The 115,343-nt window shown below is 40.6% G+C and carries 84 protein-coding genes, 7 tRNA genes, 1 other RNA gene and 2 pseudogenes (2 of these 94 only partly in view); 61 read left to right on the top strand and 33 right to left on the bottom strand.

What is annotated here, in order from left to right; genetic code table 11:
- Positions 1–888 carry the 5' portion of a peptidoglycan DD-metalloendopeptidase family protein gene (locus C2M33_RS14655; protein ID WP_105174787.1) on the bottom strand. Its footprint begins 429 nt before the window's first position, so only the first 888 of its 1,317 coding nucleotides appear in the window; its start codon is at positions 886–888; the stop codon falls past the left edge of the window.
- A gap of 398 nt (positions 889–1,286) precedes the next feature.
- Between C2M33_RS14655 and tyrS the strand changes: the two are divergent.
- A pseudogene (tyrS, locus tag C2M33_RS14650) lies at positions 1,287–2,485 on the top strand (tyrosine--tRNA ligase).
- Positions 2,486–2,543: 58 nt separating this feature from the next.
- On the opposite strand, the gene C2M33_RS14645 reads toward tyrS, so the two are convergent.
- The 4 genes from C2M33_RS14645 to folE2 form a co-directional block, all read right to left on the bottom strand.
- Entirely contained in the window at positions 2,544–3,494 is a 951-nt protein-coding gene (locus C2M33_RS14645; protein ID WP_105174786.1) for a cobalamin biosynthesis protein CobD/CbiB, read from the bottom strand.
- A 1-nt stretch (position 3,495) separates the two neighbouring features.
- Positions 3,496–4,203 carry a 5'-methylthioadenosine/S-adenosylhomocysteine nucleosidase gene (gene mtnN / locus C2M33_RS14640; RefSeq protein ID WP_063703481.1) on the bottom strand — a complete coding sequence of 236 codons (708 nt, stop codon included), beginning with the start codon at positions 4,201–4,203 and terminating at the stop codon, positions 3,496–3,498.
- A 103-nt stretch (positions 4,204–4,306) separates the two neighbouring features.
- The gene (locus C2M33_RS14635) at positions 4,307–4,900 is read right to left on the bottom strand and encodes a DUF2726 domain-containing protein (protein ID WP_063703483.1); all 594 of its coding nucleotides are present in this window, start codon (positions 4,898–4,900) and stop codon (positions 4,307–4,309) included.
- 79 nt (positions 4,901–4,979) lie between these two features.
- Positions 4,980–5,900, bottom strand: a complete 921-nt coding sequence (gene folE2, locus C2M33_RS14630; protein WP_105174785.1) for a GTP cyclohydrolase FolE2 — start codon at positions 5,898–5,900, stop codon at positions 4,980–4,982.
- Between the two features lie 174 nt (positions 5,901–6,074).
- Here folE2 and arcB point away from each other — a divergent pair, with 174 nt between their 5' ends.
- Positions 6,075–8,402: an aerobic respiration two-component sensor histidine kinase ArcB gene (gene arcB / locus C2M33_RS14625; RefSeq protein WP_105174784.1), complete on the top strand. Its 2,328-nt coding sequence runs from the start codon at positions 6,075–6,077 to the stop codon at positions 8,400–8,402.
- 6 nt (positions 8,403–8,408) lie between these two features.
- Here the strand turns inward: arcB and arcA are convergent, their stop codons facing one another.
- The 5 genes from arcA to trmB form a co-directional block, all read right to left on the bottom strand.
- On the bottom strand, positions 8,409–9,125 hold the full coding sequence (arcA, locus tag C2M33_RS14620; RefSeq protein WP_054551295.1) for a two-component system response regulator ArcA: 717 nt from the start codon (positions 9,123–9,125) through the stop codon (positions 8,409–8,411).
- Positions 9,126–9,230: 105 nt separating this feature from the next.
- Complete coding sequence (locus tag C2M33_RS14615) at positions 9,231–9,752, bottom strand: YfiR family protein (RefSeq protein ID WP_063703489.1); 522 nt, start codon at positions 9,750–9,752, stop codon at positions 9,231–9,233.
- On the bottom strand, positions 9,752–11,374 hold the full coding sequence (locus C2M33_RS14610; RefSeq protein ID WP_063703491.1) for an ATP-binding protein: 1,623 nt from the start codon (positions 11,372–11,374) through the stop codon (positions 9,752–9,754). Before C2M33_RS14610 ends, C2M33_RS14615 begins: the two co-directional genes overlap by 1 nt.
- Before the next feature lie 118 nt (positions 11,375–11,492).
- The gene (locus tag C2M33_RS14605; protein ID WP_105174783.1) at positions 11,493–12,521 is read right to left on the bottom strand and encodes a methyltransferase; all 1,029 of its coding nucleotides are present in this window, start codon (positions 12,519–12,521) and stop codon (positions 11,493–11,495) included.
- Between the two features lie 17 nt (positions 12,522–12,538).
- Positions 12,539–13,264, bottom strand: a complete 726-nt coding sequence (gene trmB / locus C2M33_RS14600) for a tRNA (guanosine(46)-N7)-methyltransferase TrmB (protein WP_063703496.1) — start codon at positions 13,262–13,264, stop codon at positions 12,539–12,541.
- A gap of 213 nt (positions 13,265–13,477) precedes the next feature.
- On the opposite strand from trmB, the gene mutY reads away from it, so the two are divergent.
- Positions 13,478–14,554, top strand: coding sequence for an A/G-specific adenine glycosylase (mutY, locus tag C2M33_RS14595; RefSeq protein ID WP_442793149.1), 1,077 nt, complete (start codon positions 13,478–13,480; stop codon positions 14,552–14,554).
- A 15-nt stretch (positions 14,555–14,569) separates the two neighbouring features.
- Positions 14,570–14,842: an oxidative damage protection protein gene (locus tag C2M33_RS14590; RefSeq protein ID WP_063703501.1), complete on the top strand. Its 273-nt coding sequence runs from the start codon at positions 14,570–14,572 to the stop codon at positions 14,840–14,842.
- Positions 14,843–14,882: 40 nt separating this feature from the next.
- On the opposite strand, the gene C2M33_RS14585 is transcribed toward C2M33_RS14590, so the two are convergent.
- Entirely contained in the window at positions 14,883–17,654 is a 2,772-nt protein-coding gene (locus C2M33_RS14585) for a hybrid sensor histidine kinase/response regulator (RefSeq protein ID WP_105174781.1), read from the bottom strand.
- Positions 17,655–18,048: 394 nt separating this feature from the next.
- Between C2M33_RS14585 and C2M33_RS14580 the strand changes: the two genes are divergently transcribed.
- The 10 genes from C2M33_RS14580 (at position 18,049) to C2M33_RS14535 (ending at position 25,430) form a co-directional block, all read left to right on the top strand.
- A tRNA-Phe gene (locus C2M33_RS14580) sits at positions 18,049–18,124 on the top strand.
- Positions 18,125–18,194: 70 nt separating this feature from the next.
- A tRNA-Thr gene (locus C2M33_RS14575) sits at positions 18,195–18,270 on the top strand.
- A gap of 35 nt (positions 18,271–18,305) precedes the next feature.
- Positions 18,306–18,381: transfer RNA gene (locus C2M33_RS14570), tRNA-Phe, on the top strand.
- A 51-nt stretch (positions 18,382–18,432) separates the two neighbouring features.
- Positions 18,433–18,508: transfer RNA gene (locus C2M33_RS14565), tRNA-Thr, on the top strand.
- A 34-nt stretch (positions 18,509–18,542) separates the two neighbouring features.
- Positions 18,543–18,618: transfer RNA gene (locus tag C2M33_RS14560), tRNA-Phe, on the top strand.
- Between the two features lie 57 nt (positions 18,619–18,675).
- A tRNA-Thr gene (locus C2M33_RS14555) sits at positions 18,676–18,751 on the top strand.
- A 113-nt stretch (positions 18,752–18,864) separates the two neighbouring features.
- Positions 18,865–18,940, top strand: a tRNA-Phe gene (locus C2M33_RS14550).
- Between the two features lie 702 nt (positions 18,941–19,642).
- Positions 19,643–21,049 (top strand): efflux transporter outer membrane subunit, encoded by a 1,407-nt coding sequence (locus C2M33_RS14545; RefSeq protein ID WP_105174780.1) that lies wholly within the window; start codon positions 19,643–19,645, stop codon positions 21,047–21,049.
- Positions 21,050–21,051: 2 nt separating this feature from the next.
- Complete coding sequence (locus C2M33_RS14540; RefSeq protein ID WP_063703509.1) at positions 21,052–22,350, top strand: efflux RND transporter periplasmic adaptor subunit; 1,299 nt, start codon at positions 21,052–21,054, stop codon at positions 22,348–22,350.
- Positions 22,350–25,430: an efflux RND transporter permease subunit gene (locus C2M33_RS14535; protein WP_105174779.1), complete on the top strand. Its 3,081-nt coding sequence runs from the start codon at positions 22,350–22,352 to the stop codon at positions 25,428–25,430. Before C2M33_RS14540 ends, C2M33_RS14535 begins: the two co-directional genes overlap by 1 nt.
- Positions 25,431–26,011: 581 nt before the next feature.
- Here C2M33_RS14535 and ssrS read toward each other — a convergent pair.
- Positions 26,012–26,195, bottom strand: a non-coding RNA gene (gene ssrS, locus C2M33_RS14530) — 6S RNA.
- 194 nt (positions 26,196–26,389) lie between these two features.
- Between ssrS and C2M33_RS14525 the strand changes: the two genes are divergently transcribed.
- The 5 genes from C2M33_RS14525 (at position 26,390) to nagP (ending at position 32,165) form a co-directional block, all read left to right on the top strand.
- A complete protein-coding gene (locus C2M33_RS14525) occupies positions 26,390–26,953 on the top strand; it encodes a UPF0149 family protein (protein WP_063700525.1) in 564 nt (187 codons plus the stop codon).
- A 20-nt stretch (positions 26,954–26,973) separates the two neighbouring features.
- Positions 26,974–28,299, top strand: a complete 1,326-nt coding sequence (gene pepP / locus C2M33_RS14520; RefSeq protein WP_105174778.1) for a Xaa-Pro aminopeptidase — start codon at positions 26,974–26,976, stop codon at positions 28,297–28,299.
- A gap of 8 nt (positions 28,300–28,307) precedes the next feature.
- The gene (ubiH, locus tag C2M33_RS14515) at positions 28,308–29,489 is read left to right on the top strand and encodes a 2-octaprenyl-6-methoxyphenyl hydroxylase (RefSeq protein WP_105174777.1); all 1,182 of its coding nucleotides are present in this window, start codon (positions 28,308–28,310) and stop codon (positions 29,487–29,489) included.
- Positions 29,486–30,652, top strand: a complete 1,167-nt coding sequence (locus C2M33_RS14510; protein WP_105174776.1) for an FAD-dependent monooxygenase — start codon at positions 29,486–29,488, stop codon at positions 30,650–30,652. Before ubiH ends, C2M33_RS14510 begins: the two co-directional genes overlap by 4 nt.
- A gap of 208 nt (positions 30,653–30,860) precedes the next feature.
- Positions 30,861–32,165, top strand: a complete 1,305-nt coding sequence (gene nagP, locus C2M33_RS14505; RefSeq protein WP_105174775.1) for an N-acetylglucosamine MFS transporter NagP — start codon at positions 30,861–30,863, stop codon at positions 32,163–32,165.
- Positions 32,166–32,821: 656 nt separating this feature from the next.
- Here the strand turns inward: nagP and C2M33_RS14500 are convergent.
- Positions 32,822–34,971 (bottom strand): annotated as a pseudogene (locus C2M33_RS14500) (TonB-dependent receptor family protein).
- 773 nt (positions 34,972–35,744) lie between these two features.
- Entirely contained in the window at positions 35,745–36,590 is an 846-nt protein-coding gene (locus C2M33_RS14495; protein ID WP_054560757.1) for a LysR family transcriptional regulator, read from the bottom strand.
- A gap of 124 nt (positions 36,591–36,714) precedes the next feature.
- Here C2M33_RS14495 and C2M33_RS14490 point away from each other — a divergent pair, with 124 nt between their 5' ends.
- The 4 genes from C2M33_RS14490 to gcvP all read left to right on the top strand — a co-directional run bounded on the left by C2M33_RS14490 (position 36,715) and on the right by gcvP (position 42,106).
- Positions 36,715–37,314: a hypothetical protein gene (locus C2M33_RS14490; protein ID WP_054560756.1), complete on the top strand. Its 600-nt coding sequence runs from the start codon at positions 36,715–36,717 to the stop codon at positions 37,312–37,314.
- 180 nt (positions 37,315–37,494) lie between these two features.
- Positions 37,495–38,577 carry a glycine cleavage system aminomethyltransferase GcvT gene (gene gcvT, locus C2M33_RS14485; RefSeq protein WP_063700514.1) on the top strand — a complete coding sequence of 361 codons (1,083 nt, stop codon included), beginning with the start codon at positions 37,495–37,497 and terminating at the stop codon, positions 38,575–38,577.
- 51 nt (positions 38,578–38,628) lie between these two features.
- A complete protein-coding gene (gene gcvH, locus C2M33_RS14480) occupies positions 38,629–39,018 on the top strand; it encodes a glycine cleavage system protein GcvH (RefSeq protein WP_062570365.1) in 390 nt (129 codons plus the stop codon).
- 199 nt (positions 39,019–39,217) lie between these two features.
- Complete coding sequence (gene gcvP / locus C2M33_RS14475; protein ID WP_105174774.1) at positions 39,218–42,106, top strand: aminomethyl-transferring glycine dehydrogenase; 2,889 nt, start codon at positions 39,218–39,220, stop codon at positions 42,104–42,106.
- Positions 42,107–42,376: 270 nt separating this feature from the next.
- Here the strand turns inward: gcvP and C2M33_RS14470 are convergent, their stop codons facing one another.
- From C2M33_RS14470 to C2M33_RS14445, 6 genes are all read right to left on the bottom strand, one after another.
- Complete coding sequence (locus C2M33_RS14470) at positions 42,377–42,919, bottom strand: YniB family protein (RefSeq protein WP_105174773.1); 543 nt, start codon at positions 42,917–42,919, stop codon at positions 42,377–42,379.
- Between the two features lie 146 nt (positions 42,920–43,065).
- Positions 43,066–43,311: a hypothetical protein gene (locus C2M33_RS14465; protein ID WP_233999222.1), complete on the bottom strand. Its 246-nt coding sequence runs from the start codon at positions 43,309–43,311 to the stop codon at positions 43,066–43,068.
- Between the two features lie 28 nt (positions 43,312–43,339).
- A complete protein-coding gene (locus tag C2M33_RS14460) occupies positions 43,340–44,443 on the bottom strand; it encodes an SAVED domain-containing protein (RefSeq protein ID WP_105174772.1) in 1,104 nt (367 codons plus the stop codon).
- Positions 44,440–44,832: a hypothetical protein gene (locus C2M33_RS14455; RefSeq protein ID WP_233999221.1), complete on the bottom strand. Its 393-nt coding sequence runs from the start codon at positions 44,830–44,832 to the stop codon at positions 44,440–44,442. Before C2M33_RS14455 ends, C2M33_RS14460 begins: the two co-directional genes overlap by 4 nt.
- 88 nt (positions 44,833–44,920) lie before the next feature.
- Entirely contained in the window at positions 44,921–46,168 is a 1,248-nt protein-coding gene (locus C2M33_RS14450) for a nucleotidyltransferase domain-containing protein (RefSeq protein ID WP_105174770.1), read from the bottom strand.
- A 12-nt stretch (positions 46,169–46,180) separates the two neighbouring features.
- Entirely contained in the window at positions 46,181–46,546 is a 366-nt protein-coding gene (locus C2M33_RS14445) for a metal-dependent hydrolase (protein WP_105174769.1), read from the bottom strand.
- Positions 46,547–46,773: 227 nt separating this feature from the next.
- Between C2M33_RS14445 and C2M33_RS14440 the strand changes: the two genes are divergently transcribed.
- The 10 genes from C2M33_RS14440 (at position 46,774) to C2M33_RS14395 (ending at position 57,421) form a co-directional block, all read left to right on the top strand.
- Positions 46,774–47,316: a hypothetical protein gene (locus tag C2M33_RS14440; protein ID WP_105174768.1), complete on the top strand. Its 543-nt coding sequence runs from the start codon at positions 46,774–46,776 to the stop codon at positions 47,314–47,316.
- A complete protein-coding gene (locus C2M33_RS14435; protein WP_105174767.1) occupies positions 47,313–47,744 on the top strand; it encodes a hypothetical protein in 432 nt (143 codons plus the stop codon). Before C2M33_RS14440 ends, C2M33_RS14435 begins: the two co-directional genes overlap by 4 nt.
- Positions 47,725–48,534 carry an ImmA/IrrE family metallo-endopeptidase gene (locus C2M33_RS14430; RefSeq protein ID WP_105174766.1) on the top strand — a complete coding sequence of 270 codons (810 nt, stop codon included), beginning with the start codon at positions 47,725–47,727 and terminating at the stop codon, positions 48,532–48,534. Before C2M33_RS14435 ends, C2M33_RS14430 begins: the two co-directional genes overlap by 20 nt.
- Positions 48,535–48,987: 453 nt before the next feature.
- Complete coding sequence (locus tag C2M33_RS14425) at positions 48,988–49,845, top strand: TnsA endonuclease N-terminal domain-containing protein (protein ID WP_105174765.1); 858 nt, start codon at positions 48,988–48,990, stop codon at positions 49,843–49,845.
- The gene (locus C2M33_RS14420; RefSeq protein ID WP_105174764.1) at positions 49,845–52,124 is read left to right on the top strand and encodes a hypothetical protein; all 2,280 of its coding nucleotides are present in this window, start codon (positions 49,845–49,847) and stop codon (positions 52,122–52,124) included. The genes C2M33_RS14425 and C2M33_RS14420 overlap by 1 nt, the downstream gene beginning before the upstream one ends.
- Complete coding sequence (locus C2M33_RS14415) at positions 52,125–53,507, top strand: ATP-binding protein (RefSeq protein ID WP_105174763.1); 1,383 nt, start codon at positions 52,125–52,127, stop codon at positions 53,505–53,507.
- Between the two features lie 2 nt (positions 53,508–53,509).
- Positions 53,510–54,430, top strand: coding sequence for a TniQ family protein (locus C2M33_RS14410; protein ID WP_105174762.1), 921 nt, complete (start codon positions 53,510–53,512; stop codon positions 54,428–54,430).
- Positions 54,424–55,860, top strand: a complete 1,437-nt coding sequence (locus C2M33_RS14405; RefSeq protein WP_105174761.1) for a TnsD family Tn7-like transposition protein — start codon at positions 54,424–54,426, stop codon at positions 55,858–55,860. The genes C2M33_RS14410 and C2M33_RS14405 overlap by 7 nt, the downstream gene beginning before the upstream one ends.
- A 797-nt stretch (positions 55,861–56,657) precedes the next feature.
- The gene (locus C2M33_RS14400; RefSeq protein WP_105174760.1) at positions 56,658–56,948 is read left to right on the top strand and encodes a hypothetical protein; all 291 of its coding nucleotides are present in this window, start codon (positions 56,658–56,660) and stop codon (positions 56,946–56,948) included.
- 23 nt (positions 56,949–56,971) lie between these two features.
- Complete coding sequence (locus C2M33_RS14395) at positions 56,972–57,421, top strand: hypothetical protein (protein ID WP_199776372.1); 450 nt, start codon at positions 56,972–56,974, stop codon at positions 57,419–57,421.
- 137 nt (positions 57,422–57,558) lie between these two features.
- Here the strand turns inward: C2M33_RS14395 and C2M33_RS14390 are convergent, their stop codons facing one another.
- The gene (locus C2M33_RS14390; protein WP_105174759.1) at positions 57,559–57,780 is read right to left on the bottom strand and encodes a hypothetical protein; all 222 of its coding nucleotides are present in this window, start codon (positions 57,778–57,780) and stop codon (positions 57,559–57,561) included.
- A gap of 271 nt (positions 57,781–58,051) precedes the next feature.
- On the opposite strand from C2M33_RS14390, the gene C2M33_RS14385 reads away from it, so the two are divergent.
- From C2M33_RS14385 to C2M33_RS14320, 13 genes are all read left to right on the top strand, one after another.
- Positions 58,052–61,783: an ATP-binding protein gene (locus C2M33_RS14385; protein WP_105174758.1), complete on the top strand. Its 3,732-nt coding sequence runs from the start codon at positions 58,052–58,054 to the stop codon at positions 61,781–61,783.
- Positions 61,776–62,405, top strand: a complete 630-nt coding sequence (locus C2M33_RS14380; protein WP_105174757.1) for a hypothetical protein — start codon at positions 61,776–61,778, stop codon at positions 62,403–62,405. Before C2M33_RS14385 ends, C2M33_RS14380 begins: the two co-directional genes overlap by 8 nt.
- Positions 62,405–63,652, top strand: a complete 1,248-nt coding sequence (locus tag C2M33_RS14375) for a hypothetical protein (protein ID WP_105174756.1) — start codon at positions 62,405–62,407, stop codon at positions 63,650–63,652. The genes C2M33_RS14380 and C2M33_RS14375 overlap by 1 nt, the downstream gene beginning before the upstream one ends.
- Complete coding sequence (locus C2M33_RS14370; RefSeq protein WP_105174755.1) at positions 63,639–64,511, top strand: DUF7281 domain-containing protein; 873 nt, start codon at positions 63,639–63,641, stop codon at positions 64,509–64,511. The genes C2M33_RS14375 and C2M33_RS14370 overlap by 14 nt, the downstream gene beginning before the upstream one ends.
- The gene (locus C2M33_RS14365; RefSeq protein WP_105174754.1) at positions 64,508–65,347 is read left to right on the top strand and encodes a helix-turn-helix transcriptional regulator; all 840 of its coding nucleotides are present in this window, start codon (positions 64,508–64,510) and stop codon (positions 65,345–65,347) included. The genes C2M33_RS14370 and C2M33_RS14365 overlap by 4 nt, the downstream gene beginning before the upstream one ends.
- Positions 65,348–65,354: 7 nt before the next feature.
- Entirely contained in the window at positions 65,355–66,431 is a 1,077-nt protein-coding gene (locus C2M33_RS14360) for a hypothetical protein (protein WP_105174753.1), read from the top strand.
- The gene (locus tag C2M33_RS14355) at positions 66,428–67,639 is read left to right on the top strand and encodes a sacsin N-terminal ATP-binding-like domain-containing protein (protein WP_105174752.1); all 1,212 of its coding nucleotides are present in this window, start codon (positions 66,428–66,430) and stop codon (positions 67,637–67,639) included. Before C2M33_RS14360 ends, C2M33_RS14355 begins: the two co-directional genes overlap by 4 nt.
- Entirely contained in the window at positions 67,534–70,857 is a 3,324-nt protein-coding gene (locus tag C2M33_RS14350; RefSeq protein ID WP_105174751.1) for a DUF3883 domain-containing protein, read from the top strand. The genes C2M33_RS14355 and C2M33_RS14350 overlap by 106 nt, the downstream gene beginning before the upstream one ends.
- A gap of 677 nt (positions 70,858–71,534) precedes the next feature.
- Positions 71,535–72,188 carry a hypothetical protein gene (locus tag C2M33_RS14340; protein ID WP_063700510.1) on the top strand — a complete coding sequence of 218 codons (654 nt, stop codon included), beginning with the start codon at positions 71,535–71,537 and terminating at the stop codon, positions 72,186–72,188.
- Between the two features lie 478 nt (positions 72,189–72,666).
- Positions 72,667–74,256 (top strand): Na/Pi cotransporter family protein, encoded by a 1,590-nt coding sequence (locus tag C2M33_RS14335; protein ID WP_063700508.1) that lies wholly within the window; start codon positions 72,667–72,669, stop codon positions 74,254–74,256.
- Positions 74,257–74,766: 510 nt separating this feature from the next.
- A complete protein-coding gene (locus tag C2M33_RS14330) occupies positions 74,767–75,774 on the top strand; it encodes a hypothetical protein (protein WP_105174749.1) in 1,008 nt (335 codons plus the stop codon).
- 472 nt (positions 75,775–76,246) lie between these two features.
- Complete coding sequence (locus C2M33_RS14325) at positions 76,247–78,115, top strand: hypothetical protein (RefSeq protein WP_105174748.1); 1,869 nt, start codon at positions 76,247–76,249, stop codon at positions 78,113–78,115.
- An 18-nt stretch (positions 78,116–78,133) separates the two neighbouring features.
- Positions 78,134–79,891 (top strand): HEAT repeat domain-containing protein, encoded by a 1,758-nt coding sequence (locus C2M33_RS14320; RefSeq protein ID WP_105174747.1) that lies wholly within the window; start codon positions 78,134–78,136, stop codon positions 79,889–79,891.
- 566 nt (positions 79,892–80,457) lie between these two features.
- On the opposite strand, the gene C2M33_RS14315 is transcribed toward C2M33_RS14320, so the two are convergent.
- A complete protein-coding gene (locus C2M33_RS14315; protein ID WP_063700501.1) occupies positions 80,458–81,147 on the bottom strand; it encodes an alpha/beta fold hydrolase in 690 nt (229 codons plus the stop codon).
- A gap of 849 nt (positions 81,148–81,996) precedes the next feature.
- On the opposite strand from C2M33_RS14315, the gene C2M33_RS14310 reads away from it, so the two are divergent.
- From C2M33_RS14310 to C2M33_RS14300, 3 genes are all read left to right on the top strand, one after another.
- Positions 81,997–82,863 (top strand): hypothetical protein, encoded by an 867-nt coding sequence (locus C2M33_RS14310; protein ID WP_199776371.1) that lies wholly within the window; start codon positions 81,997–81,999, stop codon positions 82,861–82,863.
- 9 nt (positions 82,864–82,872) lie between these two features.
- Positions 82,873–83,955: a DUF4785 domain-containing protein gene (locus C2M33_RS14305; protein ID WP_105174746.1), complete on the top strand. Its 1,083-nt coding sequence runs from the start codon at positions 82,873–82,875 to the stop codon at positions 83,953–83,955.
- A 565-nt stretch (positions 83,956–84,520) separates the two neighbouring features.
- Entirely contained in the window at positions 84,521–85,114 is a 594-nt protein-coding gene (locus tag C2M33_RS14300; RefSeq protein ID WP_105174745.1) for an acyl carrier protein phosphodiesterase, read from the top strand.
- A gap of 297 nt (positions 85,115–85,411) precedes the next feature.
- On the opposite strand, the gene C2M33_RS14295 is transcribed toward C2M33_RS14300, so the two are convergent.
- The 3 genes from C2M33_RS14295 to zigA all read right to left on the bottom strand — a co-directional run bounded on the left by C2M33_RS14295 (position 85,412) and on the right by zigA (position 87,694).
- Complete coding sequence (locus C2M33_RS14295; protein WP_105174744.1) at positions 85,412–85,720, bottom strand: hypothetical protein; 309 nt, start codon at positions 85,718–85,720, stop codon at positions 85,412–85,414.
- 109 nt (positions 85,721–85,829) lie between these two features.
- Positions 85,830–86,498, bottom strand: a complete 669-nt coding sequence (locus tag C2M33_RS14290; protein WP_105174743.1) for a DUF1826 domain-containing protein — start codon at positions 86,496–86,498, stop codon at positions 85,830–85,832.
- Positions 86,498–87,694 (bottom strand): zinc metallochaperone GTPase ZigA, encoded by a 1,197-nt coding sequence (zigA, locus tag C2M33_RS14285; protein ID WP_105174742.1) that lies wholly within the window; start codon positions 87,692–87,694, stop codon positions 86,498–86,500. The genes C2M33_RS14290 and zigA overlap by 1 nt, the downstream gene beginning before the upstream one ends.
- Positions 87,695–87,866: 172 nt before the next feature.
- On the opposite strand from zigA, the gene C2M33_RS14280 reads away from it, so the two are divergent.
- Both C2M33_RS14280 and C2M33_RS14275 read left to right on the top strand, forming a co-directional pair.
- Positions 87,867–88,862 (top strand): Kelch repeat-containing protein, encoded by a 996-nt coding sequence (locus C2M33_RS14280; protein WP_105174741.1) that lies wholly within the window; start codon positions 87,867–87,869, stop codon positions 88,860–88,862.
- Between the two features lie 363 nt (positions 88,863–89,225).
- Positions 89,226–93,416: a PKD domain-containing protein gene (locus C2M33_RS14275; RefSeq protein ID WP_105174740.1), complete on the top strand. Its 4,191-nt coding sequence runs from the start codon at positions 89,226–89,228 to the stop codon at positions 93,414–93,416.
- Between the two features lie 114 nt (positions 93,417–93,530).
- Here C2M33_RS14275 and C2M33_RS14270 read toward each other — a convergent pair whose 3' ends face one another.
- Both C2M33_RS14270 and C2M33_RS14265 read right to left on the bottom strand, forming a co-directional pair.
- Positions 93,531–96,329 (bottom strand): TonB-dependent receptor, encoded by a 2,799-nt coding sequence (locus C2M33_RS14270; RefSeq protein ID WP_063700485.1) that lies wholly within the window; start codon positions 96,327–96,329, stop codon positions 93,531–93,533.
- A 314-nt stretch (positions 96,330–96,643) separates the two neighbouring features.
- Positions 96,644–97,429 carry an IclR family transcriptional regulator gene (locus C2M33_RS14265; RefSeq protein ID WP_063700483.1) on the bottom strand — a complete coding sequence of 262 codons (786 nt, stop codon included), beginning with the start codon at positions 97,427–97,429 and terminating at the stop codon, positions 96,644–96,646.
- A gap of 432 nt (positions 97,430–97,861) precedes the next feature.
- On the opposite strand from C2M33_RS14265, the gene C2M33_RS14260 reads away from it, so the two are divergent.
- From C2M33_RS14260 to C2M33_RS14240, 5 genes are all read left to right on the top strand, one after another.
- The gene (locus C2M33_RS14260; RefSeq protein ID WP_062565008.1) at positions 97,862–99,004 is read left to right on the top strand and encodes a Gfo/Idh/MocA family protein; all 1,143 of its coding nucleotides are present in this window, start codon (positions 97,862–97,864) and stop codon (positions 99,002–99,004) included.
- Positions 99,005–99,023: 19 nt separating this feature from the next.
- Positions 99,024–100,280 (top strand): sodium:solute symporter family transporter, encoded by a 1,257-nt coding sequence (locus C2M33_RS14255; RefSeq protein WP_105174739.1) that lies wholly within the window; start codon positions 99,024–99,026, stop codon positions 100,278–100,280.
- Positions 100,281–100,336: 56 nt separating this feature from the next.
- The gene (locus C2M33_RS14250; protein WP_105174738.1) at positions 100,337–100,798 is read left to right on the top strand and encodes a hypothetical protein; all 462 of its coding nucleotides are present in this window, start codon (positions 100,337–100,339) and stop codon (positions 100,796–100,798) included.
- A 262-nt stretch (positions 100,799–101,060) separates the two neighbouring features.
- Complete coding sequence (locus C2M33_RS14245) at positions 101,061–102,557, top strand: hypothetical protein (RefSeq protein WP_063700478.1); 1,497 nt, start codon at positions 101,061–101,063, stop codon at positions 102,555–102,557.
- Between the two features lie 269 nt (positions 102,558–102,826).
- Positions 102,827–103,828: a family 43 glycosylhydrolase gene (locus C2M33_RS14240; RefSeq protein ID WP_105174737.1), complete on the top strand. Its 1,002-nt coding sequence runs from the start codon at positions 102,827–102,829 to the stop codon at positions 103,826–103,828.
- A gap of 67 nt (positions 103,829–103,895) precedes the next feature.
- Here the strand turns inward: C2M33_RS14240 and C2M33_RS14235 are convergent, their stop codons facing one another.
- Complete coding sequence (locus C2M33_RS14235; protein WP_063700476.1) at positions 103,896–104,705, bottom strand: DUF2306 domain-containing protein; 810 nt, start codon at positions 104,703–104,705, stop codon at positions 103,896–103,898.
- A gap of 227 nt (positions 104,706–104,932) precedes the next feature.
- Between C2M33_RS14235 and C2M33_RS14230 the strand changes: the two genes are divergently transcribed.
- Positions 104,933–106,069: a helix-turn-helix domain-containing protein gene (locus C2M33_RS14230; RefSeq protein WP_233999219.1), complete on the top strand. Its 1,137-nt coding sequence runs from the start codon at positions 104,933–104,935 to the stop codon at positions 106,067–106,069.
- Positions 106,070–106,072: 3 nt separating this feature from the next.
- On the opposite strand, the gene C2M33_RS14225 is transcribed toward C2M33_RS14230, so the two are convergent.
- Complete coding sequence (locus tag C2M33_RS14225) at positions 106,073–107,800, bottom strand: response regulator (RefSeq protein WP_105174736.1); 1,728 nt, start codon at positions 107,798–107,800, stop codon at positions 106,073–106,075.
- A 1-nt stretch (position 107,801) separates the two neighbouring features.
- Positions 107,802–108,341 carry a heme NO-binding domain-containing protein gene (locus C2M33_RS14220; RefSeq protein WP_063700472.1) on the bottom strand — a complete coding sequence of 180 codons (540 nt, stop codon included), beginning with the start codon at positions 108,339–108,341 and terminating at the stop codon, positions 107,802–107,804.
- 192 nt (positions 108,342–108,533) lie between these two features.
- Here C2M33_RS14220 and C2M33_RS14215 point away from each other — a divergent pair, with 192 nt between their 5' ends.
- Positions 108,534–110,138 carry a sensor domain-containing diguanylate cyclase gene (locus C2M33_RS14215; RefSeq protein ID WP_063700470.1) on the top strand — a complete coding sequence of 535 codons (1,605 nt, stop codon included), beginning with the start codon at positions 108,534–108,536 and terminating at the stop codon, positions 110,136–110,138.
- 116 nt (positions 110,139–110,254) lie between these two features.
- Positions 110,255–111,841 carry an RICIN domain-containing protein gene (locus C2M33_RS14210; protein ID WP_105174734.1) on the top strand — a complete coding sequence of 529 codons (1,587 nt, stop codon included), beginning with the start codon at positions 110,255–110,257 and terminating at the stop codon, positions 111,839–111,841.
- Between the two features lie 57 nt (positions 111,842–111,898).
- Here the strand turns inward: C2M33_RS14210 and C2M33_RS14205 are convergent, their stop codons facing one another.
- A complete protein-coding gene (locus tag C2M33_RS14205; RefSeq protein WP_063700466.1) occupies positions 111,899–113,047 on the bottom strand; it encodes a hypothetical protein in 1,149 nt (382 codons plus the stop codon).
- Between the two features lie 159 nt (positions 113,048–113,206).
- Positions 113,207–113,977 (bottom strand): AraC family transcriptional regulator, encoded by a 771-nt coding sequence (locus C2M33_RS14200; protein ID WP_105174733.1) that lies wholly within the window; start codon positions 113,975–113,977, stop codon positions 113,207–113,209.
- A gap of 156 nt (positions 113,978–114,133) precedes the next feature.
- Between C2M33_RS14200 and C2M33_RS14195 the strand changes: the two genes are divergently transcribed.
- Entirely contained in the window at positions 114,134–114,382 is a 249-nt protein-coding gene (locus C2M33_RS14195; protein WP_054560719.1) for a hypothetical protein, read from the top strand.
- A gap of 44 nt (positions 114,383–114,426) precedes the next feature.
- On the opposite strand, the gene C2M33_RS14190 is transcribed toward C2M33_RS14195, so the two are convergent.
- Positions 114,427–115,077: a tellurite resistance TerB family protein gene (locus C2M33_RS14190; RefSeq protein ID WP_105174732.1), complete on the bottom strand. Its 651-nt coding sequence runs from the start codon at positions 115,075–115,077 to the stop codon at positions 114,427–114,429.
- Positions 115,078–115,259: 182 nt separating this feature from the next.
- On the opposite strand from C2M33_RS14190, the gene C2M33_RS14185 reads away from it, so the two are divergent.
- On the top strand, positions 115,260–115,343 hold the start of the coding sequence (locus tag C2M33_RS14185) for a hypothetical protein (protein ID WP_105174731.1). Its footprint extends 300 nt past the window's final position; only the first 84 of its 384 coding nucleotides appear in the window; its start codon is at positions 115,260–115,262; its stop codon lies off the right edge, out of view.

Below are 115,343 nucleotides of genomic sequence, written 5' to 3'. Positions count from 1 at the left end.
AACTGGGTGCAAACGGCGAGGGTTAAAGCTCGAACTAATATACTTAAAGTTAACTGGCGCACGTAAGAAAGCTTTTTTCATGCTGCGGCCTTCAGGCGTATAGAAGTTACCATCGGTATGACGAATAGCAGTGTAACGCTCACCCTGGTTAATAAACTCTGCGGCAATAATTTTACCGTCGCCAATGTATTTACCATCAACATAGTGAGCTTCGTAAATAAGACCAAATTGGTCACCTTTACGAATGTCATTAGCAAAGTCGACATCCCAACCGAAGATGTCAGCAAAATTCATAATTTGACGCTCGCTTAAACCTGCGGCAATACCCGAAGTCCAAAAGCTATTTGTGATCTCACCACCGGCAGATTTGCTCAGTGTTTCAATCTCTTTGCTATCGATAGAGGTGTCGTAGTTACCTTCGTCATTTAAGGTAACGTATAAGGTATCTGTTTTTGAAATCACATAACGAAGCTGCGCTAAAGAGCCATCTTCAGCGGTTGCAAAGCTTAAAATTTCGCCTGGGTGAATTTTTGTTAACTTACGTGTTTCAGCGTTGGTATTAACTAGTTTGTGTAATGTTTGCGCTGAGAAACCCGCACGTTTAAAGATAAGTGCTAAATTATCGCCATTACGTACTTCATGGTCGATAAGCTCGTATTCTGGAAGTTTTGCTGCTGCTTGCTGCGAATTCAGCTCAGTTAGTTTTTCGTTATCATCAACTTTAACTTGTAATTCGTAGCGTTTGCCAATTTCAAGTGCGTTTGCACTGTTATCCTTTGATGCGGTGGCTTTTTCAGAAGGCAATAATGCCAAGCCGACAATAGCAGAAACCAAACCGAGAATGAGCAGTTTGTGTTTTTTGGGAAGTTTGTGCACTACGTGAACCATATCGTGCCTTTTCTGCTGTCAAGAAATTTAAATACTAATATCGCAGGATATACCTAAAATAGAGCAAATACCAGTGTTTTGTAGATTTAAACTGGCGTAAATTTACGCTAGAATTGGCCTGCGCGTTAAACTTTTTTGGTTAAAATTGCAGCAGATGCCTTGGCTTAAACTAAATCAACATTAGTTAACTAAAGTACCTTCATTAAATTGCAATAACGCGGTATAAAGAACAATCATGCGCGCTGCCTCCAGGGCTGTTTCTTAAACTATTTAAGTTAGGCTTTTTTCTAGTGTCGCTTTTTGGTGCTAACTAGCTAAATTTTAAAGTTTTTAGCTCTATATTTATAACCCTGACAGGCCACCACGCCCCGGTAGCTGAATTTTTGGAGTAATACACAGTGGATTTACAAACCGCTCTAGCTGAGATAAAACGCGGTGCAGAAGAGATATTAATTGAAGACGAATTAGTCGAAAAGCTAAAGTCTGGTAAGAAACTTAAGATCAAAGCGGGTTTCGATCCAACTGCGCCTGATCTGCATTTAGGCCACACAGTTCTTATCAACAAAATGAAGACCTTCCAAGACCTAGGTCATGAAGTGATTTTCTTAATCGGTGATTTCACCGGTATGATTGGTGATCCAACAGGTAAAAACGTTACACGTAAGCCATTAACTCGTGAAGATGTATTAGCTAACGCTGAAACATATAAAGAGCAAGTATTTAAAATTCTTGATCCTGCAAAAACGACTGTTGCATTCAACTCTACGTGGATGGAGAACTTAGGTGCAGCAGGTATGATTAAACTGGCTGCGCGTCAAACAGTAGCACGTATGCTAGAACGTGATGACTTTAAAAAGCGTTATGCCGGCGGTCAATCAATTGCGATCCACGAATTTTTATATCCACTGGTACAAGGTTGGGACTCAGTTGCATTAGAAGCTGATGTTGAGCTTGGCGGTACAGACCAACGCTTCAACCTATTAATGGGTCGTGAATTACAAAAAGACGAAGGCCAAAAGCCACAAACAGTACTCATGATGCCACTGCTTGAAGGTACTGATGGCGTTCAGAAAATGTCTAAGTCATTAGGTAACTACATTGTATTACTGATGAGCCAAACGACATGTTTGGTAAAGTTATGTCTATCAGCGATGAGCTAATGTGGCGTTACTACGATTTATTAAGTGCATTATCAATCGAAGAGATTGCTGCACTTAAACAACGTGTTGCTGATGGTGCAAACCCGCGCGACATTAAAATTGAATTAGCAAAAGAACTGATTGCACGTTTTCACAGTGAAGACGCTGCTGAAGGTGCACATCAAGATTTCATCAAGCGTTTCCAAAAAAATGCATTGCCAGATGAGATCCCAGAAGTAACAGTAACTATTGCTGAAGACACTGTGTTCATCACTAATTTACTAAAAGAAGCTAACCTTGTAGCAAGTACATCAGAAGCTATGCGTATGATTAAACAAGGCGCTGTAAAGATTAATGGTGAAGAAAAAGTAACGGATACTAAGCTTGAAGTTGCTAAAGGCACAACACAGATTTACCAAGTTGGTAAACGAAAGTTTGCTAAAATCACCTTAGCTTAATTAAGTAAGTTAATTAGTATAAAAAAACCAGCTGCGGCTGGTTTTTTTGTGCTTTTTCTCAGCTAATAAACAGCGTAGCGACTTCAATGGCGATGATAAGCAGTAACCAAAATGCTTTCGCTTGATTTAAACGATTCACTAAAGCGGGAATATCTTCGGCATTTGGTAGGCGGTCAGTACCGACGCGCATTTTATTAAAGCGCTCACCTTGGTATAGGGCTGGGCCGCCTAACTGCACTTGCAAGGCAGCCGATGTAACACTTAACAGCCACCCTGTATTGGTTTGATAAAAGTGTCTGCCATAGTGCTTAATATAATGAATGCTCTGCTTGCTGGCATTGGTTGCCGCAATAGTTAATGCAACTAACCTAATGGGTAACCACTCCAATACAAACAGTAACTTAGCAATGGTCGTTAAAAACGGGCTGTTTGGCTTACGATTCTTACGCCATGCTTGATGCATTAATGTGAGTAAGCGATAAACCAAAGCAAGGATAGCGCCGCCAAGCAGATAAAAGAATATAACGGCAAAATAATGCCGCGCACTTTGCAGCACCAGCGATTCCATGGTTGCTTTACAAATGCCTGGGGCAGATAAGCGCGATACATCACGAGCAACAAGGCTAGCTACTAGCTCTCTGGCGGTGGCTTTTTGATTGAGCTTAAGTAGCCTTGCAATACGTAATGATTTCTTCTCTTGAGCGCGGCTACTGAGTAACAAATATAAAATTAAGCCATTTAATAACTCGGGGTAAAAGGCAAACTCTAAAAAAAGTACAACCAAGGTGACTATAACTAAAACAGTGAAGCTAAAAGCCAGTGTTGAGGCTAAATATTGATAACTTTTGGGGTTCGCGGGGCTGTATAAACGCTCGCCGAGGGCAGAGAAAATAACGCTTAAAAAGGTATTCGGATGATACCAACTTACCAAAGGAAAAAAGCGCTCAGCAAAGAGCGCTACAAAAAATACAATAATGTCCAAATGGTTTTGAACAATATTTGCAATCACCTTATAAACTCACCGACGTCAGTTTCTCTAAAAGAGCAACAACCATTTTTGATGAGTTGATAGATGCAGTTTCGATATACTCTTCAAATGATTGCGGCGACTCTTTGCCAGCAATGTCAGACATTGAACGAATAACAACAAATGGTGTTTCTAGCACGTGACAAGCCTGTGCAATTGCTGCGCCTTCCATTTCTACTGCAAGCATAGTTGGGAATTCAGCGCGTGTTTTTTCAATTCGTACTGGGTCACACATGAATGAATCACCAGTACAAATAAGGCCAATCATGGTTTTAACATCACTGATTTGGCTAACACTTTGCTCTGCTGCTTCAATCAGTTTAGGGTGTGCAGCAAAGCCAGCTGGCATTTGTGGTACTTGGCCGATTTCGTAACCGAATGCAGTAACGTCTACGTCATGGTGGCGTACTTCTGAAGAAATAACGACATCGCCCACATTTAATGATGGCTCAAAACCACCTGCAGAACCTGTGTTGATCACACAATCAGGGCTGAAGTTATCGATTAGCAGTGTTGTTGCAACAGCAGAGGCTACTTTACCAATACCAGATTGAACTAAAGTAACTTTGTTACCTGCTAATTCACCCGTGTAAAATGTAAAACCAGCTTTAGTCATGATGCTTGGGTTTGCCATCGCTTCGCGTAAGATTTTTACTTCTGGCTCCATCGCGCCAATAATACCAACGTGCATAATATTTGATTCCTTAGGTTGAATAGGGTGATTATACCTAAAAATGTCTAAAACAAACAAAAAAGCAGACCTTAAAGTCTGCTTTTGCCAAATTTATGACGGGCTATATTTCAGCAAGCGCCGTTGAGTGTGCTTTTGCTTGAGATGGTGATAATACCGCTGGTTTTGTTACGCGGTTACGTGAAGGTCTAATTGGTGCTGCTGCAGGTTTACCAAGTTTAAACATGATAGCGTCACGCACTTCTCTTGGTTGATAGCCAGATTTCACTTTCATACGAATATGCGGAATACCGGCAGCTTCTAATGCACCACTGACAAACCAATCACGCTGTGCCTTGTGACCGTCGCGGTTGGTGTTGTTTACTAAATCAACAGCAGCAACAATGGTAAGTTTGTCTTTGTCGATGAGTACATAGTCGAGCTGTTTATTTTTGGCTTTTGCCATTGCTGCGCGCTTAGCTTTAACAGATAAGCCTTGCTTACAGTCAATTAAATCAATGAGTTTAACGCGGCTAACAATTTTATATTGATCGCCAACAGCGCGTTCAAGAAGATGTAAAAATGCACTCTCCACTTGCGTAAAAACAGTTTGTTTACGAGTGAAAGGGTAAGGGTTTCCGCCTTCATCGGTAAACTTTGACGCAACAACAGAGGCTACTACGACTAAAACTAAAATTGATAATAAAGCGAATTCCATACGGTAACTCCACAACAACAAATTGACACTGAAAATAAATAGCAATTAGCGTGCCTAAGTGTGGAGTTACCCGAAATTTTTAAGCTGTGTATCCGCCTGCGATACCTTTAACAGCGATTGCCACGGCATCATGGGCATGAAGTGATTCGTAGTGGTTTATTTGCAGCCAGTAATCTGCGTAGTTTTGCTCTTCAAGTAAGCCTTTAATTTTACGTGCAGCATCTTCACAGAACATGAGGTTTTGACCATTTAAGCGGGCAAACTCTTGCTCATCTTCACGTTTAACTGCCGCTTGAACAGGCGTCTTTAGCTCAGCTTCTAAAGCATCAATTAAGCCAACCACATCAAAACTGTCAATTTGGCTGTCGAGTTTTACTTTCACGTTTGCAATTGAACGCTGTGAATGTGGTGTAGCAACAATCCCATCCGTTGTGCCTAGCCACTCTAGAACAGTTTGCTTATCAACATGTTGCTCTGCAAATTTTTCGCTGAATGCATTTTGAATTAACTGACGAGCAAGGGCCGCTGAGCATGGGCAAGTTGATGAGTAGGTTACATCAACCATCAGCTCAAAGCTTAAAACGCCTTGATTGATTTTAGCGATGAGATGAATAGGGTAGTTTTTCCAGCCTACTTTGCCGCTTAATAACGATTTACGACGTAATGGCAGCTCAAATTTAAATTCAATTTGCGCTTGGTCACTTAAATCATCATGGCTACTAATAAAGGCATCAAGTGCTTGCGCAAGTGTTTGCGGATTCACTTGCTGCTCGGTTGATAAAGTATCCAGCGCTAAAAACAAACGCGACATATGAATGCCTTTCGCGTCTTCTTTATGTAAGTTCACAAAAGCGCGCGCTTTGGCAATCACATTTACAGGGGCAATATTGCGAGATTCAAAAATGAAAGGAAGTTCAATTTCGCCCATGCCAACCCAGTCTAATTTACCTGTTCGTAAGGCGGGAGCCGTATCAGCAATATCTGGCATTGTGGTTTGCATGGTAATACTCATTCTTTGCAATTATTAAAGCGCGGTATTTTACATGAAAAAATATAAAAAAGCGGCGTTGATGAAAAAATTCTATGTTTATCGCACAATATGAATATTTCTAAAGGAATAGTGATAAAATTAGCTATGCTGTTTTTTTTCGATTATGTGCCTAAGCTTTAATATATGATTGATTCTTCTTTGAGTCCGTGGGCTCGCACACTCTCAAGCTTTATTTCTAAATACGGTGAGTTTAAAACTGCCGCTGCCTGTTACGCCTTATTATTGGTCATGTCGCTGATCTTATCGTGCATGTTTTATTATGTAGCGGTTGGTACGGTGACTTTAGTTGATGTTTTGGCGGTGATGTTTTTTACCGCAGTAGTATCACCGATTTTAATTACTGTGCTGCTTAATTCGATTCGTCAGTTAGAAGCCTCTTACAGCTATTTAGATAGCGCAACCAAACAAGAAAAACTGCTTAACCAAACACTAAAAGACAATATCAGTCGCTTAAACGAAGAGATTGATGAGCGTAAAATGGCGTTTCATGCCAAGCATAGAGCGATTGAAGAACTCAGACGCGAAATCGCCGAGCGTAAGAAAACCCAACAAGAGCTTGCACAACAGGGCATGTTATTACGCTCTATTGTCGACTCGTCTCCCGATTTATTTTATTACCGCGATAACAACGGCGTGTTTGCTGGCTGTAATAAAATGTTTGAACAAGTGATCGGAAAAACCAGTGATGAGCTAATTGGCAAGAGTGTCGAAGACATCTACCCAAGCGATTATTTGCCAGAAGTGCTGCGCACCGATAAAAAAGTATCTCAAACCCATCAAGCCTTGACGCTCGACGTTGAATACCCCGTTGATGGTGAAAAACGCTGGTTTGAAATGCGTAAGCTACCCTTCATTAATGAAAAAGGTGAGTACATTGGTTTGCTTGCCTTTGGCCGTGATATCACCAGTCGTAAAGAGGCGGCTCAAGCCCTTGAAGCAGCATATAAAGATAAAGGTAAGTTCATTGCAACCTTGAGCCACGAATTAAGAACACCGCTTAACGGTATTGTGGGTTTAACTCGCATGCTACTTGATACAGAACTTGATAAACAACAACGAAGCTGGTGTAACACGGTATTTTCAAGCGCCGAAACCCTTGGCAATATTTTTAACGATATTATCGACTTGGATAAAATTGACCGTGAGCAACTCGATATTGTTGCTGACTCAGTCAATGTGGCCGACTTCATTAATGATGTGGTGAACTTCGCTGGCTTAATTGCTGAACAAAAGGGACTAGAGTTCAATATTAAACGTAAGGGTACGCTAGATGTGTATGCGTCCCTTGATCCGACTCGTTTACGTCAGGTTGTTTGGAACCTGATTAACAATGCCGTTAAGTTCACTCAGCAAGGTCATGTAGAGCTTGAGTGTCGTCGTGAGAATCGTCCTGATGGTCCATGGTTAGTGATGCGTGTTAGCGACACGGGCCAAGGTATTCCACAAGAGCAGCTACATCGTATCTTTGACATGTACTACAAAGCGCCAGATATCAACGGCACCAATGCTATTGGCTCTGGTATCGGCCTTGCGGTAACAAAAGCGCTTGTTAGTGCTATGAAAGGTGAAATCCATGTCAGTAGTACGGAAGGTGAGGGCAGTGTTTTTGTTGTTGAAATACCGCTTAAGCTTTGTATTGCGCCAACAGAGCAAAATTATGCAGTGCGCAGCTTAAACATTCTGTTAGTTGAAGATGTACCGCTAAATGCCGAAATTGCTACTAACTTACTTGAGCAGCGTGGCCACGAAGTTATTTGGGCTGAAACCGGTGAAGATGCGCTGTCGTTTGTCTACACAGAAGATGACTTAGACCTTGTTCTGCTTGATATGCAGTTACCTGATATCAATGGTGATGAAGTGGCTCGTCAAATTCGTGACGATGAGCATTTTGATAACCTGCCAATCGTTGCTTTGACTGCCAACGTGCGTAGTGCCGAAGAAGAACTTGCGGGTATTAATATTCAAGGTGCACTCGCTAAGCCTATCAACACCACTAAACTCGATAAAATGCTCGGCGAGCTATTCGATATTAAACAGCAGAAAAACTGTCAGCCAGAGCCAATAAAAGTGGTAGCTGAAAAAGATTTATCGGGTATTCGTGTTGAGTTACTTGATATTGAAACTATCGAAGATTTTGTAGGCTCAATGGGGCTGGTGATCTTTAATCGTAGTTGTGAGTTATTTAGCAAGTTAAACCCTCAGTATCAAACTGAGCTTGCAGATGCCTTAGCGGCAGATGATAGAGAAGAGTACAAATCGGTGGCACACAAATTAAAAGGTGCAGCTGGCTCTGTAGGTTTAAACGATGTGCAATTACATGCTAAGAAGATGGAACACGGCGCGCTTGAAGAAAGTAGTGAAGAGTTACAGCAGTGGCTTGATGAATTAGCAGTGAAAATAAATGAAGGGCGTGACGCCCTCCAATTATTCTTACAGCAGTTAGAAGATTAATTCTAATTAGCTGTCGATTTTACCAATGAAGCGGTAGCCTTCACCATGGATGGTGCTGATCAGCTCAGATGTGCTGTTATCGCTTTCAAAGTGTTTTCTGATACGACGAATTGTTACGTCTACAGTACGGTCGTTAGCGCGAAGCTCACGGCCAGTCATGTGCTTGATTAATTGTTCACGGCTGAAAATACGGCCCGGTGAGTCAAGCATTAAGCGTAGCGCACGGTATTCACCTTTAGGTAAACGTTTAGCGTCGCCACTTGGAGATGTTAAACAACGGCTGTTTTCATCAAGTTCCCAACCGTTAAATGTAATAACACCATTTGTTTCGATATTCGCTTCTTCGCCACCAAGGGCTGTGCGCGAAATAAGGTTACGAGCACGAATAGTTAACTCGCGAGGGTTGAATGGTTTAGTGATGTAATCATCAGCACCAATTTCAAGACCTAAAATGCGATCAACGTCGTTGTCACGACCTGTTAAGAATATTAAACCAACGTTACGTTTTTGACGTAATTCACGTGCTAAGATTAGCCCGTTTTTACCTGGTAGATTGATGTCCATAACTACAAGGTTCACATCATCATTATTTGTAAGCTTGTCATGCATATCATCGCCATCAATGGCTTCAATAACTTTGTAACCTTCAGCTTCAAATAAACTAACGAGGTTTAGTCGAGTTACGTCTTCATCCTCTACGATCAGAATGACTGGCGTTTGCATTGTATATTAACCTTTTCGGAAATTTTATTTACAAAAATTCGGTATTATCAAGCAAAACCGAATACTAGAGATTATAGGATTAGATCCAATTGTTAACAAGTAAAATCAATTTGGATAAAACTTAGCCATAGCTAACAATCGAGATTGCACTTTAAAGTTATGCTGCAATACGTGCTGCTTATTGATATACAGTCGGATTTTATTTCCTTCTTGAACCAGTGAGGCTATACCGCCATTTTCTAAAAAGCTGATACTTTCACCTATTGTTAAAGTATCCAATGAAATTGTATCGGTCCAAAGTGGAAGTATATCATTTTCTAATGTTTCATCAATGTATGTGATATCACAAACTTGAGAAAGTTCAGAAATTTGCTGGGTTTTTTTCACTAATTTAACGTGAATAGGTTTTTTGTTAATTTGCAGTTCATTTCTATCTTTAAGGAAGGCGCCTGGACCTTTTTCTATATCATAAAAACAAAACGTAATAGCAGGTGGATCCAGTTGATCATTAAACTTTGTGAACTTCGCTATTTGATATAAAAACGCCGACTTAACTTGGTCTGGTGATTTGGCAAATGCAGGGCAAACGACAAGTAAGGCTAATAAGATACAACATACAAATCTCATTACGCTGCACCTTCTTGCAATGGCAGAGTAATAATAAAATGCGCACCTTGTTGAGCCAGCTCATCAAATATGATGCTACCGCCAAGCGCTTGGGTCACTAAGTTATAAACGAGATGCATGCCCAAACCACTGCCACCTTCACCCCGTTTTGTGGTCACGAATGGATCGAAAATTCGTTTGCGGATCGATTTGTCTACACCACTGCCGTTATCGAAGTAGTGAATGATTAAACTGCTTTCATTGCGCTCAACATTAAAGGTGATTTCGTTATCTTGATCATCGCTAAATGCGTGGATCACAGAGTTACTTAACAGCTGCTGTAACACTTGTTGTAACGGTCCAGATTTGGTTTCAATACTGACATCATTGTTGCAGTTAATCGTGACCTTAGGATTACGGTATTGAATTTCTGAGCGCATCGACATCACTACATCACTTAATAAGTTATGTAAGTTGATTTTGGTGGAGATCTCGACATCTTGATTAACGGCCACTTTCTTAAAGCTAGAAACTAGCTCTGCGGCACGATTTAGGTTGCGATAGATTAGGTCGAGGTTTTCGATACCATCGGTTATAAAGCGTTTTAAGTGCGTCGATGTTAAGGTTTTCTGTTCAAATTGTGCGTGTATTTCTGCCAGCTTGTCACGTAACAGTGTTGAGCCTGTAATTCCAAGCCCAATAGGCGTGTTAACCTCATGAGCAACACCGGCAACCATCTGGCCTAATGATGCCATCTTTTCGTTCTCGACGATTTGGTTTTGGTATTGGTGCATTCGCTCAAGGGTATTAAGTAGCTCTTGGTTTGCTTCCCGTAAGGCGATAGTGCGCTGGTTTACTTTTTCTTCAAGGCTTTGGTTGAGCTGTTTAATTTCTTGTTTGTCTTTTTCGTGACGCTGAATTTGATTTTGGGTACGCGCAAGCATGATGTTTAAGCTGCTTGCAAGCTGGTTTATTTCATCGATATTGGTTTTTTGCGCGCGGGTTTCATAGTTATGGTTTTTCGACACGTCTTGCAGCAAGTTACTTAATTCATCAATAGGGTTTGCAATACGTTTTTGAATACGTCGAGCAACAAAGTACACCAACACTAAAACGAAAAGGGTAAGTAAAATATCGATGATAATTTTACGATTAATATATTGATTGAGTCTGTCTAAGCCACCGCGAACATACACATAACCAATGGTGTTGCCTTCGTAGACAATCGGGGTGATAAGCTCAATATCTTTATCTTTAAAGCGTGGCTCTAATAAATTATCAATACTGCTGACTTTGATAGGCACAGGCGGGGTTCTATTGGCATTAAAGCTACTAAAAAACACCGGCTCGTTTGATAACTCATCGATTGAATAGATGTGGATATTTTTAATAAGCGGCACAGATTCAAATGACTTTAAGCGCTCGGATTCGGTTTCGTTATCGTCAAACAACACGGTGATTTGGGCGTTGTAGGCGATTATTTTCGATAGGATAGAGATTTTATCGACAATTAGCGCTTTTTGCTCTTTTACATCTAGGTAAGTCGATATAGAAATAGACAAAGACAAGCATAACGCAGTGACTAGCATTACCGCGTTAGTCAACGCTTTACGAATACTTGTTTGTGTCGAGAATATTGACATGCGCTATAGTAGGCCAGAATTTTTGTTATTAGTAAGAGTTTAGTCTAGCAAAGACATTAAAAAGTAACTAAATATTTTAAAAAATATTTTTGCAACGAATAAGCTATTTACTCAGCTTTTACTTAGCTGAGTAAACGGCAAATTTAGTGTTTTTAAAGTCGGTGCTGTACTGACCAAATTGCGCTTCTAAAATGGGTGGGTATTTCAAGAAGCTATTTGCGACTATGGTTAACTTGCCTTGCTTACTTAAGTGCTGTTTTGCTGAGCTAAGAAATGCTTCGGCAATGGTGTAATCTGTGGCAATCCCCGTATGGAACGGTGGGTTACTGATAATTAAATCAAACTTACCACTAATATCTGCTAAACCATCACTTAATACCGCTTCGCCTTTAAGGTTATTGATCGCAAGGGTTTGCTCAGTGGCGTAAGTTGCAAGGGCACTTACATCGCTACACACAAATTCAAGTTCAGGTGCTTTTAAACCTAAGTAAGTAGCAATAATGCCTGCACCACATGCAAAGTCGAGCACTTTACCCTGGCTAATCCTCGGCGCATTATTAAGTAGTACTGCAGTGCCCACATCAAGCGCACCATGGTTAAATACGCCAGGTACACTGATAGCAGTAAATTCAATATCACCGGCTTTCACTTGGAATTGTTTGTGGTAGTGGCTGATAGCAAAGCTATTATTGAGTGTAAGTTCAGAGAATAAATACAAAATACAGTGCTTGGCACTATCGATTTTGTTACTAAAGCCACAGTGGTCTTTTAGTTGTTTCTCTGCTGATTTAACACCACTTTTATTTTCACCTACCACAAAAAGTTGCGCATCTTGATGACAAACAGCACGAATGTTATCAAGGCACATTAGTGCTTCAGGCTTAGCTTTTGGATAATAGTAGATTACTAAATCGTAGTTACCATGGGGGATGGTGTGATCAACCACAGCATGTACGCCAGCAACTTTGCTAGCATACATGGCATTTGCGTGGTTATAACTGAACGCAGTAATGTTTGCGTCAGGGTTAAGCGTTTTAAGTTCACGTAAAAAGCCATCTTGCTCAAAGTTAACCACTAAAATTGATTTTCCAACAAGTTCGTCTTCATTTCGAAGTAATAATAAACTTGGGTTGGTTAACTTACTCATGCTGCTTTTACCTTATCTTACTTTGTACGCTCAAACATTAAATCCCACACGCCGTGACCTAAACGGTGACCGCGTTGCTCAAATTTCGTCAATGGACGTGAGTCTGGGCGAGGAACGTAATCGTTAGTTTCTGACTGGTTTTGGTAACCTTCAGCAACTTGCATTACTTCTAGCATATGCTCTGCATAGTTTTCCCAGTCAGTCGCCATATGGAAAACACCGCCAATTTTTAATTTGCTACGTAATTTTTGTGCAAACTCAGGCTGCACAATACGACGCTTGTGGTGGCGCTTTTTATGCCATGGATCAGGGAAGAATAATTGCAGTTTAGATAAGCTTTCATCAGCAATACAGTCAGCAAGTACTTCAATTGCATCGTGCTCAAACACACGTAGGTTAGTAATACCTGCTTCATCGGCGTCCATTAAACAAGCACCTACACCTGGGCGATGAACTTCAATACCAATAAAGTTAAGTTCAGGTGCGTTTTTAGCCATTTCGACTAGCGACTTACCCATACCAAAGCCGATTTCTAGTACGATATCGTTATCGTTACCAAACACTTGTGCTAGGTCGAGCAAGCCATTTTTGTGCTCAAGGCCCATTGTTGGCCAACACTTTTCGATGGCAGCTGCTTGGCCTTTTGTTAGGCGACCTTCGCGCTTAACGAAACTACGAATAGTGCGGATATATTTACCCTCTAGCTTTGCTTGCTCGAGGTTTGGGTTACTTGAGTCACTCATATAATTTGGCCTGATAAAAACACTGACTATAGAAAAAGGTTGCGTATTATCCCTGACCAGCGCCTTGAGTACAATAGTAGGGTTTATCTTTCTAGCTTAATTGCGCGCCAGTGCGTTGGCTATTTGGGCATAGCAAAGCCCGTTCGACTTGCTTGGCCTAACTAACTGCAATAGACTTGGCCGCAATGAGCTTCAGTAAGTAAAGATGTTATTTTGAATTTAAGTAATAAGGAGTCAACCTGGTTTGCGAACCAAGTTGTTGACTGGTATCACCTTCACGGCCGTAAAACGCTGCCATGGCAGTTAAATAAAACCCCTTATAAGGTATGGATCTCTGAAGTCATGCTACAGCAGACTCAAGTCGTTACTGTTATTCCTTACTTCGAAAAGTTTATGCAAAGCTTTCCTGACATTATTGCGCTCGCCAATGCGGATGAAGATCAGGTGTTACACCACTGGACTGGCCTTGGCTACTACGCCCGGGCGCGTAACTTACATAAAACGGCAAAAATAGTCCGTGATAAATACCAAGGTGAGTTTCCAACTACCCTTGAAGAAGTGATGGACTTGCCGGGTATTGGTCGTTCAACGGCAGGGGCTATCTTGTCTTTATCGCTTGGCCAACACCATCCAATTTTAGACGGTAATGTTAAACGCGTATTAGCACGTTTTTTTATGGTTGAAGGTTGGTATGGCGTGAAAAAAGTCGAAAACCACCTTTGGTCATTATCATCGCAATTAACGCCTAAAAAGTCGGTCACTGAGTTTAATCAGGCAATGATGGATTTAGGTGCAAGCCTTTGCTCACGTAGTAAATTTGACTGTGAGCCTTGTCCATTAAATAGCAAGTGCCTTGCTTATAACGAAGGTAAAGTGAAAGAGTTTCCGCATTCAAAGCCGAAAAAGGCTGTGCCGAAAAAGTCATGTCATCAGCTTATTCTTGCTTGCGATAATAAAGTACTTATGGAAAAGCGCCCAAGCTCAGGGATATGGGGTGGTTTATTTGGCTTTTTTGAGTTTAGCGAGTTAACTGAGCTCGAATCATTTTTAGCTCAGCATGGCTTATCTAGCAATACGCTGGCACTTGAGGCCTTTACCCATGTGTTTTCGCATTTTGAGCTGACTATCAACCCCCATGTTTTAACCTTGCCGAGTATTCTAGATCTTATTAATGAACGGCAACTAGTTTGGTATCCGCTTGATGAGTCTATTGAGGTAGGTCTTGCAGCGCCAACGAAAAAGCTGGTTAAACAATTAAGCGCAATAGATTACAATAGCATCACGCAATAAGAGTAGAGAGCAATTATGGCACGCACAGTATTTTGTCAAAAGTTACAAAAAGAAGCTGAAGGCTTAGGCTTCCAACTATACCCAGGTGAGCTTGGTGAAAAGATTTTCAACAACATCAGTAAAGAAGCATGGGGCCAATGGCAACATAAGCAAACGATGTTGATCAACGAAAAGCATCTAAACATGATGGACCCAGAGCACCGAGCTTTTTTAGAAGAGCAAATGGTGGGTTTCTTATTTGAAGGTAAAGAGGTAGAAATCGAAGGCTACCGTCCACCAGAAAAATAAACCAAGATATTATATGTAAAAAGGGCCAATTGGCCCTTTTTTAATTTTCGTTTTCTTGTTCGGCTTTTTGAATTTGCTCTTTTAAGAACTGTGCCACTTTAGAGTATTCAATTTCGTAGCTGTCTCTTAGCGCAATCAATTCATCACTCGAAGGTGGTTGTTCGTTATCTTTGCAACGCCCCTCAAACTCAGCAGCAAGCTCTGCGACTTTCATCGCCCCAATCGTTTTTGAGATAGATTTGAGTTGATGACAGGCTGATTTAATGGCCTCTAAGTCTTGCTCAATAACACCGCTGTTAACTTCTTTGCTCAGTTGATTGCTTTGCTCTAAGTACATTTTGAAAAAGCGTAGCTTCTTAGCTTCATCATTGTTTACATAGTTAGCCAGCATGGTCATATCAATAGGGGCTGCGGGTCTTTTAACTTCGAGCTTGGTAGCCTCTGGATTTGTTTTGTAAGCACATTTATGTAACGTTGCTTCCAGCACATTTAGTTCTACAGGTTTGGTAATGTAATCGTTCATACCTATGTTTAAACAGCGTTCTTTTTCACCTTTAAGGGCGTTGGCTGTGATAGCAATCACATATGGTTGAGCATTAATATCTTCAAGTTGAGATGCTTCATGACGAATCTTTTCAACCATATCGTAGCCTGACATTTTCGGCATGTGTAAGTCAGTTAGAATAATTGAGTGCCTGCCTTCTCGCCATGCTTCGAGGCCTTTTTCACCATTTTCAGCCATTTCGACGCCATAACCCAACAGATGAAGCTGATCGGTCAACACTTGCTGGTTTAATACGTTATCTTCGACAAGCAATACAAGTTTGTTTTCTTCGCGGGCTTTATCAACACTCAGGTAGTCGTTAAACGACTTAGCAGAAGCAATTTGTTTTGGTTTATGTAAACCTGCTGCCACAAGTAACGACATCATAAAGTTAGATTTACATAGCGGTGCAGCGTTTAAGTAAAAGATATTTTTATGATTAACAGCTGCTTCATCGAGTTTGCTTAACACAATAACTTGCTGTTTATTATCTTCTAGGGTGTATAGTAGGCGGCGTAAGATATAGTTAATATCTTCCATGGTTTCAATACCATCGAGGATCCAAATAATATCTTTTTTATCTTGCTCAGCTTCGATTTTATCACTGCTGTCTGCAATGACAGGCGTAGCCCCCATAAATGATAAATAGCGGGTAAGTAGTTTTTTACGACCATCATGGTTGGTTACAACGACAACGCGTTGGTCTTTCATTACTTGTTTGTGTGCGTACTCAACTTTGCCTTGAGTACTAAATGGAAGTTCAACAACAAACTCACTGCCGATACCTAAATCACTGGTAACAGAAATCGTTCCTAGCATTAGCTCTGTTAAGCTCTTACAAATCGATAAGCCTAAACCCGTCCCACCGTATTCGCGGGTAATTGAGCCCTCAGCTTGAATAAACGGGTTAAAGATTTCGCGAAGCTGCGCTTGGGTCATACCTTTACCGTTATCTAATACGCTAAAACGAAGGGTATAGTGATCAGTGGTGTTTTGGGCTACCTCTACCGAGATTTTCACATGGCCTTTGTGTTTTTCGTCGGTACTGGTGAACTTAATTGCATTACTACATAGGTTATAAAGTACTTGGCGAACACGCACCGTATCACCAATCAAATTGGTCGGAATATCCGGGGCAATAGCCAACTCTAGTTCAAGGTCACGCTTTTTGGCCACTGATGACAAAACACGTGCGACTTCTTCAATGGTGTCTGATACTGAAAAAGGAATGTTATCAATATTCAATTTACCCGCTTCGATTTTCGAGAAATCAAGAATGTCATCTAATATCCCTAATAACGAAAATGCAGAGTCGCGAATAATTGTACTTAATCTATGTTGCGCCCCATCAAGCTCTGTTTGGCGAAGTAAATCAATTGTGCCAATAACACCATTCATTGGGGTACGAATTTCATGGCTCATGGTTGCCAAGAAAGTCGTTTTGGTTTCGTTTGCTTGTTCTGCTTTTAAAGTTGCTTGCTCAAGTGCCAACGTTCTATTTTGTACTTCGGTCTCTAAGCCACTTTGTAATGCTTGCAAATCGGCTTGTGCCGCTTTGTTTTCTGTTATGGCTGATTGCACTTTATTTAGCAGCAAGTTGATATTTTTTGCTACTGAGTCCAAACCAAAATCTAGGCCTTCGGTCACTTGAGCTTGGTAGTCAGCATTGTCAGTGATAGCCATCAGTTCTGTGCTTAATGACTCACTGCTTTTCGTAAAACGTTTATTAATAAAAATACTTAACGCAAAAGACAAAATAGCCAGTGCGACTAAAGTCAATGCGGCTAAACCATATGCAAGACCTGCAGACTGCGCAATGGGCTCTACAATCGGGTGTTGTTTAATGATTAGTTCACCAACAGGTTGATCATTAAACTCTAACACCGTATGAATAAGGGTGTTTTGCTCTAGTTTTTGATTAACTTTACTGGCTTCAATTAGCTCTTTATTACTGGCGTATACAAGTGATACATCGCCGTTAAATTCATAGCGATATAAATAGTAATCAAAGCCATCATTAAGTAGCTGACTTAAATCGAGCACTTCTTTTACTTTGTCTTGGCCAGGCATAGTTAACGCACTAATTAGAGGTGCGGAAAGCTGATTCGATAATTGCTGTGTTGTGATGGTTGGTTTGCTAACCTGTTGAGACGATTCACTCGTTGGATAAAAAGAATAAGCAACAACCGCAAGTAGGGTGATGACAAGATTCGTGATTATAAAAAGCGGTAATAGGCCTTTTACAGGTGAATTCGATTTACTTGGCATGGCTTTAGTCCAACAAATTATACAGCAACAGTAAGCATATTCTTGATTATTAGACAATCCTACCATCTATGAAGAAAAATTCACCACGTTTTTAACATAGGTAACTCTTTTATGATGAGGGTCAACCAAAAAGTACAAAATTTGTAGATTAAATAAGCTAAAAACTATTAAAAACAGCAATCTTGATTGAAAACTGTGCAAACAGTTAGAATCCTCAAAAAAAAGTTGACTTGAGAGGGCAAAACCCGTTTAATACGCCGCACGCCCAGACAGCGACAACCAAATTTGTTGCTTATAAATGCGTTTAAAATTTGCCCAGATAGCTCCAGTCGATAGAGCCATTGGGAATTGCATTGAAAATCCTTGTGGATATTCTGCATAAAAATTTAATATTGCCCAGATAGCTCAGTCGGTAGAGCAGAGGATTGAAAATCCTCGTGTCGGTGGTTCGATTCCGCCTCTGGGCACCATTATTTAATATATTGGTGTTTAATTTATGATTTAAACATCAATATCGTGCATAGCACACAGATTTAGTGTGCCGACTTAGCTCAGTTGGTAGAGCAACTGACTTGTAATCAGTAGGTCATCCGTTCAACTCGGATAGTCGGCACCATTTATTTAAACATCAAGCTTCTAGCTTTTTGTTATGCCCAGATAGCTCAGTCGGTAGAGCAGAGGATTGAAAATCCTCGTGTCGGTGGTTCGATTCCGCCTCTGGGCACCATTATTTATAATCACAATGTGATTAAGTGCTAAACGCACACAGGTTTAGTGTGCCGACTTAGCTCAGTTGGTAGAGCAACTGACTTGTAATCAGTAGGTCATCCGTTCAACTCGGATAGTCGGCACCATTTATTTAATAGTTAGCATTTAGCTAATTGTTATGCCCAGATAGCTCAGTCGGTAGAGCAGAGGATTGAAAATCCTCGTGTCGGTGGTTCGATTCCGCCTCTGGGCACCATTATTTGATAATCTCTTTTAAAGTGATTATAGTGCACAACGCACACGATTTTAGTGTGCCGACTTAGCTCAGTTGGTAGAGCAACTGACTTGTAATCAGTAGGTCATCCGTTCAACTCGGATAGTCGGCACCATTTATTTAATAGTTAGCATTTAGCTAATTGTTATGCCCAGATAGCTCAGTCGATAGAGCCATCGGGAATTGCATTGAAAATCCTTGTTGATATTCTGCATAAAACTAAATATTGCCCAGATAGCTCAGTCGGTAGAGCAGAGGATTGAAAATCCTCGTGTCGGTGGTTCGATTCCGCCTCTGGGCACCATTGATTCAAAGCCTCGCAATCGCGAGGCTTTTTTGTTTCTGTCCCCTCCAAATCACGATTTTACTTCCCGTAGGCGTGAAATTTAAAGAGCTATCAGCTTTCAGCCGTCAGCTATCAGATTGAAAAGTTAGCGAGTTAGAAAGGGGAAAGAGTAAAGGGTAAAGGTACGAGTTTCGAGACCCGAGATACGAGTTGTAGGAGGCGTTTTAACGCCGAAAAACCAGAGTTATTAGATATCAGTGGTTAGAAGTTAGATTAAAACAAAAAAGCTAGAAGCTTTTAGCTGTAAGTTTTAAGACGATCGTGCGGGGCTTTTAGTTGTAGGAGGCGTTTTAACGCCGAAAAAAGACGATTTGGTAGGGTGACCCCTTTACGAATCCAAAACCAACACCAACACTATGCTGTTAGCACCTAGCACCTAGCACCTAGCACCTAGCACCTAGCACCTAGCACCTAGCACCTAGCACCTAGCACCTAGCACCTAGCACCTAGCACCATTCCTACGCGATATAAAATCGCTGCTACAATTTTGAAAACTCGCAACTCGCAACTCGCAACTCGCAACTTGTAACTTATCTCCATTTTCCTACCATTCATCGTCCCCAAATGTCAGGCAGTGTAATGTTATGTAAAGTCAGTTGAGCAAAACTTAACGTGGTGCTTGAATTACACTCATAAATAGATGTTTTTCAGGTTTTTAGAATGAATTGGCAATATAAGCCGAGTTTATTGGCTTTAAGTGTAATTTTGCTAAGTGCATGTGCGAGCCAGCCGACTCACAATGAACGAGTTGCTGAACTTGAGACCGTACCGGGTGCATGGAAGCAACTCCCTTCTGGCGACAAAGCGCTTGCTGTTGAAGATAACTGGTTGCAGCAATTACACGACCCTCAAGTTTTTACTTTAGTTGAGCAAGCATTAGCCCATAATCAAGCGATTTTACAAGCAGGTTACGATGTTGCGATTAAAGAGCAGCAGCTTATTGCTGCTGGGGCAGATTTATGGCCAAGCCTTGATTTATCAACACGTGCGAGTCGTAGTAAAGATAACCGCCCTGTTAGTTATAACAACGCCAGCTCAGCGTCATTAGAATTAAGCTACGAAGTTGATTTATGGGGTAAATTATCAGCTTCAGAACGACAAGCAAATCTTGAATACCTAGCTGAAAAAGCCACCTTTGAACAAAGCAAACAACAATTAGTCGCTGATGTGGTAGCTGGTTGGTTTGATGTTATTACGAACCACAAATTACTTGAGCTATATAAGCAGCGTGAGCAAAACGCTGAGAAAAATTTAGATATTATTGAGTCGGGTTATCGCCAAGGTTTAAATGAAGCGCTTGATGTTTATCTTGCTCGTAATGAGCTAAACACTGAGCGCTCGAACATAGCGGCGCAGCAAGCAACGTTAACTAAATCGATTCGCGATTTAGAGCGTTTAACAGGCCAATACCCAACTGGCGCGTTAAGCGTTAGCGCAGATTTACCACTACTCGATAGTGCCATTCCGCTTGGTTTACCTTCAGAGCTTATTACTCGCAAACCTGAGTTAATGGCAAGCTGGTATCAATTACTTAGCACCGATGCTGGTCTTGCTTATGCGCATAAACAGCGTTTTCCGAGCTTGAATCTTTCTGCATCAATGAGTGATAGCACAGATAGAGTGAGCGACTTATTTTCTCCTTCAAGCTTAGCGTGGTCGCTGATTGGTAGTATTTCGATGCCGCTTTTTGAAGGTGGCCGCTTAAAAGCCAATGAAGAACAAGCAAGGCTAAACGTTAAGCGTCAAGAGCAGGCTTATCTTGCCACACTTTATGATGCCTTTAACGATGTTGAAACAGCCATCAGCCAAGAGCAAGCGCTTAAAGTACGCTACGAAAAAACCTTAGAAGCGCAAGAAAATGCCATTACCGCAGAGGCATTAGCGTTTGAACAATATCAAAGTGGTTTGGTTACCTACACCACGGTACTCGATGCACAAGACCGTTCGTTTAATGCGCAAAGCTCGGTAATCGAAATTAAAAACCAATTAATTATCAACAGAATCAACTTACATATTGCCCTTGGTGGTGATTTTAGTGAAGCAAACAGCGAAGTAGCAGAGCAATAATCATGAATAGCAAGACACGTAAAATTTTAATTCCATTGGTAGTGATCGTTGTGACGGTACTGCTTATCATGTTTATAAAAGGCAATCCGCCTCAAGCAAACCGCTTTTCTTCACCGCCAAAAGCAAAAGTGAATGTGGCTGTTAAAACCCTAACACCAGAAACCTATCAGGTGATGATTGATAGTTTTGGCACCGTAAAGCCACGCACGCAAAGTATGCTAGTCGCGCAGGCTTCAGGGCAAATTATCGAAATTAGTGAGCAATTTCGTGAAGGTGGCTTTTTTGAAAAAGGCGATGTGTTGTTGCAACTAGATGATAGAGATCACCGCGCCGAAGTAAAATCAGCACAAGCGGCTTTATTAACCGCTGAGCAAAGCCTACTCGAAGAGCAAGCTCGTGGTCGCCAAGCAGTTACCGATTGGGAGCGCTTAGGTAAGGGCGAACAAGCTAGTAGTCTGGTACTGCGTAAGCCACAACTTGCAGCAGCCGAAGCAAGTGTATTGTCTGCCCAAGCGACGCTTGAAAAAGCGAAACTTGATTTAGAGCGTACAAAAATCACGGCACCATACGCGGGGCGAGTTTTAAGTCGCAGCGTAGACTTAGGGCAAGTGGTGAGTAATAACATGGAACTTGCCAGCATTTATGCGATTGACCGTGTTGAAATTCGCTTACCAATCAAAAATAAAGATCTGCCGTTCATTAACTTACCAGAACAATTTCGTGATGGTGCTAAAAATAGCGCTGGTTCACTCGTTAAATTTAGCTCAGATCTCGTTGGTAAACAGCAATGGCAAGGTCAAGTTATTCGCACCGAAGGCGCCATTGATGAAAGCGCTCAGCAGCTTTACGTGGTTGCACAAATTAATGACCCTTACAAAGCCACTTCTGCGAATCAATACCCAATTAAAATTGGTCAGTACATCAAAGCGCAAATTACTGGCAAGGCGGTTGAAAATGCCATTGTGATCCCAAACAGCGCAATTTACCAAGGCACTTATGTGTATGTTGAAGAGCAAGGTGTGTTGCGCCGTAAAAATATCTCACTAGCTTGGCAAAACGCTAATCACGCCATGGTAGCCGAAGGCTTATCAGCAGGAGATCATTTAGTGATTACACCGCTTGGACAAGTTAGCTCAGGTACCCAAGTGACGGTAATGGGAAGCGAAGCGTATCAAGCTACACGTGGTAAAGCACAGCGTCCAAGCCGTGAAGAGCTTGAAAAGCAAGCAAAAGAGCAAGGTATTACAGTTGAAAAACTAATTGAACAACGCCGCGCTGCTCGTGAGCAAGGAGCGCAATAATGATAGCTTGGTTTACAAAGAATCATGTTGCAGCAAACTTATTGCTGATCAGCATTTTATTAGCGGGGCTATTTAGCGTATCGACGCAAATACCACTCGAAGTGTTCCCGTCATTTGAAGCAGATCGCATTAGTGTAAGTGTTACCCTACGTGGCTCAACACCTGAAGATGTTGAAAAAGGTGTCGCTATCCGTATTGAAGAAGCGGTGCAAGATCTCGAAGGGATCAAGCGTATCACTAGCCGCTCATCAGAAGGTTCTGCCTCTGTATCAATTGAAGTCGATACCGGCTATGACCCTCGGGAGCTTTTAGCCGATATTAAAAGCCGGGTTGATGCCATCAATACTTTTCCGGTTGACGCCGAAAAACCAGTTGTGGCACTCGCGCAGCGCACTCGTGAGGTAATAGCGGTTACTGTGTCGAGTGAATACGGCGAAAAAGAAACCTTAGAATATGCCGAACATGTACGGGATGACTTATTACGCTTACCAGAAATCACTCAGGTAGAGCTAAGTGGGGTGCGAGATTACGAAATTGCCATTGAAGTAAGCCAAGATACATTGCGCCAATACGATTTACGCTTATCGGACATTTCTTCAGCAATTAGTAATTCAAGTACCGATGTTTCAGCAGGTAACTTAAAAACGGAAGGGGGTGATGTACTCATTCGCTCAAAAGGCCAAGCCTATCGTAAAGATGAGTTTGCCCAAGTTGTGGTTAAATACCAAGCTGATGGTACCATTATTCGCCTAGGCGACATTGCCCGTATTACCGATGATTTCGAAGAAACCCCAGTTCGTACTCGCTTCAATGGTAAGCAAGCGGCGTTTATTGATGTGTACCGTATTGGTCCGCAAAGTGCGATTGAAGTTGCTGATGCAGTAAAAAATTACATTACCGAGCATCAAAGCCAGCTGCCTGAAGGGTTTGAGTTAAGCTTTTGGGATGACGACTCTGAAATCGTGAAAAGCCGTATTGCGACGCTAACAACCAATGCTATTCAAGGTGGTATTTTAGTTCTTGCATTACTTACCTTGTTCTTGCGTCCTGCTATTGCGTTTTGGGTGTTTATTGGTATCCCTGTGTCATTCATGGGCGCGTTTTTAGCGATGCCAATTTTTGGTATTACGCTCAATGTAATGAGTTTATTCGGCTTTATTTTGGTACTCGGTATTGTTGTTGATGATGCCATTGTGACCGGTGAAAACGTCTACACCCACCTAAAAACAGCCGAAAATGGTGAACAAGCTGCTATTCGTGGTACGCAAGAAGTTGCGACACCCGTTACCTTTGGTGTACTTACAACGGTTGCTGCATTTTTACCATTAGCTTTTATCGAAGGTAACCGTGGTGCTTTATTTGCGCAAATTCCTGTTGTTGTTATTCCGGTATTACTGTTCTCTTTAATTGAGTCTAAATTTGTTCTGCCGGCTCACTTAAAGTACTTAAAACTACGTAGTGAAAAAGCAAATCCGTCAAAACTGCAGCAGTTTCAGCAGCGTTTTGCCGATGGCTTTGAACACGCCATTATGAAGTACTATCAGCCGCTACTAAATGTTGCGCTAAAGAATAAATTAGCAACGGTCAGCTTGTTCGTCGGTATTTTCTTTATCATTTTGACCCTGATCACCAGCGGTTGGACAAAGTTTATATTCTTCCCGCGTATTCCAAGTGAAACTGTTCGCGCAGAGCTAACATTCCCTGCTGGAACACCGTTTGAAGTGACCAACAAGTACATCATCGATATGTCAGATAAGGCCAAAGAGCTACAAGAGAAGTATCGTGATGAAGATGGCCAAAGCGTGATTTTAAATATTTTGGCAACCACGGGTGGCCGAGGTGGTTCGTCAAATACAGGTAGTGTGCGCTTTGAAATCACACCAGCCGAAAAACGTGAATCAGATATTGGCTCTCGAGAGCTTGCCAGTGAATGGCGTGACCTCATCGGTATTATACCGGGCGCAGAGAGTGTGACTTTCCGTGCTGAATTTGGTCGCAGTTCAGATCCTATTGATGTGCAGCTAAGCGGCAGCTCAATCGACACCCTTGAAGCTGTAGCAGAAAAGGTAAAAGAGCGTTTAGCAACTTACCCAACTGTGTACGAAATTGCTGATAGCATGTCAGATGGTAAAGACGAGCTGCAAATTGAGCTAACAGAGCAAGGTTTGGCACTCGGTTTAAACCGTGTTGATGTATCGCAGCAAGTGCGTAATTCGTTCTTTGGTGCGCAAGTTCAACGTATTCAACGTGGTCGTGATGATGTGCGTGTAATGGTGCGTTTGCCAATTGAAGAACGTCGCTCAGTTGCTGATTTAACTGATATTTTAATTAAAACCCCAACGGGTGGCACAGTGCCATTGTCGCATGTGGCGACCTTAGTACCGGGGCAAAGTCCATCGTCTATTTATCGTATTGATCGCTATCGCACATTGAACGTAACAGCCGATGTTGAAAAATCAAATACCAATATGACGGTACTGCAAGCAGACTTAAAAACTTACTTAGATGAGCTAATGGTGCAATACCCAGGTGTTGATTACTCGCTCGAAGGTGAAGCTAAAGAGCAGCGTGAATCATTTGGTTCACTCGCTTGGGGTCTGGTGTTTGTATTCTTTATTATTTATGCGTTATTAGCGATACCGTTTAAATCATATATGCAGCCATTAATTGTGATGAGTGTTATTCCGTTTGGCATGATAGGTGCGGTAATGGGTCACTGGGTAATGGGCATGGAGTTAACCATTATGAGTCTACTTGGCATGCTAGCCTTGATAGGTGTTGTAGTGAATGACTCACTAGTACTGGTTGATTTTATCAATAAGAAGCGTGAAGAGGGCGGCGATTTACTTGAAACCGTTAAGCTTGCCGGTGCGGCACGTTTTCGCCCAGTAATGTTAACCAGTTTAACCACCTTTATTGGTTTAATGCCGCTGTTATTTGAAAAAGCAACGCAAGCACAATTCCTTATTCCAATGGCCGTAAGCCTGGGCTTTGGGATTATTTTCGCAACGCTTATCACCTTACTATTAGTGCCAGTTAATTACCTATTAATGGAGCGCTTTCAGGGATGGTTTAAGTAGGGGCGATAGGTTGAAAACATGTGTGTTGGGTAGAATGAAATGAAACCCAACACACAGGAGCTATCAGCTTTCAGCCGTCAGCTATCAGAAAAACATACAAGTTAGCGAGTTAGCAAGGGGAAAGAGTAAAGTTAGATTGTGCCCGCTCATTGCTATGGCTAAACCCGGTGCCGTAGGCGTGAAATCTATTTCGCGCGATATTTCTTAAATAACGGGTGAGTCGTAGGTCGGGCTTTAGCCCGTCAATGTTAGCGATTATGTGTCGCCATAAATGACGACCTACAGTGCTTGACTCATTAGCTCGTAGGTTAGTTAGAGCAGAGCGAAACCCAACGTTTGAAGCCGTCAGCTATCAGATAAAACAAATAAGTTAGCGAGTTAGCGAGGGGAAAGAGTAAAGTTAGATTGTGCCCGCACATTACTATGGCTAAACCCGGTACTGTAGGCGTGAAATTTATTTCGCGCGAATAAGAATAATAAGTTCTTGTATAAGAGAAAAACTAAGGAAGTTATTGAAAACTTGAAACTTGAAACTTGAAACTTGAAACTTGAAACTTGAAACTTGAAACTAAATAGAAATGGTGTTCCCCAAGTATGCGGTGCCCGGTGTCAGTCCTGAAACCTTGAGGTTTCAGGGCGGGAATCTGCGGTATGCCGTAGGCTTCTCGGTACATGCCGAGCCTGCACAATAGCAAACGAACAGAAACCCTAACATAAAATTTATCGGCTCAGGGACTTAACCAAGCTCCTGCACCCTAGGGAACACCTTCAGTATATAAGACAAGTTTCAATCCTTAAACCATATAAGCAAAAAAAGCGGATCGTTCGCGTAGTTTTTCCCCACCTTTAACTGCTTATTTACTTTTCAGATTGCTTTTTGACCTCAATCATACAATTAATTGGAGTTGAGATTTATCGAGTGGTAGCATGATGTTACTTAGCCGAACAAAGAAAAAGTTATGAGCACGTTACCTGATTACCAACAAGCCCAATTGTTATTAGAAAAGAATGAAATTTTTGTCGCACCAGCCGAAGCTCATGGTGTGATCAGTGGTTTATTAGCCTGTGGCATCAATATTGAAGCCGACGAATACTTAGGTTTATTAAGCGATGTATTCAACGACGGCATTGCCTTCAGTAAAGATTTAAAAGCCTTTTTTGCTAACGTGTATTCTCAGGTTGTTGCCAGCTTTAGTGATGAAGAATTTCAGTTTGACCTATTCTTACCAAGCGATGATGAAACACTGCTTGATCAAGCCAATGGCTTAGTATCTTGGGTATCGGGTTTTATGCTTGGTTTTGGTTTAAAGCAAAAAGACTACGGCAAGTTATCAGCTGATGTGAAAGAAGTGATCAGCGATTTTAGTGAAATTACCCGTCTAGATACCATGTTTGAAGAGACCGAAGAAGACAGCCAAGCACTGCACGAAGTGATTGAGTATGTGCGTGTTTCTGCGCTGCTATGTTTTGCTGAGCTAGGTAAAGAACCAGCAGATAAAAACCCTAAGAAGACCCTTCACTAATCAAATTATAGAGGTTTAGCATGTCGTCTATTGCAATCGATAAAGCTGAATTTAAAGCCCGTCGCGAGCGCTTGCTTGCGATGATGGATAAAAACAGTGTCGCTATTATTCCTGCGGCAGGAGAAGTAACACGTAGCCGTGATACTGAATATGCATTTCGCCAAGACAGTGACTTTTTCTACCTAACAGGCTTTAACGAACCGGATGCGGTTTTAGTGCTTTGCCCGTCGAGCGATACACCAAGTACCCTAATTTGCCGTAACAAAGACAAACTAGCTGAAATTTGGCATGGCCGTAGAATTGGCTTCGAAAAAGCTAAATCTGAGTACTTATTCGACGCAACTTGCCCACTTAGTGAACTAGATGAACAATTATTAGATTTGGTGAACGGCCAGCAGATTTTATTTTATGCACAAGGCACTTACGCAAATTTCGATGCAAAAATTTGGGATTTATTAAGTACCCTTCGCAGCGCACCTAAAAAAGGCTATAAAGCCCCACATACCATTAAAGATATTCGTGGTTTAGTGCATGAGATGCGTTTGTTTAAATCTGATGCAGAATTAAACATTATGCGCACAGCGTGCGAAATTAGTGCACAAGGCCATATTCGCGCTATGCAGTTTGCCAAACCAGGCGCAACTGAATACCAATTAGAAGCAGAGCTTCATCATCATTATGCAATGAATGGTGCTCGTCATCCTGCTTATGGCACGATAGTCGGCAGTGGCGATAACGCCAATATTTTGCACTACACACAAAATGATGCTGAGCTAAAAGATGGCGATTTAGTATTAATTGATTCTGGCTGTGAACTTGAAGGTTATGCGGCAGATATTACACGCACCTTCCCAATTAACGGCAAATTTAGCGAACCACAAGCGGCGCTTTACAACATTGTATTAGCAGCCCAAGAAGCAGCATTTAGCCAAGTTAAGCCGGGCGGTAGTTTATCTAAAGCCAATGAATTAGCCTCAACAGTATTAACGCAAGGGCTTATTGATTTAGGCATTTTAACCGGCGAGCTTGATGAGCTTATGGCAAACCAAGCATGCAAAGCGTTTTACATGCATGGCCTTGGTCACTGGTTAGGATTAGACGTACACGATGTTGGCGAATACAAGCTTGATGAAAAAGAGCGCGTATTTGAGCCGGGCATGGTGCTCACCATCGAACCGGGTTTATATATTAGCGAAGATGCAAAAGCACCAGAGCAATATAAAGGCATCGGTATTCGTATTGAAGATAACTTACTTGTCACTGAAGATGGCCATGAAAACCTGACCATTTCGGTTCCTAAAACCATTAGTGACATTGAAGCAGTGATGCAAGCAAATAAAGGCTAGGAGCAAGCGTGGCAAAGCAGTTTGATGTTGTCATTATCGGCGGTGGAATGGCGGGAGCAAGTTGTGCTCTGGGCCTAAAACAGAGCAATAATCAGTTATCAATCGCTATAATTGAAGCAAATGAAGTAAGCGCAGACTATCACCCAAGCTTTGATGATAGAAGCATTGCGCTGGCTCAGCAGTCTGTTCAGTACTTAAAATCAATCAATGCTTTTGATTGCCATGCGCCATTTGCAGCAGCGATTGAAAAAGTAACCGTATCTGATCGTGGTCATTTTGGTAAAACGCATATTGATTGCCAAGAATATGGTCATGATGCTCTTGGCTATGTGGTTGAAGTGAATCCATTTGGGCGTAGTCTTCACCAGCAACTTACTCGTACTGATGTTAGTTTGTATTGCCCAGATACAGTTGCCAAGCTTGAATACCAAAGCGACTGTGCCATCATCACGCTTAACTCGGGCGAACAGTTAAGCGCAAAACTTGTGGTGATTGCCGATGGCGCTCATTCGCAAAGTCGTAAACTGGCTAATATTGAGTTTAATACTCGCGCTTATCAGCAAGCGGCGATTATTGCCAACATCGAAGTGGCTGGTGGTCATCATCATCATGCCTTTGAGCGTTTTACCGAGCACGGCCCAATGGCACTGTTGCCAATGAGTAACAACCGATACTCACTGGTATGGTGTATGGAGCCTGAGCAAATTGAGCACCATATGGCACTTGAAGACGATGCCTTTTTAGCTGCGCTGCAAAAAGCATTTGGTTATTGCGGTGGCTCATTTAGTAAAGTGGGTATGCGTGCAAGTTATCCACTTGTGTACGGTAAAGCCGAATCACTGAGCAACCACCGTACAGTATTAATTGGTAATGCAGGCCATGCAATCCACCCAATTGCCGGACAGGGCTTTAATTTAGGGCTACGTGATGTGCAATTATTGTGTGATATGGCAAATAGAAGCGACCTTGGTGATTACGCTTTTACTCGTTATTACAGCCAAACTCGCAGTAAAGATATTACTACCGTGATGACACTCACAGACAGCCTAGTGCGTTTGTTCTCAAACTCATCACGATTGCTTGCGCTTGGTCGCAGCATTGGTCTTTTCTCAATGGATTTATTCTCCTCGTTAAAAACCCCACTGGCAAAACAGCTTATGGGTCAGGTTAAGCAAGGTAAACGGATATGAAACAAGCACAAGTTTGTATTGTCGGTGGTGGCTGTGTTGGCCTTACGCTAGCACTCGGTTTAGCAAAAGCAGATATCAGCGTTGTGGTGATTGATGCGAGTAAAAATCAAACTTTACCGGGTGATGATTACGCACTTCGCGTGAGCGCATTAAGCCTAGCTAGTCAGGGCTTATTTGAGTCATTAAATGTATGGCCAGAGATCATTAAACAACGTGCTACACCGTATACGTCGATGGATGTACGTGATCAAGACAGCTTTGGTAAGATTCATTTTGATCATAACGATCTCGATTTGCCGCAGCTCGGTCATATCGTTGAAAACGACATTATTCGCTACGCTTTAATTAGCGAACTTGAAAAGCAAAGTAATGCCACTTTATTGTTCGAAACCCGCTACCAGCAAATTCATCAAACTGATTCTGATGTGTTTATTACTCTTGAAAGCGGCGAGCCTGTAATTGCTAAATTATTAGTGGCGGCTGATGGGGCTAACTCGGCTATTCGCAAGCAGTTCAATATGCCAATTACTTTTAAAGATTATGACCATCACGCCATTGTTGCCACAGTTAAAACCGCTGATGAGCATAACAACACGGCACGCCAAGTGTTTTTACCAAGCGGGCCGCTGGCGTTCTTACCCTTGCCAGATAAACATACGCACTCAATTGTTTGGTCAACAAGCCCTGAGCATTGCGACACACTTTTAGCGCTTGATGATAACAACTTTAATAAAGCGGTTATGGCAGCCCTCGATGGCCAATGTGGTTTATGTGAAGTGCAAAGTGAGCGCATGGCGTTTCCACTTAAGATGCGTTATGGCCAGCAGTGGGTGTCGGGTAAAGTGGTATTAATGGGCGATGCAGCGCATACCATTCACCCATTAGCTGGTTTAGGTATGAACCTTGGCCTAAAAGACGCCGCTTATTTAATTGAGCTATTAAGTAATGAGCAAGGCGAGTTTGCAAGTGCGCGCACGCTGCGTGATTATGAACGTACTCGCAAGCTTGATGCGCAAAAACACATTGCCATGATGCAAGGCTTAAAAGAGTTATTTGCAGGCGCTAACCCACTGAAAAAACTCGTACGTGGTGTTGGTTTAAGCCTTGTAGACAACCTTGGCCCAATTAAACATTTGTTCGCAAAAGAAGCAATTGGTAAATAACACCTAACTAGTTGTTACTATTTAGTTTAAGCCGCAGCTAAGCAATTAGCTGCGGCTTTTTTGCACTTATATGAACGCAAAATGATAGCGCTGTCATTTTTGTTAGTGTATGATTAAATTTTTGTGATTGGTATGGAAATTAAACAACTCTGTTGAGTTGTATACTAGATTCCAACCAAATAAAAATAATTAAACTAAGAGAACAATTATGGAAGCAACGGTTGAGTGTGACAACAACACAAAACAAAGCATCTGGCTGCCAATGGTATTGGCCGGCTCAATGTTTTTTATCTTAGGGTGTATAACGTGGCTTAATGGTGCAATTACACCATTTTTGCAGCAAATGCTTGAGCTTTCGCCGTTACAAGCTTCGTTTATCATCTCTTCTTTTTATATTGCGGTAACAGTTGCCGGTATCCCATCAGCTATGCTGATCAAGCGCGTTGGTTATAAGAATGGTATGGCAATTGGCTGTGCGATTATGGCTTTATCGGCGCTGATGTATATTCCTGCTGCGAAACTGCAAATGATCGAAATCTTCTTGTTCGCACAGTTAATGATAGGTGTTGGACAAACCGTGCTACAAACCGCTGTTAATCCATATGTGGTGAAAATGGGCTCTGAAAAATCAGCCGCTGTGCGCGTGTGTATCATGGGCTTATTAAACAAATTTGCGGGTGTTATCGTGCCTGTGATTTTTGCAGCTGTAGTAGTAAGCGGTGTGGTTGATGGCGCAGGTAAATTATCGCAAGAGCAAAAAGACATTATGGCAAATAGCCTTATCATGCCTTATGTGTTGATTGCTGCTTTAATCATGTTATTTGCCGCCTTTGCGAAATTTGCACCATTACCTGATTTAGTGTTTGATGAAGACGAAACATCAAACGGTAAAGGTGAAATTAAAGAAACCCTAGCACACCCTCACTTAGTTTTAGGTGTAGTGGGTATTGCGCTTTACGTTGCTGTTGAAGTTATTGCAGCAGATACCATTGGCTCGTACGCTTTACAAATTGGCATTGCCGACTACTCAGTTATGACCTCTTACACTATGGCGTGTATGTTGATTGGTTACGCGATTGGTATTTTGACTATTCCACGCTTTATGAGCCAACAAACGGCGTTATTAATGTCGGGTATTGCCGGTATTATAACCGTGATGTTAGTGGTACTTGGTAGCAATGACTCGTTCATTATTTCAAACCTATTATTAGTGCCATTTGGTGGCCCACAATTACCAGACCCATTGTTATGCATTGCGTTACTTGGCTTTGCTAATGCTATGGTTTGGCCTGCAATTTGGCCACTGGCTTTAGCTGGCTTAGGTCGCTTAACAGGCACCGCATCAGGCTTATTGATCATGGGTATTGCTGGTGGTGCACTAGGCCCGTTATTAATCGGTTTAGGAAACGTAGCAGGCCTTGGTGCACAAGGCGCTTACATTGTGATGATCCCAAGTTATGTATTCATTTTATTCTACGCCTTAAAAGGCCATAAGATGAGAAGCTGGAAGTAACCCAGCAAACTGATTTTTCAAGTTAGACAAAGCCGCGGTACGCCCATCACCGCGGCTTTTTTGATCTTAAACTAAAGCTATCAGCTTTCAGCCTTCAGCTATCAGATTGAAAACAAAAGAGCTGAAATGCTCACCTGTAGGCGTGAAATTTATTTCGCGCGATGCTTCTCAAACCAACGGGTAAGTCGTAGGTCGGGCTTTAGCCCGTCGATGTTAGTGATTATGTGTCGCCATAAATGACGACTTACAGTGCTTGATTCATTAACTCGTAGGTTGGGAAGAGCGGAGCGAAACCCAACGCTTGGAGCCATCAGTCGTCAGCTATCAGATTGAAAAGTTAGCGAGTTAGAAAGAGTAAAGGTACGAGTTTCGAGGGACGAGATGCGAGTTGTAGGAGGTGTTTTAACGCCGAAAAAAGTCAAATAGGGAGGTATTCCAACCCCAAAAAAAAACACTATGCTGTTAGCACCTAGCACCTAGCACCTAGCACCTAGCACCTAGCACCTAGCACCTAGCACCTAGCACCTTTAACCATTCCTACGCGATATAAAATCGCTGCTACAATCTTGCTAACTTGCTAACTTGCTAACTAACACCAACAAAAAAGCCGTGGGATTTTCATCACACGGCTTTTGATATTTCGCTAAGTCGTTTTATTAGAACGAGTAGCTGTAACCTAGTTGTAGGGTACGTGGTTTACCTGGTTGAATACCGCCGTTTGCACGGTTTGCAACGTAGGTTTTGTCAAACAGGTTGTCTACTGTTAGGTATACTTTTTGTTTGTCATCGATGAGGTATTTAGCCGCTAAATCCCACACCACGCGGCTGTCGATTGCATTGCGACCTGAGTCTGTTAAGTCTGCGTGTGCATCAGACACATAACGCATTTGCGTATCGAATACGAAGCTTGAGAACGCAGCCCCCACTGAAAGCGCTAATTGGTTTTCAGGTACGTATGGCATTGCATCGCCTTTTTCTACGCTACCCCAAAGCTCTGATTCAAAATCATTTTCGAATTGAGAATCTGTGTAAGTGTAAGTTAAGCGAACTGGGAATGAAGCTGCGTTGGTCGCATACACTTTACCCGCGCTTAGCTCAAAACCAGACACAGATACTTCACCGTAGTTGTATTGGTCGCCAATGTTGTTGTCGTTACAACCAACAGCGGCAGTACAGTTACCGTGCATGTTTGTATAGTCAGAGTTAAAGTAGATTACTTCACCTTGAATGCCCGCGTAATCGTAACGACCACCAAGCTCGATGTTAACACTCTCTTCTTCTTCTTGATCTGCGTTACCCGGTGCCGCTGGAGCGTAACCTTTTTGAATACCAGCAAGAAGCGTTAGGTTGTCGCTTACTGTGTAAGTGGCACCTAGTGACGGTACTAAGATCTCTGTGTCGTTGCTAATATCTTTTGTTAAGCCGTTAGCACGTGATGGATCAGACTTTGCCCACTCAACACGTTTGATTGTGATGTCTTCGTAGCGAAGACCTGCACTAATAACTAACGCATCAATTGTCCACTCATCTTGAATGAATAGGGTCGTCGCTTCTGCACTGTCTACACGGTTGCTATCAGAACCCGGTACGCCTTTTTCAGTTAGCGTCATTGATAGGTCTTGATTAAGCGTGTATTTGTCTTGCCATTGGAAGCGGTCCATTTCATCTTCATGGTAACGTGCACCCACAGTGATGTAGTGATCGCCAGCAGGAATATGGAACTCAGTTTGTAAGCCTTTTGCTTGGTAATCACGGTTGTTTGCTTTTACTGCAACGCCTTCAATACCTTCGCTCGTTGGGTTTGCTTCAAACTCGCTGTATTTTTCTAAATCGCTTACACCCACTTTACTTGCTTTATACCAGTTACGGTGGAAGTCGTTTAAGTATGCAGTAGCAAGTAACTCGTAACCTTTACCAAAGCGGTATGCATAGTTAATTTGATATGCATTGTGTTGCGTGTTCATTTCGTCTTTTTGCGAAGCCGCATAACGACGGTAAGGATTTGCTTGGTAATCAGCATCTGTTAAACCCATGTACGTTTCGTCAGAGCGCTCATCTGAGTACTTTAACTTCATTTCTAGGCTGTGTGCTTCGTTATCACCAAAATCAAAACCAAACTTTAATAAGAAATCGTTCTTTTCGAAGCCAGTGTTATCGCTACCAACTGGTAAATCTTTAAAGCCATCTGCGCCGTAAGTAAATACTTCTACAAGGCCCGCAGCATTGTTTTTCTTTTTACCGAAGTAAGCATGACCTTTATAGAAACCGTCGCTACCAAGTTCAGCGTTAAGTAAACCTTTAGACCCTTCAGTCGGTAGGCTACGAGAAACTAAGTTTAAAACACCGCCTGTTGTACGTGGGCCATACTTAACAGACGCCGCACCCTTAAGTACTTCGATAGACTCCATACGACCCATCGTAGGGAAGTAGTAAGCAGAAGGCGCAGAGTAAGGTGCTGGTGCTACAAGTACACCATCTTCCATTACAGAGATTTTGTCGTTACGACCCGTACCCGTACCACGCATACCGATGTTAGGGCGAAGGCCATAGCCGTCTTCTTCTTGTACATATACACCCGGTACGCACTTAAAACACGTGAGATATCAGTATATTCAAACTTTTCTAGTTCTTGCTCACCAATAAAAGTAGCAGAGCCAGGAATATCGTTAATTGCAGATGCAGAGCCAATTACAGTGATTTGCTCGAAGTTCTTCTCTTCTTTAGTTACATCTTTTGCAAAAGCATTAGCGCTTAGAGATAAAGCGACCGCAGTCGAAAGCGTAGAAACAATAAACTTAGGTGTCATTGTGTGTCCTGTAGTGTTTAGATATTTTTAACGGGCGCAATTTAAACATGTAAAATAATGCGAATCAATCCTATTTGTACTAAAACAGGTCTGAACTGTAAGTTTTTGAATTAAATCAGGTATAAGAAATACAGTAGTATTGTATTACGATATTGGGTTTGGGAGGGTGTTAAGTAAAACTTAACGCTTGGGGCTTTCAGATTTCAGCCGTCAGCTATCAGATTAAAAGTTAGCGAGTTAGCAAGAGTAAAGGGGAAAGAGTAAAGGGGAAAGAGTAAAGGGGAAAGAGTAAAGGGGAAAGTTTGCGAGATGCGAGTTGTAGGAGGCGTTTTAACGCCGAACAAGAAAGGAGATATTAGATATCAGTGGTTAGAAGTTAGATTAAAATACCCAAGTTAGCGAGTCGCAAGGAGAAAGGGTAAAGGAGCTATCAGCTCGTAGGTTGGGTAGAGCGGAGCGAAACCCAACGTATGGAGTCATCAGCTATCAGATTGAAAAGTTAGCGAGTTAGCAAGAGTAAAGGGGAAAGGTACGAATTTCGAGGGACGAGATACGAGGTGTAGGAGGCGTTTTAACGCCGAAAAAAGTCGATTAGGTAGGGAGCTCCCTTTACCAATTCGAAACCAACACTATGCTGTTAGCACCTAGCACCTAGCACCTAGCACCTAGCACCTAGCACCTAGCTAAATTCCTACGCGATATAAAATCGCGGCTACAATCTTGCTAACTTGCTAACTTGCTAACTTGCTAACTTGCTAACTCGCAACTCAAACCTACGTCAAACGTAGGGCGATGAATTCGGCGAGTTTGTCTACGGCGGTTCCGGGGTCGTCGGTGCGTTTAATTAAACTAATACCGATTTGACCAAGCTCGGGGAGGTCTTTGGTTTGCAGTTGGTAGTTAAGCTCATTCGGTACGGTGCTTTTTGCTAGTACCGTAATGCCTAAGCCTTCTTTTAACGCCGCAGTTAGGCCAGTTAAGTCGGCATTACTGTAGGCAATGCGGTATTTAATACCCGCACTTTGTAGTGCTTCGATTGCGCGGCGGCGATAAATACATCCCTCTGGGGCGGTTACAAGCGTTACCACATCGTTTTGTGCCAGGTTTAAATCACCCACCCATACGAGTTGGTCTTGCATAAAAATCGGGAACTTGGCTGATTCGAGCTCTTCGTTTAATGCCAACACTAAATCGAATTGATCTTGGCGCGAGACCGATAATAAATGCTTACTCAAACGAGAGCGCACTTCGAGCGATACGTCAGGGTAGAGGGCCACGAAGTCACCAATGATCGACGGTAAAATACGTGCAGCAAATTCACTGGGGATCCCCAAGCGCACTTTACCGGTCACGTTTTCGCTGGTGAACTGCTGCAAAATGGCATCGTTTTGTTGCAGCATTTGCTTTGCTAATGGCATAAGCAATTCGCCATATTGATTAAGCACTTGGCGCTGACCTTGCTTTTTAAACAGCTTATGGCCCAGCATGTCTTCAAGGCGCTTTATTTGTAAGCTCACAGCCGGTTGCGATAGCCCTAATAATTCACCTGCTTTGGCAAATCCGCCAACTTCAACAACAGTGACTAAAGTACGTAAACTATCGGTAGAAATGTTTTTCATTAAAAAATTCTATTTATAGGGCTGTATATATAAGCATTATTTATCAATTGATAAATAATTACAATTTGTTGTTGCTAGCACGGCGCAATATACTTCAGCCATTAATGATTGATAGGTGTCACATATGACTTTTACGCCAATAATGTTTGCTCGCCACAGCCAAGCTGAGACCCCAGCAGACAACGTGCTACAAGCTAATAGCGATACTGCCATTATGGATTTTAGTGGCACTGAAGCAATCCCATTTTTAACGGCTATTTTAGGTCTTGATATTAATAAGCTAACCGCCAGTGGTTTAGGCTTACGTAGTTCATTAGACGATGACCTAACAAGCAGCTACGCTTATGCCCTGTATTACTTTAACGAAACTGCATTTCGTTTTGTATTAGGTAAAGATGCCAGCGTGCAATTACAGTCGCTTATTAATGAGCAACAACTACGTTACGACATTGATTATGTAATGCGTGACGATTTAAGCGCGCTAACCCTAAGTGGTGAGCAAGCGTTTGACGCCTTGGTCGACAGCTTTAAGCTAACGCCTGGGCTGCGTTTATCAGACATGCGCAGCTGCTATGGTGCACAAAGTGGTGAGGTATTTATTACCGCCATAGATAACCAAGCAACACAGCAATTTCAGCTGGTGGCGCGCCAAGCAGAGCTTGATAAATGGCAAACGCACTTACAGCAGCTCGGCTTTGATTTAGCCTTAGCCAACGTTGCTTAAAACATAAAATTTTTAAAACAGCTACGCACTTGAGTGTTTAGCTGTTTTTTAGTTACAAAATCGCAATTTGGGTGTGACAACTGTGCAACTAATGTATAATCGCCGCCCATGTTATTCCCCCTCATTAAATTGAGGCCACGCCCCACAACTTGTGGGTTAATTTAAAAGTGAAGGAATATTATGACTTCTAAAACAGTTTTACATGCTAAGCACCTTGAAGCTGGCGCAAAAATGGTTGATTTCCACGGCTGGGAAATGCCAATCAACTACGGCTCACAAATCGAAGAGCATAATGCGGTTCGCACAGATGCAGGTATGTTTGACGTATCTCACATGACAATTGTTGATGTTCAAGGCGAGCAAGCACAAGCGTTCTTACGTAAACTAGTTGCAAACGACGTTGCTAAGTTAACTGTACCGGGTAAAGCACTTTACACAGGTATGCTTAACGAAGAAGGCGGCGTAATCGACGACCTTATCATCTACTTCTTCTCAGAAACAAACTATCGTTTAGTTGTTAACTCAGCAACACGTGAAAAAGATTTAGCGCATTTAGCTAACGTTTCGGCTGATTTCGCCGTAACAGTTACTGAGCGTCCTGAGTTTGCAATGATTGCCGTTCAAGGCCCTAACGCACGTGCTAAAACAGCAACAGTACTTAACGCAGAGCAACAAGCTGCTGTTGAAGGTATGAAGCCTTTCTTTGGTGTGCAAGCAGGTGATTTATTTATTGCGACAACAGGCTATACTGGCGAAGATGGTTATGAAATCGTAGTACCTAACGATCAAGCTGCTGATTTATGGCAACAACTTCTAGACGCAGGCGTAGCGCCAGCGGGTCTAGGTGCACGTGATACGTTACGTCTTGAAGCGGGTATGAACCTTTACGGCCTAGATATGGACGAAAGTGTTTCTCCACTTGCTGCAAACATGGCGTGGACAATCGCATGGGAGCCAGAAGATCGTAAGTTTATCGGTCGTGAAGTATTAGAACAGCAACGCGCTGACAAGAGCACAGACAAACTAGTTGGTTTAGTGCTTGAAGAAAAAGGCGTATTGCGTAGCGGTTTAAAAGTCATCGTTGAAGGTGGTGAAGGGGTGATTACCTCTGGTACATTCTCACCAACTCTTGGTCACAGTGTTGCGCTAGCACGCGTTCCGCGTTCAACTGGCGAAACAGCCCAAGTAGAGATGCGTAAAAAACTGGTTAACGTTAAGGTTGTTAAACCTTGCTTTGTACGTAACGGCAAATCAGTTATCTAAACTATAAAAAATTTGGTGTTATCACCCAATATAAACCAAAGGAACAAAAAGATGAGCAATATCCCAAGCGAATTAAAATATGCTACTTCACACGAGTGGGTTCGCGACGAAGGTGACGGTACGTTTACTGTAGGTATCACTGAGCACGCACAAGAACTTCTTGGCGACATGGTATTCGTTGAATTACCAGAAGTTGGTGATGAAGTTGACGCGGGTGAAGACTGCGCAGTAGCTGAGTCTGTAAAAGCAGCATCAGACATCTACGCACCAATCGGCGGTGAAATCGTTGCAATCAACGAAGATCTTGAAGATTCGCCTGAAACAGTAAATAACGACCCGTACACTGACGGTTGGTTATTCCGTATCAAAGCATCTGACACATCAGAGCTTGATAACCTGTTAGACGCTGAAGGCTACGCTAACACAATCGACGAAGACTAATTAATTAGTCACGCCGACTAAAAGCCCCGTCTAGATCCCCAGCTAATAAAATACGTAGCTTGGGTTTCACAGGGGCTTTTATGATTTTATAGCTTACCTTTCCATACGCTGTAAGTTACTAAATCAACACGTTTTTAAGTTATTGCCAGTTACCCATTGGCAGTAACCACTTTTTTTTGGATCATAGGAATCTGGACAAATGTCAAACGCCAAATCTCTTGAACAATTAGAGCAAAAGCAAGATTTTATTCGCCGTCACATTGGGCCAAGCCCAGCGCAAGTAAGCGACATGCTGAGCGCTCTTGGAGTATCGAGTGTTGAAGAGCTGATCGGTCAAACGGTACCTGCAAGCATTCGCTTAGAGCAAGGTTTATCAATTGGCGAAAGCCGCACTGAAGTTGAAACACTAAGCTACTTAAAATCAGTAGCAAGCAAAAATAAAGTGTTCAAATCATACATCGGTCAAGGCTACCACCCAACTCACGTACCACACGTAATTTTACGTAACGTACTTGAGAACCCAGGCTGGTACACTGCGTATACACCATACCAACCAGAGATTGCACAAGGTCGTTTAGAATCATTATTAAACTTCCAGACTATGACCCTAGACCTAACAGGTCTTGATCTAGCAAGCGCGTCATTACTTGACGAGTCAACGGCTGCGGCAGAAGCAATGGGCCTTGCAAAGCGTGTTGCTAAGTCTAAATCAAACACATTCTTCATCGCTGAAGACGTACACACACAAACAATCGACGTTGTTGCAACACGTGCAGAGCAATTCGGTTTTGACGTTATCGTTGGTAAAGCAGCTGAAGCACTAGACCACGACATTTTTGGTGCGTTATTCCAATACCCATCAACAACCGGTGAAATCACTGACGTAACTGATTTAATCGCTGGCGTACAAAGCAAAAAAGCGATTGCCTGTGTTGCTGCAGATATCATGAGCTTATTATTGCTTAAAGCTCCAGGGAAACTAGGTGCAGACGTAGTGCTTGGTTCAGCACAGCGTTTTGGTGTACCTATGGGTTACGGTGGTCCACACGCTGCATTCTTCGCAACACGCGACAAGTACAAGCGTTCACTACCAGGTCGTATTATCGGTGTTTCTAAAGACCGTTTAGGTAACGACGCACTACGTATGGCAATGCAAACACGTGAACAACACATTCGTCGTGAAAAAGCCAACTCAAACATCTGTACAGCGCAAGTACTACTAGCGAACATGGCAGCGTTCTACGCGGTTTACCACGGTCCACAAGGCCTTAAAACTATCGCTGAGCGTATCCACCTTTTTGCAGACATCTTAGCGGCAGGCTTAAAAGCGAAAGGTGTAAACCTTAAGCACGACACATGGTTCGATACACTGACTGTTGTTGCAGATAACAAAGACGAAATCGTTGCACGTGCAGTAGCAAACGGCGTTAACTTTGCGTCTAACCGCGCAGGTGAATACTCAATTTCTGTATCAGAAACAACAACGCGTGCAGACGTAGCTGAGCTATTCGACATCATCTTAGGTGAAGGCCACGGTCTGAGCGTTGATGCACTTGCAAACGAAATCGAAGTAAATGGCAGCAACTCAATTCCTGCAAGCCTAGTACGCGATGACGAAATTTTAACGCACCCTAACTTCAACTCGTACCACAGCGAGACTGAAATGTTGCGTTACATCAAGCGCCTAGAGAACAAAGACTTAGCGCTTAACCACTCAATGATCTCATTAGGTTCATGTACGATGAAACTTAATGCGACAGCTGAGATGATCCCAATCACTTGGCCTGAGTTTGCAAACTTACACCCATTCTGCCCACTTGATCAGGCAGCGGGTTACCAAATCATGATGACTGAGTTACATGATTGGTTAGTAAACATCACAGGTTACGATGCAGTTTCACTACAACCTAACTCAGGTGCACAAGGTGAATACGCAGGCTTAATCGCGATTCGTAAATACCACGAGTCACGCGGTGAAGGTCACCGTAACGTATGTTTGATCCCAAGTTCAGCGCACGGTACAAACCCAGCGTCTGCACAAATGGCAAGCATGAAAATCGTGGTTGTTGACTGTGATAAAAACGGTAACGTTGATATGGCAGACCTTAAAGCGAAAGCCGAAGAGGTATCTGAAAACCTATCTTGTATCATGATCACTTACCCATCTACACACGGTGTTTACGAAGAAACAATTCGTGAAATCTGTGACATCGTGCACCAGCACGGCGGTCAAGTGTACATGGACGGCGCAAACATGAACGCGCAAGTAGGTGTTACAAGCCCAGGTTCAATCGGTTCTGACGTATCGCACCTTAACCTACACAAAACATTCTGTATTCCACACGGTGGTGGTGGTCCAGGTGTTGGCCCTATCGGTGTTAAATCTCACCTAGCGCCATTTATGCCTAACCACAGCGTAATTAATGTTGCTGGCACAAACATCGGTAACGGTGCGGTTTCTGCTGCCCCTTACGGCTCAGCAGCTATTTTACCAATCTCGTGGGCATACATTGCCATGATGGGCTCTGAAGGCTTAAAACAAGCTACAGAAATGGCTATCGTGAACGCTAACTACTTATCTGAGAAGCTAAGCGAGCACTACCCAATTTTATACCGTGGCCGTAACAACCGCGTTGCGCACGAGTGTATTGTTGACCTACGCCCAATCAAAGAGCAAACAGGCGTAACAGAAATGGACGTAGCTAAACGTCTACAAGACTACGGCTTCCATTCACCAACTATGTCATTCCCAGTTGCTGGCACACTAATGATTGAGCCAACTGAGTCTGAGTCTAAAGTTGAGATCGACCGTTTCATCGAAGCAATGGTGTCAATCAAGTCAGAAATCGACCGTATCGCATCTGGCGAATGGTCAATTGAAAACAACCCGCTAGTGTTTGCACCGCACACACAAGCAGACGTACTAGGCAATGAGTGGGATCGTGCATACGACCGTTTCTACGCTGCATTCCCAGTACCAAGCGTAGCAAAAGACAAATTCTGGCCTACAGTAACCCGTATCGATGACGTATACGGCGACCGTAACCTAGTTTGTTCATGCCCAGCGGTAGAGACATACCGTGACTAAGGTTTGATTAAATGTCACTTTCGAATGAAGTTTGAAACTACAAAAGCAAGTTTGAAACTTTAATAAAGTTTGAGAGTAAATCATATACAAAAGAGCGCCATAAGGCGCTCTTTTTGTTTATATAGTCAAATGTTACTGATACAAAATATACGGGCTGTATGTTTACGGTGGTAACTCCCTTTTTATGACAGCCGAATTAAACTGGCCATAGAATACCAAGATTACCGAGATAAAAGCGCTTCGATAACCATGTATTCTTTTACTAGTGTTTTATACCCCCACTAACTTTAAAATTATAGCGCCAGCAACAGCTGTAACAAACGGGGCAACGTACAATTGATGAAATTGTGAAAATATAGTTGAAGATGGTACCTCGATCGACTCTTCAATTTGTTGTCTATTCTTTCTTACAGTCCCTTTAATTGACTCTTCAATTAATTGATCTTCAATTTTTTGTCTCATTTTTCTTAATCGACGACTTAACTGTGCCCCCGAAGAAAAATACGCCAAGCCCACAAAAAATAATATATAAACTGCAAAAAAATATAAATTCTGTTTATCTGGCAAATCCGTCAAATCTGGCGTAGGAGAATGTTGCCAAAATAGATTTAATATATCTGTGTTTTCGTAAATAAACTGTACTAATTGTTTGAAAGGCTTAGCAATGGCACCGCCAAATGCTGTGCCATCATCCAATCGAAAGTACAACATTTTTAGCACAGAAATGGCGGTAGATATAATAGCTGGGAATGCTATGATTATCCCTGTAATCTTCTTAAACATCGCTTTTGATTTAGCTTCATGGAAGTTCACACAACACTCCATTTAATATTTAACAAATTCTTATACCTTCATGAAAGTACCAACTTCATCTCACAACCAATTTGATAAAGTGAACATAATGTCCATCATCTGAACAACCCTTAATAATCTAGGGCTGCATGCACAGCCCTAACTTGCTAACGTTTTTTATCTGATTGTGATAGCACCGAAGCAGCCAGAGACTTGGTCGTCTCGCTGTACTTGTCACTTTGCAATACTGCCGACGCCACGCTTTCCATTTCAGCCCCGGTCTGGTGAGATGTACCAGCTTGACTGAGAACTGAGCCTGCTAAGGTTTTTTGAATTTGAGATGAACCATTGTCCGTCAGTACAGACGAAGCCAATGATGCCATCTTTGATGAACTTTGTTTTTTGTTAGTCATAATTGACTCCTTTTTCCACGGTTAAACATCAAGCGACATGCTTGAATTCAGTTTGAACGACTGACGGTATTCCACCTACTTCATGGGGAATGAGCAAGCTCCAGGGATATCTTACCGATTGGTGACGTTCGTATTGATAAACTGATACGCTGGGCAGATTGCGTTTGTCATAGGCCTGTCCAAATCTGAACGCCACACTGTTTTGTGAGGCCAACACCAAATGAATGTGTTCTACCCCTTGCCCCAGCAGTTCTTTGCAATATTCAAGGAATTCCCCGCTTAGACGGTCTTGTTTTTGTTTCGACCAGTGGTTGTTTCTGTCTAGTGAAAGTAGCGACAAACAATGAACCGGCAACCCAGAGAAAACCGAAGCAATAGCCTGCCTATCAACGGGGTATGACACCGAGACAGCGAGCACAACGGAATTACCTTTGACCGATGAGGGTTCAATGGTGAATTGCTCGCCGTCGTCAACACCATCCAGTCCTCGCCAGTCCGCAATATCTCTATCCCAGTCATAAACAGAGATTTGGCTTTCATCATCCAGCAGGTAGCCGGTATAAAACGTAAATGGAACTGGCGAAACTCCGCCATAGGAGATTGAAATATCAGACGCCGCTGACTGAGCCGTCTTCTCTGACAGACTCATTTTCAAATTATTAACTCTAGCTAACGCCACATCAGGTCTAGTGATTACGTTATCAGTAATCTTTTCTCGGATGTCATTGACTATTGATTCGACCCGCCATGAACACTTGTTTTTTATAAACTCACTTAATGGTGAATCCGATGTATCGACTAAGCCTCTCTGTTCGATGACTATGGTTTTCTTTTTGTCGTTCCGCTTTTTTTCGTCCCGATAACGCTGGTATTCCCAAAAAGCCCCGAACACAATCAACCCGATTTCAACGAATAAACAAATACCTATAATAAACTGCGCTGAGCTTGAAGATTGATAGCCCAACGACAAGGTTCTCTCTGCATCTTTGTACATGACCGAAATAGCCCAACCCCCAGCTAACGTCAGGGGTAACAAGTAAACCCCGGCCCTGAAAACCTTCAATGCAGGTGAACGCTTCCTAAATAGCCAATCTGCCGCTTTTTTAACAAAATAACTGATAGCTTCTTTCATCTTCCGCTCTCTTCAATCACATCATGTTCAATACCGCCGCCGTCCCATTCACCGCTGGATAACCAGAACTCAAAGTACACTAGCCACATAGAAGCCCACGGCAGAATTGTGTTTGCCAAAAACATTGTTGGTTGCCATTCGCTGACTTTGTTCTTTTGTTTAACCACTGGTAAGTAGAGGCAGAGTTGAATGCCTTTAATACCAGTTTGATTCTGATAGATATGAGGTATCTTTCGGCCTTGAGCCAAGGTTGATAAATCAGGATCTCTAACTACACAAACGGGAGGATGACTGAGGGTATATCGAATAACCACCTGGTATTCCCTAGAAAATGGCAGTGGCTGAATCTTTCCCTCCCACTGAACCGTTTTGTCATTATCAGAAATCATTACTGTTCCAGGGCAAAACTGCTTCAGAGCCAGATACTGTTCGCGTATACCAATTATAGGCTGCTCCAGCCTCCTTAAGAACGAAGGGTCAGTCCCCATAGAACTGATTCCTTTTAACCGGCACAACAGGGGTAACAACTCGCGAAGCCGAATGTGCTTTTCCTGCGATGGCTGCTGTTATCGCCCCCGTACCCAGTGCAACGCCTAGATTTCCATTGTTCCTATTTGCATTTAAGGATTTGATAATTTGGTCTTTGGCGGCAAGTACAGGCCTTTGTCCGAATGCACCGGAAAGCGCCGCGAAAACGTTATCCATACCTTGATTGTTGGCATCCGCCAGACTCTCAAACGTATCTACAGCTGCCTGGTGCCAAGCATAAAATGCCTTCCGGTATTTTTGTCCCTCTAGCTTTTCGACACGATTCCACTTTTCAGCGTAGTTTTCAGGTCTCATCGTGGGATTTGTAATAAGGATCTCATCAAAACTGCTCTCAATATGTAGAGGCATCAGTTCGATAACGTCTAGGATCAAGTCAAGCTCGTTGTCATATTCTCTTCCTGACTTTACGACCTCTACGTAGGCTAAACTGGCTAACATTGTAACTATCACAGAGATTGGTCTGAAATCAGCGTGTAAATTTCCGTCTTGCTGAGACCAAACATCTCGATGGCGTTTCAAAATTTGGATAATCCGATTGAGCGGCTTCTTTTTTGACTGATCAGGTAACTCGGTAACGGATTTGTTCAAGGCCTCTAGAAATACATGCCTTCTACGTATTACTGGTAGCATGGAACAGGCTTCATCAAACCCTTGAGCCATCCCTTCTGGGTTGGACTCTTTGAAGCCAGTATGTTTATCAACTACCCACAGTGGATGGCCCTGCGATCTCGGAAGGTTATATTTCTTCGCAGGCGTAATGTCTAAGTGGTAATCGCCTTTGTAATTAATCCGAAGACCCCTTGGTAGATCTTCCACGAGGTCCTTATATACATCGTTATCCAATAGATGTTGTTTAACCACTTTGACAATTTCGTCTCGTGTCGCATATCCCGCGTGTGGCAAAAACAGGATGAGATCTACGTCAAACTCTTCCTGAGATAATGGCTTGTTTGTTGTTCTCAACCTCATGGACCCCTGAGGGTATATCTGAGTATCTTTCAGTAAAGGATGGTCGCAGCTCGCTAGATAATTACCAACAGCTTTATAGGCTGTTTCAATTCTCTCTCGCTGTGTTTTAGTAAGGTCGAGGTTGTCAAATACCGAGTCCAACATCTCCACCAACATGGATTTTTTGTGCTCGCTTAACCCTCGGGCATTAGTAAATAGCGCAGTCATGGCCTACCTCCATCAAAGTTTCCCAAGCAAAGGAAGGCCCTTTGGCGTTGAAGCATCACATATTAAGTGACTGAGGTAAGCTACCCCAGCAATCAACATTAACCCCCTGATAAATTTTTCGGACGACTCTTCAGGGGACCACCGATAAGCTTTGACTACACAAGTGGTCAGCATTGTCAGTACAGTCACACCATGGAAAAACTGTCTGTGATTGGGATGAAATGCAGGCTCTAAGATGTCCGGCAGCTTTCCCATTAAGGCTCCAACAGCAGGAGCAATGGCAATATGATGGCTAACTGAATGCTTTTTCTCATCCAGTAGAGCGGCGGTCATGCTCACTCCAGCACCAACCAACATATGCGTATTTGCGTTTGGCATATATTTTTATCCTCATTAATTAGGTAACATCTAAATATTCAGTTCTGTCCTATTTACAAAGGCGGAACGATGGTCAGAAACTGGACATTGTTCAGAAAATTATTTTTCCAAATTAATTGGGTAACATCCAAACGTGCAGTTTTGCCTTACACCTAATAAGGCGGAACTCAGGTTTAAAACTGGACAATGTCCAGAAAATTATTTTTGTCCGTCTTAGGGAGTAGCAAATGAAGGACTACGACTACTACACGGTCGATGAAATTTTGCAGGCGCTGGAGTCAAATACTGATGAGGTACTAACAAGAACCACAATCTTGTCTAAGTGCCTTGTAAAAAAGTCAGGACTGACAGTTGAAGCTGATGAGGTATTCAACGAAGCATTAATGCGGATTCTCGGCGATACCAGGCATGTGCCGAAAGATATCCCCCTTACAGTCACAATTGGTAATGTGATTCGGAGTATTTGCAACGGAATAGCTGAACGAAATCCAGAAAAGGTTTTTAAACACTCAGAATCAATTGATGGTTACTGCGAAACAATCGCCGATACCAATGGTGATAGTGAAGAAGGTACCGACCCAAGATGGGGAATTTTGATGAGTATCTTTAGTCAGGATGATGATGCTATGAGATTTTTGGCCGCTACACAGGAAGGCCAGAATAAATTAGAAATTGTGAAGTCAGTATTTGCAGGTGACGAAACTGCCTATGACACAACTCGTAGGCGTATTGTAAGGAATGGACAAAAGTACTTAAAGGAGGCTGGATGATGGCTAACAAAGAGATGAACAATTTGCTCGACGATATCATGATCGAGCATATTGCCAACAGTCCCATTAGTGAGCTTATTGCTGAACACAAGCTAACTTCTAATGAAATCAATGTGACTCAAGCACGTTTTCTGCATCGTGTGAAAGAGTGCAAACAGCATTACAAAAAAGTAAGGCTTACGGAAGCAAGAGCAAAATTAGAGGCTGAAAAGAAAAAACATGAAATAGTTGACGTAGCAGGGTATTTGGCGAAGAAAGGGAAAGATGCCAAAGAGGTTCTTATTGAACTGTTAATACAACAAAAGCTGCCAGACAATCTAACATTAGCCTTTCGAGAGGGCAAAGAATTCAAAGATGAAGATGCAAATCAGATAGTTGCAAACTTGATAGCTATGGGAGTGATTGAATTTGACGATAAAGATAATTAAGGATTTTGTCGAATCGTTATACATAGACGAATTTGCAATTTCAGAGCCAAAAGAAATAGATATTGAAGCAATTGCATATGAACATCAGGCAATCGTATTAGAAAGACCTCTAAATGGTTGCGAAGCAATGATTATTGGCGCAGGGGATAAAGCGACTATCACTGTCAATTCAGCCAGCGATACACCGAGAAAGCGCTTTTCAGTTGGACATGAGCTTGGTCATTGGTTCAGAGATCGAGGAAAAGTCGGCAACTTGTGCTCACACAGTGATATGGAGAATCCTAGCGGCGTATCTAAACATCGTGAAAACATTGCCAATAGTTATGCGTCTGAACTGCTTGTGCCGAGTTACTTGTTGAAAGACCATTTAACAGGTAGCCGCCTCGACTTAGACTTAATGAGTTCTGTTAAGTCAGCCTTCGACACAAGCTTTATGATGACCATGCGTCGTGTTATTACCAGCGATCATCACATGGGCCACTTTGTTATCTATCGTAAAGATGGCAGCCGATATCTGTTCCACAAAAATAGTATTTTGCCTGGAAGCTTCTTTCCTACCAATACAGCACCGCAAGGATCGAAGATTCATGATTTGATATTCAATGGTGTTAAATCTAGTGCTGGTGAAGTAGATGGCAGCGTGTGGTGCAGAGAAGGTTGGGCAGATGATGCAACAGTTCATGAACACGCCTTTCAGTACCATGAAAACATGTTTATTAGTCTAGTTTGGTGGGAAGATGAAGAGCCCATTTGGCAGTGTATAAATAGTAAAGAGAAGTTAGTTGATTAAAATATTTTGGTCAGACATGTAAAAGTAACTATCTTCTCAATTTGCTCTGGACTCTTATGCGCAGATCAAATCACAGCAATTCAATCATGTAATTGAAAAGTTTGTTTTTATTATTTTCTTATTCTAAATCGGCTTCTTTATTTTAATCTCTTTGCTTTATTGTGTTGTCATCCGTTAAATCAACTTTCTTATTTAACAAAAAATTAACTTTTCTTTAGAACATTTGGTTCAATAAAAAATATTTATATTCATATTAGCTATTAATATCCATAAAAATACAAAATGCCAAAAACGCGATTCTAAGTGAAATCAATAACATGAAAATATAAAAATGACAGTCCTTATATTTATTGATATATTATATAAGTTATTGAATTTGATTGTTATTTTTGATCTTTTGTTTTATCTCATATATATGTTTAGCTATAGAAATATTAGGTGGCTACAGGTTGTATGGGTAAAGTTAATTACAGAATTAATCAAAAAGAGTTAATTAAACTTAGAGAATGGAAAAAGCGAATTGATGAAGCTCGTAAAGGCAAGTACGAACATCCATTCCAGTACTACAAACCATTTGTTAAAGTCGATGATGTAAATTCGATCAGTCGTCGTCACCTATACTACTGCCCCATTCAAAAGCGCCTCGTTCACCTTCTCTCTGATGGTGAGGCCAATGCTTATAAATTCTTAATTTACCAACCGGATGTTGTTGGAATTCGTGAGCAGTTTCCTCTTCATTTACCCAAAACCTTAGAAATTGCGGAGTCTTTACAGGTTATTCATCCCCGAAACTGGAAGACTAAAGAGCTTTACATCATGACCACTGACCTACTTGTTGACCGAGTAGATTTAGAAACCGGAGAAGTTTATCAGCAGGCGGCTAACTTCAAGTATTGGGATGTAATTTATGAATATGTAAATGATCAATTGGTTGTGCGGAAAAGTTGGCGAACCTGGCAAAAGGCCTTAATTGAAAAAACTTACTGGGATGAAAAAGGTGTTGAGTTTGTTCAAAGAACCGAGCGAGATTCATCAAAAATCGCGGTTCAAAATATCACTTGGTTTCAGATGCGGCATGACTTAAACGTTGAGCATGCAGAATTAAAACGGTTCAAAGAGTACTTTATCCAAAGTTATTTGAATAATCCTCGATTATGGTTAGAAGAGCACTTAAATAATGTGTGCAAGTGTTTAGGCACCTCTTTTCGGGATGCTCAGGCTATCTTTCAGTTTGCAGCATTTCACCATGAATTTAATCTTAATATTGAATATCCCATAAGGCTATCAGAGCCTCTAGCGGTGAACATGTAATGTTTAGCGTTAATGAAGTATTTAGCGATGTTAACCAAACTATCCAGCTTAAAGTTTGTCATGTAGCAAAAGATTTAGCGCAAGTCGCAGTAGTTGATTTGGTACGCTTAGAAGATAAAAAACCAATCTGTAAACCAACTGTTTTCCAATTCGATGATTTTGCTCAGTACATCAAAGATAACAAATTAAAACGCACCATTGAGATGCTACCAAAATGGATTAACTTTGATGATGATAAGTTGCTAGCCAACGGAAAAGATAACTGGATAAAAAAACGCGACAAAAAGCTCAAGTATATTTCTTCATTATTGAATGAAGAAACTGTGCGTGAATATCTTTATGGTAACGGTGTAGGTCAACAGATAAATGAACTATTAAGTAATTGTAGCCAATGGAAAAAATCGAGTAATTATTACCGTCAACTGAATCGTTATATTACATATGGTTGCGTGAATAATGCACTTTTACCGTTTGATTATCAAAACTGTGGCAGTAATTACTTCATCCCTGAAGAGCGTGGAGAGAGTAATGTAAAGAGAGGACGAAAAACAATACCGTCCAAGTTACCGAGCCACAAACCTCAGCCTGTCTATTCTGTCGCTCCAGGCATCACCCAAAAAGAAATAAAGAAAATTAAAAAAATTGTTAGAGCTGCTCTTAGTTCTAATCGAAAAAATATTACTTCTCGGGCAAGGTTAATGTATCGGCGGGAAAATGAGTGTCGATTTATCGATGAGAAAACTCCTTACGGAACGAATAAACAACTAGTATGGAACAACGATAATGAATGTTTGTCAGAAGGTCAGTTTTATTACCATTTCCAAAAATTTCTGACTGAAGAAGACAAAATCATTGCATCAAAAGGCAAAGTTACTTTCGATAAAGATTATGCTGAGCGAAGTGGTTCTACATGGGGGCTTTTAATCGGTCCAACAGACCTATATGAAATAGATGCTACTAGCATGGATATCCATATTCGATACCCCTATTCGGATAATGAGCGGTTATCGATGGGGCGAGCAGTGCTGTATGTAGTTGTGGATGTTTTTTCTACTTGCATAGTTGGTATCTATATAGGGTTTCATGGGCCTGATTGGGCTGGAGCAGCAGAAGCTCTAGTGAATGCATTTATGGACAAAGTTTCATTTGCTGCCCGATACGGATTAAAAATAGGCCCTAATGATTGGCCTTGTCATCACTTGTGCTGTTCTTTGAATTCAGACAATGGAGGTGAATACTCTCTTGGCAATATATCATCTTTATTAAAAGCGAATCTTGGGATCAATGAATGGCAAAAAACTAGAAGCTTTATGGGGGTCGCAAAGGCGGTTTCTGAAAGGAAGTTTGGTGTTTTAAATGATAGCTTTATTCATTATCAGCCTGGAGCTGTTTATGAAGTCAGGCGCGAAGAGCAAGATCCTTCACAAAATGCAGTATGGGATTTGGATACGCTTTATTGCGCAATAATTAGTGAAGTCATTTATTACAACCATACGGCGATTAGAAAAGAGCACCATGACTTTAAAGCAGCAAAGTCACATGTGGGTTTCTCCCCTCAGGCCATTTACGATTACTTTCTAGAAGAGGAAATGGCTGGTGGAAGGCCAACTGTATCAGAAGATGAGGGACGTATTCGGTTAGCGTGCCTACCTGAAGCTGAAGCCTCGGTGACAGATCAAGGCGTGTACTTTAACGGTGCTTACTACACATCGCCGTATGCACATAAAGTAAAGTGGTATTTCAAAGCAAAGAATTTTGGACGCTTCTCTATTTCAGTGAAGTGGTCTAGAACTTCAACAAATACAATATGGTATCAAACACCAGATAATGAAGTCATTGCTTTGAAAATTAAAGCAGACAAAAGTAGGCGCTATAAAGATCAATGCTGGGAAGCTGTATTAATCAGACAAATAGAAGAAGCTCGTGAAGTGCATATTGCGAAGCGCAAAAAAGCCGAACATGAATTGCAAAAAGCTCACTTTCAACAAGTACTTTTAAATCAAAATCTAGAGCAAATTAAACACCAGCCTGAAAATACCGTCAAATCTCGTCAGCGAGGTATTCAAGAGCGGAAAGAGGAGCAGTCGAAGGTTGATAAGGCCAATATTGATAAACGGAATAAGCAGGCTATTTCAAAAATAGAGTCTGATTATTCCTCTAACAGTACTACAAAGACTCCCGAGACCAATCAAGTATCAGCTGAGCCTAAAAAAACAAAAAAACGGCAAAGTTTAAATTCGCGACTGCAAGCCTCTGCAAAACATAAACAGGAGAAGTAAATGAAATTCTTTGACCCAGCTTTTCCGACCCCGGTGTTAATTGAACACGCTATTTATAAAGACCATCCTGATGAATGGCTTAACCAGAATCCATTAATCAGAGCAATTCAGGTTAAAGATTGGAATCAACTGAACAATGAAATCCCCTTTGTGCCTGAGCTTCCTGAAAATATTCATGAACTCTCTAAAGTTTACCAAAAAACGGTCCTTCGACGTTTAAGCTGTATCAATGTTCTTCACCCTTGGTCCATCGAGTTGTATGAAGATATCATGTCGTCCATTTTATTTGGTTATGTCAATAGAGATCCTCGTAAGCCTGAACTGGCGAGGTTTCAGCGTGAACTATCAGAATTATCTAAGGGTAAGAATAAAGACGCCATATACGAAAAATTGATTGTAGCGCCATTGAGCCCGCTTACCTCCACTAATAACGCTGTGGTCACAGGACCTTCGGGCAGCGGTAAGACGACTACTATTCGACGTACTTTATTAGCTATACCACAGGTAATTATTCATCCCGAGTTCGACAACACCCCTCAACGACTGACTCAGATTGTATGGTTAAGCTTCGATATGCCTGCAAGTGATTCTCCAAAGGGACTAGCTTTGGCATTTTTCAGAGCGATTGACATGGCAATAGGCACTAATTATTACAAAGATTGGAAAGGGAGAAAATCTGAAAGTATCGAACATCATTATGCGGCAATACAGCTTTTAATTTTAGAATATAACATTGGTTTTATACATATAGACGAGATGCAATTCATGTTGAAGTTCGGCTCTGGCCGAAACTCCATAACTCTACAAGCAATAGAAGCGTTATTTAATAAACTCTCAGTGCCGACTATGATTAGTTGTACACCGGAAGGACTTAAGTTATTTGACGCACAACCAGCACTGTCTTCACCAGAACTAGACACAATCACTACAACTCGACGAGTATACTCAGATCAAATTTACGTGTTTGAACTAGCTCCAGTGGACTCAGAGCTTTTTGAAAACTTGTTTTCTGCGTTTTTCCCGCAACCTCTTAGCCGCAACCCTGAAGGCTTCAGCACTTCATTCAAAATTAAAGTGGCGACTTTAACTGCTGGGTTGTTAGCTGTGATAACACGCTTAGCGCAGCTATATCATCGTATTTCTTTGAGTATAGATGACATGGATGAAGAAGATTTATTAGAGGCTGTGTTTATTGAGCAATTTGGTCCTTTGAGTGAGGCGTTGAAGCGCTTGGGGGAAACCGGTAATGAAAAGTTATTGGAAAGCTTATTAGTTAGAGATGATTCTAATAACTGCATTTGGGTGGCGGAGGAAAGTGAATCAGCTCCTAAGCAACGGCGCGAAGAAGTTCCTGATTTAAGCAATGAACACAAAAGGCAGTAGGCATGACCATTCCAAACTTTCCTGCGCCGATGCTTAATGAACATTTAATAAGTTGCTTAATGCGTTATGCGGTGTTGCAGGGCCCGAAGGAGTATATAAAAGTAGCTAAAAGAATATCTCCAGCTGTAAGTATATTAGGCAATAATAGTTTTTGGAGGCCTGTGTATAACGACATCTTGTCGTTATACATGCCAAAGTATTATGAAAAAATCGCTAGAGAGAACACGTTATTAAATGTTTACTCACATTTAGCCGGTATGGACTTGAATGAATTACTCAAACAGCAGTTAAAACAGCCTGAGCTGTTACGACTTCCATACGAGAAACTCGAACAAGTCCACAAGGGCTGGAAGTGGTGCCCAGAATGTGCCAAAGAGGATGAAGATAAATATGGGTTTCCATATTGGCATGTGGAACATCAATTTTCATTAAAGAAGCGTTGCAGTATTCATAAACAACTGTTGCTGTCTAAATGTAATCATTGTGACTTTGCTTGGACGTCCATTCTTAAAAGGGCAATGAGTGTGGGTTCCTGTCCCTGTTGCAAAAAGATAATGAACGCCAAGCGTAATGAAAGTGAGATTGATACTTGGATAGAAAAAGCCGCAGATGGCATTTTAACCGGTCACTTTGAATTGAATCGCCAATCTATTCAGAAAACCTTTAAACAGCGCTACGGTATTTTTCAAGCAAAACGATTTTGGAGTGTAGCTGAACGAAAGCAAATTTTTAGAGAGCAGCAAATGTTTAATCAATGGCTTGATAAACTTACGCTCTCAAATCACCTTGTTCCATTAAGTAACAATAAACCTCAGTCAACACGACCTGCATTTAGAGTAAGCTCCTTCGTATTTAATAATGATAAAATCACACCATTGGTAAGCCTTCTCTTTAAACGTTACTGGGAAGAAGTCTTGTGTTAATTCTTCCCGGAGAGACGATATATAGCTATCTGATTCGTCACTGTTTGAGTGACGGTTATCCCACAATAAGTTCTTCGCTAGCTAATTATTTTGATTGTACTTCAAAACAATGGAGTGCCCAATTTCCTAGCTTTATACCTCGCATTTCTGAGTTGTCAGGTGTCCCTTCCATACAGTTGATAAATAACCACACCGTATTTCCGGCGTATCGACATTTTATGCCCCTGAATTTAATTAAACAGACAGAGAGATTGCTGACCTTTGGTGGTGATATGAACTTAGAATCCAAAATGTCGCTAACGGCTAATCGCATTAAACGTGAAGGTGTATTAAAGTTTTGTCCATTGTGTGTTCAACAAGATGAGATGAAATTTGGCTGGATCTATTGGCATGTTGAACATCAATTACCTGGTGTACTAGCATGCACTCATCATGGATGTTCATTGATGAGCGTACTTACAAATAGAAAAAAACTATTGTTACCACCTACTATAAATACAACTTTTATTGATGCTGAGTTTAAGGCTTTAAAAATTTCTCAGTTGAGTGAGGATCTTTTCAAACTCAAAATCCCAGCTTGGTCATTTGAAACATTAAAGGATATATATAAGCGAAGGTTATTAGAAAGAGAGCTAGCGACTCAGAATCATACAGTTCGTATTAGGTTAAAACGGTGGCGAACCGACTTAAGGGCATACTGGAAGCCGATAGGTAATGCAGCTCAAGTGAAAACTATTTTAGCTCAGAGTAATTCTTGGCAGTTTCCTGCGAATGCCATATATGGGCGAGATAAGGTCTTGCACTCTTTAAAACACTTATTAATTATTGGGCATCTATTCGACACACTAGAAGACTTTTTGTCTTTCAGCCAATCATTTGACTTCGACGATACTTGCAAACCAAATACAGAGGCTATGAGAAAGGGTCAGCTCCAAGTGGAGGTTGAAGAAAAGCCAGATGCGCAAATCATCGAATTATTGGAAAAAGGTTCCAGTATTAGAAGTATTGCCGCCGAATGTAAGGTGAGTCATGGTTACGTTAAGAAATTGGCACAAGTTAATCAGATTGATTTTGATAGAAGAACCCAATTTATAGATGATTTAGTGAGACGTACCATTTGGCGAAAATTATTTACCGGTGAATCTACAGAATCTATTGCACAAAAAGTTGGAGTTTCAAAAGGAGCGGTTGAGCAAGTTTTGTCATGTAACCCTGAGCTAGTTTTGCTAAGGAAGAAAATCCGTTATTTCAAAGCCCGTCAAACGCATCGACAAAACATTATGGAGTCAATACAGAAATATAACACCCGCAAAGACATTAGGTCCGAGAGCTCAGCAAGTTATGCTTGGTTATATAAAAATGATCATGAGTGGCTATACGACAGCTTGCCTGAGGCGGTTCCAAGAAAAAAACGGTTTTTAGGTAGTTAAAATGTTGATTGCCCAAGGAGCAGAGGTCTAATGTAATTTTTTTAAAATTGGTAGACAGTTATTTATTGTTATCAATTAATCTTGTTATTCCGCAACTGCGTTGCGAAGAAAGCCAGTTAAGTAAGATACAAGCAACTCAAACAGCTAATTAATAGGTTTTTAATGCCTATCTCTCACCAAAAACATGTTTTATTGTCTCCAAATAAGAGACTAATGATTTCAAAAAAAATTGCAAGCATGAATTTGCTAAGTCATTGATTTAGGTTGTTCGTTTGCTTGTTTTGTAACCAAAACGGTAGAAAAAGTGCTTGACAGGAAAACTGTGAATTTTGGTAATTGGTTTATAAATCAATGTATTATATGAGACCTGTTGCATGTGTTTTCTGTTTGTAGAGTATTCGCTTCTTCGGTTTTTAAGAGTGACATTGGAAATACAGAAAACTATCGAAAATGGACTGTTCGCGGCTAATTTCCTCTCAACCTATCAAAAAGGGGGGGAGCCCATAATGCGTGGTTATGTTTAATGGGTTTTCTCCTTAGATTTTACTGCTATTCAAGTTTGTTAATGGGGAATTTTACAGACTTGAACTAATTAGGTTGCGATAGCTTCGTTTTTTGAGTGTTTAATCGTTTTGCTGCTTGTTCGTAAAAAGTCATTAAACAATTTTTTTGCGAAATTTTAGTGACACTTCCGAGATTTAAGTGACACTTCCGAGATTTAAGTGACACTTCCGAGATTTTTCCCTCTTTTTGTCTCATTCTATATAGAAGGTTTTTTATCGCTATAGGGGGCTCATATGTATGCGACTGCACTTGAACAGCACCTTCGTGAACATTCTCCGAATGTTCTTATTTACACCCCTTTGCTGGTGGACGATAAGTTTGTGTTCATTATGCGTCGATTGCTTCGGACACTGTCCGGCATGGTTGAAGACGGTGCAGTAGAGGTGCTTCATGTTGGGATATGCCCTGAAACACATATTCCGACTGTACATTTAATGCTTCCGTTTTGGCTCAAAGAACAAGATGTCGCATCATTATTTGATGAGACACAGCGTTTATTCCAAAAAGCGGCTGAGCGAGCCTAGAGTCTGATAGAGGAATTCATAAAATGAATATCTTATTTTTATGTACATCGAATTTAAATCGCAGCAAGACAGCTGAAGACCACTTTGCTGTGAAAGACCCACTACGCGTCTATCGCTCAGCGGGTTTGAGCGAGAAAGAGTGCAAGCGAAACAGTACAACATTATGCAGTGAAGAGCTGCTCGAATGGGCTGATGTTGTGTTTGTTATGGAAGACGAACATGTGCGCCGTATTGAGCAGTACACAGATCAGCGCTTCTTAGATAAAGTTATTAACCTAGATATTCCAGATGTTTATCAATGCGGTGATCCAGCTTTGATCGAGCAACTTGAAAAACGCCGAGATGCGATGCAATTTGAAGAGTTGTTTGCTCGTATTGAATCGACATCTTCAGCTCGCGCTGCATTGCGGCTATTTAACGTCAGCAGTGGAGAGTTAGCGGCAACTTTTAAGCCTAGCCCAACTGAAAACTAACCTTAAAAATTAGTGACATTATGGAATGTTCCAGAGCGGATTTAGTCTGACACCAAGGCTAAATTCAATAAAATGGGATACAAAAAGATTCATAGCAAGTCATTAACATACACGCGAGCTTTGGATGCGAGACTTCTCTATTCAAAATATTTTGGGTTCAATACTTCGATCCTAGCCAACGAACCTTGCGCTTTGATTTGTTCATCGCTTAATGTTTGGTCTTTAAATTTTTCAAGTTTAATTGAACGATTATCTTCCATGACTGTGCACAGTAAAATATCACCGATGCTTAGTTTGCCATCCTCTAACAGTTCATCAGGTAGAGGGAGGGTTCTATTTTTACCAACAGTTAAAATCATGAATAAGAACCTAAAGTATGTTGAATGTTTTCATTATAGATAAATTTCTAATATTGGCACTTTTACGAAATTCGGCTGTGAGCGAGGTCAGAAACAACGAATCAGTGATACATGGCGGTTATTCATTAAGGTTCTAGGCAAGTTTGATGTGTTGTAACTATTGGTTCTCATTCTTCAAGGTGTTCAAAAATCATACTGTTTAAATAAACAGCTTTCATATATATTGTTTTGATGTATATTAAAGCGATATATATATTTTCTGGGTGTTTAAATGGAAACTGGGTTAGAGCAAATTTATCTTCATCATTCATACTTCAAAGGTAGGCTAACTCCAGTTGAATGCTTGGGGCATACAAATAACACTGGAGGAAATGGAGCCGGTAAGACAACCTTACTTAGTTTAATACCTGTTTTTTATGGGATGGAGCCGAGCAAAGTAGTTGATAGGGCCGCTGGGAAGTTATCTTTCGTCGATCATTATTTGCCAACAAAATTATCTATGATTGTGTTTGAGTATAAGAAGGAAGGTAGCCTCAAATGTGCAGTATTGTATAGATCTCGTGATGCAGTGGCTTATAGGTTTGTTGATGGCTCAGCTAATGAAGCGCTGTTTAATCAAGTTACATTAGATACCTTGAACAAAGTTGCAAGTGTTAAAGACTGGTTGAAAGATGTAGTTGCAAGCAGCTTTGATGTTTCAAAGCAAATTTCGACCAGTATTGATTATCGCTCGGTCATACAAAACGACAAGCAACGTTTAAGGGTTAAAAGAAAAGCACAAGCGTCTTTGGCACCGGAAGCTCATAAATTTTCTCTATGCACTCATGACTCACAAATGAGGCATATTGAGTCATTGGCATCGGTTTTGATGAGACATGACAAACTGTTAGCTCAATTTAAACTTATGGTGGTTGATAGTTTTCTTACAGATCAGATTGAAATCGGAGAGGCCCCTTATCACAAAGACGACTCAGAGTATGTGAGTAGTATTGAATCATTAATTGAATTAGATAAGCACAAAGATAAGTTTTCTGAATCCATACACCAATATGAAGCTTTAAAAGAATCATGGAGTTACTTACTTGCTTATCAAGCTAGTCTTCAACAGGAATTAGCCACTGTTAAAGATAAATTTGAGAAGGCGGCAAAGAGAATTTCAAGTTTAAAATCTGAGAGAAGTGAACTACAACAAAAATACAACCAAGATACTTCTGTGCTCAATACAACATTCCAAGAGCTAACCAATCAAGCTGAAACGAAGAAAAACCTTATCGATAGTATTTACGATGAGCGTGAAAGGTGGGATGAAAAAGTCGATATTGCCACGAAGCTTTCTGAGTATGGTTCATTAGAGGCGTTTAAATTCAGAGCAGAGCAAGATGCCGAACACTTTAAGCAGCTGCTCGATTCAGCTAGCGCTGAGACGCAAGCTTATGATGCAAATGTACGTAAAGTAGAAAAAGCTTCAGAACAATTTGAGAAAGCTGAAACCCAGAAAATTGCTGACTTGACCCAAAAACTACATGAAGTTGAGGTGGCTACTGAACAAAGGCTACTAGAGAAGAGCGATGAATTTGCTTCAAAGATGGAAGCTGTTAGCGAAGATAGAGCACTCTTGAGTAAGTCATTGTCTGAGGAATTGAACAATTGTCGAGTTCAGTATGAAATTGCAGGGAAGTATACAGACACTGAGGATTCGGAGTTAAAAGAGTTAAATAGTAAAGTTGAATCCTTAAAAAATTACGTTATATACGACATCGCCCAGAAAAAGTCGACTTGTGAAGCTGAAGTTCGTGATGCAAAAGTGGCTAGGGAGGACTTGCTTCAGCAAATCAAAAGACTAAAGAAAAAGTTGGAAGATACTGAAGAAAGAAGAGTTGAAATAACACGTCAGTTAAATCCAGACGATGGGACCGTAAGAAGCTTTCTTAATAAAAATATAGTTGATTGGAGAGAGTCTATAGGTAAGGTCTTGAGGCCCGAGTTATTATCTTTCAGAACACTATCTCCTGAAGTATCTGATGATGCTGAAACAAACAGCATATTTGGGTTATGCATAAACCTAGAAAATGTAGTGCCTCCTGAAGAAGCTTTATCTGATGATATTTTGAATCAACGAAGAGAGGAGTTAGGGAGAGAGATAGAAAATATTAAGTCTGATATAGGTGCGGTTGAGAAAAAAGCGAATGATCAAAATAAATCAATCGAGAAGTTAAAACTACAGGCTGATGGCTTAGTGAGGGAAGAGCATCGTATCAAGAAAGAAATAGAAACTTGTACTTTGCTTCAACAAAAGACCAAACAGCGAATCGATAGCAATATCGAACGCCGACAGAAAGAAATAAATGTAAGTATTTTAGTGTCGGCTAAAAAACTCGAAAGCTTTGAGCTAGAAACAAATAATATTAAAGAAGTGGAAACTGCTAAGTTTCAGGAAGATAAGCTTGCATTTAGGGCAAATGCATCGGCAGAAATAGGTCTTTTACGGGAAGAGATTTCTGTCAAAAATGACTCTATTACCAATAGCCAAGAAGAGCTAAAAAAACGATTAGACGACTTAAAAGCTGCTTTCGATAGTCAGTTAAAGAAAAAGGAAATAGATCCCACAACAATTGATGCCGCCCGCACAAGAAAAGAGCAATCTGAAAGCAAGTATAGAGAAGTTAAGGCTTTTGATAAGGAAATTTCGGAGTATAGGTTATGGGAAAGTTCGGCTTGGGTTAAATTAGAAAATTACGAGAGTCAGCTATCTGCCCTATTAGATAAGGCTTCAGTGGCTCATAGAGAGCTTGAGTTAGCAAAAGAGCAATATGAAAAAACAAGAAAAAGCCTGACCGATGATATTGAGAGCCTCGCCGAACAGCACGATAAGCTCGAAAAGGAAGAGAAAGCGATTATTTCTATTCTTGAATCTATAGAATTACATACACAAAAGATTCCTATTGGTCACCAGCCAATCCAATTAGATGAATCATTCCCATTAGAACTACTGATTGAATCTTCGAAAGAATGCTTGAGTTCAATTAATAAACTTAGACATAAAATCAGTTCTGCTGTTAAGAAAGTTGGCGACATACTGCTGAGTACAGGCAGTACCAACAATAAGGTATTACATATCTGGAAAAACATGGAAGAGCAACGTATAGCGTTGTCTCCTCATGATAAATTTTCGGAAGAATTTCATATTGAAAGTGTTACTGATGTAAAGAGGCTAATTGAAGAGTCGATACCAGACATCAAAGCAGTAATACTAGAGTCAATAAAAACTGTGGGCGCAAGGTACATACGCTTTTATCAAGCTCTCGATGGCCTAAAAAGAAAAGTTAAAAATGTTTCTTCGAAGCTGGTTAAAGAGATTAACACTTCAAATAACTTTAATGCATTAGACAATATTAGAGTGGAGTTGGTATCCAAAGTCGATGAGTTTGACCTTTGGGGAGATCTCAGGAGCTTCAATAGTGCTTGGAATAAATGGGGAGAAACAGGAAGAGAAAGCTTGCCTGAAAAAGAGTTCATTGTGGCATTTTCCAATGTAATAGCGGAGCTAAAACAAAGCAAAATTTCTAGCTCAATAGACTCATTGGTAGATATTGACATCTCTATGACGGAAAATGGTCGACCTGTAAATATCAGAACAGACGCAGATCTTAAGAATATAAGCAGTACCGGTATATCCAAACTAGCAGTGATTGTAGTTTTCTGTGGAATGACTCGTTATTTATGTAAAGACAGAAACATTACCATTCATTGGCCTTTAGATGAGCTTGGAGAATTGTCAGATGAAAATGTGATGCTTTTATTTGATTTTATGGATCAGAATAACATCTCATTGTTTTGTGCCCAACCTAACCCTTCAGTTGTTCTTCTTAGATATTTTTCTACGAAAAATCATGTGGATAAAAATCTTGGAATTAAGAAATATGTATCTAACGAAGCTAAGAAAAAGAATCCGCTTAAATCTAAGCTATTAGCTGAAAAAGAACAGGAGCAAGCTAATGTCTAGTCGCTTTGAGAACTGCGTAGAGGAGCTTCTGAGTCAAAATATTATTTGTGAAGTCACGAATCCAGAGGGCTTCGCTTATTTAGATAATTCGGGACATGAAGAAAGCATTAATAATTTTCTCTATAGAATAGGTCGAAAGGTAGTTAGAACTAGAGATAAGAAAGGTTTTTACTGCGTATTTAGTTCCATTGAAGAAACAAAAAAGAGAAATGCAGTCGAACGACATTTTGAAAATGTCATCGTAAATTTGGAAGGCCTAATCAATTGGCTAAGGCTCGTCAGAAATGCTGGTAATGAGTCTAGGCCAATTGAAGCAGGAATGAGGTTACATGAATCCGAATTGTTGTCAGCAATAGAGGAATCCTCTTCTCTTAACTTGCAGTTGGACAATATTGCTCATCAATTTAATCGAGCGCAGAAATCTACAGAGGTGAAGTCAAAGCTACGTTCTATTTTAAACTTCTTAGAAAATGAAAAGTACTTCACTAGCATTGGTAATACGGGTTCAGTGTATATAGCTACTGCAAAGTGGTCACTGATTTATGATCAGCTAGAGTTTATTCGAATGTATGACGGCTTCGAGGAGGAAGAATCTGTAGAGCAACAAACGGAGTTGTTTTAATGGGAAGAAAAGAAGATTCAAAGGCTGCAATTCGAGCTCTTAATAAACACGTAGAGATCGTAGATGAGTCTTGCTATGTCGCTAGAGGGCAAATTGAAGATTCACCAGAAAATGAGAAGGTTATTGACTCTCTTCGCAAAAATAGACTGGCTTATTACTTGGATGAGTCCCTAGGAGTACAGCTCCATAGTAAAGTTCGCGGTTTACTCGATCATGTGACTAGTAGGCACCGCTTTAGAGAGAGGCATGGTGCTTTTTCTGGATTAATTGATGATTTAGAAAATTCAATTCAAAGCTATAAACAAGCAAAGTCACGTCGATTTAATGATGGAGAAAGATTCTTTGATGAGACAAGAGAAATCGTCATGGAACTCATGGACACACTCACTGAGACAGTAAATATGTTCCATCACGTTATTGGTGACGAATTTAGCGTGGCGTTTGATATCGATGAAAAAATTAAACTTACTACGAGATGTAAGGACGAAATTACCAAACTAAACCTAGTATTTGCTCAACTGAGTGTTGAAAAAATGAGTGATTGGGTTGGACTAGATCTCCAACTTGAAAGGTTACTGATGAAAGCGCTTAAGGGGCATGTAGACAAATGCTTAAAAGACTTGGCAGCCAGCAATCGTAAACTCGTAAAAATGCTGGATAAGTTATTGAAAGATAAAAGCGCTCAAAAGCTCAATAAACTTATCGACTCCTTTCATAACAAGTATGTATCAGAGCCAGGCTATAGGCCTAGCATTTCAGCTTTGTCTGATCTGCCTATTTGTGTCTCAATTGCGGATAAGCTTTCTCTAGGCGGTTTCGCCGATTTGGAAAGTGCAAAAGATGAAGAGCACTTAATTAATGCGGCGCTCTCGGCTCTAAAAAAATCAAAGAGTTCCAGCTTAGAATTAAGAGTTGATGAGCAAAAGGTAGAAATTACAGATGGTCGAGGTGAAGAAATTGCTGAAGAGCTAGACCCGCTCATACAAAATGTAGAGTTTTTCTTTGATGCAATCTTCGACGATGAGTATACCCAAGATCTATCCGCTATGGCTGTATTTCATAATTTGAATGTAGAGTCTACTCCAGAAGATTGGATGTTGATGATCATGAGCTATTTTGAGGCCCAGAGAAAAGCAGTACTGAAAGTAGCTGAGGTGGAAGAAGTTAGAGAAATTATAGCGCCTTTCGATGGGGCTATATATGTCAAAGACATACTCTTCAGAAAGGTTGCTCATGAAGCTAGATAAAAAGACTATAAGAGCTGCCCAAAATTTAATCAGAAGATCTCCCAGTCAAATCAGCGAATCGGCTGTTCTGCGTGCAATTGTTCAAGAACTCGAAATTGGCATAATCAGAAATAAAAAAATATATTTCACACCATCAAACCTAATTGAAATAGAAAATTATTTTAACAAGGTATTGGGAAAGCCAATTTTAGACATCGATTTAGATGTGGAAACTAGGCTTGAGGCTTCCGCCTTTTTTAGTAATGAAAAATGGGCATCTGGAGGCGTTTTTGAAGTGATGCTCTCAATGACGGGCAGAGGAATCATCCCTGGAATTAAAGACGCAATCGAAGCACAGCCAAATATTGTCTATTCCATGAAGCTTCGCGATATTGATGTCACTAAGATAAGTAAGTTAATCATCGTTGAAAATGGGGAACTCATAACAAATTGGGAGCTAGTCATTCCTTCTTTACCGCTTGAATATCAAAGTGCCATCGCCGTATTTCGCGGTTATGGTAAAAATCAAAAATACTTAAACGAGTTAATTTGCAAAGTTCGGCCAGACACTAAGGTTGGAGTGTTCTTTGACTATGATGCTGCGGGAATAGACATGGCATTAAAGCTCGCTGAACATAGAGTGATCGACCTGATCATTCCAAGCATACTTCCTGAGGATGTGATTGCCAAATCAAAGCTGGAGGAGTTTGGGAATCAGTTTGAACAGTTAACACGAAGACTTAACTCTCCTGATACGCCCTATGAAATTAGAGAAGTTTTAAAGAACCTAGAAAATAACAAGTTGGCCATAACACAAGAACACCTAATCACGCATGGTGTTCCCCTGAAGTTAATTAAAAATGTGGGAGAAACCATATGATTAATGGAGGATTAAATACAAAGGAAGTAAGACTAAAAGCAATCGAGATGTTTGCGTATTGGGAAGGGGTTGTAAACGCTTCAACGTTGGCAAAATTATTTAAAGTCACCATTAGCAATATTACTAAAAGCCTCACGGAATATAGGGACCTATATCCTAATTCATTGAAATATAATAAAAGCTTAAAACAGTATGAGCCAACTTCTAGTTTCACCTGTCACTATATTGATGAAACATGGCAGGAGTATGTGGCATTTTTAAGGATTAATAGTCAAGTATATAAATCCGATTACTGGGGAGCTTTGGCTGTCGATTTTGGTCCTTTACATACTGGAAACGTTGACCCAAAAATAGTTAGGGTTGTAACTCAAGCTATAAACAAGAAGCTATCAGTTAAGGCTACTTATTACTCTCTAACCAACCCTAATGGCATCGAAAGGATTATTCATCCTATTGCATTAGCTGATAGTGGTGTTCGTTGGCATTGCCGAGCATATGATGAATATCGTAGTGAATTTAGAGACTTTCATCTTGGTAGAATCACTGCTGCGGAACTGAATGAGCCGTCTAAGGTTCAGTATGAACAAGATGAAGCTTGGATGACCATGATTAAACTGAAAATCGCGCCGCAACCCGCCTTAACTGAATCTCAGAAACAGGTAATTATGATGGACAAAGGGAAGGGGGATAGCTTCATTGTAGAAGTTAGAGCTGCTATGGCTGAGTATTATATTCAGTATCACCTTATAGATAAGGAAATAAGGGAAAGTAATCCCTTAGTCAGACCTTTGTATTTAGAAAATTATGACGAAGTGAAAGCTTGGTTGTTTGGGTAGAGATTGTATGGAAGATATGGAGTTACTTATCATTCACGATCGGCTGGAAGAAATATTACGAGCAGAAACGCATGTATTAGAAAATAAACTACTATCAGATCCTCTCAATGTTAACAGGAAAGGACATCCAAGTTTGACTGATATCTGGTATTCACCAGGTGTTGAATTTAAGTGTCTATTGGACAGGAATGTAGTTTCTTATTTGATCAGCTTGGTTAATGGTTTAGATATTTCTGAACAGAAAAACCAACAGCCCTATAGGAGTGTAGCTGCTCTGCAAGCTGTACTAAATGCAGGAAATATTTTATCGGAAACAGGTTATTCCTATCACGAATATATAGAGCGAAATGGTTTAGATAAAGCAGATGATGAGCTAGCACTATTTCGAACAGCTGATAACTTAAATCCTAATATTTACTTAGACTTATTTCTAAAGCAAAGAGATAGCATAAGTCGTAATGAACTGTCTTTGTTTAAGACTGGCGAGCTTATAGGTGGCAAGTTACCAGAGAGATTAACTTTGGTAGAGAGAAATGCAGTCATAATAAAAAAAGCGATATCTCTAGCTCGTTCTAAACGAATATCTCCATATCAAACCATGCTTGAACTGATGGATTGGATATATGATGAGTATATGTTTTCAGCACCATCATTTCACTTTTTATCTGTTTATTTTAGTAGCTGGAAAATTTCAAAAATGCTCAAATCTCATAGGCCTAAAGATCTTAGGAACGCTATATGGGATATTTCTTTCATTCAACTTCTAATTAAATACTGTCGTGAAGACAGCGACTCTGTTTGGTTATTTAGTTCATTTGATAAAGCAATTCATTCCGTTGTTGACCTCACATTCGTCAGAAGGGAAGAAGATGAAAGCATGTACATGGAAAGGCTTGAAAACTCATATGCGTCTATGTGGGGAAAGAAAAATGGTTACGGTAAAAAGTTACTAAATAAATTGGTAAAAATTAGTGAAAATGGCGACGATCCTCAGAGGAAAATAAATCTGTTTAAAGGCAATGAAGAATACCAATTCGATTTAAGGGCGAGAGTTCAAAGGGAATATGAGGAGGCTTTACCTTGAATAATATAGCGACTATGGAGCCAATTAAAGAGCAAAACATTGGTATTAAGGCAGAGATCTTAGAAGAAATAGCTCGCCGAAAGGAAGTCTATAAAAAGTCCCCAGCAGATATGATTTCTGCGTTCAACCGTGAAATTGAAACTGAAAAAGAGTACAACGGAAGACAGTTACTTGAGCTTCTTCAAAATGCTGATGATGAAAAGTCAGATGAGGTAAGAATTGAATTAGATACTAAAGCTAATTTGCTAAGTATTAAAAATAGAGGAACTGGCTGTAGCGCTTTTAGCTCTAACGGAATTAGATCTTTAATGATTTCTAATTTGAGTACTAAAACATCTAAAAAGTTCATAGGAAATAAAGGACTTGGCTTTAGATCGATCATTAATTGGAGTGAATCGATATCAATTAATAGCAACAACCTAAGAATTGAGTTTTCAAATGAAATTGTAAATGGTGTTTTTGATGAGCTGTTTTTACCTGAAGAGCGCAATGCTATTAGAAAAGCACAAAATTTACCTGATTCAATTTATCCTATTCCATTCCTATCTATTCCGAAGCTAACAGAGGAAATAAATCAAGACTGGACCACATCAATTGATATACGATACAAAGTTGGCTTCCTAGGTGATATTAAAAAGCAAATAGACGAGTTAAAGAGTGAGATCCTACTCTTTTTAAACTCTATTAAGGCATTAACAGTTTTTGTTGATGGAAAGTGTATCAAGGCAATAGATAAAACGGATCTTAGTGAAAAATGGAACGTCTATGAACACAAAGGAGAATTACCTAAAGAGTTATGGGATAAAGAAAGTGAAGAAGAGTTCTTCGATTTAAAAATTGCTCTGCAAGATGAACTCTGCTGTGATATTCGAGAAATTTTCGCATATTTCCCTACTAAATTAGCTGTTGACTTTCCTTTTATTATTCATGGAACCTTCGAATTAAACAGCTCCAGAAATGAGATAAATGACAGTGAAAAAAACCGTTTCATTTTAAGAGAGCTAGTTAAGTTAATTATTGATACAGCGAAATCTTTAACGAAAGGTAATATTAGTTACAAAGCTATTGAGTTTTTTCATACAACAATCCTAATAACATTCTTATGGATCTGGGGTTCTACGATGCTATTGATAATGCGATCAACACTTTGGAGGTGTTTCCTTGTGTTGACGGAACTTATAGAAAAAAATCAGAAGTTATATTTATAGATACGCTTTCTAGTTTTGTGTGCTCTATTAACCAAGAGTTCGTCTTTGAAAACTTGTTAATCCCCTTAGATGGCACTGCCGACCTTTCAAGTTTAAATTTAAATGGAAGTGTAGATACTGAAAAATTGAGAGTTTTAAGTAAAAATATAAATAGCATAGAAGACAGAGCTTCTATGATTTATATGTTTTACCACACTTTCAAGCATGATGAAAAATTAGAGCTTTTAATTGACTCAAGTGGAGCATTGATTTCTCTTGAAGATGAAGTATATACGCCTTCATCGATAGATATTAGTGTACCTGATTATGTCAGTATCAAGTTTATTCATAGAAACTTGTTTGAATTATTGATCAAAAAATTTGAGATTGATTCGAATGAAAAAGCTCGTGAATTGCAGAGAGCTTTGAGACAAATCACAAATATTCAACAGTATCAGCCTATACCGGTACTTCAGAAAATAGTTTCAAATGCAAACCGTTTAATTAAAGAAGACAATAACAAAGTTGAAGAAATACTAACCAGTATGGTTCGTTCTCTTTATGAAAATTTCAATAAATTGAACTCTCCACAACAAATACCTGATTCAAAAATCCAACTTTACAATAAAGAACATACTCTGACTGATGCAAGCGATTTATATTTATCTAAGGACTACCCTTCTGGAACTTTAAATGAGTTCTTATTTGAAGGTATATTCAGAGATAATGTATTTCTATGTGCACCTTCCAAATATAGGTTAGGTGAAGAGGAACCTGATAACTTAGAACAGTTCTTTTTATGGCTAGGAGTTAACAAAAATAGTAAGTTTAACGAAGTTAAAGGTAGAAGAAATTTAGAGTACGAAAAATTTGTTTTTCAGTGTGTTCCTCGCCCTTCAGGTTATAGATTTGGTTCTTTTCATTACAAGGAGATCGATAACTTTGAGCTTATTGCGCAAAATATTTCTTTAGAAAAGCTAGTCATATGGTTTATCCAAGATAAAGACATTTATAATCAGTTAGATGATTCAGCAAATACTGACAAATTTAGTTTTAACAAGGACAGAGAATATCATGGGTCTTATAGCCATAACATCTCACGTAAACCTTCATTTATTAAGTATCAAGTAAAATCTCTCGGGCTGTTTAGAGACTTCTTTTTCGCTAATGAGAAGCTAAGCCCTCTTGTAAATAGCATCAGCTTCAATTTTGATTATGAGCAATTCAATTATTTCGGTATTAGTCGATCAGATGTTGAAAGTTTGTTATTAAAAATTGGTGCGACTGATAAATTTGAAAAACTATCTTTGGAAGCAGTACAAAGAATCATTAGTGAACTTCCGGTAAAGTCCCCTGATGGGCGACAGACTCAAGCAATATATAAGTTGGCGGTTAGGCATTTTGAAGTCAATAAACAACCTTTGGACAACCAAGAAACGAAGCTTTTTGCTTTAAAAGGAGAAACTCGTTCTTATCAATCTGCTGATAAAGTTTTTTACAATGGAAATATAAAACTACCGAAGAAGATTGCCGCTAGCGTACCAGTGTTAAATTACCCAAGAAGACAAAACACTCAAAATATTATCGAGTTTTTTGGAGTGCAGAATCTAAATGAACTAGATGTCGAAATTACAAGTACATCCTCTTTACCTTCTTTAAGTAGTAGCTTCTCGTCATTTTTAGAGGAAATTGCCCCATATATTTTGGTTTATCGAATACAAGATATTGAAAAAGATCATTCTGCGAAAGCAGAACTAGCAAAATTGAGACGGTACAGGGTCGTTTTATGCGATGACGTTAAGTATCAGATTAATGGAGAAAGTTTTGAGCTAGAAAATAATGACTACATTAAACAGGATAACGACTTTTTCATTAAAGTTAGACCTGAGTCAACGGTCGGAGATCTTAGACATGATTTCGATTTTCAAGAAACCTTTGCAGATATAATAGGATTAATTTTCGATATTCAGGACACCCGAGTATTCCGAGATGTTGTCAAAGAGGAAGCTTCGTATCTAGAAAAAACTATTAAAAATGATATTGGTGAAGAAGAGTTAATCAGAACAAGAGAATTACTAGGAATCTCAGATGAACTGTATTCATTTTGGAAAACAGTCTATTCCTTATTAGGTAAAACTTATAGGTTTGAGTCTGATGATAATTTGCTTGAAAGTGTGTCGGCTGAGCTTGAATTGCAAATTGATGTTAAAAGAATAGATTTCAAGGAGTTGGATGGCCTTGAAAGTTGCAGCGCGATAGAAGAGCTTTTTGCGGAGAAGGGAATAAATGTCGCTGACTTCAATTGTTCAGAATTTGCGTACTATAAGATAGATTTATCAAAGTATCATGTTAGTAAGCTAAAACAGGCGTTCGAGAGAGCTTTATATTTGTTTAAGAAGAAGTTGTATCAATGGTGCATAGTAAATTCTAGAGAATCTCAATTTACTCATTACATATCACAATACGAGAGTAACGATAATTTCATTATTTTATCAGCTAGACAAAATAAACAATCTTTTGAAATGAACTACGAAGAGTATGTAAACAACTATATCTCAGATGTTTTAGGGCAAGAATCTATCGAAGAAGCACAAATTGATTTTGAAGCCGTGTACGATAAACACGCTGAATTAATTGATATTGATAGGGTTGAAGGTGATCAAGAACTAATGAGTCTAATGTTTTTTTCTCATAAGTGGGACGAAGTTAAAACTCGTATAAATGAAAAATTTGAGCCTGAGAATGTTACAAAGAAACCTCACGATGTTGAGGGTTCTGTTCGACAAACCAAACGAATAAAGAGTGCATCTCTTAGTAAACCAAGAAATATCAAAAACAACCAAAGTAAATCGAAGAAACCATTTAAACACTCAAAGTCATTATCGGATAACAATAGAATCAACGGTAAAAGATCTGAAGAAGACGTTTATAATTCTCTTGTTAAACAGTTTGGTAAACAAAAAGTTACTTGGGTATCTAAAACTAGTGATGGCGATGGTTACGATATTAAATATATCAATGAACTTGACGTAACGAAGTATGTTGAAGTTAAAACTTACTCTGGTGATAGATTTCATTTGAGCAGGAATGAGCTTGAATTTGCTAGGAAGAATATTGGGAATTATGAAATTTTCTTAGTCTCTAATGAGATTCTTAGAATTGAACATATAGACTTTGATGATAAAGAACGGTTCCATCTAGAAAGCAGAGAATATGTTGTTTCGTTTACAATAGAGTAGTGAGTCTCACACTTGTTAACCATTTGTGAGATGGCGAGGGAATAATTAAGTTTAAATAGTTAACTTAATCATCTATGGATAGCAGTGAAAACACTAAAAACTTTTGTAAATTGGAAAGTGTAAAAATAGGAGTTTCAAACTCTATTTTTACACTAACCTCCAAAAGTAAGATTTTAATTGTTTTGTTTCAAACTTACCTTTGATGTTAATTCCTTTTAAAACAATGGGCTTGAGTTGCAAACTGTATTCGAAAATGACATTAAATTCAAATGCCAAAAAGCCGTTGCAGCAATGTAACGGCTTTTTTGTGTTTTGGAGAAAGTTAGCAAGGGGAAAGGGGAAAGTTGCGAGTTTAGAGGGACGAGATGCGAGTTGTAGGAGGCGTTTTAACGCCGAAAAAAGAGTTATTAGATATAAGTTGTTAGAAGTTAGATTAAAAATACCCAAGCTAGCGAGTTAGCAAGGGAAAAGAGTAAAGGAGCTTTAAGCCATAAGTTTATAGTTTGATTGTGCCCGCACATCGTTAAGCCGAACTCCGATACCGTAGGCGTGAAATTTATTTCGCTCGAGTAAGTAAGATAAAAGTCAAAACGCAAGTTCTTACTCTTTGTGCTTAACTGTACCAATGGATTAACTAATCCGTTGGTACAGTTGAGTTAAATTAATAAGGAAATGGCATGAAAAAGGGTTTTGAAATAGCAGCAGACCTGACCGAAGCCGCATTTAAAAGTCAATTACTGACAGGCGTAGCTAAAGATATACCTTATGTAAGTACGTTGATTAAAGTATGGAATTTAAGTGATTCTATTCGAGATAGAATGTTTGCATCTAAAATAGTGCGTTTTATTGAAGCTATCGATGAAGTTAGTAAAAAGGAAAAAGATGAATTATCGAGAAAAATAAAATACTTAAACCAAGATGATTTGGAAAGAGTTACAGACAAAATATTATTCTGTATTGAATCCATAACGGATATTGATAAGTCTGAATTCATAGCAAATTTCTTTATTGCATACATATATGAAAAAATATCAGAACGGGAGCTTAGGCAGTGTATTGATATAGTTCAAACTTCCTTTTTAGATGATTTAAAATTGTATGTCGAAACATGTATTGGTACATATGCCAATGAGGAAGATTTGAATTATCAAAAAATAGATGGGTTAATAAGCACTCCACTCTTCACTAATTTTAGAGATGATAGACTTTTACAAAGAACTAATGATACCGATAATATTGGTAAACATTTGTATAAAGAAACGTTTATAGGTATGCAGTTCAGAATAGCGTTTAATTTTGGAAAAGATAGAAGAGAGGTTGAAAATTCTTAAGTGTTGTTACTCAACTAAGGTGAGTAAAAAAGAATGTTTTCGAGGGCCTTTTTTTTTACATCCTAATAAAAACATGGGGTCAGGTCTTTCTTTTTGCCTAACCCCTTCACCAACCCACAACCAACACAATGCTCCTAGCACCTAGCACCTAGCACCTAGCACCTAGCTAACTTGTGTTCTTAATCTAATAGCTGACGGTTGATAGCTCCTATGTTCATCGCGCGAAATAAATTTCACGCCTACGGATGAGCATTTCAATTTAACTTTGCGCAGGCACAATCTAATCTGACTTCTAACGACTGATATCTAATATCTCCTTTTTTGTTCGGCGTTAAAACGCCTCCTACGAGTCGAATATCGTTCCTCGCAACTCGCCCCTAAAACCAGTTACTTTGTTTTCGATCATTGCGCTATAAGGTACTCAAATCTATACTTTTTGTATCGTTCTTGATTAACAATATCAGCACTTTATAAGCGAATGGAAAATCTTAATATAGCCATGGCTGGGCTGACCGCCATTATCCTTTTTATTTTTGGACTTGAGAACTTTTCTCGGGAAATTGAAAGTATATCGGGGGAGCGCTTTCGAAAATCGTTGAGTCGCGCGACTAACATTCCTATTTTTGGGGTGTTAATTGGTGCTGTGGTGACGGCCTTTATTCAATCGAGTTCTGCGACGTCGGTGATCACCATAAGCTTGGTAAATGCGGGGGTGTTAACGTTTAAAAATAGTGTCGGTATTATTTTTGGATCAAATGTGGGCACTACTATAACGGCTCAGCTGGTGGCTTTTAAGCTGACGGTATTTGCTCCTGTGATTATTATTATTGGCTTTTTTCTGTCGCTGACTCGCAATCGCTTTTCTATTTTTGGTAAGGCGATTTTCTATTTCGGTTTTGTCTTTTTTAGCCTTAACCTGATTTCATCATCCCTTGCGCCATTACAAAACAACCCTGCATTAATTGAGATTTTAACTCAGCCGCAAAACCCACTTTTAGCGATTTTAGTGGGCTGTGTATTTACTGCTATGGTGCAGTCGAGTTCGGTGACTACAGGGCTTGCCATTGTTTTTACTCAGCAAGGTATTTTGGGGCTTGAGAACGCGGTACCCATTATTATGGGGGCGAATATTGGTACCACAGCGACTGCTATGATTTCGGTGTTTGGTATGGATATCGCAGCAAAGAAAGCAGCGCTGAGCCACCTGTTGTTTAATGTGGGTGGGGTGCTTTTATTTCTGCCTTTCATTTTATTGTTTGGTGATAAGTTAAGTGAAATTACGCTTGATCCCGCTGTTGCACTGGCAAATATTCATTTTATTTTTAATGTGGTTGCCAGTTTAGTTTTTATTGCTTTTGTTAACCCCTTTACGCGCTTTGTCGATTTTTTGCTTGGTGAAGGAAAGATGGACTTTGAACGCCTTGAATTGCCCACCTACCAAGAAGATGAAGAGTTTCAGCATGTCGTCGATAAGTTAGAGTCAGGTAACCAACAGCTGCTTAACTTCTTAAAAGAAAACTACAATCAGGTCACGCTGAGCTTAGAGACCAACTACAAAGGTATTCAAGATACTGCACAAAAGCGCTTGGAATATGCCAGTTTTGTTGAGAAGGAATACATCACTTATTTCACTACTATTGTTAGTAAAATCAATGATGAAGAGCAGTCACGAGAGTTAATGCTGCAAATTAACCGCTTTGATTATTTGTTCCAAATTCATGATTCCATCATTGATCTGTTTGAAAGCAAGCGGATTATGAATGAACAATTTATAGAATTAGAAAGCGATATTTTGATTATGATCCGCGAACTTTCGAGTGATACGCTGACCTTGTTCACCCATACCAGCGAGAATTTAGAACAACCTAAAAATGACGAAATAGATAAAGCAGCTAGGTCATTGCAATTGCATCTGAATCAGGCGCAGCGTAAGTTATTAATGCTACTTGCTGATACCAACCGAAAAGATGCCGGTACGCTGACAAATTTCGTCACCTATTCTCAGCGCCTCAAAGATAAACTGCTGAACTTACATAAAATGTATTCACGTAAGAATGCCGAGTTGTAGCTTGGGTAGAGCGGAGCGAAACCTGATAAGTTAGCGAGTTTCGAGGGGAAAGGAGCTTTCAGCCGTCAGCTATTAGATTGAAAGTTAGCGAGTTAGAAAGAGTAAAGGGGAAAGTTTGCAAGATACGAGATACGAGGAACGAGATACGAGTTGTAGGAGGCGTTTTAACGCCGAACAAAAAATTCGATTGGGTAGGGAGCCCCCTTTACCAACCCATAACCAACACTATGCTGTTAGCACCTAGCACCTAGCACCTAGCACCTAGCACCTAGCACCTAGCACCTAGCACCTAGCACCTAGCACCTAGCACCTAGCACCTAGCACCTAACACCTAGCACTGTAGACGTGAAATTTATTTCGCGCGAACCCATTAAAAAACAACTTCGGAAGAATTTTGTATTTATATAGGTACAGATATCAAATAACCTGTATTATGCATGCTTTGTTGTTGGGTGGTGAAACCTCTTAATTAACCACCTGATTATGTTGTTGAAATTTTAAGGTGAAATAATGTTAAAAGGGAACTTTGCGCGCATTAACATGGCTTTGGCTTGTTTGCTTGTGTTAAATCTTGGGGTTGCTAGTGCTTCGGCTAATGACGATACACCAATAGAGAGCGTGGTTGCAGATGCTAACTTCTTAGCGTGTTTACAAGAAAGTGGCTATAAAACTGTGGGGGAGGTGACAAAAATACATTGCAGAGATCGCGGTATCACCTCAGCCAAAGGGGTTGAGCATTTTAGTAACTTAACAAAACTCGTCCTCAGTAATGAAGGGGATAGCTTCATTGTTGGTGAAATTGGTGGCATTACAAGTAGACCTGCCGATAAGAAAGTGCCAAACCAGCTGACCGAAATCGACATAAGCCACAACAGCCAGCTTTTCCGTGTTAATTTAAGCCAAAATAGCCTTACGAGTATTGATGTAAGTAACAACGAAGAGTTAGAGACTTTAATGCTGAGTGGTAATAAGCTTTCAAAGCTTGATGTAAGCACTAACGGTAAACTTACATGGCTTGATCTTAAAGATAATAAGCTGACAGGCGAATTGACGCTTGTTAATTCTGAACTGTATCAACTTAATCTGTCGGGCAATAAGCTCACAAAAGTAAATATACCGAGTGGTATTCGTAACCTTGAGCTTGCAAATAATCAGTTAAAAAACCTAGATTTAAGCAAGTTCAAGATGCTCAGCGAACTAAACCTAGATGCCAACCAGCTTAGCGCTTTAGACATAAGCCATAATAAAAAGTTAACTGCACTTTACGCCGGTAATAACCACTTAAGCACTATCGATTTAACAGCAAACCCCATGCTTCAAGTGCTCTTTTTGTCAAATAACAAATTAAAAAACATTGATTTACGTGAACATGCAAATTTAGTAGATATCAGCCTTTCTAATAACCCGCTAAAAAAAGTAGATGTAAGCAAAAGCTATAATTTAGAGCTGTTAGAACTCGACAGTGGTGTTGAGTGCATAGGCATAGGTTGTGCAACAAGGTTTGAAGGGTACGAATAATAGCGTGTTGGGCAGAGCACTGCGAAGCTCGATAAGTTAGCGAGGGGAAAGGGGAAAGGGGAAAGGGGAAAGGGGAAAGTTCCCCGAACTCGCAAACTTTCCCCTTGTAACTCGCTAACTTTTGTTCTTAATCTGATAGCTCTTATGTTTATCGCGCGAAATAAATTTCACGCCTACGGATGAGCATTTCAATTTAACTATGTGCAGGCACAATCTAATCTGACTTCTAACGACTGATATCTAATATCTCCTTCCTCGTCCCTCGCATTTAATAATTTTGGTTGTTTTGCATCCCTCCATAATTCATCCATTATTGTGATATACCCTTTGAGATATGTACCTTTTGTACCCCAAATTTAGTGGGTTAAAGCTTAACCATTTCGAAAATAAGTCTGTCGGACTTTGAGTAGAAGTATGAGTTTTATTAATTAATAGTTTGTCGAAATTACAATCAATAATTAGGAATCGTGATATGAATCAGTCTAAAAGGATTAGTGCTGTATTGGCTTTATCCCTACTTTCACTAGTTGGGTGTTCTGATGATGACTCTACTGAACAAGAAGCTGTTGCTAATGTCGCGTTGAAATCGATGACCCCAGTGTCTGATAACGTTTATCAACCAGGGCAACAGATTACTGTTGATTTCAGCACAGAAACAACCTTATTAACGAATGAGCATGTAGGTGTTTCCTTTATTTTGATTGAAAGAAGTAAAGTCGCTGAGCTTGAAACTGAAGAAGAGCCAGATGGCTACGATTTAGGTGAGTTTGATATCGAGCAGTTACAAGAAGGCGAGCAAAATCATAGTGCAACATTAATTTTACCAAACGAAGATCTCGCTGCGGGTGAATTTGTCATTGCTGCTTTTGTTGACACAAGCGGTGTGATCTCAAATGAAGTTGATGTAACAGATAATAAGTCGCGGGGCATTGAGTCTGGTGACGAAAGCACCTATAGCTCGGTAGTCATTGGCGATGGTCATTATCATGATTTTGTTTTAGATAAACTTAAAGTTGGCGACGGCTTTGCTGTTTTTCCTGGTCCGGGTAAACGAGATACCACAGGGACTGGTGAACCTACGCAAAAAATACCTGATTTAATCGGTTTTATTAATGCCACCAAATTTGGCAATTCTGTCAATGAGGCTGACATCAGTGCAACGATAACCATCGGCGAAACCACTTATCATGCTCACTTATGGAATGAGCAAGCGCAAGCTTATATGGAGACGATGCGTATAAAGTTTCCTGATCATGAGCAATCTCATTACTTTCCTTGGGATGTTGCTGTGAATGGTGTATTGCTCAAAGCGATACACGATAATTTTGATCACGATGGTGGCGAAAACAGCTTTAGCATGACATTTACCTTCCACGATAGCTCAGAAGAAATTGAAGCTCACAGTGACAATAATAGTATTACCGTTGAGGTACCTTATGCGCTTTATCATGATGAAGTGAGTACCGCAGAATCGGCAGAACTAAATAGTAATAAAACTACAATAGCTTCAGTATCAGCGATGCAGACTACTGCTGCAGCAGCAACAACCTTGGCTAAAGTTGGTAGTTGGAGTGCGACCTATGGTGACAGTGATGCTGTGGCTATCAGCCCTTCTTTTTATAGCTATATGAATGTTTCTTCTAGTAATGGTGGTTCAGCTGAGGGGCTAGTTGAAGCAGATCTAGACCTTTATTTATTTGATAAATCAGCAAGTTTGGTAAGTGCTAGTGCTGAAGCGAGTGCCAATGTAAGTGATGGTGAAATTACTTATGCAGCAAACTTTAGTGTGCTGGGTGATACGTTAATTGATGAGGGCGATACGTTATCGGCCTTAGACAAATCTTTAGGATATAGCTGGAGCGAAGAGCAAAAAGTGGTTGAAACGACGTTCACCATTGTGATTGTTCCTGTGACTGTTGAGGCAGGTGTTAGCGGAAGTTTAGATTTAGGAGTTGGTTTAACTTATAGCAATAGCCGTATTGACTTAGGGGGAGATATTGTTACTGCCAGCATGGATGCGTATGCGACAGCTGAAATAAATCTAGGCATAGCAAGTGGCGGTGTTGGTATCGATTTCTTGATTATTGCAGATACATTTAATGCCACTCTTTATGCTGATTTAGCTAAAGCTATCACTGATTCTAAAATAACCTTAGGAATTGATGTAACAAATGATATTGAGGCAATTTCGGGTGAATTTTATGTTTATGTTAAATACCCTAAATATAAGTGGTGTTGTACGGTTAAGACGAAAACTAAAACTCAAACTATCTATGATACCAGCACTTTGTACGATAAAAGCTGGACAATTTTAGACGAATCAGCAACCTTAAGTTATTAGTTTGAAGGCTAAGGTATAATGCGTTTAATTAACATGAGTTTATTATTGGGCACTCTATTAGGCTATGCTTCGGCGGCTTATGCAGTGCCTCAGTGTACTGTTTGGGCTGAACTTCAATCAAAAGCAGATACGAATATTATCTCGATGAAAAGCCCTTCAAAAAGTCAGTTTGACTTGCAAGGGCGGCTGATTTATCGGCCATTGTTGGTTGAAGAGAAATCTCACTGGTTGGGTTTTGAGCTGTACCAAGCTCAAGCAAAGTTAAATAAAACGGTAAGTACAAGCAATGAATATGCTGTGCCTTTTGCCGTGAAAATTAACAATAACTCAGGTGAAGTTTTAGATTATCGGTTTAATGCTAAATTAAAACCGGCCGATCAACAGAAGCTAATTGCTTTATACCGTGCCTTTCACCGTGCAAAACACCCTGAAAATTTACAGGGTGATAAGTACTGGGTTAAAGAACGTGATGATATTGGTCAGTACAAATCACTCTACACGGTTTTAGCTGATAACAAACTAAAGCGTAATAAACTCAGTTACATAGAACCAACTGACACTAGACAAAGCGCTAATGCTGCGAAAAAGCTAATGCAGTTGGAAACGGCGAACATTATTAGTGATGAGTTTACTTTTGAAAACGATAAGTGCTGGTTAACAAAAGCCCTCGGACATAGTCATATTCAAGTCAGTAGTAGTGATGGAAATATGAATATTGAAGTACTGCAAACACTCAGTTTAAACCGTTCAAATCAATCGATACCCGATGATGCAAGGTTACTACAATTACCCGAAGACCCTAATCAATGGAAAAATTTAAGCACAGATTGGGTTTACCCTAAAGCGCCGCCTCAACCCTTAAAAAATACAGAAGCGTTTATCACTGCTTTAAAAAATATGGATTGGCTAGAGGGAGATCGAAAAACGCTTTTGCAATTTCTTTATGACAACGATCAGTATTTACAGAGCTTAAAAGAGCTTATTTCAACAAAGGCAATTGCTGATCCCCTAGAAAGTAAATTGTTTATGTACTTAGGTAAACATGACTCAGTTAATTCAAAACAGTTACTGACGGAAGTGTTTGTTGAACAAGGTTTATTTTCACCAAATCAGCGTTTTAGAAGTTTAATGGCACTAAAATACAGTGAAAAGCCGTTAACGGACATGCAGGTTGAGGCGATTTTTGAGTATTCCATGTCATATGGTCTTGATGAAGAAAATTCTAAGCTGGCTCACAGTGCTTTAATGGTAATGGGGGCTATAGCAAAAAATCAGCAGGGCAGTGAGTTTTCGAGTCAGTTAACCCAAAAGTTAGCTGATTCATTGAGTTCGAGTGCAACAGATAAAAAAGCATCTGCCCTAATCACCGCACTGGGCAATAGCGGAGACTATGATCATCAACAGCTTATTGGTGATTATTTAGCTGGCGACAGCCCAAGATTACGCCTAAATGCGGCAGAGGCCTTGGCAAAAATGCCAAGTAAAACCAGTTTGAATTACTTGAGTAATCAACTAAATCAAGAAACTGATAGTAAAACGCAAGGGGCGATTTTAAAAGCAATGGGTAATAATGAGTTAGACGCAAAACAAGTAGATAGTATTTACGCCTTTGCTGACGCTAGTAACCCGAAAGATATTCGCAGTGCCGCTATATCGGCGTTAAGTCAACAAGCGAAGTCAAAACCAGAGGTTAAAAGCCGTTTAAAAGCGCTTGTTAAGACGGAAACTAATCAAAAGAACCTGCGTCAATTAATGAAAGCGCTGTATGGTTCATAAAAGCATAAGTTAGCGAGCTGGTAGGTTGGGTAGAGCGGAGCGAAACCCAACAAGTTAGCAAGTTAGAAAGAGTAAAGGGGAAAGGGTAAAGGAGCTATCAGCTTTCAGCCGTCAGCTATCAGATTGAAAAGTTAGCGAGTTAGAAAGAGTAAAGGGGAAAGTTTGCGAGATGCGAGGTGTAGGAGGCGTTTTAACGCCGAATAGAAATGGAGATATTAGAAACCAGTCGTCAGAAGTTAGATTGGATTGTGCCTGCGCATAGTTAAATTGAAATGCTCATCCGTAGGCATGAAATTTATTTCGCGCGATGAACAAAAGAGCTATCAGCTTCCAGCCGTCAGCTATCAGATTGAAAGTTAGCGAGTTAGAAAGAGTAAAGGGGAAGGTTTGCGAGATGCGAGTTATAGGAGGTGTTTTAACGCCGAAAAAAGTCATAGGGGAGGCGCAACTAACACTACGCTGTTAGCACCTAGCACCTAGCACCTAGCACCTAGCACCTAGCACCTATAACCTATAACCATTCCTACGCGATATAAAATCGCTGCTACAATCTCGCTAACTTGCAGCTACTGAATCAAACTCACTTGTTTTACATACGTATCGGTTTGCAAACCAAAGTGGCCGAGAACGTAGGTGTAGGTGGCATTTTCATTCCATAATCGGCTGCTGTGAATGCCGTACACATAACAAGTGCCAGTTGAGCAGACGATTTGATCTGAGTAGCTCTTTATGGAATACACTTTGTCGCCTAATGCTTCTCCATAAATGCTATTTAATAATGGGCTGCCAACCGATAAACCATAGTAACCACATGTGTTATTCCACACATTATATGGGTAAACACCACAACTAAGCAGGCCGCGCGCGGCACCTGCAACACCAACAAAAGTATCGACATCTGATGCCATGCCTAGCTTATAAATTTGCTGGGCTGCGAGTGTGACACCCATTGAGTGGCCGATAATATCGATCTTACCTGTGCAAGATTGGTTGATTGCAGTAAGAATGGCGTTACGTACGGGCGTTTCTTCACTGCCGTTATGATCGTTGCAACTCGCGCAAGATTTAGAGCCCCAATCTGGGGTGAAAATTTCACTGTCGACATACCCTTTTCGTTTTAATTCGTTGATTGTGTTATTCCAACTCGAAGGGGAGGCGGTATTACCATGTACCAGTACAACGTTATCTCTACATGCTGCAAAAGCAGTTGTGCTCATACCTGCGCATAACGCAATCATCGTCAATAGGCGCTTCATTGTGTGTTCTCCTGTTTAACATTTAATTTACAACGTATGAAATTTAAACAGGACTGGATATAGTACTTTCGTGCAGCGATACTATTTCGCATTGTGCAATGTATACCGTTTTATTTTGCTAGCACTGTAGGCGTGAAATTTATTTCGCGCGATGAACAAAATAGCTCTCAGCTCTCAGCCGTCAGCTATCAGATTGAAAAGTTAGCGAGTTAGAAAGAGTAAAGGGGAAAGTTTGCGAGATACGAGTTGTAGGAGGCGTTTTAACGCCGAACAAAAAATGGAGATATTAGATATCAGTCGTTAGAAGTTAGATTAAAATCCAACTAGTTAGCGAGATACGAGACAAAGGAAGCGTTTTAACGCCGAACAAAAAAGGAGATATTAGATATCAGTCGTTAGAAGTTAGATTAAAAACCCAACGAGTTAGCGAGATACGAGGGGCGAGATGCGAGACGTAGGAGGCGTTTTTAACGCCGAACAAAGTCATAGGGGAGGCACAACCAACACTATGCTGTTAGCACCTAGCACCTAGCACCTAGCACCTAGCACCTAGCACCTAGCACTTAGCACTTAGCACCTAGCACCTAGCACCTAGCACCTAGCACCTAGCAACTCGCACCTCGCACCTCGCACCTCGCACCTCGCATCTCTCATCTCGCATCTCTCATCTCGCACCTCGCATCTCGCCTCCCTTTTTTCTCCTAAAAACTAATAATTTGTACTTAAAAAACACCCAAAAGTTAAATTATTGTAAATTTATTCTTGCTTTCGTACCTGTTTGGTCTATGTTTTTGGTCGGAGGTCACTCCTCCAACCTGATAGATATAATTACAATCAACAGGAACACACATGAAAATAAAAACACTCTCACTAGTGCCAGCTTTAATGTTGGCAGCGGGTATCAGCCACAGTGCTTTTGCTGCGCAAGGAGTCGCATTTGTGCACGGTACAGGCCAGCAAAGCGATGCGTATAATGACTATTGGACAGGCAGTTTTGTCGACACGGTTCGCCAAGGTTTACCAAACAGTAGTAATTACACGGTCATTAATTGTGATTTTGATCAGTATATGTGGGCAGATGCGGCATCTGGCTGTTTAGCAGGGCAGCTCACTACATTTATCAATAATAAAAACATCACTGATTTAACTCTGATCACCCATTCTAATGGCGGTAATGTGGTGCGTTGGATTTTATCTAACCCAACATGGGATAGCCGTTATCCATATATTATTAGCAAAGTCACGCGTACCATTGCTCTGGCTCCTTCAAGTGGTGGTACGCCGTTGGCTGATGCAGTTATTGCGGGTAATTCGTTCGAGCAAAGTTTAGGTTGGCTTTTAGGCTACGGCAGCGATGCAGTAAAGCAACAGCAGGTATCTTGGATGGCGTCGTATAACGCACAGTGGTTGTATGGCACACCGAACCGCCCAAGTTTACCGTCTCGATTCGAGACCGTGGTGGGCAGTGATGTTGAATCAGCGGTATGGGATAGCGACAGCTATTGCGGTGGTTATCAAAATCAAGTGGGCCTTGAAGTAACACAAAACTGGTTAGACAGTTGTTCAGATGGCTTTTTAAATTGCAGTTCTCAGTCGTTAGCTGGGGTGGTGTGGTTTACCGATAAATCACGAACCCAAGGTGGTGAACCTTTGAGTCATCAGCAAAGCCGACGCAATTGCTTTGGTTTGCCAGACATGCTTAAAAATCGAATTTAGGAGCCCGCTATGATAAATAAGTTAACCACACTCGCTGCTGCAATGATGCTTGTTAGCAACGCAGCACACGCTAATGAGCAAACGGTTTATCAGTTTCCTCAAGTTCAACCAGCATTGAGCGCTCAACTTGAAACCCTTGAAAAAGACAGCGTTGAGTATTGGCAGAAAATTTCGGGTAAAGAACCTAAGCGCGGTGTACCTGTATTTGTAAACCAAGCTGATAACTTTATTCGCATTGCGCCAAAAGCACGTTTTGATAACGGCGAAGTATTTAAGCCCCATGGCCTTCAGCTAGATAAACTGTCGGTGCGTGATGACAACTTTAGACAAATGCCAATGCAAGCTATGGTTGCACAAGAACAAATGGAAAATGCAGGGTTTAGCGATGGCAGCGTTGGATTAAAGCTTGGTCAGGTAAATGGCAAAGCAATGCTAAGAACAAGCCAAGCGCTTAATGATAACGACACCTACTTGCTGCATGTGATTGAAAAAGGCTCGAGCAATGCTTTGCATGCTAAATCGCAGTTTAAAGTGAAAGATCAGCAACAGCGTGTCGCTATGCAGCTTAGTATGGGTAAAAAGCGCTTTAAAGATAGTGATGTGAAGTTAACGCTTTCAAGTCCTGATGGCGAAAAGCTAGATGTACGTTACGAAAATGGTGAAGCGGTATTTAATTACCCGCTTGAAACCTTAGGTGCGGTAAATGGTTACTACGAGCTTGAGGCTAGTGTCGACACTAAAGTGAATGGCCAAACGGTAAAACGCTCTATAAAAATGCCGTTTGTACATAGCTCACAAACCATCAGTATGGATAAAGCCAAAGTCACTGCGCTTGGCAATAACAAATACCAAGCCAAGGTGCCAGTGCAAGTGACTGACTCAGGCCGCTATGCTATTCGTGCAACCTTAACTGGCAAAGGTAATAAAGGTGAGCGCATCAAACTAGCAACGGTTGAAGTAGCAAAACAGATTGATAGCTATGATAGTTTCACCATGCCTTTTGCGGTCACTCAAGCAGCTAAAGCCCCATATGAGCTGGTGGATATTGAGCTTACCGACCAAACGCGAATGTTAAAGTTTGCAGGGGAGTAAAGGATAGCTCTAATTGTATGTTGGGTGGAGCTGAGCGAAGCCCAACAAGTTAGCGAGTAGCGAGTTGCAAGGGGAAAGAGGAAAGGTACGAGTTCCGAGGGACGAGATACGAGTTATAGGAGGCGTTTTAACGCCGAACAGAAATGGAGATATTAGATATCAGTCGTCAGAAGTTAGATTGAAAATACCCAAGTTAGCGAGTTGCTAGGGGAAAGAGTAAAGGGGAAAGGAACGAGTTCCCAGGGACGAGATACGAGATACGAGATGTAGGAGGCGTTTTAACGCCGAAAAAAAAGTCGATTGGGTATGGAACCCCCTTACGAATCCAAAACCATGCTGTTAGCACCTAGCACCTAGCACCTAGCACCTAGCACCTAGCACCTAGCACCTAGCACCTAGCACCTAACACCTGTAATCATTCCTACGCGATATAAAATCGCCGCTACACTCTTGCTAACTTGCTAACTTGCTAACTTGCTAACTTGCTAACTTGCACCTTGTGCCCCTAGACCCTTTCACCTGTATTCTTTTACAATGCATAAAATGACTTAATTTAGAGAATGCGTTGAATTACTTGGCTCACCTTTATTTAGCACAACCGACGGCTGATTCACATTTTGGTAATTTGCTGGGGGATTTTGGTGGGCGTCGATATTCAGCACAGTTACCCAATGCGGTTAAAAATGGCCTTGAAAATCATTATTTGGTTGATAGGTTTACCGACTCACATCCCCTTGTAAAAGAGGCTAAGCAGTACTTTTCGCCAGCGCGTAAACGCTTTGCAAGCGTCGCGATTGATGTAGCATTCGATCACTTTCTTATTCAGCATTGGCAGCGCTTTAATGACCAACCACTGGCTGATTTCAAACAGCACAGTTATGGTCTTTTAAATGCACGCCAAGGCATGATGCCTTCACGCATGCAGCAAGTTGTGACCAGTATGACCAACAATGATTGGTTTAAAGAATATGAAACCCTCGATGGGGTCGGCCTTGCCCTTGATAACATCGCCAAGCGTATTCGCTTTGCCAACAACTTTGCAGGGGCCGCTGACGATATTGCTCGCCACTATCAACAATTAGACGCAGTGTTTTTAGCGTTTTTCCCTGAGCTGGTTGAGCATGTGAAGCATATGGGAGTGGAAAAACTAAAGCTTTAAGCCGGTAGGTTGGGTAGAACGGAGTGAAACCCAACAAGTTAGCGAGTTTCAAGGGGAAAGAGTAAAGGGGAAAGAGTAAAGGGGAAAGGTACGAGTTCCGAGGGACGAGATACGAGATGTAGGAGGCGTTTTAACGCCGAACAAAAAAGTCGATTGGGTATGGAACCCCCTTACGAATCCAAAACCAACACTACGCTGTTAGCACCTAGCACCTAGCACCTAGCACCTAGCACCTGTAATCATTCCTACGCGATATAAAATCGCAGCTACACTCTTGCTAACTGGCAACTTACCCATTTAATCGTCTGGGCCTTTTAGGGTAAATACTAAGTGCTTGCGCATGTCTTTTAAAATCACGCCTTTTTTTAGCATTGCGCCACTAAGGCGCTTTTGCCATTTTAATAGCTCTGGGGTCGCTGCATCGAGTGATTGTTGGTTTTCAAATTGAAAACACAAAAGCAATGAGCCTGGGAATAAGTGGTATTCCACATCAAACCAGCATTGCAACATACCTTCGAGCTCTGCGCGACCTTGCTCTTCAAGGGTGTCGGCAACATTTAATACAAGGGCTTGCTGTTTTAATTGTACTTTAGAAAGCTTTTTCATTTAAAAACCAAAATCGAGTCGAAAAGTCGATTATAACTAAGCTTTGATTGCAGCAACAACTTCCTTGTTGTTTAAAACCCTTGATTCCTGAACGGCTGCTTGCCATTCACTAAGCAATAAAGTCGAGGGTTACGAGTAGCCGTTTTTCGCCAGCAACAAGTGCTGGTGAGCGATGTACAAGGCCTTTGCCTTCGTTATTTTGCCAAGTTTCGCCTTTAAGCAGTGCTACGTCACCGACATTAAGAGAGTGGATTTTAGTATTTGCTGTCATTAACCCAGACTCTTCATCGCTTAATCCTTGATGCCCTGCGCCAAGTTTTGTGCGATCAAGTCCTGCATTTTGCAACCACTGTGAGCCACTACCACAATAGGTGCTGACTAACCGGCAAGGAACTCTGTCAACATGAAAACGTGGGCACATGGCACGTTCAAGTACTCTTAGGCGTAATCCGGTGCGCTTTAATTCAAATAAATAACAAAACATATCAACTAACTTTGCCAAATCAGCTTTTAGCTCCTGCGCTGATGGGAGTTTTTCGAGGGCTTTATCAATGTCAGTTCGAATAGAGCCTTCGTTGATCACCGCGTTAATACTGAGATCAGGATTGGCTGCAATACTCTCGGCTACCTCTGCTTGCAGCTGTTCAGCTAAGCTGCGCTGCCAAATTGCAATGTTATGCTCTGGTTTATAAATTTGCGAAAACACCACAGGGCTTAATGCCGTTGCTACTGTTGTTGGGAGGTTATCAGTATCATGTTCAAATGCGTAAGCTGTCATTATGCTTCCTCCCAAACAGGAAATGGATCGGGCAGGGTTTGCCAAAGCGCTTTGCCTGCTAATAGTTCATCGTCGCTGAGTAAGCAGTTATCGAGAGCTTGAATGATCGCTGCTTGATTGAGGTTTTGACCAATAAAAACAAGCTCTTGGCGCATATCACCGAAGGGTTCTTGCCATACTTGGTTAATTGAATCTAAGTAGTCGCTATCTGTTGGCCACTGATCTTTCGATAAGGCTTTCCAAAATATCCCGCCAAAACCATAGCGGGCTATGCCGCCAGCTTGATTCCATTGGCAGGCAAATTGTGGTCGAGAGGCTAACCAAAAATAGCCTTTGGAGCGAAGTAATTTGCCTTCGCGTTGATTGTTATGAATAAAGTTATAAAATTTTTCAGGGTGAAAAGGGCGACGGGCTTGGTAAGTAAAGCTGCTAATGCCGTATTCTTCGGTTTCTGGGATATGCTCGCCGCGCAGTTCTTTTAGCCATCCAGGTGCTTGCTGGGCTTTTTCAAAGTTAAACAGGCCCGTGCCCAAAATTGTTTTGATATCAACTTGGCCATTCTCAATAGCAATAAGCTCTGCAGAGGTATTTAATGAGCTTAAAATGGCTTTTAAACTCTCAAGTTCATCGGTGCTAATTAGGTCTGTTTTACTAATTAAAATGACATCGGCAAACTCAACTTGATCAATCAGTAAGTCGGCAACGCTTCGCTCATCTTCATCGCCTAAATGCTCGTTGGTTTCTTGTAAAAATTTGGCTTCGTTAAAGTCGTTTAAAAAGTTAACGGCATCAACGACCGTGACCATGGTATCAAGCCTTGCAACATCAGACAGTGACACGCCATCTTCATCAGCGAAGGTAAATGTTTCGGCAACCGGAAGGGGCTCTGAAATACCGGTTGATTCGATAACTAAATAATCAAATTGGCCTGTTTGCGCTAAAGCGCGTACTTCAATGAGTAAGTCTTCACGTAGTGTGCAGCAGATACAGCCATTGCTCATTTCTACTAGTTTTTCTTCGCCGCGGCTAAGCGAAACATCGTTTTTAACTGTTGCTGCATCGATGTTTATTTCGCTCATATCATTGACGATTACAGCCACTTTTTTGTCTTCACGATTATTTAAAATATGGCTGAGCACAGTGGTTTTACCTGCACCTAAAAAGCCAGAGAGCACGGTGACGGGAAGTTTGCTCATAGTAGTGACCCTTAATAAGATTAAACAAAATATGCTAAATGTTTTGTTATAATATATCAATTAAATGTCATTTAGGAATAGTAATCGTTGTTCGAGTAAGACTATTTGGCAGTGTACGAATAGGTACAGCTGGCTTAGTCTTTAGCTAATCAACTGCTTATTAAGGATTTATATGCGATTAACCAAACTGTTGCCGCTTTTTATGGCGTGTTTGCCTTATACGTTATCGGCAGAGGAGGTGCTAGCACCTGAGCTCCCTGAGGCTATTCAAGAAATTTACCCAGCAGTCATGAATCAACAGATTTGGGTTGCAGGGGGTATCTCTACCGAGCTGCCAGCTTCAGCGGGTAAGATGACCGCAAAAGTCCATTTTTGGTCACCCGAGTATGCAAGTTGGCAATCAGCCCCGAGTTTGCCTGAAGGGCGTCATCACACGTATTTAATTGCTGTAGAAAACAGATTATTTGCCTTTGGTGGTTTTGTTAATAGCCAAGGCCAGTGGACCAATAGCCGTGATGTGTTAATGCTCAATGAAGGCGCTGACGCATGGCAAAAGGTGGCGAGTTTACCTTTTGCGTTGAGTGAAACGGTTGGCGCAGTGCTTAATGGTAAAGTGCATTTAGCTGGTGGCCGCAGCCCACACAGTGAAAAAAATGGGCAATGGCAGCATAGTTTAGATGTGAGTGCGCATTTAGTTTTTGATCCTAACAACTTCACATTTACAGAAGCCGCGCCATTACCTTCGGCTAGAAACAGTGCGGCAAGTGCACAAGTAAACGGCCGTTGGTTTGTGTTAGGTGGCAGAACCGTTGGCGGCGAGCCTATCACTGACATGCTCGAATACTTACCCGAAAAAGACATTTGGCAAGCACATGCAGCACTCCCTAAAGCACGAGCAGGGCATGCCGCAGCGGTTATTGATAATGCTATCACTGTGTTTGGCGGTGAACATAGCCAAGGAGTTGACCGTGAGGTTTTTAGTTATGATTTAACCAAGCAGCAATGGCGAAAAACTTTCGAATGGCAAACACCTCGTCACGGTTTAGGAGCTGTTACGTTAAACGGCCAAATTTGGTTAGTGGGTGGCGCTACAAAGGTAGGGCTTTCTGAAACAAGCCGTGAAGTTAATAATGCCCAAGTGATGATAGGTAATACCAATCCGCAATAATACTTAATCATTTTGAGGGATTAAACCTATTGCTAACTGCGTTAAAAATTTCTGATTTACGACTGCATGGATGCAGAAGGTAGAGCAATGCAGGAGCAATTGCCGAGAACAATTAAATAACAAAATTTTTGCCTTGCTATCAACAAGGTTTTATTGCCTCAAAATGGACCACTTAATTAAGCGAATAGGTATAATCTGAAATAGTTTTTCAGAACTCTTCACTATTCAATGAAATAGAATTAACAGTAAGGCTTGTGCGAAAAATGAAACGTTACTGTTAATGAATGTTAAATTACTATCGTTTTATTAGGAACAAATGTATACTAATTGGCCGATAATAATTATATAAAGTGGAATAGTTTTATGAATGGAACTCGTTCAAAAATACTCTTTTCGTTGATCTTCCCCGTTGCTTTACTTACCGGATGCGGTGGCGGTGGTGGTGGTGACTTTAAATCAGAACAACCTACAACTGAAAACCCAACAACAACGCCAGATCCAGTCCTAATGACAGGCATTTTTTTAGATTCGGCTGTTGCAGGCCTGAACTATTCGACAAGTTCAGGTGAATCTGGCGTAACAAATAGCGCTGGTGAATATCAATACAAAGAAAATGATAATGTTACGTTTTCTCTTGCTGGTATTGAGTTTCCTGCAATTACCGCTGCAGCCGTAGTCACACCCCTTGATATTCTAGACAGCCAAAACTTATACAGCCCGATGGTGCTTAATACGATTAGATTGTTGCAATCTTTAGATGAAGATAAAGACCCATCAAATTCAATAAACCTTGATAGTGACCTTGTTCAAAAGCTAGAAAGCGCAGGTATTTCAAATGCTGATCTAGCGTTGCCAGCTGAGGAATTTGCTCAATTATTAATACAAAAAGGTCTTTTTTCATCTATTGCTGATACTGATTTTGTAACGAAAGAATTTGCGATATCTCACTTTTCAAACACTTTATCTACATCTAAAGTTATCGATTCAGATGGAGATGGCATCAGCAATGCTTCCGATACAGATGATGATAATGATGGTGTTCCTGATGGGGATGATTTATTTCCATGGGATAACAGCGAGAGCGCTGATTTTGATTTAGATGGTATCGGCGATAATGCTGATTCTGATGATGACAACGATGGTATAGATGATATTAATGATACGACGTTGAGTATGAGTCATGTACTTGATTCATCGATCAAAAATATTACTCATATGGTCTATCATAAAGTTACAAATAGAGTATTCATTACCGACCAAATTAATAAATCTTTGTATATTGTTAGCCCGGATACAGGAAAGGTTATCCAAACCCTGCAATATGCAAAAATGCCAAGAAGAATGTCAATTGCAAATAATACCCTTTATGTGTCGCTACTTGATCGAGACTTTGAATATTACTCAGAAATAGAGGGGAGTGGCGAAGTTGTTATTTACAACTTATCGCAAAATAAATTCCAGCAAAAAACACGTTTTAGCGTTGCTGTAGATCCATTTGATATTGTTGCTACAAATACGGGAAAAGTGATTGTTTCATCGGGGTCGAATCAATGGACCTCAATCCTTTCATACAATGCAGAAACAGGGTATAAAACGGGTAATGAGTCGATCAGACACCAATCTTACCTCAGCTTAGATCCTTCACAAAATAATGTTTTTGCTGCAAATACAGATCTATCACCAGCAGATTTTGAAAAGTTTGATATTTCCGGTGAAGGGATTATTTCACGCGGTGACTCTCCGTATCATGGTGATTATAGTATTGGAGGGCGTATTTGGGTTTCAGAAGATTATGTATTTTCTCGTTGGGGCAATATATTTAAAGTCTCTGATATGACTCACGTTTCACAAGTATTAGGGATGTTTACTATTGATGATATTCAGTTTGATGAGAAGAACAAGGTTGCTTTTGCAAGTTCAAACGGAAATATATATTTAATAAACCTCCAGTCATTAGAAGTTTTCAGAACGGTTACTCAACCTGGTGATGTTCAGCAGGTGTTTCTTGCTGAGCAATTCACATACTCAGTAACCGAAAACGATAATACTCTTTATGTGATTAAAACACCTTATCAATGCGCTGATTGTATCGACAATACTGCTCCTGTAGCTCAATTTACTTATACACCAGATACTGGTTTAACAACTGATATATATGAATTTGATGCTTCGAGTAGTTATGACACACAGAGTTCAGAGCTGCAATATCGCTGGGACTTTGATGATGACGGTCAATGGGATACTGATTTTACGACGAGCTCTGATACAAGTAATAAGTTCATAACTGCAGGGACACATTTCGTAACACTACAGGTAATGGATACAGTTGGTGCTGTAGACAGCGTTACAGTTGAAATTAATGTTTCACAAGGGGAAGATTCGGGCAATGACGTAACTGATGGCACTGCGTACGAATTACAATTTAATATAACAGCAAAAATTACCGACGTGCCTCGACAAAAGCTTTATGTGACAGATAAATCAGCTAAGCGATTATATGTTGTAGACATAGCGGATGGTGAAACTGAAAAGTACTTCGAATTTGAGTTTATGCCGGAGCGAATGACATTATCACCTGATGGCAAGCTACTTTATGTTGCTCTTCTTACTCAAGATCACAGTTCATATTGGTGGAGTGAAGAACAAAATGGCTACATTGCGGTCTTTGATTTAGAAAAGCAAAGCCAAGTTAATTTATTTGAAATACAAACTGACCCGTATGATCTAGTCATAAATGATCAGAACAAACTTATTGTATCTTCAGGTTCTGGGCAATGGACGAACATTTATGCGTTTGACGCTGAAAATGGTGATGTTCTTGGTAGTGCTTCGATTTATCAGGCTGCACGTTTAACATTACACCCATCGGGTAATTATGTATTTGCTGCAGATACTGACTTAATTCCATCTGATTTTGAAAAGTTTGATATTAGTGGAGCTGGCATCACCTCTGTTGGAGATTCTCCATATCATGGTGATTTCACAATAGGAGGCCGTGTTTGGATAACACCTGATGGTAACTATCTAATCAGCCGTGGTGGTCATGTATTCCGCACTGACAATCTGACTTACGTACAAACGCTAGAAGGTTTTGAAGAAGGGGATGAGCTCATTTCAGCACTGAGCTTTGACTCTCAACAGAATCTAGCTTTTATTGTTACAGATAAAGGTGAAGTGCCTTATTTTAATCTGTCTACGTGGTTTAAAGCTGGCAGTATTGAAGTAGAAAATGCATTTGACGTGATTGTTAATGATGACCAAGTAATAGTGTTGAGTGCAGAGTCAGCATTAACAACTATGGTTGTGGTTGAGCATCCTTGTACCATCTGCGGCACTAACATGGCGCCTGTTGCTGATTTTACCTATACACCAGAAAATGGCACAACAAGTGATAACTATGAATTTAATGCTTCAGTAAGTACCGATTCAGAAGATGGCGCAAACTTACAATATCGCTGGGATCTTGATGGCGATAATCTATGGGATACTGGCTTTAGCTCAGATCCCCTCATCAGCAAAAAGTATACTCTTTCTGGTAGCAAAAATATTACTCTGCAAGTCAAAGACTCTTCAGGTGCTTCCAATATTAAAATGATCACACTTGAGGTAGCTCAAGGCACTGACTATGGAACACAAGTGACTGATAGCACGGCCTTTGAATTGCAATTTAGAGTGACAGATACAGCTGTTGATTCGGTGAGACAAAAGTTATATGTCACAGATAAACAAGCAAAGCGACTTTATTTAGTTGACTTATTAACAGGCGAAACTGAGAAGTATTTTGAGTTTGATTTTATGCCTGAAAATATGACGGTGTCTCAAGATAGCTCGCGACTTTATGTATCTTTGCTTAAACAAGAGCATAGTATGTATTGGTATACAGAAGATCAAAGTGGTTACATTGCTGTTTTTGACTTGGCTGAACAAGCGAAAATAAACGTGTATTCAGTACCAACTGACCCATTTGATCTTGTTATTAATCAACAAAACAAACTCATTGTCTCATCAGGGTCAGGGCAACATACTAGAATATACGCACTTAACGGGCTTAACGGTAATGTGTTCAGTTACACAGATATTTACCAAAAAGGGGTTTTAGATTTACACCCAACGGGTAATACTGTTTTCGCTGCCGATACTGGATCATACCCATCAGATTTTGAAAAGTTTGACATTAGTAGTGATGATATAGAAGCATTGGGAGACAGCCCTTATCATGGTGACTATGAAATAAATGGCCGTGTTTGGGTTACACCTAATGGTGAGTTCGTCATAAGTCGCGGCGGTGATGTGTTTTACAGTAGCGACATGACCCACGGTATGGCTATTGCTGGGTTAGATTCTGATATCATTGAAGTTGTTTTCGATGAAACAAAAAATCTTGCGCTGGTTTTAACTGACTCAAAAGTCATTCGTCTAAACCTTGCTAATTTTGTTGAGCAAGACAGTATCTCTTCTCAGTCTAGCGGACATTTACTTGATGTTAATAATCAGTTTTATGGTTTAAAAAGAGATGGCATCATCACTCGTTTAATTAAACATAGTTTTGATTAAATAAGACTTGCTTAGTCGTAAGCCGCTACATTTGTAGCGGCTTTTTTATACCCCAAAAAAAGCCTCCTTAAGGAGGCTTTGGGTTAGGCTCATCACCTACAACAACATAATTGCTTAGAAGGTTCCGCGAATACCTACGAAGTATTGGCGACCTGTAAAGTTGGTTGTCGCAATGATTGATTCGTCGTTATTAAAGTAACGGTCGAAACGCTCATTGGTTAAGTTGGTCACGTTAAAGGTCAATGAATAGTTGTCATTGATTTTGTAAGACGTACTTAAATCAAGCTGTTGGTAGTCGTTTACATGACGAGGACCAGCGAAGAAACCAAATGAAGGTTCTAGTAAGTATTTCTCACGGTAGTTGTAAGATAAACGTACTGACGCAGGGCCTTTTTCATAGTAACCAACTAAGTTATATACATTTTTAGATAAACCAGTGTAGCTGAATGTTTGACCTTCAAAGCCATCACCAAAGTCAGTGTCACTGTCTGTGTAAGTATAGTTTGCTAACATACCTAGGCCATCGAATGGTGCTGGTAAGAAGTCAAAAGTGGTTTGGAAGCTAAGCTCAGCACCATTAATTGTTGCCGATGCCGCATTACGTGGACGATCTACCGATGCCCAATCAATTCCGGCAATTGTTTCTGGTGAGCTTGAGTTAAACACAAAGCCATCAATGTCTTTTTGGAACAAAGCAACACTCGCTAAACCTGTATCGTTGAAATACCACTCAAGTGATAAGTCGAGTGAATCAGACTCAAATGGTTCTAGAGCTGGGTTACCCGCAGAGCCTGTGAGTGTGGTGGTGCTAAAAGTAAAACGCGGCGATAACTGCGAAAGCGTAGGGCGCGTTACTGTTTTGCTAGCCCCAAAGCGTAAGTACACTTCGTCAGTTAATTCAGCATTTAAGCTTAAGCTTGGTAACACATTGGTGTAGCTACTGCCTGTTGAGCTGGTTTCACCCACCACATCGAAATCACCGGCACTGCGGATAACGATTTCAACTGGCAATGCACCTGTTGCTTCAACGTCGGTTGTTACCGCACGTACACCCACATTACCTTTAACTGGAATATCGGCAACATCAAAGGCCATGTTCGCTTTTACGTACGCTGCTGCAATATCTTCTTCAACTTTAAACGAGCTGATACTATCGAATTGTCTTTCAACACCGTATTTATTGTGGAAATCAACCGGATCACCAATTACAAAGCTGCGGATAACATTAGCGTTTGGTGCTTCACCTAAAAAGTCATCAACCGGGAAATCAAGTAGGTTAATTGCTGAAGTAGGTAATACTGCTGGTACGCCATTTGAACCAGTAAAACTGTTGCCTACATAGGCTTTGATTTCTTTTGAGCGCTGAGTATAACGTACACCTGTTTCTAGACTTGTGATGTAGTCATTGTCTAAGAAATACTTAGCATCAACAGAAAATGACAGAGATGTATCTTTTACGTCACGTGCATTGGAGTTACCAAATGCCACTCGGTAGTTATCTGGGTCATTTAAGTCGGTGCCTGTAACATAAAGGTCAGGAATGCCGTTATCTGGGTTACGTGCATCATACACTACATCAGCAAACGCTTGTAACAGCACACTTTTAAGGTCGCGAGATTGCTCACCTTTAGAGTAACCAAGATCAAAGTCGAGGATCCAATCTTCATTCGGTGCCCAGTTTACATGAGTGCCCACGGCAAGTGTGTCTGATTCCATCTTCGTTAATTCAGATACGCTTCTAAACTGAGTTTGCGGTGCAACGGCATAAACCAGGTTATCGTTTTCTACCACAGCTTCGGTTACGAGGAATGGGAAAATACCGCCAACACCACGACCATTCGGGTCATTTAGGTCGGCTGCAACCCACAGGCTCGGGTCTTGTGGACCACGGAATTGGAAACGAGCAGGTAACTGTAATGCTGTTTCATCTACATCGAATGTTGCATATAAACCATCGAAGGTAATGTTAAGCTCATCGCTAGGTTGAAATTCAATTACAGCATTTAAACCAGTACGAGTGCGCTCATCACCATAGTATTGAGTCAGCGGTTCGATAGGGTAAAGAGAGTTAGGGTAATCGATACTGCCATCATTCGTACCACCTGGCACTGTGGCAAGATCAGGGCGAATTTCAACACCATCCCCCGTACCTGGGCCAAAGTTTACATTACCCCAAGAGAAGTATTCGTCTTCACGGGTTTGACGTTCTGAGTACGTGACACCTACCAGTACGCCAAGTTTTTCATCGTCTGATTTCCAGTTCACAATGCCTGAAAGACGTGGGTCGGTTGAATCTGGCAGCTCACTGTATACACCTTCGGCTGACCAAGCACCAGAAAAGCCAACTTCATCTGCATCCAGTGGTTTGCGGGTTTTAATGTCTGCATTACCACCAATACCGCCTTCTAGTTGATCTGCTGACACTGTTTTATAAACGTCTAACTGACCAATAAGCTCTGAGGGCAACACATCTAAAGAAAACTGACGGCCAATGCTACGGCCAGATGCTAAAGAGCGACCATTTAAAGTAACCTGCGTAAAATCAACAGGTAAGCCACGAATTTGTACATATTGCCCACCTAGTCGACCATCGGTACTACCATTGGTACCGCCATTTGGGCTACCGCGAGGACGGTCAATTGAAATACCTGGAACACGCTGCAAAGACTGCGCGACGTTTTCATCAGGGAATTTACCCATATCTTCAGCGGCAATTGAGTCGAGAATTTTGTCAGAGCCACGCTTGGTTGCGATAGCTTCTTTTAAACTTAGTCTCACACCGCTGACAGCGATTACTTCAATATCATCTTGTGCAACATCCTTAGCTGTACTGCTTTCCTCTGCCATTGCTGTGCTACCCATCAGGGATAAAGCAACAGATAAGGCTATTTGGCTTTTGGTGAATTTCATCATATTGACCCCCATCGCTCTTGGCGAATTATTCTCGTGAATGTTCAAATGTCCATTCAGTGATATATAAAGACTAAAAAACCGTCAATGCGCTTTGCAGTCTGCGTTATCTAGATTTCTTAGTTAAAATTTCGCCAAGAATGATGTTTTATAAATGAAACAAAATGGTTGCTATTGTGTTAATTGTTATTTTGGGAAAATTCCTAAAATAGTATTAATAAGCTAGGCATTCACCAAAAAAACTGCTGATGCCAAAAGGGTAAAAATAGGCATTTAAATTTGTACGATGGCGGGATCATTAGGAAAAAAAACATCCTTTAGGCCTCTTCGTCAAAGCCCATTTTCTGTGAAATAAGGTGTGAGGTTTCTTTTAACTTTTTTATCACATGTTCAAAATCTGCATTACGCGATTCGTCTCGGTACATAAGAATTGAGGTGAGCAGTACAGCGACAGCATTATGATAATAATCGAAAATAGGCACGCCAATATCATATACGCCAGCGAGAACTGGGCTTGGCATGGCTTCGTGACCTTGTTCTTTTACGCGTAGCCAAATATTTCGCAGTGCCATTAAATCGAGGGATAATTCGGGATGATTTTCTTGGTAGGCTTTGAGCATTCGTTCACGGTTATCGTACGATGCAAACGCTAATAGCACATGGCCTGCACAGTTATCGGTAAGGGGTCCTCTTCCTCCAACAGGTAGGGTTAAGCAGTTACTATTAGTGTCGTAATCTTGATGCGATAAAATTAATCCACCACCATCTGAATACACCACTAAGTGACAAGATTGTTGAATGTCACTACACAGCTCTTGAATGATAGGGAAGGCAACATTATTCAGGTGGTGAACTGGTGCGTAGCGATGCGTAAGCCGATAAAGCTTAAGTGAGAGTCTATAAACACGTTCAGTTTGAAAAAACTCAAGGTAGTGGAGGTCATTTAGAACCGCCACCATACGAAAAATTTCAGCTTTTGATTTCCCTAATGAGTCAGAAATTTGTGTCAGATTTAACCCTTCCGGGGTTCTTGCGAGTAATTCTATTATCGCCATGCCTTTCTCAAGAGCGGGCGCTTTATATTTAGTTTCTTTCTCTGTCATCGGGTACTTCTAATTACTTATTCTTAGCTTAAAACCTTATACATAAGTGTAGTCTCAAAGAACGCTTATGCACTGAAATATCACCTGAACTTGGTAATAAAGTAGTTTGTATATCCCAACTGTTTTGATTTGGTCAATAAACCGTTTCTGATTTTTATTTAAAAATTAAGTAGTTGAAGCCATTTCCAAATAATGATTTGCGTAAAATTTTTGTTACCAAAGTGAGTGAATATGCCGCCTCTCGGTAATTAAGGTTTTTTAACGTACAGCTAATTAGAGTTTGAACAAATTGAAGATTGTTTTGTATGTAAAACCCATGTTGAGCCGAATTTCATAAAAAAAATCCCCTTCACAAAGCGCAGACAAGTGATTGACTGTTTAAGCGCAAGGTAACTAACGTGAGTTATTAACGTGCCTTGTAGGAATAAAATTGTGAAAGTAGGAATTTGTGGTTTAGGTGACCGATTAAGTTATGTTGCCAAAGTGATGCATGAGCTTATTCCAAATTTTGATTTGGTAGCATATGCCGACCCTGAGTCTGTAAAAGTTGAGTACATGCAGTCGCATGGTATCTCGATGCGCGCTTATGACGAACTTGCAGATATGTTGCAAAATGAGCAGCTTGATATGTTGATGATTGGCTCTCCAAATCATATGCATTTAGAGCACCTACGCCTCGGCATTGAAGCAGGGTTACTCATTTTTGCAGAGAAACCTATTGTAATGTCTGAGCAACAGACCTACGACGTACTCGAGCTTATCGCTAAACATAATGCCTTCGATAAAATTTTAGTGGGTATGGTGCTACGTTATGCGCCTTTATATAAAGATTTAGTCGCAGCCTTATCCTCTAAATTACTGGGTGAAATCACCAGCATTGAGGCATCAGAGCATATTCCGCCAGAGCATGGTGCGTTTTTTATGCGAGATTGGCGCAGACATCAGGGGCTATCGGGCGGCTTCTTATTAGAAAAATGCTGTCACGACTTAGATCTTTATCAGGGCATTGTGAAAAGTCGCCCAGCTAAACTTGCCAGTTTTGGCGGTCGAAGAACCTTCACGCCTGAGAACAAGCACTTAGGCAAGCATCCTGTCTATCATCAGCGCAAGTCGCGCTGGAATGGCATAGATGAAGTGTTTGATAACGATTCTGAGCTGGTGGATCACCAAACTGCACTGATTCAATATGAAAATGGCATAAATCTGAGTTTTCATACTAACTTAAATGTACCGAACGATTACCGACACTTTAGTGTATTTGGCACACTCGGTATGGCTGAAGGTGACTTTGTGCGTAACTATTTCAAAGTGCATGACTGTATTACCTCAGGGGCATTGATTGATAAAACGTACTTACACGATGATTCAATTTCGATGCACTATGGCGCTGAAGAAGAAATGGCGGCAGATTGGATTGCCTTTTTTGAAAGGGGGACTCCTTTACCGGTATCCATTGTTGACGCTTTGCAAGCGGGGCTCACCGCCATCAAGTTAGATGAAGCTAGGCAAACAGGTTCGATTATCGATATGACAGAAACATGGAAAAAATTTGATAGCTACCTAAATAAAAATTAAAACACATCGGGGGATTCACATGGTCTTAATTGATTGGTTAATAGTTGCATTTTATGTAGTAGCAGCGGTTGTTATCGGAATGCTCTTTACAAAAAAGGCCAGTGAAAGTACGGCTGATTTTTTTGTCGCAGGGCGTTCTTTACCTTGGTATATCGCAGGCACATCCATGGTGGCCACCACCTTTTCATCTGATACACCCTTGTTTGTAGCAGGGGCAGTGCGAGAGCAAGGCATTTACGCAAACTGGATTTGGTGGGTAAGTGTAATTGGCGTGATTATTTCGGTGTTCTTCTTTGCTAATTTGTGGCGAAGATCAAAAGCACTCACCGAAATTGAGCTAATTTCACAGCGTTATGATAAGAGCTTAGCCACTGATTTTTTGCGAATTTTTAAAGCTATTTTTGATGGTGTATTTGTTAACTGTATTATTATTGCTTCGGTGACTCTCGCTATGTCGAAAATTATTGTGGTGATTTTAGGACTCTCCCCCGAACCCTTGTTCGACATTCCTCTATTTGGCGCCATTACAGCGACCACGCTTATTTTGATTGTGCTAGCTGTTGCAGCGGTCGTGTATACCGCGATGTCTGGTTTATATGGTGTTGTGTATACCGATTTAATTCAGTTTGCTTTAGCCATTGTCGGCTCTGTGGTATTAGCAGTTATCGTTTATGTCGACTTACAAGATCACGGTGGCATCGTTGCAGCGGTTGAGGCATCTCCCGGGTTTAATAGCGATACACTAAAAATGATCCCCGATTTTGAGTGGGATCTTAAAACTGCGACTTTTGTTATTTTAGTGTGTATCGGCTGGCTAAATTACGCGCCCGGGTTTGGTTTTTTCTTACAACGCACACTGGCTGCCCGTAGTGAAAAAGATGCCATGTTAAGCTTATATTGGTTTGCTTTTTGCCATTTAGTGTTAAGAAGCTGGCCTTGGATCATCGTGGGTGTTGCCTCACTGGTTTACTTTCCGTCGTTGGTAGATGCAGAGCAATCATACCCAATGATGATCGATGAGTTTTTACCTGTTGGCTTAAAAGGCATTATGGTTGCCTCTTTACTTGCTGCTTTTATGAGTACCCTTGATACTCAGCTGAACTGGGGCTCGTCTTATTTAGTCAATGATGTTTACGAGCCTTACTTAGTAAAAGGCCGCGAAAAAGCCCATTACATCAAGGCAGCTCGCGTCAGTATGTTAGTACTAACTCTTTTTGCGCTGATTGTAACGACCCAACTTGAGAGTATTCTCGGCGCTTATAATATATTTCGGTAATCATCATTCCCATCTCTGTGGTACTTATTGCACGCTGGTATTGGTGGCGAATAAATGTGTGGTCAGAAATTAGCGCGCTTATTACTGCCGTTATTGTCGGTAATGCGATGATGTACATACTACCCGATGAAGGCGAGGCTAAGTGGTTTGCAGTGCGTATGCTAGCAACCACGATAACAACCTTGGTTGTGTGCTTAGTTGTTACCTTAATAACCTCAAGTAAAACCCCAAGCCCGAAAACTATCGAATTTTATAGCCGTTTAAAAATCCACGGCCGTGGCTGGAAAAAAGTCAGAGATTTAACAGGCATTGAACCGATAGCGGCGGGGATTAAAGATAACGCGATTGCCTGTGTTGCGAGCATTGCGTTTATTTATTCGCTACTGCTCGGTATTGGTAATGCCTTATTTGAAGATTGGCAAACCTTTGGCTATTACTTAATTGTGATTGTGGCCTCTGGTTGGGTTGTAAAGCGTAAAATGCCAAAAGTGATAGCCTCATTAAGGCAAGAAGTATAACAATTTAAACTCCTAGTTGTGTCGCAAGCCATACGTTGTTTTTAAACATGCATCGTATGGCTTTTTTATTAACAAGTTTTGATTGGTAAATAAGAAAATTCATATTGATAAGAATGTTTTATTTTTGAAATGCCAATAGTTTTAAAGTGTTAGATATGAAACGAATGAGTGGTAGTTGCTTGTTGTTGTGTAATTTAATTGTTGCTCATTTGTAAATTTAATAAGCTCGTTACATTCTTCGTTTTCATGTGGTTTAGTTGTTATGAATAGTAAAATCCATAAAATCATATCGGGTGTTGCCTTAGCAAGTAGTATTAGTGTGGGTGCTGCCGAGTTACCTAAAGAAGTTAAATGGATGCAAGATGCCAAGTGGGGGATTAGTCATCACTATCTTGCTGGTGGCACGTTAGATAATGCATGGTATCAAATCACAGACTATAACGAGTGGAATAACTACGTTAATGGTTTTGATGTTAACCAATACGCGGATAAAGCAGCCAAACTTGGTTATCGGTATGTAATTTTTACCATTACCCAAAACCGCGGTTACCTGTCGACGACCAGTGATATTTACGATTTGCACTCACCGGCATGTCCAAGTAAACAGATTGCACCGGGTTGTATCACACAGGTTAATTCTAATCAGGCTGATTACACGCCAACCCGTGACCTTGTTCTGGATCTGGCGCTGGCGCTTAAAGCAAAAGGCATCAAGCTAATTGCATATCTACCTTCACACTTAGGTGATAGATGGACGGGCAAAAAAGTGAAAGCGCCATACCCAGACTGGTTTATCAATGGCTTTGTGAGTGAAAGAGCACAAACGTGGGGTGACAATATTGCCGGTTGGTGGTTTGACGGTTGGTATCAAGCCCAAGAGTCGGAGCAAGAACTTGCGGCTAATAATGCTTACCCTGTTGCAGATCAGCTTGCGAAATCAGTGCGTAGTGGTAACCCGAATGCTGTGATCACGATTAGTGATGGTTTTGAGTACAGCTTTATTCCAAACGATCCGCAAAGTAACTACACCCAAGGTGAGCATAATGAACTGCCGCCTATTCCAAAATCAGGTGAAGTAACCACGGCGATCGGTACAAAAGTACAGTGGCATGGCTTTACGTATACCTCACAAGAAGACCCATTATTTGGTGGCTGGGGACAAGTTAAACGCAGCTTAAAATACAGCAATAATGAAGTAGCAAACCGAGTAAAAGACATTGCAAGGGCTGGGGGGGTGACGACCTTAGACGTGGCCATTAATCCAAATGGCAGTTGGTTAGTTGACCGCTTAGTGCAAATTCAAACGGTAGGAAACACGGTAGGCACAACAAGTGATACCACCTATTCAGGCCTCGAGCTGATAAACGATAATGACCTTCGAATTAAATATAGCGAAAATGGCAACTGGGTGAGATCTGAGCAAACTAATACTGGCGAATACCAACAAGATTTGCACATGACTACTGTCAATGGTGCGTCGTTTAGTTATGACTTTAGTGGTTCGAGTATTGTCTTTGCGACTTCGAAAGACATTAACCATGGTGACGTTGAAGTTATTTTAGATGGTAAATCACAAGGCATATTCTCTATTTTCGATGGTAATAACTATCGCCAAGTACAAAGTATTGTGTTTGAAAAACATGATTTAGCAGCGGGAGCGCATACCTTAACAGTTAAAAAAGTGTCGGGCGATGTTATGCCTGTTGATGTAGTGCTCTCGAAAAAAGCCAAGAAAATATATAAAGCCAAATCGCTCTAGCGATATCTAAATCAAGGGTGGATGGGGATCCCCCTTTTTATTCAAGCAAGTTTGAGGTTTTAGTTTTCCTATAAAGCCTTAAGCTTGCTGCTCCATGTTAAACCTATGCCGTGTAATGCTATTCCTTAACTTTCGCCAATAAAACTTGGACAGCTTATAGTTTGTCCTTACATTTCTTTTCACTGTCTGTTAAAAATGATGTTATATTTGTGTTCTTGTTTAAAAGTAATAAAATAATACAAATTAAAATTTAACGATCAGGTTTCAAGATGACATTACAAACAAATAGTCCGTTAGTAGAGCAGCGTGCCGATCCATTTGTGCATAAGCACAGCGATGGTTTTTATTATTTTACCGGTTCTGTACCAACTTATGATCGCATTGAACTTCGTAAGTCTGCGACATTAGAGGGCTTAAAAGACGCTGAAACCTTTGATATTTGGTTTAAACATGACAGCGGCCCGATGAGCCGTCATATCTGGGCGCCTGAAATTCATTACCTCGATGGCAAATGGTATATCTACTTTGCAGCCAGTGAAGAAGATGATATCTGGGCATTACGCCCGTATGTGCTTGAGTGTAAAGGTCAAGATCCGCTAAATGATGAGTGGGTTGAACTTGGCATGATGCAAGCGGCTGAGGGCGATGAAAAGTCGTTCACTGATTTTTCTTTAGATGCCACTATTTTTGAAAATAACGGTAAGCGTTACTTCTGCTGGGCAGAGAAAACTGGCGGCCAGTTTGCGGCATCAAACCTGTATTTAGCTGAGATGGAATCACCTATTAAACTAAAAACAGCGCAGTTTATGCTGACGACACCAGATTACGATTGGGAACGTGTCGACTTTTGGGTAAACGAAGGCCCGGCAGTGCTTAAAAATAACGGTAAAATCTTCATTGCTTTCTCTGCAAGCGCAACAGGTGCATGTTACTGCATGGGTTATATGGAAGCCGATGAAAACAGCGATTTACTTGATCGTAACTCGTGGACTAAAACACGTATGCCTGTGCTTGAAACAAGTGTTGAAAAGAACATTTTTGGACCAGGTCATAACTGTTTTACAGTGGCTGAAGATGGTGAAACACCACTGTGTATTTACCATGCTCGTGACTATGAGCACGCAGTTGGTGAACCAAGTGTGGTGCCAAAAACAGACACTCGTCCACTTGAAGATATTGTAAAAGATCCGCTTTACGATCCAAACCGCCATGCTCGTGTTATGGAAGTAAAATACGACGAAAATGGCCGTCCACTATTTGAACTGTATTAATTTTATAGTGACGTAAATGAAGTTCATAAAGCCACCAACTTAGGTGGCTTTATTGTATGAGAGTTATTTAGCCAGCAATCGCAGGGTACCAGTTTGCCAAAGTCACCCCAAATAAGCCGATTAAGAACACGATTGATATTAGCGTCATCAAACAGGCAGTGCCGATAGTGATAAACGTAATATTTGTGCGAGCTGCATAGCGGACAAGTTCGGCTATTAAAAGTGGTACTAAGTAAGAGCAAAGGCTAACGGCAAGCACGGCAGGCCCTGTAAATGTAGCGGTATCGACGCCTAAGGTGCCAAATACTAAAAACCATGCAAATATCAGTAATCTAAAAAACAACACACCATTAGCCGCAAGATATAACCGTATAGTCCACTTTTGATGGGCATTGAAGTTACGCGCCCGCGCAGTTTTCACTGCAAATATACTTGATACAATAACCACTAAGCCGCCAAACATTGTCAGCGCATGCATTAAGGTATTACCAACGGTGCCCCTTACTATCATTAAATACATGCCAGCAAATGAAATACAGCAAGCTAAAACAACAAATACACGGCCATTGTAGCGATGAAATGCTCTGTATTTTGCTCTCAATTTTTCAATCAGCTGTAAGCTTCCGCCAAGGATCATCGCTACCGCAAATAATACATGCACTGCATACATCAAATTCCCTGTGGCATCATTAGCAACATAGGCGGTGTTATTAAGTCGGTTCCAACCTGACAGACCTGTAGTTAACCCTGTCATTCCATAACCAAGAATGAGGTAAATCACAAAGCAAGTTTGCGCCATTAGCAGGCTAATAAACCAAAGTTTTTTACTGTATTCGAGCGCTTTAAAAGGTGTGAGTTTGCTATTTTTGTTAAACATCATCAATTCCATTACATTTTTCTAATGCCGCTAATATAAAGGGCTAGAGCAAGATTTCTTCTCAAATTCGAAATTTGATCAATGAAATATTGTGTTTATTTATGAGAACTCACACAGGGTTTGACACATTCACTAACAAACTCTTTTTGCTATGTTGATTTTGAAAAAGTAAGATTACCTGATTGGTAAATAATTCATCAACCACTCAATGTAAGGTATGTCGGGTTATGCAAAATACTTCCCCTTATTACGTGCTCGTTTTTGTTTGTATGGGGCTCATGCTGCTAAATGGCATGAAAAAAGAGAAGCAGCTTATTCATTATCTGTTTGCTGTATTTTGTGGTTCGCTTTGCATGGTTGGTGTGCAAAAAATCAGTGCGCCAAGTATTGGTGTTTATAGTTATTTGATCGGCTTATTTACCTGCGCAACTTGTAATATGTCTTGGCTTATTTCACGCACTTTATTTCGTAAACACACGCCTATTTCTAAGGTACATATTGCTGTAGCAGGCACTATTGCAGGTTTAATTATGTTCAACCAAACTTGGCATTACTTGGTGAGTGTTGATGTGCAAGTTTTCCCTGATAGCCAATTCATGTGGCGTTTAAAGAAGGGTATGGGCGAAATAACGGTGTTGCTATCGTCTAGTATTTTGGTGCTCTCTTTTTGGGAAGCATTACGGGGTTATAAAGAGAAAACACAAACACAAAAGTTGCAGGCAAATATTTTTGCTAGTTGCTACTTTTTAGCGGTATTTAATGCCAGCATTCTGCCTAAGTTTTTATTCAGTGAAAGTGAATTTCAACAATTTGAACCGCTTATAATTACCTCATCTGCATTGTTAATTGTACTTGCAATGCAGTTAGTGATGTTTTTGCAAAAACGTGCCCACAGCAGCGTGCCTGAATCTGATGATATTGAAGTGTTGAACCCTGAAAAGGTAGTGAAAGCTACCAATCAGGCTGAACAATCTGAAAATAATGAGGTAGAGGCTGAGCTTATTACTGGCATAGAAGCACTCATCAATAAGCAGGTTTATTTGCAAACTAATTTGAAAATTTCTGATTTTGCCCAAGCATTAGCAGTACCTGAGTATAAGATCAGCCGGGCTATTCGTTATTATTTTAAAGCCGCAAATTTTAATTTATTTATTAATCAGTACCGAATACAGCATGCGCAAGGGCTGTTACTAAAAGACGAAGCAACTCATTGGAGTATACTCAGTATTGCAATGGAAAGTGGTTTTTCTTCGCTTGCTACCTTCAACCGTGTGTTTAAAAGTATCGTTGGGGTTAACCCAAATGAGTTTCGTAAGCAAAACAACTCATTAGTAGAGCAAAAAATCATAGAGCTTACTGACTAGAAGTTACAGCTGCTTTTGCGTTAAATGCTCTGCAATGACCTCAAACATGGTTTGCACTTCTATTGGCTTGGCTATGTAACCTTGCATTCCTGATTCTTTCGCTTTGGTTAGGTCGGCTTCCATGGTGTTGGCGGTCATGGCGATGATTGGAATATGGGCAAACTTTGACTGCTGTTTAATTTTATTCGCTGCGGTATAACCATCCATTCTTGGCATTTGGCAGTCCATCAAAATACAATCGAATGTGCCTTTTTCTACAGCTTCAATCGCTGCTATGCCATCTTCGGCAATATCAACAACAAAGCCATTTGAGCGCAATATTTGCGATGCGACTTGTTGGTTAAGTGGGTTGTCTTCAACAAGGAGTATTTTTGAGCCTGCGAGCTTTTTAAAGCATGTGTTGTCGACACTGTTATCTTTTTTCGTGGCAATACCCATCACATGCTCGAGGGTTTTTAGTAAGTTTCCTTTAATAATCGGCTTTAATAATATTTCTTCAACGGTTTTATACAGTGTACTCAGCGTGTCTTTAACTTCTTGGTTTTCATAAGATGCGAGGATAATGGTTTTTTTAATGTCGATAGAAAGCTGCTTTTTGAGGTTCTCTAGAATGTTATTTTGTTCGCAGTTTAATACGTGCCAGTCTAAAAAAATAAAGTCGTAGTTGTGACTAATATCACCGTTAGAAAGCTTTTCATCCATGCAATCAATCGTCTGTACATTGATGTCTAATGCATTGAGCATGGTGTTTAAAATAGCTTCAGGTTGGCCGCTTTGCTCAATAATAAGAGCGCGTTTATGTTTGAAAATATCTGTGTCGTGGCTGCTTTGCATAACCGATTGCGAAAATAACACATCAAAACTGAAGCAACTCCCTTTGTTTAATTGGCTTTTAACCTCAATATGACCACCCATAAGCTCGATAATTTTTTTACTAATTACAAGGCCAAGACCTGTGCCACCAAATTTACGGGTTGTTGAAACATCGGCTTGTGAAAAAGGCTTAAACACACTATTAACTTGCTCTTGAGACATGCCAATACCTTGGTCAATGACTTGAAAATTAATACAAATACTGGTATCGGTTTGTGATTTTATTGTCATTTTTAGCGTGACATTTTGCTGGTTTGAAAACTTAATGGCATTGCTCAGTAAATTTAATAAAACTTGATTGAGCCTAAGAGCGTCACCGATTAAAAATTCGGGTATGTCATCGTCAATTTCAAAAATGACTTCGATGTTATTTTTCTCAATTAAGCTACTGGCTAAATTAGCTAGGTTAGCGAGAAAGTCGTTCAAGTTAAAATCACTGTTTTCAAGTTCGAGCTTGTTGGCTTCTATTTTAGAAAAATCGAGAATGTCATTAATAATCCCAAGCAGTGATTTGGCCGACAGTTGGATTTTCTCGACGTAATCATATTGCTTGTCGGTTAATTCAGTATCGAGGGCGAGGTGTGCCATGCCTAAAATTGCATTCATAGGGGTGCGGATTTCGTGACTCATATTCGCTAAAAACATTGATTTAGCTTGGTTGGCAGCATCGGCCATCTCTTTTGCTTTATTCAAATCTTGGGTGCGAAGAATAACTTCTTTTTCTAGATTTTCGGCCGCATGTTTTAGCGTCATATTGGCTTCATATAACTCTAAGGACTTCTGTTCTAACAAGGCTTCGGCTTGTTTTCTAGCCTGGCGCTCTCGTTCTATTCTACGTTTGTAGAGTTCTTCATCCACACTAATCTTCTTTTGTTAGAGTAAAGGTTGCCGACATATGATCAGCGCTTATATCCTTTTTAATCGTAATTTTTTCATTAAATTTTTCACACGCACCTTCAATTAATCCACCTGCTAAACAGGCGAAAGGGTTTCCAGAGCGATAGAACATTTGCATTTTGCGCTCACTAATACGTTTTGTTTCAAAGCTTGGTAACTCAGCGTCGCTATAAAGCTTTTTAACTTCTACATGAACATGGCGGTCGATGGTATCTAAAAAGTCAAACGTAGTTGAAACACTGGTGAAAAAGTGAGGAAAAAGGATAAAAAAACGATTTAATAAATACTTACCATAGTGCGTGGCTAATTGTTCTGCAGGCGTATTGACGTGCTTACTTAACGAAGTAATAAGCATGATCATTTCAGCGTTGTCGTAATTACCAACACTGGTATAGGCCCCATTTGAAGCAAGTGAGTTTTCTTCAATGATTTTGTCTGCCACTTCATAAGAAAATTCATTTTCGACCATTTCTAAAAACTCGGTAAAGACGATACCTTTCATACAGTAGCCCTTCAAAATTTCATACTAAAAGTTTAGATATAAACAGGGATTTTACAATTTATCAGTCACCAACTTTAGTAGAGGTTCTGCCTTTATGAGGCTGATTTATTAAAGCTTGGCAAGCAAACTGAGTAAACGTGGTTATACTTTTTAATACTAATGTACTTTTTATTCTGCTTGGTTTGGTATTTTATGGTGATTGGTGCGAGGCTCAAAAAACGCTTATTACTTGCTTTCACCGCGGCGTGCTTTGCTATTTTGTTGGCGCAAACAATTATTCGGCATTTTTGGATTTTGCCAACGTTTGAAGCGATGACAAAACAAAATGATCGGATTGATATTCAGCGCGTTGAGTCACAACTTCAGCAAGAGATTGATGCGCTGTCAAAAATGGTCTTTGACAGCGCTGCTTGGGATACCATGTATGAAGCTGCACAGCAACGTGATACCCAGTGGTTTAATAGTGACTATGTTATTGCAGACGCATTACAACGATTAGACGTAAATGGTTGGTATTTATATGATACACAGGCAAATATCATCGGCGGTGGCAGTTTTAATAATGATTATAAGCCTTACTCACCAACGATTTTAGAAACCCCAAATTTGTTGATAGAAAACAACCTAATAATCTTATCTGGCGATATAGATAATAGCCAATCTGAGTTAACTCATAAAGTCCGGTTTATTACCATAGATAACACGCCTGCCGTCACCGTCGCTTACAATGTAACGAAGTCCGATGGCACAGGTGAATTTGTGGCGACATTATTGCTTTGGAGCTTTATTGATGAAGACTTTGTCGAAAATCTAACACCAGGGTTAGCAAATGATATTAGCTTTTATGGCACTGATGAAGCACCAAAATATAAGGAACATCTAATTAGGGTGTTTGGTGAAAAAAGGAGTGCAGTCGAGACGACTCAATACAATCGGCGGCTTTACTTAGGAGTCAATGACCAAGCAGGAGACTTACTGTTTGTACTATCTATCGCATCTCGTGAACGGACTTACGACCGAAGCTTGTTTGATAGCTCTCTAATTACCGGTTTATTGATTTCTGGTTCAGTGTTTATTTTGTTTTATTTATATATAAATCAACAAGTTTTAAGGCCACTCAGAAAGCTTTATATATTGGTGAATTCAGCAATACGTAATAACGATTTTAGCGCTCGGGATGAGTATTTTGGTAATAACGAATTGCACCAGCTCGGGCGAGGTATGAATGAGTTATTCACTCTGATAGAAAATCAACGTGCAGAAATACTAGAGCGCCACCAGAAGTTAAAACATATCAGTAATACCGACTCAATGACGACGCTTGCCAATCGTCGGGCATTGGATAAACATTTTGCAATGCTTGCCAGCGATACAGATTTAGCTTCGCAACCTATCTCAATGATTGTCGCCGATATCGATCATTTTAAACTCTACAATGACTACTATGGACATGATCAAGGTGACAAAGCGTTATGTGAAGTCGCCAATCTTCTTAAGGAAAATACCCAGCCAAGTAATCACTTTGTTGCCCGTTATGGCGGCGAAGAATTTGTAATTGTGCTCAGCAATACAGATAAGCAGGAGGCACTCAAAGTGGCTGAAACGCTACGAAACGCTGTTGTAACGGCACAGATTACCCACCAAGGTCGTGCAGACTTAAGCTATGTTACCTTATCGATAGGTGTTGCCAGTAAGGCTGCTAATGAGGCGTTTGATTCAGATAGCTTGTTTAAAATAGCAGATGACGCGCTTTATAAAGCGAAAAAGCAAGGTCGAAATTGCTGCGTTGCTGGGTGATTTTTAACATTTGTTTACATAAAATAAACATAAATGAGTGCTTTTGGGTACGGATAAATTAAACTATCTCTTTAATAATGTAATTTTATATTACAAATATAATAAAGGAGATAGTCTTGAAGATTTTAAACCAAACTAAACTGTTAGCATTATGCCTACTAGCAGTTGCGTGTTTTGCTCAGAGTGCTGTTCATGCACAACAGTGTAGTGCTATGCCTGAATCTGGCACTGTATATTCCATTATTAATAGAGGCTCTGGCCTTGCACTTGATGTAAATACCAGTGATTCTAGCTCAGCCCCGAATATTATTAGCTACGAATACTGGGGTGGAAATAACCAAAAGTTTCAGCTTATTCAAGAAGCAGATGGCTATTGGATTATACGCTCTAAATTTAACAATAAAGTTCTTGATGTGTTGAACTCATCGCAATCAAATGGTGCAAATATAATTGCTTATGATGATTGGCAAGGGGCTAATCAACGTTGGTTGTTAAAAGCATCTTCATCGGGCGGCTTTAATATCGTCAATAAGTTAACTGGTAAATCTTTGACAGTTGCAGGCTCAAATAATACTGCAAATGTTTATCAAAATGATGATGCTGGGATCAGTGCACAAAGATGGTTTATTAATCCAGTAAATGGCGACTGTGGGACTACCGGAACCACTCCCAGTGACTTAATAGGCTTTGCATCTCAAGCAGGTCAAGATGGATTGAGCACAACGACCGGTGGTGGTAATAACACTGCCATCACAGTATATAGCTGTGATGATTTAAGTACTGCATTGAGTTCTGGCTCTGCTGCGGTTATTCAGGTCCCAGATAACACAGTGATTGATTGTCGAACTGCGAACAGAACGGTACCAGCTTGTCCACTTGATTGTGGTCAATGGGGAGATTACGGTAAAACGTGGTACAGAATTCCCGTTGGTAATCAAAGCTGTAGTGAGTTGGGAAGTAGCTCAAACTCAACCGTGAATGTTACCCGTAATGATAGACGTATCATTGTGCAATCAAATAAAACACTGCAAGGGTTAGGTAAAAACTCGAAAATAATCGGTGCCAGCCTCGTTATTAGCAAGCAGAGAAATATTATTATTAAGAACATTATGCTTGAAGATATTAATCCTGCGCTTGTTGAAGCAGGTGATGCTATTTCAATAGATGATAGTAGTCATGTATGGGTTGATCACATGGCATTTAATAAAATAAGTGATGGATATATTGATGTCGACAATAGTCAAAACGTTACCTTAAGTTGGAATCGTTTTTATGGATATAACCCCCAAGTTTGCGCCAACCAGCATTGGTATACCCATTTATTTAGAAACTCTCAAATAACAGCACATCACAATTTTTGGGATACAGCAGCAGGGCGAAATCCTAAAGTGGATGGCTATAATTCACGCGTGCATATGTTTAATAATTACTGGAAGAACATTACTTATTTCTCAATTAGTGCGGGGAATGGCGCTGAGGTTTTAGTGGAAAATAATTACTTTGAAAATTCAGCAAAACCTCACTGGAATCAAGGCTCTGGTTATTTTAGTGCCTCAGGGAATGTTTACACTGGAAGTTCTGCAACTGATCAATATCGTGATAGCGGAGCAACAGTATTTGGTGATATTCAACTTTACCCATACCGCTTGGATGATCCAAATTCTTTGGGCAGTAAAGTGAATGGCGGAACAGGTCCACAATAACTATCAATTGTGAGTTGGAAAAAGCTCAGCTATTACTTTATAGCTGAGCTTAACGCTTTAAATTGCAACTAAGCTTTGCTCAAGCATTGCTTTAATTTGCTTAACAATTTTAGCTTCTGTTTCTGGCTCAAATTGTTGAATACGTGGGGTGTGAATATGCCCTGTAGGGATGTCTGAATTAAGCTCATCACGTAGGCGAATACTACGATACGAAATTTCATTTGATAAGTAGCCGCCGCCACCGCCTTTTACTGCAATCGCACCTTCTAACTCTTTAAGTGATTGTGGCTCAAATGCTTTTTCAAGCGTAACGACTTTGTGATTGTCGTTGATTGGGAATGGCCCTTTGGCTTGTTGCATCTGCTTAACTGGTAAGCTGAAAGTGACAAACTCATTGCCCGGAAGAGGGCGGTCGTTTAGGCTCGAAATTTTCGGTGCAGTGGCTGTGCCGCCATACACAATGTTGGCGTTATCGGGTGCCGTTACACTGCGGCGTTTACCCGGAAAGCGTTCAAGATCAAAGTCTTTGCTGCCCATACTGATAGTGGCAATCATATCGACATTGTTAAGTGCATAATATGGCGCAAGTAATGATTCGATAATACCTTGGTCAAAGTCTTCGTAGCGTACTGGCACCATCACCGTATTGATCTCAGCGCTAATGCCATTGTAATTAATCACTTGGCCATCAAGTAATAATGCTGCAACACCGGATGGGTTACTTTGATTAATATTTCTATCTAATAAGAAGGGATCAAAACCTGTAATTAAAATGCGTTTGTCGGTTTTTTTACTGTAATCAAGGTCGGTGCGGCCACGGCTGCCATTTTCGAGCATTGTTAATAACGCGGTTTGTTCGCTGTCGGTCATTGCAAACTGGGGTTTGCTGGTACGAATAATCTTGCTTGAAAGTAAACGCGCCCAATACAGCTCTCGGTCGTCGAAGCTGTTGGTTTTAATTATACGTGCTTTGGCATCGCGCCATAATTGTTTAGCGTAATCATCAATAAGATCACTTGCTTGCTGATAATTAGCGGCAGCTTGCCACTGTTTTTCAAATTGGTTCACTTCATCAGAAAAAGCATTTAACACCTTTGGCATGGCTTTGCTGGCTTTTTCAATACGCAGTTCTTCAACGGTTAAATTGGCTGCAAATGCAGTAAATGACGAGGCGATTAAACCGGTGGCAAGTAAAACTTTTTTCATGATTATCCTATTTAGTTACAGCACGTTTAGTAGGCTTGGCTTAACTATCCTATGGATAAATGCCAAGCGCAAATAAAATCGCTCAGTATCAATTCTGTCTAGCACAGAAAATTAAACAGCCCAGTGGTACTTTAATTATTGGCTTCGTTATTTCGGGGACTAGCGCAAAATAAGCTTTGTTTGTTTAGTTTGAGAATCTTTTAATAACTTGCGGTATTTTGCTGGGGTGATGTGCATTATCGCTTTGAATTCTTTAATTAAATGAGGCTGATCGGTAAAGCCACATTCAAGTGCAATGTCTGCAAAACTCATTTCAGGGTTATCTTTAATTGCTTGTTTAGCAAGTTTTACTCGGTAAATACGCTCAAAATACTTAGGGGTAACGCCGCATTGATCCTTAACTTGCCTTTCGAGCTGACGTTGACTGAGAGGGGCTAGTTGGTAAGCAGTCTCGAGTGGTGTTAACTCAATAAGATTGCGGATAAGGTGCTTTGAGTGTCTGTTACTGTGGTTAATGCTTTTATTATCAGTAAAGTGGCGGCTAATAAGCGCAACAAACACGGCTAAGCTGGCATTATATTGCAGACCTAGTGCAATTTCAGATAGGGACTGCTCTGCAAGGAGTGGGTGAGCGTTTCGCTTTAGTTCAGACAATACGGTTGGGTTAAAACGAATACCACAAAACTGTGCATCGTGTGAAAATGTGACTTTAGATGCTTGAGTCGATGTTTCTTGCACTGCATAAGGAGCAGCAAGCGGCTTGTCATCCAGTAAAACTTCACCAATAACAGGAAACACAAGCCCTGTGGCACCATCGCAGGCAAGCCATTGCTCTCCTTGAGAGTGCGCTGTGGCATACCAAATAGCTTGTATGCTATCGGCAAGATTGCCCTTTGGGGTCATTAATTCGAGCGTTAAATGGTTACTCATTAAACTTCACTGCCTCTATCGATAGCGAAAGTATCATCAATTGAATAGCGTTGTGTCAATTTTTAGTCCAAAAGTAAGCTAGATTAGGAGCTGTTATTCGCACCCTGTTTTTAATCCTGCTATGCTACGCCCATTAGCAATCACTGAGTATTTGAGATGATTAACGATAACGATGTAATTGAAACATTAGACGAGTTAGAAACATTTTTACGCCTAGTTGAAACTGGTGGTTTAGGGCTTGAGAATGTAACAGGTGTTGCCCTTGCAACCAATAATAGTGATGGCCGCCCATTTATTGCGGTACTTGATGATAAACATCAACTTTTACTTGGCCGTTACGTGACTAGTGAAGTGTATGAAAACGGTAAAGATATGGTGCGTTACGGCACTAAAAAACCGCATTAATCATTACTGGTTACGAGTTAAAGTGGGGCGAAGACGCCCCATTTTTATTGGTATTCGGCAAGCTCTCTGTGAATGCTCATTACCAGTTCACTAGGAATGCATAATTGATTAGCAAGCGTGTCTAAGTAGTGTTTAGAAATAGCTTGGTTTAAATCAATTGCGCTGGCACTAGCTGCATATACTTCAATACCCATTTGTGCGTTAGGCACAGCGGCAACTAACTCTGACAGTTGCATTGGCTTTCTTAGCTCATCAAACAGCATGGCCTTTTCTTGCACAGACAATTGCATTGTTTCTACTTGTGCGAAGATTTTTTGTCTTTCTGTTTCATCAATGTGGCCATCTGCATAGGCGGCTGCAATCATAGCGCGCATGAGTAATAATTGCCCATCATTGTGATTATCGTCGATTGCATCAGTAAATGACTGCTCGGGCAGCGTGGCGGGGGTAAAATCAAAACCACGAGAACTAGTTTGCTGAACTGGAGCCGCTTTTTGTTCTGAGTATTGTTTATAGGCTTTCCAGGCAAGGCCACCGACAGCAGCAAGCGCACCATATTTTACGGTTTTTTTACTGCTTTTTTTACTTTTTCCGCCCATTAAGCTCGTTAGTCCGCCGCCAGCAACGCCTCCTAAAAAACCACTCAGCGCACCTGATTTATTTAAATTACCCACTAACTTTTGTAAGTCTTTCATTGTTCTCTCCTTGCAGTAATGTGCCCAGACTAGGTGATTTAAAATGAAAAGGAAACGAGATAAATGTTACAAAACACATCAGCTAACAATTATCTGCTTTAGGTACTTATCTTTAGCTTGCTTAAAATACACCCAGTACTATAAGTTAGGGTTTCTGTTTAATTAATAATAAGGAAAAACTCATGGCAGATAATTACACACCACCTGAAGCAAGCCTTCAGATGGCATCTGAAAATAACTCAGGGCAGGGGAAGGTAGACGATTTA

The organism is Pseudoalteromonas sp. T1lg122, from assembly GCF_002964825.1.
In the GTDB taxonomy this organism is placed as follows: domain Bacteria; phylum Pseudomonadota; class Gammaproteobacteria; order Enterobacterales; family Alteromonadaceae; genus Pseudoalteromonas; species Pseudoalteromonas gelatinilytica.
Note: the sequence above shows the minus strand (reverse complement) of the source record. Positions and strands in the feature narration are given on the sequence as shown.

Excerpts from the sequence above, each read along its gene's own strand:
- C2M33_RS14435 (WP_105174767.1), top strand. The coding sequence starts at position 47,313 with ATGATGGCTAACAAAGAGATGAACAATTTGCTCGACGATATCATGATC.
- C2M33_RS14420 (WP_105174764.1), top strand. The coding sequence starts at position 49,845 with ATGTTTAGCGTTAATGAAGTATTTAGCGATGTTAACCAAACTATCCAG.
- arcA (WP_054551295.1), bottom strand. The coding sequence starts at position 9,125 with ATGCAAACGCCAGTCATTCTGATCGTAGAGGATGAAGACGTAACTCGA.
- C2M33_RS14310 (WP_199776371.1), top strand. The coding sequence starts at position 81,997 with ATGAAAATAAAAACACTCTCACTAGTGCCAGCTTTAATGTTGGCAGCG.
- C2M33_RS14590 (WP_063703501.1), top strand. The coding sequence starts at position 14,570 with ATGGCACGCACAGTATTTTGTCAAAAGTTACAAAAAGAAGCTGAAGGC.
- C2M33_RS14385 (WP_105174758.1), top strand. The coding sequence starts at position 58,052 with ATGGAAACTGGGTTAGAGCAAATTTATCTTCATCATTCATACTTCAAA.
- C2M33_RS14340 (WP_063700510.1), top strand. The coding sequence starts at position 71,535 with ATGAAAAAGGGTTTTGAAATAGCAGCAGACCTGACCGAAGCCGCATTT.
- C2M33_RS14270 (WP_063700485.1), bottom strand. The coding sequence starts at position 96,329 with ATGATGAAATTCACCAAAAGCCAAATAGCCTTATCTGTTGCTTTATCC.
- zigA (WP_105174742.1), bottom strand. The coding sequence starts at position 87,694 with ATGAGCAAACTTCCCGTCACCGTGCTCTCTGGCTTTTTAGGTGCAGGT.
- C2M33_RS14535 (WP_105174779.1), top strand. The coding sequence starts at position 22,350 with ATGATAGCTTGGTTTACAAAGAATCATGTTGCAGCAAACTTATTGCTG.
- C2M33_RS14540 (WP_063703509.1), top strand. The coding sequence starts at position 21,052 with ATGAATAGCAAGACACGTAAAATTTTAATTCCATTGGTAGTGATCGTT.
- C2M33_RS14445 (WP_105174769.1), bottom strand. The coding sequence starts at position 46,546 with ATGCCAAACGCAAATACGCATATGTTGGTTGGTGCTGGAGTGAGCATG.
- C2M33_RS14245 (WP_063700478.1), top strand. The coding sequence starts at position 101,061 with ATGAATAGTAAAATCCATAAAATCATATCGGGTGTTGCCTTAGCAAGT.
- C2M33_RS14395 (WP_199776372.1), top strand. The coding sequence starts at position 56,972 with ATGAATATCTTATTTTTATGTACATCGAATTTAAATCGCAGCAAGACA.
- C2M33_RS14380 (WP_105174757.1), top strand. The coding sequence starts at position 61,776 with ATGTCTAGTCGCTTTGAGAACTGCGTAGAGGAGCTTCTGAGTCAAAAT.
- C2M33_RS14350 (WP_105174751.1), top strand. The coding sequence starts at position 67,534 with ATGGATCTGGGGTTCTACGATGCTATTGATAATGCGATCAACACTTTG.
- C2M33_RS14315 (WP_063700501.1), bottom strand. The coding sequence starts at position 81,147 with ATGAAGCGCCTATTGACGATGATTGCGTTATGCGCAGGTATGAGCACA.
- C2M33_RS14440 (WP_105174768.1), top strand. The coding sequence starts at position 46,774 with ATGAAGGACTACGACTACTACACGGTCGATGAAATTTTGCAGGCGCTG.
- gcvH (WP_062570365.1), top strand. The coding sequence starts at position 38,629 with ATGAGCAATATCCCAAGCGAATTAAAATATGCTACTTCACACGAGTGG.
- gcvT (WP_063700514.1), top strand. The coding sequence starts at position 37,495 with ATGACTTCTAAAACAGTTTTACATGCTAAGCACCTTGAAGCTGGCGCA.
- C2M33_RS14490 (WP_054560756.1), top strand. The coding sequence starts at position 36,715 with ATGACTTTTACGCCAATAATGTTTGCTCGCCACAGCCAAGCTGAGACC.
- C2M33_RS14215 (WP_063700470.1), top strand. The coding sequence starts at position 108,534 with ATGGTGATTGGTGCGAGGCTCAAAAAACGCTTATTACTTGCTTTCACC.
- C2M33_RS14425 (WP_105174765.1), top strand. The coding sequence starts at position 48,988 with ATGGGTAAAGTTAATTACAGAATTAATCAAAAAGAGTTAATTAAACTT.
- C2M33_RS14370 (WP_105174755.1), top strand. The coding sequence starts at position 63,639 with ATGAAGCTAGATAAAAAGACTATAAGAGCTGCCCAAAATTTAATCAGA.
- C2M33_RS14305 (WP_105174746.1), top strand. The coding sequence starts at position 82,873 with ATGATAAATAAGTTAACCACACTCGCTGCTGCAATGATGCTTGTTAGC.
- C2M33_RS14510 (WP_105174776.1), top strand. The coding sequence starts at position 29,486 with ATGAAACAAGCACAAGTTTGTATTGTCGGTGGTGGCTGTGTTGGCCTT.
- C2M33_RS14450 (WP_105174770.1), bottom strand. The coding sequence starts at position 46,168 with ATGACTGCGCTATTTACTAATGCCCGAGGGTTAAGCGAGCACAAAAAA.
- C2M33_RS14545 (WP_105174780.1), top strand. The coding sequence starts at position 19,643 with ATGAATTGGCAATATAAGCCGAGTTTATTGGCTTTAAGTGTAATTTTG.
- C2M33_RS14375 (WP_105174756.1), top strand. The coding sequence starts at position 62,405 with ATGGGAAGAAAAGAAGATTCAAAGGCTGCAATTCGAGCTCTTAATAAA.
- C2M33_RS14465 (WP_233999222.1), bottom strand. The coding sequence starts at position 43,311 with ATGACTAACAAAAAACAAAGTTCATCAAAGATGGCATCATTGGCTTCG.
- C2M33_RS14230 (WP_233999219.1), top strand. The coding sequence starts at position 104,933 with ATGCAAAATACTTCCCCTTATTACGTGCTCGTTTTTGTTTGTATGGGG.
- C2M33_RS14400 (WP_105174760.1), top strand. The coding sequence starts at position 56,658 with ATGTATGCGACTGCACTTGAACAGCACCTTCGTGAACATTCTCCGAAT.
- C2M33_RS14525 (WP_063700525.1), top strand. The coding sequence starts at position 26,390 with ATGAGCACGTTACCTGATTACCAACAAGCCCAATTGTTATTAGAAAAG.
- folE2 (WP_105174785.1), bottom strand. The coding sequence starts at position 5,900 with ATGCAAACCACAATGCCAGATATTGCTGATACGGCTCCCGCCTTACGA.
- C2M33_RS14335 (WP_063700508.1), top strand. The coding sequence starts at position 72,667 with ATGGAAAATCTTAATATAGCCATGGCTGGGCTGACCGCCATTATCCTT.
- C2M33_RS14615 (WP_063703489.1), bottom strand. The coding sequence starts at position 9,752 with ATGAGATTTGTATGTTGTATCTTATTAGCCTTACTTGTCGTTTGCCCT.
- C2M33_RS14190 (WP_105174732.1), bottom strand. The coding sequence starts at position 115,077 with ATGAAAGACTTACAAAAGTTAGTGGGTAATTTAAATAAATCAGGTGCG.
- C2M33_RS14255 (WP_105174739.1), top strand. The coding sequence starts at position 99,024 with ATGGTCTTAATTGATTGGTTAATAGTTGCATTTTATGTAGTAGCAGCG.
- C2M33_RS14360 (WP_105174753.1), top strand. The coding sequence starts at position 65,355 with ATGGAAGATATGGAGTTACTTATCATTCACGATCGGCTGGAAGAAATA.
- trmB (WP_063703496.1), bottom strand. The coding sequence starts at position 13,264 with ATGAGTGACTCAAGTAACCCAAACCTCGAGCAAGCAAAGCTAGAGGGT.
- C2M33_RS14320 (WP_105174747.1), top strand. The coding sequence starts at position 78,134 with ATGCGTTTAATTAACATGAGTTTATTATTGGGCACTCTATTAGGCTAT.
- C2M33_RS14635 (WP_063703483.1), bottom strand. The coding sequence starts at position 4,900 with ATGGAATTCGCTTTATTATCAATTTTAGTTTTAGTCGTAGTAGCCTCT.
- pepP (WP_105174778.1), top strand. The coding sequence starts at position 26,974 with ATGTCGTCTATTGCAATCGATAAAGCTGAATTTAAAGCCCGTCGCGAG.
- C2M33_RS14325 (WP_105174748.1), top strand. The coding sequence starts at position 76,247 with ATGAATCAGTCTAAAAGGATTAGTGCTGTATTGGCTTTATCCCTACTT.
- C2M33_RS14330 (WP_105174749.1), top strand. The coding sequence starts at position 74,767 with ATGTTAAAAGGGAACTTTGCGCGCATTAACATGGCTTTGGCTTGTTTG.
- C2M33_RS14585 (WP_105174781.1), bottom strand. The coding sequence starts at position 17,654 with ATGCCAAGTAAATCGAATTCACCTGTAAAAGGCCTATTACCGCTTTTT.
- C2M33_RS14290 (WP_105174743.1), bottom strand. The coding sequence starts at position 86,498 with ATGACAGCTTACGCATTTGAACATGATACTGATAACCTCCCAACAACA.
- C2M33_RS14275 (WP_105174740.1), top strand. The coding sequence starts at position 89,226 with ATGAATGGAACTCGTTCAAAAATACTCTTTTCGTTGATCTTCCCCGTT.
- C2M33_RS14195 (WP_054560719.1), top strand. The coding sequence starts at position 114,134 with ATGATTAACGATAACGATGTAATTGAAACATTAGACGAGTTAGAAACA.
- C2M33_RS14265 (WP_063700483.1), bottom strand. The coding sequence starts at position 97,429 with ATGACAGAGAAAGAAACTAAATATAAAGCGCCCGCTCTTGAGAAAGGC.
- C2M33_RS14280 (WP_105174741.1), top strand. The coding sequence starts at position 87,867 with ATGCGATTAACCAAACTGTTGCCGCTTTTTATGGCGTGTTTGCCTTAT.
- C2M33_RS14235 (WP_063700476.1), bottom strand. The coding sequence starts at position 104,705 with ATGTTTAACAAAAATAGCAAACTCACACCTTTTAAAGCGCTCGAATAC.
- C2M33_RS14295 (WP_105174744.1), bottom strand. The coding sequence starts at position 85,720 with ATGAAAAAGCTTTCTAAAGTACAATTAAAACAGCAAGCCCTTGTATTA.
- C2M33_RS14455 (WP_233999221.1), bottom strand. The coding sequence starts at position 44,832 with ATGATTTCTGATAATGACAAAACGGTTCAGTGGGAGGGAAAGATTCAG.
- C2M33_RS14220 (WP_063700472.1), bottom strand. The coding sequence starts at position 108,341 with ATGAAAGGTATCGTCTTTACCGAGTTTTTAGAAATGGTCGAAAATGAA.
- C2M33_RS14205 (WP_063700466.1), bottom strand. The coding sequence starts at position 113,047 with ATGAAAAAAGTTTTACTTGCCACCGGTTTAATCGCCTCGTCATTTACT.
- mtnN (WP_063703481.1), bottom strand. The coding sequence starts at position 4,203 with ATGCACGTTGGTATTATTGGCGCGATGGAGCCAGAAGTAAAAATCTTA.
- arcB (WP_105174784.1), top strand. The coding sequence starts at position 6,075 with ATGATTGATTCTTCTTTGAGTCCGTGGGCTCGCACACTCTCAAGCTTT.
- C2M33_RS14200 (WP_105174733.1), bottom strand. The coding sequence starts at position 113,977 with ATGAGTAACCATTTAACGCTCGAATTAATGACCCCAAAGGGCAATCTT.
- C2M33_RS14415 (WP_105174763.1), top strand. The coding sequence starts at position 52,125 with ATGAAATTCTTTGACCCAGCTTTTCCGACCCCGGTGTTAATTGAACAC.
- C2M33_RS14390 (WP_105174759.1), bottom strand. The coding sequence starts at position 57,780 with ATGATTTTAACTGTTGGTAAAAATAGAACCCTCCCTCTACCTGATGAA.
- C2M33_RS14410 (WP_105174762.1), top strand. The coding sequence starts at position 53,510 with ATGACCATTCCAAACTTTCCTGCGCCGATGCTTAATGAACATTTAATA.
- nagP (WP_105174775.1), top strand. The coding sequence starts at position 30,861 with ATGGAAGCAACGGTTGAGTGTGACAACAACACAAAACAAAGCATCTGG.
- C2M33_RS14460 (WP_105174772.1), bottom strand. The coding sequence starts at position 44,443 with ATGAAAGAAGCTATCAGTTATTTTGTTAAAAAAGCGGCAGATTGGCTA.
- C2M33_RS14605 (WP_105174783.1), bottom strand. The coding sequence starts at position 12,521 with ATGAGTAAGTTAACCAACCCAAGTTTATTATTACTTCGAAATGAAGAC.
- C2M33_RS14495 (WP_054560757.1), bottom strand. The coding sequence starts at position 36,590 with ATGAAAAACATTTCTACCGATAGTTTACGTACTTTAGTCACTGTTGTT.
- gcvP (WP_105174774.1), top strand. The coding sequence starts at position 39,218 with ATGTCAAACGCCAAATCTCTTGAACAATTAGAGCAAAAGCAAGATTTT.
- C2M33_RS14365 (WP_105174754.1), top strand. The coding sequence starts at position 64,508 with ATGATTAATGGAGGATTAAATACAAAGGAAGTAAGACTAAAAGCAATC.
- C2M33_RS14610 (WP_063703491.1), bottom strand. The coding sequence starts at position 11,374 with ATGTCAATATTCTCGACACAAACAAGTATTCGTAAAGCGTTGACTAAC.
- C2M33_RS14240 (WP_105174737.1), top strand. The coding sequence starts at position 102,827 with ATGACATTACAAACAAATAGTCCGTTAGTAGAGCAGCGTGCCGATCCA.